The sequence below is a fragment of the Streptococcus anginosus genome (genome assembly GCF_900636475.1).
Taxonomy (GTDB): domain Bacteria; phylum Bacillota; class Bacilli; order Lactobacillales; family Streptococcaceae; genus Streptococcus; species Streptococcus anginosus.
The window spans coordinates 1,614,387-1,729,729 of the sequence record NZ_LR134283.1 but is presented as its reverse complement, the minus strand read 5'-3'; the positions used below and the strand labels follow the sequence as shown (position 1 = coordinate 1,729,729).

At 38.4% G+C, this 115,343-nt stretch carries 124 protein-coding genes, 2 tRNA genes, 1 other RNA gene and 2 pseudogenes (2 of these 129 cut by a window edge); 12 read left to right on the top strand and 117 right to left on the bottom strand.

Going from position 1 to position 115,343, the window contains the following annotated elements:
• The 10 genes from fusA to rsgA form a co-directional block, all read right to left on the bottom strand.
• A protein-coding gene (fusA, locus tag EL079_RS08640; protein WP_003026447.1) for an elongation factor G crosses the window boundary here: on the bottom strand, nt 1-581 show its 5' portion. It extends 1,501 nt beyond the left edge of the window; the window shows 581 of its 2,082 coding nt (coding positions 1-581); the start codon lies at nt 579-581; its stop codon lies beyond the left edge, outside the window.
• A gap of 400 nt (nt 582-981) precedes the next feature.
• Entirely contained in the window at nt 982-1,452 is a 471-nt protein-coding gene (rpsG, locus tag EL079_RS08635; protein ID WP_003026449.1) for a 30S ribosomal protein S7, read from the bottom strand.
• A 19-nt stretch (nt 1,453-1,471) separates the two neighbouring features.
• Nucleotides 1,472-1,885 (bottom strand): 30S ribosomal protein S12, encoded by a 414-nt coding sequence (gene rpsL, locus EL079_RS08630; protein WP_003026451.1) that lies wholly within the window; start codon nt 1,883-1,885, stop codon nt 1,472-1,474.
• A gap of 201 nt (nt 1,886-2,086) precedes the next feature.
• Nucleotides 2,087-2,641, bottom strand: a complete 555-nt coding sequence (locus EL079_RS08620; RefSeq protein ID WP_003032238.1) for a hypothetical protein — start codon at nt 2,639-2,641, stop codon at nt 2,087-2,089.
• A gap of 13 nt (nt 2,642-2,654) precedes the next feature.
• On the bottom strand, nt 2,655-3,473 hold the full coding sequence (gene purR, locus EL079_RS08615; RefSeq protein WP_003026455.1) for a pur operon repressor: 819 nt from the start codon (nt 3,471-3,473) through the stop codon (nt 2,655-2,657).
• 91 nt (nt 3,474-3,564) lie between these two features.
• Nucleotides 3,565-4,509: a 3'-5' exoribonuclease YhaM family protein gene (locus EL079_RS08610; protein ID WP_003032242.1), complete on the bottom strand. Its 945-nt coding sequence runs from the start codon at nt 4,507-4,509 to the stop codon at nt 3,565-3,567.
• A complete protein-coding gene (locus tag EL079_RS08605) occupies nt 4,499-5,755 on the bottom strand; it encodes a DNA recombination protein RmuC (protein ID WP_003032218.1) in 1,257 nt (418 codons plus the stop codon). Before EL079_RS08605 ends, EL079_RS08610 begins: the two co-directional genes overlap by 11 nt.
• 1 nt (nt 5,756) lies before the next feature.
• Entirely contained in the window at nt 5,757-6,389 is a 633-nt protein-coding gene (locus EL079_RS08600) for a thiamine diphosphokinase (RefSeq protein ID WP_003032213.1), read from the bottom strand.
• Nucleotides 6,382-7,041 (bottom strand): ribulose-phosphate 3-epimerase, encoded by a 660-nt coding sequence (rpe, locus tag EL079_RS08595; RefSeq protein ID WP_003026463.1) that lies wholly within the window; start codon nt 7,039-7,041, stop codon nt 6,382-6,384. The genes EL079_RS08600 and rpe overlap by 8 nt, the downstream gene beginning before the upstream one ends.
• Before the next feature lie 12 nt (nt 7,042-7,053).
• Nucleotides 7,054-7,932 carry a ribosome small subunit-dependent GTPase A gene (gene rsgA / locus EL079_RS08590; RefSeq protein ID WP_003032224.1) on the bottom strand — a complete coding sequence of 293 codons (879 nt, stop codon included), beginning with the start codon at nt 7,930-7,932 and terminating at the stop codon, nt 7,054-7,056.
• 112 nt (nt 7,933-8,044) lie between these two features.
• Between rsgA and EL079_RS08585 the strand changes: the two genes are divergently transcribed.
• A tRNA-Leu gene (locus EL079_RS08585) sits at nt 8,045-8,127 on the top strand.
• A 125-nt stretch (nt 8,128-8,252) separates the two neighbouring features.
• Nucleotides 8,253-8,341: transfer RNA gene (locus EL079_RS08580), tRNA-Ser, on the top strand.
• Between the two features lie 59 nt (nt 8,342-8,400).
• Here EL079_RS08580 and rsmA read toward each other — a convergent pair.
• The 9 genes from rsmA to EL079_RS08530 all read right to left on the bottom strand — a co-directional run bounded on the left by rsmA (nt 8,401) and on the right by EL079_RS08530 (nt 16,354).
• The gene (rsmA, locus tag EL079_RS08575; RefSeq protein WP_003032206.1) at nt 8,401-9,276 is read right to left on the bottom strand and encodes a 16S rRNA (adenine(1518)-N(6)/adenine(1519)-N(6))-dimethyltransferase RsmA; all 876 of its coding nucleotides are present in this window, start codon (nt 9,274-9,276) and stop codon (nt 8,401-8,403) included.
• 18 nt (nt 9,277-9,294) lie between these two features.
• Nucleotides 9,295-10,011, bottom strand: coding sequence for a hypothetical protein (locus EL079_RS08570; RefSeq protein WP_003026469.1), 717 nt, complete (start codon nt 10,009-10,011; stop codon nt 9,295-9,297).
• Nucleotides 10,001-10,582 carry a ribonuclease M5 gene (gene rnmV / locus EL079_RS08565; RefSeq protein WP_003032230.1) on the bottom strand — a complete coding sequence of 194 codons (582 nt, stop codon included), beginning with the start codon at nt 10,580-10,582 and terminating at the stop codon, nt 10,001-10,003. The genes EL079_RS08570 and rnmV overlap by 11 nt, the downstream gene beginning before the upstream one ends.
• 581 nt (nt 10,583-11,163) lie before the next feature.
• Nucleotides 11,164-11,940: a TatD family hydrolase gene (locus EL079_RS08555; protein WP_003032209.1), complete on the bottom strand. Its 777-nt coding sequence runs from the start codon at nt 11,938-11,940 to the stop codon at nt 11,164-11,166.
• A gap of 134 nt (nt 11,941-12,074) precedes the next feature.
• The gene (locus tag EL079_RS08550; RefSeq protein WP_003032241.1) at nt 12,075-13,214 is read right to left on the bottom strand and encodes a tyrosine-type recombinase/integrase; all 1,140 of its coding nucleotides are present in this window, start codon (nt 13,212-13,214) and stop codon (nt 12,075-12,077) included.
• 66 nt (nt 13,215-13,280) lie between these two features.
• A complete protein-coding gene (locus EL079_RS08545; RefSeq protein WP_003032236.1) occupies nt 13,281-13,490 on the bottom strand; it encodes a hypothetical protein in 210 nt (69 codons plus the stop codon).
• A gap of 50 nt (nt 13,491-13,540) precedes the next feature.
• A complete protein-coding gene (locus EL079_RS08540; RefSeq protein ID WP_003032217.1) occupies nt 13,541-14,914 on the bottom strand; it encodes a Rep family protein in 1,374 nt (457 codons plus the stop codon).
• Between the two features lie 562 nt (nt 14,915-15,476).
• The gene (locus EL079_RS08535; protein ID WP_018543599.1) at nt 15,477-16,019 is read right to left on the bottom strand and encodes a BAR domain-containing protein; all 543 of its coding nucleotides are present in this window, start codon (nt 16,017-16,019) and stop codon (nt 15,477-15,479) included.
• Entirely contained in the window at nt 16,019-16,354 is a 336-nt protein-coding gene (locus EL079_RS08530; protein ID WP_003031497.1) for a hypothetical protein, read from the bottom strand. The genes EL079_RS08535 and EL079_RS08530 overlap by 1 nt, the downstream gene beginning before the upstream one ends.
• A 149-nt stretch (nt 16,355-16,503) precedes the next feature.
• Here EL079_RS08530 and EL079_RS08525 point away from each other — a divergent pair, with 149 nt between their 5' ends.
• Complete coding sequence (locus EL079_RS08525) at nt 16,504-17,724, top strand: hypothetical protein (RefSeq protein WP_018543600.1); 1,221 nt, start codon at nt 16,504-16,506, stop codon at nt 17,722-17,724.
• Between the two features lie 139 nt (nt 17,725-17,863).
• Here the strand turns inward: EL079_RS08525 and EL079_RS08520 are convergent, their stop codons facing one another.
• Together EL079_RS08520 and EL079_RS08515 are read right to left on the bottom strand one after the other, a co-directional pair.
• Nucleotides 17,864-18,214, bottom strand: coding sequence for a hypothetical protein (locus EL079_RS08520; protein WP_018543601.1), 351 nt, complete (start codon nt 18,212-18,214; stop codon nt 17,864-17,866).
• Between the two features lie 20 nt (nt 18,215-18,234).
• Nucleotides 18,235-19,269, bottom strand: a complete 1,035-nt coding sequence (locus tag EL079_RS08515; protein WP_003033136.1) for a hypothetical protein — start codon at nt 19,267-19,269, stop codon at nt 18,235-18,237.
• Nucleotides 19,270-19,384: 115 nt separating this feature from the next.
• Here EL079_RS08515 and EL079_RS08510 point away from each other — a divergent pair, with 115 nt between their 5' ends.
• Complete coding sequence (locus tag EL079_RS08510; protein ID WP_018543602.1) at nt 19,385-19,594, top strand: helix-turn-helix domain-containing protein; 210 nt, start codon at nt 19,385-19,387, stop codon at nt 19,592-19,594.
• A 54-nt stretch (nt 19,595-19,648) separates the two neighbouring features.
• On the opposite strand, the gene EL079_RS08505 is transcribed toward EL079_RS08510, so the two are convergent.
• The 17 genes from EL079_RS08505 to EL079_RS08425 all read right to left on the bottom strand — a co-directional run bounded on the left by EL079_RS08505 (nt 19,649) and on the right by EL079_RS08425 (nt 34,874).
• On the bottom strand, nt 19,649-20,701 hold the full coding sequence (locus EL079_RS08505) for a hypothetical protein (RefSeq protein ID WP_018543603.1): 1,053 nt from the start codon (nt 20,699-20,701) through the stop codon (nt 19,649-19,651).
• Complete coding sequence (locus EL079_RS08500) at nt 20,695-22,161, bottom strand: DUF5677 domain-containing protein (RefSeq protein WP_018543604.1); 1,467 nt, start codon at nt 22,159-22,161, stop codon at nt 20,695-20,697. Before EL079_RS08500 ends, EL079_RS08505 begins: the two co-directional genes overlap by 7 nt.
• Nucleotides 22,162-22,510: 349 nt before the next feature.
• Nucleotides 22,511-22,645 (bottom strand): 50S ribosomal protein L34, encoded by a 135-nt coding sequence (gene rpmH / locus EL079_RS08495; protein WP_003026476.1) that lies wholly within the window; start codon nt 22,643-22,645, stop codon nt 22,511-22,513.
• 154 nt (nt 22,646-22,799) lie between these two features.
• Nucleotides 22,800-23,432 carry a hypothetical protein gene (locus tag EL079_RS08490; protein ID WP_003030612.1) on the bottom strand — a complete coding sequence of 211 codons (633 nt, stop codon included), beginning with the start codon at nt 23,430-23,432 and terminating at the stop codon, nt 22,800-22,802.
• 93 nt (nt 23,433-23,525) lie between these two features.
• Nucleotides 23,526-24,563 (bottom strand): RNA-binding cell elongation regulator Jag/EloR, encoded by a 1,038-nt coding sequence (jag, locus tag EL079_RS08485; RefSeq protein WP_003026480.1) that lies wholly within the window; start codon nt 24,561-24,563, stop codon nt 23,526-23,528.
• Between the two features lie 12 nt (nt 24,564-24,575).
• On the bottom strand, nt 24,576-25,391 hold the full coding sequence (locus EL079_RS08480; RefSeq protein ID WP_003030587.1) for a YidC/Oxa1 family membrane protein insertase: 816 nt from the start codon (nt 25,389-25,391) through the stop codon (nt 24,576-24,578).
• Nucleotides 25,375-25,734 (bottom strand): ribonuclease P protein component, encoded by a 360-nt coding sequence (gene rnpA / locus EL079_RS08475; protein WP_003030605.1) that lies wholly within the window; start codon nt 25,732-25,734, stop codon nt 25,375-25,377. The genes EL079_RS08480 and rnpA overlap by 17 nt, the downstream gene beginning before the upstream one ends.
• A gap of 253 nt (nt 25,735-25,987) precedes the next feature.
• Nucleotides 25,988-27,499: a glycerol kinase GlpK gene (gene glpK, locus EL079_RS08470; protein ID WP_003030589.1), complete on the bottom strand. Its 1,512-nt coding sequence runs from the start codon at nt 27,497-27,499 to the stop codon at nt 25,988-25,990.
• 154 nt (nt 27,500-27,653) lie between these two features.
• A complete protein-coding gene (locus tag EL079_RS08465; RefSeq protein ID WP_003030572.1) occupies nt 27,654-29,003 on the bottom strand; it encodes a glucose-6-phosphate isomerase in 1,350 nt (449 codons plus the stop codon).
• A 122-nt stretch (nt 29,004-29,125) separates the two neighbouring features.
• Nucleotides 29,126-29,854 (bottom strand): ferredoxin reductase domain-containing protein, encoded by a 729-nt coding sequence (locus tag EL079_RS08460; protein ID WP_018543605.1) that lies wholly within the window; start codon nt 29,852-29,854, stop codon nt 29,126-29,128.
• An 18-nt stretch (nt 29,855-29,872) separates the two neighbouring features.
• Nucleotides 29,873-30,220 carry a hypothetical protein gene (locus EL079_RS08455; protein WP_003030591.1) on the bottom strand — a complete coding sequence of 116 codons (348 nt, stop codon included), beginning with the start codon at nt 30,218-30,220 and terminating at the stop codon, nt 29,873-29,875.
• A gap of 123 nt (nt 30,221-30,343) precedes the next feature.
• The gene (locus EL079_RS08450; RefSeq protein ID WP_003030575.1) at nt 30,344-30,913 is read right to left on the bottom strand and encodes a TetR/AcrR family transcriptional regulator; all 570 of its coding nucleotides are present in this window, start codon (nt 30,911-30,913) and stop codon (nt 30,344-30,346) included.
• A gap of 362 nt (nt 30,914-31,275) precedes the next feature.
• Nucleotides 31,276-31,362: signal recognition particle sRNA small type (gene ffs, locus EL079_RS08445), an RNA gene on the bottom strand.
• Nucleotides 31,363-31,393: 31 nt separating this feature from the next.
• Entirely contained in the window at nt 31,394-31,936 is a 543-nt protein-coding gene (locus tag EL079_RS08440) for a hypothetical protein (RefSeq protein WP_003030614.1), read from the bottom strand.
• Nucleotides 31,933-32,400, bottom strand: a complete 468-nt coding sequence (tadA, locus tag EL079_RS08435; protein ID WP_003030599.1) for a tRNA adenosine(34) deaminase TadA — start codon at nt 32,398-32,400, stop codon at nt 31,933-31,935. Before tadA ends, EL079_RS08440 begins: the two co-directional genes overlap by 4 nt.
• Before the next feature lie 11 nt (nt 32,401-32,411).
• Complete coding sequence (locus tag EL079_RS08430; RefSeq protein WP_003030577.1) at nt 32,412-33,311, bottom strand: restriction endonuclease; 900 nt, start codon at nt 33,309-33,311, stop codon at nt 32,412-32,414.
• Between the two features lie 270 nt (nt 33,312-33,581).
• Nucleotides 33,582-34,874: an adenylosuccinate synthase gene (locus EL079_RS08425; protein ID WP_003030580.1), complete on the bottom strand. Its 1,293-nt coding sequence runs from the start codon at nt 34,872-34,874 to the stop codon at nt 33,582-33,584.
• 289 nt (nt 34,875-35,163) lie between these two features.
• Between EL079_RS08425 and gshAB the strand changes: the two genes are divergently transcribed.
• Nucleotides 35,164-37,416 carry a bifunctional glutamate--cysteine ligase GshA/glutathione synthetase GshB gene (gene gshAB, locus EL079_RS08420; RefSeq protein WP_018543606.1) on the top strand — a complete coding sequence of 751 codons (2,253 nt, stop codon included), beginning with the start codon at nt 35,164-35,166 and terminating at the stop codon, nt 37,414-37,416.
• 54 nt (nt 37,417-37,470) lie between these two features.
• Here gshAB and EL079_RS08415 read toward each other — a convergent pair whose 3' ends face one another.
• The 8 genes and pseudogenes from EL079_RS08415 to EL079_RS08380 all read right to left on the bottom strand — a co-directional run.
• Nucleotides 37,471-38,331, bottom strand: a complete 861-nt coding sequence (locus EL079_RS08415) for an arginase family protein (RefSeq protein WP_003030603.1) — start codon at nt 38,329-38,331, stop codon at nt 37,471-37,473.
• Nucleotides 38,332-38,349: 18 nt separating this feature from the next.
• Nucleotides 38,350-38,928: a YczE/YyaS/YitT family protein gene (locus EL079_RS08410; protein ID WP_003030585.1), complete on the bottom strand. Its 579-nt coding sequence runs from the start codon at nt 38,926-38,928 to the stop codon at nt 38,350-38,352.
• Between the two features lie 26 nt (nt 38,929-38,954).
• Nucleotides 38,955-40,436, bottom strand: coding sequence for a glycoside hydrolase family 1 protein (locus EL079_RS08405; protein WP_003030601.1), 1,482 nt, complete (start codon nt 40,434-40,436; stop codon nt 38,955-38,957).
• 12 nt (nt 40,437-40,448) lie between these two features.
• The gene (locus EL079_RS08400) at nt 40,449-41,780 is read right to left on the bottom strand and encodes a glucose PTS transporter subunit IIA (protein WP_003030593.1); all 1,332 of its coding nucleotides are present in this window, start codon (nt 41,778-41,780) and stop codon (nt 40,449-40,451) included.
• Nucleotides 41,759-42,301 (bottom strand): PTS transporter subunit EIIB, encoded by a 543-nt coding sequence (locus tag EL079_RS08395; protein WP_022524353.1) that lies wholly within the window; start codon nt 42,299-42,301, stop codon nt 41,759-41,761. Before EL079_RS08395 ends, EL079_RS08400 begins: the two co-directional genes overlap by 22 nt.
• Nucleotides 42,302-42,465: 164 nt before the next feature.
• A complete protein-coding gene (locus EL079_RS08390; RefSeq protein WP_003032648.1) occupies nt 42,466-43,302 on the bottom strand; it encodes a MurR/RpiR family transcriptional regulator in 837 nt (278 codons plus the stop codon).
• 55 nt (nt 43,303-43,357) lie between these two features.
• The gene (locus EL079_RS08385; protein WP_003032642.1) at nt 43,358-43,915 is read right to left on the bottom strand and encodes a GNAT family N-acetyltransferase; all 558 of its coding nucleotides are present in this window, start codon (nt 43,913-43,915) and stop codon (nt 43,358-43,360) included.
• 122 nt (nt 43,916-44,037) lie between these two features.
• Nucleotides 44,038-44,289: pseudogene (locus EL079_RS08380) on the bottom strand (alcohol dehydrogenase); the annotation flags it as partial.
• 287 nt (nt 44,290-44,576) lie between these two features.
• On the opposite strand from EL079_RS08380, the gene EL079_RS08375 reads away from it, so the two are divergent.
• The 4 genes from EL079_RS08375 to dusB all read left to right on the top strand — a co-directional run bounded on the left by EL079_RS08375 (nt 44,577) and on the right by dusB (nt 48,735).
• On the top strand, nt 44,577-45,395 hold the full coding sequence (locus EL079_RS08375; protein ID WP_026248193.1) for a membrane protein: 819 nt from the start codon (nt 44,577-44,579) through the stop codon (nt 45,393-45,395).
• A 17-nt stretch (nt 45,396-45,412) separates the two neighbouring features.
• Nucleotides 45,413-46,684: a toxic anion resistance protein gene (locus EL079_RS08370; protein ID WP_003032650.1), complete on the top strand. Its 1,272-nt coding sequence runs from the start codon at nt 45,413-45,415 to the stop codon at nt 46,682-46,684.
• A gap of 220 nt (nt 46,685-46,904) precedes the next feature.
• The gene (gene hslO / locus EL079_RS08365; protein ID WP_003032653.1) at nt 46,905-47,777 is read left to right on the top strand and encodes an Hsp33 family molecular chaperone HslO; all 873 of its coding nucleotides are present in this window, start codon (nt 46,905-46,907) and stop codon (nt 47,775-47,777) included.
• The gene (dusB, locus tag EL079_RS08360; RefSeq protein WP_003032637.1) at nt 47,764-48,735 is read left to right on the top strand and encodes a tRNA dihydrouridine synthase DusB; all 972 of its coding nucleotides are present in this window, start codon (nt 47,764-47,766) and stop codon (nt 48,733-48,735) included. The genes hslO and dusB overlap by 14 nt, the downstream gene beginning before the upstream one ends.
• A 72-nt stretch (nt 48,736-48,807) precedes the next feature.
• Here dusB and EL079_RS08355 read toward each other — a convergent pair whose 3' ends face one another.
• From EL079_RS08355 to EL079_RS08345, 3 genes are read right to left on the bottom strand one after another with little or no spacing between them, the layout of a single operon-like run.
• Nucleotides 48,808-49,251, bottom strand: a complete 444-nt coding sequence (locus tag EL079_RS08355; protein WP_003032630.1) for a GNAT family N-acetyltransferase — start codon at nt 49,249-49,251, stop codon at nt 48,808-48,810.
• A gap of 46 nt (nt 49,252-49,297) precedes the next feature.
• Nucleotides 49,298-51,727 (bottom strand): ATP-dependent Clp protease ATP-binding subunit, encoded by a 2,430-nt coding sequence (locus EL079_RS08350; RefSeq protein ID WP_003032647.1) that lies wholly within the window; start codon nt 51,725-51,727, stop codon nt 49,298-49,300.
• Between the two features lie 3 nt (nt 51,728-51,730).
• The gene (locus tag EL079_RS08345; protein ID WP_018543607.1) at nt 51,731-52,192 is read right to left on the bottom strand and encodes a CtsR family transcriptional regulator; all 462 of its coding nucleotides are present in this window, start codon (nt 52,190-52,192) and stop codon (nt 51,731-51,733) included.
• Between the two features lie 259 nt (nt 52,193-52,451).
• On the opposite strand from EL079_RS08345, the gene EL079_RS08340 reads away from it, so the two are divergent.
• Complete coding sequence (locus tag EL079_RS08340; RefSeq protein ID WP_003032639.1) at nt 52,452-52,802, top strand: hypothetical protein; 351 nt, start codon at nt 52,452-52,454, stop codon at nt 52,800-52,802.
• Nucleotides 52,803-53,182: 380 nt separating this feature from the next.
• Here EL079_RS08340 and EL079_RS10005 read toward each other — a convergent pair whose 3' ends face one another.
• The 38 genes and pseudogenes from EL079_RS10005 to tgt all read right to left on the bottom strand — a co-directional run bounded on the left by EL079_RS10005 (nt 53,183) and on the right by tgt (nt 80,976).
• A complete protein-coding gene (locus EL079_RS10005) occupies nt 53,183-53,839 on the bottom strand; it encodes a Cna B-type domain-containing protein (protein ID WP_003032651.1) in 657 nt (218 codons plus the stop codon).
• Between the two features lie 78 nt (nt 53,840-53,917).
• Nucleotides 53,918-58,528 carry a Cna B-type domain-containing protein gene (locus tag EL079_RS08330; protein WP_018543609.1) on the bottom strand — a complete coding sequence of 1,537 codons (4,611 nt, stop codon included), beginning with the start codon at nt 58,526-58,528 and terminating at the stop codon, nt 53,918-53,920.
• A gap of 377 nt (nt 58,529-58,905) precedes the next feature.
• Nucleotides 58,906-59,949: a translation elongation factor Ts gene (tsf, locus tag EL079_RS08325; protein WP_003031142.1), complete on the bottom strand. Its 1,044-nt coding sequence runs from the start codon at nt 59,947-59,949 to the stop codon at nt 58,906-58,908.
• 82 nt (nt 59,950-60,031) lie between these two features.
• Nucleotides 60,032-60,814 carry a 30S ribosomal protein S2 gene (gene rpsB / locus EL079_RS08320; RefSeq protein WP_003026510.1) on the bottom strand — a complete coding sequence of 261 codons (783 nt, stop codon included), beginning with the start codon at nt 60,812-60,814 and terminating at the stop codon, nt 60,032-60,034.
• Nucleotides 60,815-61,046: 232 nt separating this feature from the next.
• The gene (locus EL079_RS08315; protein WP_003031176.1) at nt 61,047-61,520 is read right to left on the bottom strand and encodes a sigma-70 RNA polymerase sigma factor region 4 domain-containing protein; all 474 of its coding nucleotides are present in this window, start codon (nt 61,518-61,520) and stop codon (nt 61,047-61,049) included.
• 426 nt (nt 61,521-61,946) lie between these two features.
• Nucleotides 61,947-62,333, bottom strand: coding sequence for a 50S ribosomal protein L17 (gene rplQ, locus EL079_RS08310; protein ID WP_003026513.1), 387 nt, complete (start codon nt 62,331-62,333; stop codon nt 61,947-61,949).
• An 11-nt stretch (nt 62,334-62,344) separates the two neighbouring features.
• The gene (locus tag EL079_RS08305) at nt 62,345-63,283 is read right to left on the bottom strand and encodes a DNA-directed RNA polymerase subunit alpha (protein ID WP_003029466.1); all 939 of its coding nucleotides are present in this window, start codon (nt 63,281-63,283) and stop codon (nt 62,345-62,347) included.
• A gap of 44 nt (nt 63,284-63,327) precedes the next feature.
• Nucleotides 63,328-63,711: a 30S ribosomal protein S11 gene (gene rpsK, locus EL079_RS08300; protein WP_001118385.1), complete on the bottom strand. Its 384-nt coding sequence runs from the start codon at nt 63,709-63,711 to the stop codon at nt 63,328-63,330.
• Nucleotides 63,712-63,730: 19 nt separating this feature from the next.
• Nucleotides 63,731-64,096, bottom strand: coding sequence for a 30S ribosomal protein S13 (gene rpsM, locus EL079_RS08295; protein WP_002262317.1), 366 nt, complete (start codon nt 64,094-64,096; stop codon nt 63,731-63,733).
• A 15-nt stretch (nt 64,097-64,111) separates the two neighbouring features.
• Entirely contained in the window at nt 64,112-64,228 is a 117-nt protein-coding gene (rpmJ, locus tag EL079_RS08290; RefSeq protein ID WP_001808836.1) for a 50S ribosomal protein L36, read from the bottom strand.
• Nucleotides 64,229-64,252: 24 nt separating this feature from the next.
• Complete coding sequence (infA, locus tag EL079_RS08285; protein WP_001029883.1) at nt 64,253-64,471, bottom strand: translation initiation factor IF-1; 219 nt, start codon at nt 64,469-64,471, stop codon at nt 64,253-64,255.
• Between the two features lie 115 nt (nt 64,472-64,586).
• A complete protein-coding gene (locus EL079_RS08280; RefSeq protein WP_003031144.1) occupies nt 64,587-65,225 on the bottom strand; it encodes an adenylate kinase in 639 nt (212 codons plus the stop codon).
• Nucleotides 65,226-65,467: 242 nt separating this feature from the next.
• Nucleotides 65,468-66,775, bottom strand: a complete 1,308-nt coding sequence (gene secY, locus EL079_RS08275; RefSeq protein WP_003031167.1) for a preprotein translocase subunit SecY — start codon at nt 66,773-66,775, stop codon at nt 65,468-65,470.
• A gap of 12 nt (nt 66,776-66,787) precedes the next feature.
• Complete coding sequence (gene rplO / locus EL079_RS08270; protein WP_003031172.1) at nt 66,788-67,228, bottom strand: 50S ribosomal protein L15; 441 nt, start codon at nt 67,226-67,228, stop codon at nt 66,788-66,790.
• 155 nt (nt 67,229-67,383) lie between these two features.
• Nucleotides 67,384-67,566, bottom strand: coding sequence for a 50S ribosomal protein L30 (gene rpmD / locus EL079_RS08265; RefSeq protein ID WP_002894509.1), 183 nt, complete (start codon nt 67,564-67,566; stop codon nt 67,384-67,386).
• Between the two features lie 13 nt (nt 67,567-67,579).
• Nucleotides 67,580-68,074, bottom strand: coding sequence for a 30S ribosomal protein S5 (gene rpsE, locus EL079_RS08260; protein ID WP_003029472.1), 495 nt, complete (start codon nt 68,072-68,074; stop codon nt 67,580-67,582).
• A gap of 18 nt (nt 68,075-68,092) precedes the next feature.
• Nucleotides 68,093-68,449, bottom strand: coding sequence for a 50S ribosomal protein L18 (gene rplR / locus EL079_RS08255; protein ID WP_003031156.1), 357 nt, complete (start codon nt 68,447-68,449; stop codon nt 68,093-68,095).
• Between the two features lie 81 nt (nt 68,450-68,530).
• On the bottom strand, nt 68,531-69,067 hold the full coding sequence (rplF, locus tag EL079_RS08250; protein ID WP_003029474.1) for a 50S ribosomal protein L6: 537 nt from the start codon (nt 69,065-69,067) through the stop codon (nt 68,531-68,533).
• A 95-nt stretch (nt 69,068-69,162) separates the two neighbouring features.
• Nucleotides 69,163-69,291, bottom strand: a complete 129-nt coding sequence (locus EL079_RS09950) for a hypothetical protein (RefSeq protein ID WP_265416450.1) — start codon at nt 69,289-69,291, stop codon at nt 69,163-69,165.
• Between the two features lie 18 nt (nt 69,292-69,309).
• Nucleotides 69,310-69,708, bottom strand: coding sequence for a 30S ribosomal protein S8 (gene rpsH / locus EL079_RS08245; protein WP_003026535.1), 399 nt, complete (start codon nt 69,706-69,708; stop codon nt 69,310-69,312).
• A 186-nt stretch (nt 69,709-69,894) separates the two neighbouring features.
• Entirely contained in the window at nt 69,895-70,080 is a 186-nt protein-coding gene (locus EL079_RS08240) for a type Z 30S ribosomal protein S14 (protein WP_001085699.1), read from the bottom strand.
• Between the two features lie 17 nt (nt 70,081-70,097).
• A complete protein-coding gene (gene rplE, locus EL079_RS08235) occupies nt 70,098-70,640 on the bottom strand; it encodes a 50S ribosomal protein L5 (protein WP_003026536.1) in 543 nt (180 codons plus the stop codon).
• A gap of 23 nt (nt 70,641-70,663) precedes the next feature.
• A complete protein-coding gene (rplX, locus tag EL079_RS08230) occupies nt 70,664-70,969 on the bottom strand; it encodes a 50S ribosomal protein L24 (RefSeq protein ID WP_003026539.1) in 306 nt (101 codons plus the stop codon).
• 75 nt (nt 70,970-71,044) lie between these two features.
• Entirely contained in the window at nt 71,045-71,413 is a 369-nt protein-coding gene (gene rplN / locus EL079_RS08225) for a 50S ribosomal protein L14 (RefSeq protein WP_003026541.1), read from the bottom strand.
• A gap of 25 nt (nt 71,414-71,438) precedes the next feature.
• Nucleotides 71,439-71,699: a 30S ribosomal protein S17 gene (gene rpsQ, locus EL079_RS08220; protein ID WP_003026542.1), complete on the bottom strand. Its 261-nt coding sequence runs from the start codon at nt 71,697-71,699 to the stop codon at nt 71,439-71,441.
• 27 nt (nt 71,700-71,726) lie between these two features.
• Entirely contained in the window at nt 71,727-71,933 is a 207-nt protein-coding gene (rpmC, locus tag EL079_RS08215) for a 50S ribosomal protein L29 (RefSeq protein ID WP_003029476.1), read from the bottom strand.
• A 9-nt stretch (nt 71,934-71,942) separates the two neighbouring features.
• A complete protein-coding gene (rplP, locus tag EL079_RS08210) occupies nt 71,943-72,356 on the bottom strand; it encodes a 50S ribosomal protein L16 (protein ID WP_003029477.1) in 414 nt (137 codons plus the stop codon).
• A gap of 3 nt (nt 72,357-72,359) precedes the next feature.
• Nucleotides 72,360-73,013 (bottom strand): 30S ribosomal protein S3, encoded by a 654-nt coding sequence (rpsC, locus tag EL079_RS08205; RefSeq protein ID WP_003029478.1) that lies wholly within the window; start codon nt 73,011-73,013, stop codon nt 72,360-72,362.
• 12 nt (nt 73,014-73,025) lie between these two features.
• Nucleotides 73,026-73,370, bottom strand: a complete 345-nt coding sequence (rplV, locus tag EL079_RS08200; RefSeq protein ID WP_003031154.1) for a 50S ribosomal protein L22 — start codon at nt 73,368-73,370, stop codon at nt 73,026-73,028.
• Nucleotides 73,371-73,384: 14 nt separating this feature from the next.
• Entirely contained in the window at nt 73,385-73,663 is a 279-nt protein-coding gene (gene rpsS / locus EL079_RS08195; RefSeq protein WP_000533765.1) for a 30S ribosomal protein S19, read from the bottom strand.
• 86 nt (nt 73,664-73,749) lie between these two features.
• Nucleotides 73,750-74,583 (bottom strand): 50S ribosomal protein L2, encoded by an 834-nt coding sequence (gene rplB, locus EL079_RS08190; protein ID WP_003031126.1) that lies wholly within the window; start codon nt 74,581-74,583, stop codon nt 73,750-73,752.
• Between the two features lie 17 nt (nt 74,584-74,600).
• Complete coding sequence (locus EL079_RS08185) at nt 74,601-74,897, bottom strand: 50S ribosomal protein L23 (RefSeq protein ID WP_003026555.1); 297 nt, start codon at nt 74,895-74,897, stop codon at nt 74,601-74,603.
• A complete protein-coding gene (gene rplD / locus EL079_RS08180; RefSeq protein ID WP_003031180.1) occupies nt 74,897-75,520 on the bottom strand; it encodes a 50S ribosomal protein L4 in 624 nt (207 codons plus the stop codon). Before rplD ends, EL079_RS08185 begins: the two co-directional genes overlap by 1 nt.
• 24 nt (nt 75,521-75,544) lie before the next feature.
• Nucleotides 75,545-76,171 carry a 50S ribosomal protein L3 gene (gene rplC / locus EL079_RS08175; protein ID WP_003026558.1) on the bottom strand — a complete coding sequence of 209 codons (627 nt, stop codon included), beginning with the start codon at nt 76,169-76,171 and terminating at the stop codon, nt 75,545-75,547.
• A 207-nt stretch (nt 76,172-76,378) separates the two neighbouring features.
• Nucleotides 76,379-76,687, bottom strand: coding sequence for a 30S ribosomal protein S10 (gene rpsJ, locus EL079_RS08170; RefSeq protein ID WP_002894478.1), 309 nt, complete (start codon nt 76,685-76,687; stop codon nt 76,379-76,381).
• Nucleotides 76,688-77,198: 511 nt separating this feature from the next.
• Nucleotides 77,199-79,016: an acyltransferase family protein gene (locus EL079_RS08165; protein ID WP_003031173.1), complete on the bottom strand. Its 1,818-nt coding sequence runs from the start codon at nt 79,014-79,016 to the stop codon at nt 77,199-77,201.
• A 169-nt stretch (nt 79,017-79,185) separates the two neighbouring features.
• Nucleotides 79,186-79,833 (bottom strand): annotated as a pseudogene (locus EL079_RS08160) (uridine kinase family protein).
• The gene (gene tgt, locus EL079_RS08155) at nt 79,834-80,976 is read right to left on the bottom strand and encodes a tRNA guanosine(34) transglycosylase Tgt (protein ID WP_003031163.1); all 1,143 of its coding nucleotides are present in this window, start codon (nt 80,974-80,976) and stop codon (nt 79,834-79,836) included.
• A 178-nt stretch (nt 80,977-81,154) separates the two neighbouring features.
• Here tgt and EL079_RS08150 point away from each other — a divergent pair, with 178 nt between their 5' ends.
• Nucleotides 81,155-82,000: a DUF975 family protein gene (locus EL079_RS08150; RefSeq protein WP_003031160.1), complete on the top strand. Its 846-nt coding sequence runs from the start codon at nt 81,155-81,157 to the stop codon at nt 81,998-82,000.
• Between the two features lie 257 nt (nt 82,001-82,257).
• On the opposite strand, the gene EL079_RS08145 is transcribed toward EL079_RS08150, so the two are convergent.
• The 6 genes from EL079_RS08145 to EL079_RS08115 form a co-directional block, all read right to left on the bottom strand.
• Nucleotides 82,258-82,752, bottom strand: coding sequence for a kinase (locus EL079_RS08145; protein WP_003031151.1), 495 nt, complete (start codon nt 82,750-82,752; stop codon nt 82,258-82,260).
• Nucleotides 82,753-83,190 (bottom strand): CoA-binding protein, encoded by a 438-nt coding sequence (locus EL079_RS08140; RefSeq protein ID WP_003031124.1) that lies wholly within the window; start codon nt 83,188-83,190, stop codon nt 82,753-82,755.
• 132 nt (nt 83,191-83,322) lie between these two features.
• Nucleotides 83,323-85,968: a DNA polymerase I gene (polA, locus tag EL079_RS08135; RefSeq protein WP_003031140.1), complete on the bottom strand. Its 2,646-nt coding sequence runs from the start codon at nt 85,966-85,968 to the stop codon at nt 83,323-83,325.
• A 298-nt stretch (nt 85,969-86,266) separates the two neighbouring features.
• The gene (locus tag EL079_RS08125) at nt 86,267-87,298 is read right to left on the bottom strand and encodes a sensor histidine kinase (protein WP_003026574.1); all 1,032 of its coding nucleotides are present in this window, start codon (nt 87,296-87,298) and stop codon (nt 86,267-86,269) included.
• A 1-nt stretch (nt 87,299) separates the two neighbouring features.
• Nucleotides 87,300-87,986, bottom strand: coding sequence for a response regulator transcription factor (locus EL079_RS08120; RefSeq protein ID WP_003031179.1), 687 nt, complete (start codon nt 87,984-87,986; stop codon nt 87,300-87,302).
• Between the two features lie 97 nt (nt 87,987-88,083).
• Nucleotides 88,084-90,633 (bottom strand): YSIRK signal domain/LPXTG anchor domain surface protein, encoded by a 2,550-nt coding sequence (locus EL079_RS08115; protein ID WP_003031130.1) that lies wholly within the window; start codon nt 90,631-90,633, stop codon nt 88,084-88,086.
• 151 nt (nt 90,634-90,784) lie between these two features.
• Here EL079_RS08115 and EL079_RS08110 point away from each other — a divergent pair, with 151 nt between their 5' ends.
• Entirely contained in the window at nt 90,785-91,321 is a 537-nt protein-coding gene (locus EL079_RS08110) for a histidine phosphatase family protein (protein ID WP_003031136.1), read from the top strand.
• 551 nt (nt 91,322-91,872) lie between these two features.
• Here EL079_RS08110 and glf read toward each other — a convergent pair.
• The 24 genes from glf to EL079_RS07995 form a co-directional block, all read right to left on the bottom strand.
• A complete protein-coding gene (gene glf, locus EL079_RS08105; protein ID WP_003031165.1) occupies nt 91,873-92,967 on the bottom strand; it encodes a UDP-galactopyranose mutase in 1,095 nt (364 codons plus the stop codon).
• Between the two features lie 8 nt (nt 92,968-92,975).
• Nucleotides 92,976-94,391, bottom strand: a complete 1,416-nt coding sequence (locus EL079_RS08100; RefSeq protein ID WP_003031174.1) for a flippase — start codon at nt 94,389-94,391, stop codon at nt 92,976-92,978.
• 3 nt (nt 94,392-94,394) lie between these two features.
• Entirely contained in the window at nt 94,395-95,540 is a 1,146-nt protein-coding gene (locus tag EL079_RS08095; RefSeq protein ID WP_003031177.1) for a polysaccharide polymerase, read from the bottom strand.
• A gap of 120 nt (nt 95,541-95,660) precedes the next feature.
• Nucleotides 95,661-96,716: a hypothetical protein gene (locus EL079_RS08090; RefSeq protein WP_003031170.1), complete on the bottom strand. Its 1,056-nt coding sequence runs from the start codon at nt 96,714-96,716 to the stop codon at nt 95,661-95,663.
• 89 nt (nt 96,717-96,805) lie between these two features.
• Entirely contained in the window at nt 96,806-97,003 is a 198-nt protein-coding gene (locus EL079_RS08085; protein ID WP_003031133.1) for a hypothetical protein, read from the bottom strand.
• A gap of 10 nt (nt 97,004-97,013) precedes the next feature.
• Nucleotides 97,014-97,982 (bottom strand): glycosyltransferase, encoded by a 969-nt coding sequence (locus EL079_RS08080; protein WP_018543612.1) that lies wholly within the window; start codon nt 97,980-97,982, stop codon nt 97,014-97,016.
• A 76-nt stretch (nt 97,983-98,058) separates the two neighbouring features.
• A complete protein-coding gene (locus tag EL079_RS08075; protein WP_018543613.1) occupies nt 98,059-98,604 on the bottom strand; it encodes a serine acetyltransferase in 546 nt (181 codons plus the stop codon).
• The gene (locus tag EL079_RS08070) at nt 98,601-99,767 is read right to left on the bottom strand and encodes a glycosyltransferase family 4 protein (RefSeq protein ID WP_003031259.1); all 1,167 of its coding nucleotides are present in this window, start codon (nt 99,765-99,767) and stop codon (nt 98,601-98,603) included. Before EL079_RS08070 ends, EL079_RS08075 begins: the two co-directional genes overlap by 4 nt.
• Nucleotides 99,768-99,770: 3 nt before the next feature.
• Nucleotides 99,771-100,943 carry a beta 1-4 rhamnosyltransferase Cps2T gene (cps2T, locus tag EL079_RS08065; protein WP_003031260.1) on the bottom strand — a complete coding sequence of 391 codons (1,173 nt, stop codon included), beginning with the start codon at nt 100,941-100,943 and terminating at the stop codon, nt 99,771-99,773.
• A gap of 37 nt (nt 100,944-100,980) precedes the next feature.
• Complete coding sequence (locus EL079_RS08060; RefSeq protein ID WP_003031264.1) at nt 100,981-102,354, bottom strand: sugar transferase; 1,374 nt, start codon at nt 102,352-102,354, stop codon at nt 100,981-100,983.
• Between the two features lie 22 nt (nt 102,355-102,376).
• Complete coding sequence (locus EL079_RS08055; protein WP_003026604.1) at nt 102,377-103,072, bottom strand: tyrosine-protein kinase; 696 nt, start codon at nt 103,070-103,072, stop codon at nt 102,377-102,379.
• Nucleotides 103,073-103,084: 12 nt separating this feature from the next.
• Nucleotides 103,085-103,780 (bottom strand): CspC family polysaccharide chain length determinant protein, encoded by a 696-nt coding sequence (locus EL079_RS08050; protein WP_003031251.1) that lies wholly within the window; start codon nt 103,778-103,780, stop codon nt 103,085-103,087.
• 8 nt (nt 103,781-103,788) lie between these two features.
• Nucleotides 103,789-104,520, bottom strand: a complete 732-nt coding sequence (gene cps4B, locus EL079_RS08045; RefSeq protein WP_003031248.1) for a capsular polysaccharide biosynthesis protein Cps4B — start codon at nt 104,518-104,520, stop codon at nt 103,789-103,791.
• A 2-nt stretch (nt 104,521-104,522) separates the two neighbouring features.
• Entirely contained in the window at nt 104,523-105,974 is a 1,452-nt protein-coding gene (cpsA, locus tag EL079_RS08040) for an LCP family glycopolymer transferase CpsA (protein ID WP_003031256.1), read from the bottom strand.
• Nucleotides 105,975-106,320: 346 nt separating this feature from the next.
• A complete protein-coding gene (gene nrdG / locus EL079_RS08035) occupies nt 106,321-106,926 on the bottom strand; it encodes an anaerobic ribonucleoside-triphosphate reductase activating protein (protein ID WP_003027750.1) in 606 nt (201 codons plus the stop codon).
• A 4-nt stretch (nt 106,927-106,930) separates the two neighbouring features.
• On the bottom strand, nt 106,931-107,434 hold the full coding sequence (locus tag EL079_RS08030) for a GNAT family N-acetyltransferase (protein ID WP_003031252.1): 504 nt from the start codon (nt 107,432-107,434) through the stop codon (nt 106,931-106,933).
• Nucleotides 107,435-107,443: 9 nt separating this feature from the next.
• Complete coding sequence (locus EL079_RS08025) at nt 107,444-107,941, bottom strand: GNAT family N-acetyltransferase (RefSeq protein ID WP_003031268.1); 498 nt, start codon at nt 107,939-107,941, stop codon at nt 107,444-107,446.
• A gap of 59 nt (nt 107,942-108,000) precedes the next feature.
• Nucleotides 108,001-108,141, bottom strand: a complete 141-nt coding sequence (locus EL079_RS08020) for a hypothetical protein (protein ID WP_003031250.1) — start codon at nt 108,139-108,141, stop codon at nt 108,001-108,003.
• Between the two features lie 8 nt (nt 108,142-108,149).
• A complete protein-coding gene (gene nrdD / locus EL079_RS08015) occupies nt 108,150-110,360 on the bottom strand; it encodes an anaerobic ribonucleoside-triphosphate reductase (RefSeq protein ID WP_003031258.1) in 2,211 nt (736 codons plus the stop codon).
• Nucleotides 110,361-110,466: 106 nt separating this feature from the next.
• The gene (locus EL079_RS08010; protein ID WP_003031254.1) at nt 110,467-112,008 is read right to left on the bottom strand and encodes a hypothetical protein; all 1,542 of its coding nucleotides are present in this window, start codon (nt 112,006-112,008) and stop codon (nt 110,467-110,469) included.
• 54 nt (nt 112,009-112,062) lie between these two features.
• Nucleotides 112,063-112,197, bottom strand: a complete 135-nt coding sequence (locus tag EL079_RS09945; RefSeq protein WP_003031261.1) for a hypothetical protein — start codon at nt 112,195-112,197, stop codon at nt 112,063-112,065.
• A 63-nt stretch (nt 112,198-112,260) separates the two neighbouring features.
• Nucleotides 112,261-113,793 carry a cardiolipin synthase gene (gene cls / locus EL079_RS08005; RefSeq protein WP_018543614.1) on the bottom strand — a complete coding sequence of 511 codons (1,533 nt, stop codon included), beginning with the start codon at nt 113,791-113,793 and terminating at the stop codon, nt 112,261-112,263.
• Nucleotides 113,794-114,052: 259 nt separating this feature from the next.
• Nucleotides 114,053-114,490: an SP_0198 family lipoprotein gene (locus EL079_RS08000; RefSeq protein WP_003031253.1), complete on the bottom strand. Its 438-nt coding sequence runs from the start codon at nt 114,488-114,490 to the stop codon at nt 114,053-114,055.
• Nucleotides 114,491-114,537: 47 nt separating this feature from the next.
• Nucleotides 114,538-115,343 carry the 3' portion of a bifunctional folylpolyglutamate synthase/dihydrofolate synthase gene (locus EL079_RS07995; RefSeq protein WP_003031267.1) on the bottom strand. Its footprint extends 427 nt past the window's final position, so only the last 806 of its 1,233 coding nucleotides appear in the window; its start codon lies off the right edge, out of view; the stop codon is at nt 114,538-114,540.

Here is a 115,343-nt window from a genome sequence, read left to right as displayed (position 1 = left end):
ATATCTGTTCCAAGGTCATTTGTATAGATTTCGGCTTTCATGCGAACCAAGTCAATGATACCACGGAAATCATCTTCTGCACCAATCGGCAATTGAATTGGGTGAGCATTTGCTTGAAGACGATCGTGAAGAGTGCTTACTGAGTAAAGGAAGTCTGCACCGATTTTATCCATTTTGTTAGCAAATACGATACGTGGAACACCATATTCAGTTGCTTGACGCCAAACTGTTTCCGTTTGAGGTTCAACACCTGATTGTGAGTCAAGGACAGTTACGGCACCATCCAATACACGAAGGGAACGTTGTACTTCAATTGTGAAGTCCACGTGTCCTGGTGTGTCGATAATGTTGACACGGTAATCTTTCCATTGTGCTGTTGTTGCAGCAGATGTAATAGTAATACCACGTTCTTGTTCTTGTTCCATCCAGTCCATTTGTGAAGCACCTTCGTGTGTTTCACCAATTTTATGGATTTTACCGGTATAGTAAAGAATACGTTCAGTCGTTGTTGTTTTACCAGCATCGACGTGAGCCATGATACCGATGTTACGAGTTTTTTCAAGTGAAAATTCGCGAGCCATTTGGTTATTTCTCCTATTATTTTATTTACAGTTTATTATAACATATTTTAAGAAAAGCGAGTAGGCAAATCCTACCCGCTCCTCCTGAAGTTTTTGTAATTGATTGGGTTAAGTGCAATGCCTAACGCTTTTACGATCCTAACAATTTTGATTAAGCTAAAAATCTAAAGAGAAAGATAGATCTCATTGGTTGCAATCGCAACCTGCTTCGATTTCCTATTTTCTCTTGGACTCTTTTAACGCTTTCGTATCTTAAACTTGAGTTCGGACTAAAATCTCAAAAACTCAATTGAACTCGGGCTAAAAGCTCGGAAAATAGATAAACTTTCCTAGAATCTCTGATTCTTCGTCAAGTTTCCTAATTTTCTGTTGCTTTTTTAACGCCCTTAGTATCTTAATCTTACCAACGGAAGTGAGCAAAAGCACGGTTAGCTTCAGCCATACGGTGAGTATCTTCACGTTTTTTAACAGCTGCACCAGTATTGTTAGCTGCATCCATGATTTCTTTTGCAAGGCGATCTTGCATAGTGTGTTCTCCACGTGAACGTGAAATAGTTACCAACCAACGAAGTCCAAGAGTTGTACGACGTTCTGGACGAACTTCAACTGGGACTTGGTAGTTAGAACCACCAACACGGCGAGCACGTACTTCAAGTACAGGCATGATATTTTCCATAGCTGTTTCAAATACTTCAAGTGCATCATTTCCAGTAGCTTCTTTGATTTGTTCAAAAGCACCATATACGATTGAAGCTGCTGTACCACGTTTCCCATCAAGCATAACGCGGTTGATAAGACGTGTCACTAATTTTGAATTGTAGAGCGGATCTGGCAATACTTCGCGCTTAGGCGCACGGTTTTTACGACTCATTGATCTTTATCCCCTTTCCTTATGCTTTTGGTTTTTTCGTACCGTATTTAGAACGGCCTTGTTTACGATCAGTTACACCTGCAGTATCAAGTGCACCACGAACGATATGGTAACGTACCCCTGGAAGGTCTTTTACACGTCCACCACGAAGAAGCACAACACTGTGTTCTTGCAAGTTATGTCCGATACCTGGGATATAAGCAGTCACTTCAATCAAGTTGCTCAAACGTACACGAGCAAATTTACGAAGAGCTGAGTTAGGTTTTTTAGGTGTCATAGTACCAACACGAGTTGCAACACCACGTTTTTGTGGTGAGTTTTCACGAGTAGGTACACGTTTAAGACTATTATAACCAACGTTTAAAGCTGGTGATTTAGATTTTTCTACTTTTGATTTACGCGGTTTGCGAACCAATTGGTTAATTGTAGGCATCTACATTTCTCCTGTATTTTTTTAATTTTGGTGATGATACACTTGGTGACAGCTATCATCTGTGTGTACTTTTGCAACATTTGTCAGCACGTCTCTGTACACTTTTGAGAGACCAAAAGTAAAAAGTACCGTCTATTAGTATAACACGACGACACTTTCTTTGTCAATATATTTTTTATAGTTTTCTTATTGAAATCCCAGTTACTGCCCCGTAGTATTTGCGGCTGGAGTTTGAACTGAATTGGTCTCAGCCTGTCCTGTAGTAGCTGAAGTTGCTGGCGCTTGATAGGTTTGAGGATAAGTTTGTTGATAAGTTTGCCCTGCATCTGTTTGAGGCGTCACAGCATTTTGACTTTCTGTAGCAGCTGCTTCGCTAGCTGCACGCGCCGCAATCGCATCACTGACTGCCTTAATCCGCTGTTGAAATTGAGTCTTTTGTGTTTCGTCTTTTACCTTATCCACTTTTTCCTGAGCAGCTGTTACATTAGCTGTTGTCTGCTCCGCTTCCAGTTTTTTAACAGCCTCTTCTGCTTCTTGCACAATTTTCGCTTGTTCTTTTTTGTCCTTTTCTGCTTTCGACTCTGAAGGTTTTGACGTTGAAACTGTTCGTCTTACAGTCGGAGCGGCTGCACGCGCCGCGTCATCTTGCTTTTTAACGAAAAATAATCCCGCAGCAAGAATGAGTGCCAAAACTGTAACAATCGAAACTCTCAGCCACAAGGAGCTTTGATCCAATTTATCCAATATATTTTTCAAATTTTCACCTCATCTATTTGTCAAAAATATTGCCAACTTCTACGCTGATTTTGTTGGACTTCACATCAATAGCTGTCACTTTCAACAATGATTTGTAATCCAAATGTTCGCGTTCTGTCTGTGCATTTTCTGCAAAGACTGCTACACCAGCCAATTCCGAATCAAATTCTCGTAAAAGACTAATCATGCCATTGACTGTTCCGCCACCTTTTAAGAAATCATCTACGATTAACACACGACTTCCAGCTTTCAGGCTGCGTTTCGACAAAAACATTTTTTCAATACGGTCACCACTTGAACCAGACACATAATTGACACTAACCGTTGAACCCTCTGTGATTTTCAAGTCGCGGCGCACAATGACAAATGGAACATTTAACACATTTGCCACTGCATTTGCCAACGGTACTCCTTTTGTGGCAACAGTCATTACGGCATCAATTTTTTGATTTCGAAACGTCTTGGCAATAATGCGTCCAATGTTGTTTAAAATAGAAGGCGTACTCAGCAAATCCGATAAGTAAATGTAGCCACCGGGTAAAATTCGATTGCTTTCAGACAATTTCGTGCGGAGGTCTTCCACCATTGCTCTAGCTTCTTTATCCGAGATAGAAGGAGTAAAAATAACGCCTCCTCCTGCTCCTGTAATGGTTTCGATATGCCCGATTTCCATTTCTTCAAAAGCACGTTTGATAATGACAATATCTTCGGAAATGGAAGATTTTGCGGACTCATACTTCTCAGCAAATGTATTGAGACTTGTTAATTCGTACGGATGATTGATTAGGTAGTTAGAAATGACTACCATGCGTTCACTTCTTCTTAATTTCATTTTTTCACCAATTTATTTTATTTTCTTCATTATATCATAATCAACCCAAAAAACGAACATTATTTTTGCAATAACATTCGTTTTTCGCTTTTTACTTATCAAAATTAGGCTTATAGAAAGAGCGGTTGTCCATAGCAAAGATTCGATTGGTCATCTCACCCTCGCCAACCAAGGCTAGAGCCGAAGTCATCATCATCATTTCCGCATCTAAATTATCAATCATGTGGATAATTTCAGCTTCCATGATTTTTGGACGCACTGGACTACCGTATTCCAACAAACCGTGATGACTTAGCAAAACATGTCGCAGAACAATGACATCTTCTTTTGTGTCGTCAATTTTTAATTCTGCCAACACCTTTGTTATTTCTTCATCAATCAAAGCGATGTGTCCGATGAGATTGCCTCGAACGGTGTATTCTGTCTGTTCAGGACCCGTCAATTCCAGCACTTTTGCCAGATCATGCAACATAATCCCTGCAAACAAAAGACTTTTATTTAACTGCGGATAAATATCTCCGATGCTATCTGCCAGCCGCACCATAGTCGCAGTATGAAAAGCAAGTCCTGCCTCAAAAGCGTGGTGATTGGTTTTCGCTGCTGGATAGGAGTAAAATTCTTTATCGTATTTAGCATACAAAGCCCGTACCACACGCTGCCAAACTGGGTTTTCAATTTTGAAGATCATTTGTGACAGATATTCACGTAGTTCTTGGACATCAACTGGTGGTTTTTCCTTAAAATCAGCTGGATTGTTTGGCTCGCCAACTTTAGGCAATCGCAAGGTAATTTGATTGACTTGAGGGGTGTTGTTATACACTTCTCTGCGCCCTTGCATGTGCACGACTTTTCCAGCAGTAAATTCTTCTACATTGTGCGGTTGGGCATCCCATAATTTTCCTTCAATCGTTCCCGTATCATCTTGAAAGGTGAATGCCAAATAATTTTTTCCAGCTCTTGTCTGACGTAGTTCAGCGGATTTGATGAGATAAAATCCCTCAAACAACTCGTCTTTCTTCATTTGGTTAATCTTCATATTCTTCCTCTTCATCTTGGAAATCTAGCAGACCATTTAAGTCCGATTTGTCCGAAATTTCAATATGGCGCAAAGTTCGCTCGATAGCATTGGTTCTGCGCGTCAGCAATTCATCAATATTGCCAGAAGCGTGTTGCAAATGTTTTTGCGCCTTGAGCAAAATGCCACCAAATTTATTAAATTCTGATTTGACATTGCCCAAAACCTTGCTGATGTCATCTGCACTTCTTTGAATGTTGAGCGTTTTAAAACCGACCGAAAGCGAATTGAGTAGGGCAGACAACGTAGATGGTCCTGCAACCACAATCTGCTCGTCTCGACGCAAACTGTCAAAGAATTCCGGATTGCGAACGACTTCTGAATAAAGCCCTTCCGTTGGTAAAAACATCACGCCAAAGTTTGTTGTTGCAGGAGGCGCTAAGTATTTCTTATTGATGTCCTTGGCAAAACGTTTGACACTAGCCAACAAAGACTTGCGGTACAAATCAATCTCTTCTTTGTTTCCTGACTCATAAGCATCCTCTAAGCGATAGTAGTCAGCAAGCGGAAACTTGGAATCAATTGGCAAATAAATGTATTCTTTTTCTACTTGCCCCGGTAATTTAATCGCATACTCTACGCGTTCACTAGAGCCTGCAACTGTTGCAAATTCGCGTTCGTACTGGCTCGGTGTCATAATATCTTCAATAATCTGACCGAGTTGCAATTCACCTAAAATTCCACGCGTTTTGGTATTGGAGAGCACTTTATTTAGAGTGCCCACATCACGCGCTACATGTTGCATCTCGCCTAGACCACGATTGACTGATTCTAATTGTTTTGAAACTGTTTCAAAGGAGGCTTGCAATCTTGTTTGCAGTGTTTTCTCTAATTTTTCTTCCACCGTTTGGCGCATTTGTTCTAAACGACGGTCATTTGACTCCTGAATCTGACGCATTCGTTCGTCTGTCTTATCACGATTTTTGGTTAGATTCTCGCTTATCTCTAACCGCATTTCTGTTAAATTTCGATGTAAATCCGTGCGCACTTCTCCCAAACGATCTCCCAGAGCCAATTCCAGCTGTTGCTGTGCTAAAAGGCTCTGCTGCCGCTCCTGTTCAAAACGATAATCCAACTGATCAGATAACTGATCGGCTTGATCTTCAAAAATCTTTTTCTGTTGGTCTGTCTGTTGCTGATTCTTTTGCCACAAAAGAAAGGTCACAATAAGATTTCCCAACAATAAGAGGATGATTACAAACTCCATACTAACTCCTGTCTTTGCTATAAATGACAATAACATAACCTGATTGGCACTCTAAAAAAACGGGCTCATCTATAAATTCGTTAGAAGCATACACTTTTTTGAAAAAATAATTGGATTCATTTAAAGGATATTTGGCGCCTTCAATGGTCAAACGACCGTCATCCGCAGGCATAAAAGCTAAATAGTTCATACCAGCTACTGGCTTTACCTCGTGACGCCCTTGAGGGCAATAGCGGAGCTCATTTTGTGCATTGCACAGTCGAATTTGCTGCATATAAGGGACAATTTCTGGATTACTTGGCAAGAAAATATTTGCCAAAGTATGATCCAAGCGCCCGCCAAAAGCACCAAAAATTGTCACTTGCGCCTGTGGATAACGTGCAAAAACAACTTTAACCGCCAACTCTAAATCCGTATCATCTTTTTCAGGTTGTGCTCGAAGTACCTCTTTCGATTGAGAACAAATCAAAGCCAACTCTTCCTCCGAAACAGAATCAAAATCACCGACCGCTAAATCTGGGCAAATGCCTTGTTCAATGAGAAACAGGCTTCCCCCATCTACTCCGATAAAGAGGTCAAAATCCATTTGAAAGCTATCTATCGTCCCACCAGCAAAGAGAGCAATTTTAGTCATGCAATGCTTCTTTCAAGGTTTGAACCTGATGAGCTACATCACCTTTGAAAACGTAACTACCTGCTACAAAGACATTAGCACCAGCTTCTTTAGCAATGCCAATGGTTTCATCATCAATACCACCATCTACTTCAATATCAAAGTCTAGTTGGTTCACTTCTCTCAAAACGACTAATTCGCGTACTTTATCCATTGTTTCTGGTAGAAAAGCTTGTCCACCGAAGCCCGGATTGACAGTCATTACTAAGACTTGGTCAACTAGATTAAGTACGTTTTTCACCGCTTCAACAGGCGTTCCCGGATTGATAACAACACTTGCCTTGACACCAGCTGCCCGAATCTTTTGCAAAGCTCCGTGAATATGTGGTGTTGCTTCAGCGTGGATGCTGATAATATCTGCACCCGCACGAGCAAAATCTTCAATATGGTGTTCTGGATTGGAGACCATGAGATGACAATCAAACACCAACTTACTATGTGGTCGCATGCTCGCTACCACACCCGCACCGAAGCTGATATTGGGAACAAAATGTCCGTCCATAATATCAATATGAGCGTAATCTGCCCCTGTGGCTTCTAATTTTTTCAATTCTGATTCAAAATTAGCATAGTCTGCACTTAAAATAGACGGTGCAATTTTATATGATTTCATTTGGCTTCCTCCTCATTTAGGCTGCTTTTTAACTACTTTTTTATAGGTTTCACGACGATGTTCAATTTCACTCAAAAATTGCAGGTAATCTTCAAATCGAAAGGCTGCAATTGTTCCATTTTCAACAGCAGGTTTCACCGCACAATTCGGTTCATGCGTATGGGTACACGTTCGGAATTTACAGCTGCGACTGACTTCAGCAATTTCAGGAAATGCTCGGTTTAAATCCTCCGCATTGTCTACTTCGTAATCCAAGGAAGAAAATCCCGGAGTATCCGCAATTTTTCCTCCATTAAGATTATAAAAACTGACAGCTCGTGTCGTATGACGACCGCGACCTAAACTCTCTGAAATCTCACCCGTCTCTAACTGTAAATCCGGTGCAATTTTATTGAGCAAAGTGGATTTGCCAACTCCCGTCTGCCCCATGAAAACCGTCTTTTTACTTGTCAAAAATGGCAACAGTTCTGCGACTGTTTTGGCAGTATCATAACCAATCGCTTGGTAAACCTCAAGAAAAACATCTAACTCCTTGTCATCCTCCAACAAATCCAATTTGCTGATATAAATAATCGGATGAATGGCTTTCTGCTCCAAAAGAACTAAGAACCGATCCAAAAGATTAGAATTAAAATCTGGCTCTTTGGCACTCATTATCACGACAGCCTGATCGATATTAACAATAGGTGGACGTACCAGACTGTTTTTTCGCTCTGCTATTTTTAAAATGTATCCTTCAGAATCTTTCTCAGCAGAAAATTCGACCTCATCTCCCACATAGGGAGTTTGTCCTTTCTTGCGGAAATTTCCTCTGGCTCTGGTCTGATAAACCTTGCCTTCTGACTCTACATAATAGAAGCCGGCTAAGGCTTTCACAATTGTTCCTTTCAAATGGACTCCTTTAACGCTTAATAAGTTCATTATAACAAAAAAAAGCAGTATTTTGCTTTTTAGTGCAAAAAAATGATGAAAAACGTCGCCAATGTGGTATAATAGATACCGAGCGGAAATGGCGGAACGGCAGACGCGCATGCTTCAGGCGCATGTGTCCATTCGGACGTGAGGGTTCAAATCCCTTTTTCCGCATTTTTATTTTGTTAGGTGTTTTGGTATTGCAGCTTATGCTGCGCTTTGCTTTCTCGCCTAAAACGAAATAGCCTATTTTGAATGCTTCTATCGAGCCCATTCAAAAATTGCTTATTCTAAATTTTGGAAAGGTGGCCCAGCTTGGTACGGCACCGGACTCGAAATCCGGCAAATGGATTTTATTCATGCGCGGGTTCAAATCCCGTCCTTTCCTTATGAAAAACCTCACTAAGATGAACTTAGTGAGGCTTTTTGTTTACAATATTATTCAACTCATCTGAATCCCTCGTCATATAAGCTATCTGCTAAACGTGCAAATTCTTGCAAATTAAGCGCTTCTCCTCGTACACTTGGAGATAACTCAGCATTGTCCAAAGCGGACTCTAGCTTTGTTTTGACTTCATTAGACTTCCCAAAATAACTGGTCAGATTATTCCAGAGGGTTTTCCGGCGGTGGGTAAAACTAGCTTTTGAGACTTTGAAGAAGAAAGCTTCATCCTTGACCCCAACTGCTGGCTGGTCTCTGCGGACCATCTTGAGGATAGCCGAATCCACATTTGGAGCAGGAACAAAGACTGTTCGTGGTACGATAAAAGCGACCTTGGCGGTCATATAATACTGCACCGCTATTGACAAACTGCCATAAGATTTACTATTGGGCTGCGCCGAGATGCGATCAGCTACTTCTCGCTGCATCATCACAACAAATTCACTAAAAGGAATGCCGCTCTCAATCAAGTGCATGAGGATAGGAGTGGTAATGTAGTAGGGTAGGTTGGCCACCACTTTGATAGGAAGACTTGGATTGGCAAATTCCTTGATTCGGACTTGCAAGTCTGACTTAAGAATATCTTCATTGACCACGCACACATTGTCAAAATCCCGCAGAGTATCTGCCAAAATCGGCACCAAGCGCTCATCAATTTCAAAAGTCATAACTTCGGCTGCATTTTCTGCCAAAAACTCAGTTAGAGCTCCGATGCCTGGTCCGATTTCGATAACATTAACATTCTCATCAATCTCAGCTGTGTCCACAATTTTTTGTAAAATATTGGTATCGGTCAAGAAATTCTGACCGAATGATTTTTTAAAAGTAAAACCATGACGCTCAAGCACAGCTCGCGTCACACTATAATCCGCAATTCTCATAAATCTCTTTTCTATCTATTAGCTGAATAAAATATATAAAATTCGCATAATTCCCAGCACAAGCAAAATCCAAAATGCCAGATGAATACGGCGTTTAGTTTCTGTTGAAGTAGATTCAGTCACATCAGTCATTTGCTTGTTTTTTTGATTTTTACGTTTCTTAAACTCATCTTGGTAAGCAACCGAATTTAGAATATTATCTACTGGCAGCATGTCTGAAGCATAATCATCTGGGAAACCCATAGCTATCCCAAGCAAATCCTCGTCCGCTAAAGAAAAATCTAAATCTTCTGGTCGATTTTGCTGAATAGCTCGGACATTTTTTAAAAGTTTGTCAGAAGCAATAGGCAACTCGTCCATAGAAATAATTTCTAAAACGTCAAATCCTAGCGTATCGCCCTCTTTGATATTTGCAGTAATGTAACACACAAAGTCATCGTACAGTTGCAAAGTCTGTGGAGCATGCTGCTCTAAAAAGGAGCGATTGTGACGAGCATTCTGATGAAAGTTTTCATCAGAAAGAGCAATCCCCGTATCCTGTGTCCGATAAAATTCTTCTGTCTTCTCTTTATCTTCTTTTTCAAGCTCTTCTGCTTTTTGCCACAAATCAATAGCCGCTTGCAGCTCTTCTTCACCCCAAAATAGTTGCCAGAAATAAGGAATCGTATAAATTCCCTCCGCTAAAACACGTGTCTCATCTCCGTTTTTTAAATAAATATAGCTTCTATTTGCCATGTCGATTCCTTTCGTACTCTTTCATCACATTTTCAATATCTGTCAATCCAATCCCAAACAATTCTAGTCGTTTAAGCAACTGTTTTCCATTTGAATAGCCAATGCGGAGTTCTTCTCCTAAAAATTCACGACGTTTGCGGCTGTCATTGCCTGCCAGAAATCCTAAGCGAATCAAATCTGAACGTGTGATATCAAAATCAGTCGTTTTTTCAAAATTCTTAGTCACCTGCGAAAGAGCTATCCTCAAATCTTCATAAGAAGCATGCTCAATACCTAATGATTTTCCTTTACTTTTAGACTTGGGAGCTGCCTCATTGCGCTTTAAAAAAGCATGCTGAACGCTAGGAATCTCTGTCATAATCATTCTACGAATCCGCTCACCATTGACATCTGGATCGGTAAAAACGATCACTCCGTGCAAGTTATGGAGATGTTTGATGCGTTGAATGTCTTTTTGACAAATCGCAGACCCTCTCGTTTCATAAGTTTCTACGTCAAAGTATCTTTTAAGGTTAGCTGTATCATCTCGACCTTCTACAACGATGACTTGAGAAATTTTTATTTTTTCCATATTACTAGTTATTATCCAGAAATTTAGACAGCTTGATTCGCAAACAAATAGTATATGTTACTATCCACAAAACAAGCAAATACACAATGTTTACAACGATTTGTGTTTCATCTTTATACGCCAACATATATGGAGCTAAATTGCTTGCTAAATATTTAATACAACTTTCAAAACAATTGAGAAAACCCAATATATCAAATAAGTTTAGTATTTCAATAATGTTTTTGATTGCATCCCAAAATTTTAGTAAGGCATTTAGAGGCAGATACCAAAGTAATATATATATCATAGTTATTGGGTAACTCTTCATAATTTTAAAAAATTCATTTGATAGTAATTTAAAGAAAAAAGCATCGCTCCCACATAAATCATTGCATTCTTTATAACCAAATAAAAATTTTCTTACAGTTAAGACATCACGGCATCGATATATATACCAATAAATACTAATCCATATTAGTGTAATAATAGTTAATATTGGTTTTATCAAATTTCCAATAAAAAACGACATAACATATAAAATAACATATATAAGACCAAAATATAGATTAACTTTAAAAGTTGTATTAGTTTTCATCCAATTAAATATATTCAATTCCAAATATCCTTTCCGCATTGGCAGTTGTTATCGCTGCTAGCTCTTCTGTTGTCATCCCACGCAAATCAGCGATAAAGTCCACCACATAGCGAGTATAAGCCGTCCGATTTTCACTACCACGCTTTGGAACAGGAGCTAAGTAAGGTGCATCCGTTTCAACTAGGATTTTGTCCAAAGGCAGTTTTTGCGCAGCTTCCTGCACATCTACAGCTTTCTTAAACGTGACCACACCCGAAAATGAAATCATCATACCAAGTTGGATAAAGCACTCTGCCATTTCCAAAGAACCTGAATAAGAATGCATAATGCCCCCACGAGGACCCACACCCTCGCTTTTAATAATCTCATATGTGTCGTCCAAAGCATCACGAGTGTGCACTACAAAAGGCAAGTCCAAATCTTTTGACAACTGAATCTGCCGCCGAAAAACACGCTCTTGCGCTTCTTTCGGTGCTGTCATCCAATGATAGTCCAGACCAATCTCACCGAGGGCAATAACTTTGGGATCGTGCAAATGACTGATAAGCATGTCCTCAACTTCCTGCGTATAAGAACCTGCCTCCGTCGGGTGCCAGCCAATCGTACTGTAAAGTTCGTCATATTGACGAGACAGCGCTAGCGACTTTTCAATGGTTTCTGCATCAAAACCCACAATATTCATCTTAGTGACACCTAACTCGCGAGCAAAAGCAATTTCTTCAGCTTCTTTTCCTGCAAAATTATCCACGTTGAGGTGTGTATGTGTGTCAAAAATTTTCAAACTATATTTCCTCCTCATTCCTAAAAGTTCCCTAAGCCTTGAAAATCAAGGATTTTATTTTTCTAAATTTCCTCATGCTTCCTTTATTTTCTAGTAACTTGGGTTAGTATTTGGTTAGTTTTATGGTTAGCATTTTACAGACGGATTTGATTAAGTTTTTCCTTCAACTCATCCTGTACATTTTCAGTTACGTGACTATAAATTCTCAAAGTAATAGACTCATCTCTATGGCCTACACGCTCCATAATCGCTTTGATAGGTACACCCAGTTCAGCCAATAAGCTGATGTGAGAATGCCTAAGCATGTGAATGTTATAAGCTCGTCCCTCACCTAAAACTGTATCGCAAATATCTTTGATAAATTTATACAATAAAGGTTGTCTCATAATATTCCCTTGACCAGTCACAAATATAAAATCTTTATCAAGGCAATTCTGTTGGAAGTAGTCAATAATTTCTAAACAACGTTCACTAAGAACTATCGTTCTAACAGAACCAACCGTCTTTGTTGTCTGTAAAACCCTATCGTCATACTTATGAGCAACATAGTCAATGGTATGGTCAATCTTCAGAAGATGATTTTCAAAGTCCACATCCTGATAACGAACCCCAATAAACTCAGCAAAACGAAGACCTGTTAGAAAAATAAACTCCATCGCCAAAGCATAGCGTCTATCTTTATTGTGGGTTTCACAGTAAGACAAGACCGAACTCAACTCTTCTTTACTGATGAAGTGTTCCTTAGCCTTCTTTAGCTTTTCATAATCAGCTTTTTGCTTTGGAATCACTACACTTTTCACAGGCGACTCTGAGATATATCCAACCTTTTCAGCATAACCGAAAATACCATTCAAATAAATCTTACGATTTTTCCGTGTTGAGTTTTGAATATCTAAACTCATGAGGTAGGCTTGGATTAATTGCGTAGTATAATCGGATAATCTCAAATCTCCAACTACTTCCATGAAAAATCTCAAGCATTTCATCTCACTTTTAAAGCTAGACGGTTTAATCTCACCACCTCGAATAGTCTCCCATTCTGTCAAAAGCTGACCAAAAGACATCTCCTCGATTTTTTGCCTTTTCAATTCCTCTTTTGTAGGAGCAGTGAGAACCTTATCAATTTTCCTTGCTAAACGGCGTTTAGCCTCTGCTTGTGAAACTCGAGATTTTGATTTCAGAGTCACAGTGACCTGTTTCCACTTCTGTTCTCGCTCATCATAAAACTTCTCATAATAGCGATATTTGCCATTATCTAGCTCTTTATAAAACATTTTTTCTCCTTTTACTTATCTTATAAGCAAAGGAAAGCTATGTAGCATAGCTTAATTATAACACAACTACATAGCTTCCTCATACTTCTTTTGTTTATATTGCAAAAACTGCTCGTATCCCTCAATACTTATATATACTCTCTTATGAGATGGTTTTAAAATATAGCATTGAAATTGTTCTATCCGTCTCATTTCGGTTAAATCATTATTCAATGTCTTTAAGGGAACATCAAACAGCTCTGAAATATTCTTTTTAGTTTTATATAAATTTTCCATAACACTCTCTTGTTTGATATAATGGAGATGATAAAAGACAATTTCTTTTATCACTTACTTGGCTTGTCAGCTGCTCCGCTAAAAGTGTCTGACAGGCTTTTTTCTTGCTCTAATTCCCACTTATTGTTTAGACTAACTTGGGCTAGCAAAAATTCTACTAATTCACCTTTATTCATGAAATTATTTTTTTCAAAATCGTGGTTTAGAGTAACTATAGTCTCACGATTAGGAATCTTTCTTTTAACATTGCTAGTCTTTCTAGGGCTCGCTTGGAAAAACTGAATATTATCTCCTTCCTGACAATTTTGTAGGGTAATAAGTGAATCAAATCGCCGTATAAACTGAGATAAATCTTCTCGCTCATTATCCTTACATTTATAGAAAAATTCTAATGGATGTTTGGTACTTGTAACAATGATAATCCTCGCCGAAGGTAAGATATTTTTATACCGAGCAGAGCTAAAACTGATGTTATAATTATCAAGCAACTTTAGCCAATCACTAGCTGTTAAACTTTCTCCTCTAACATCATCAAGTAAAAGGATTTCTTCACCGTTCAGGTCATCCATGATATTTGTTCCAGCAGTAGTAGCTAAATCCCATTTTTGACCATTTCTCAATGCCAAACCCTGAATTTTTGACGCCAACTCTTTAGCAAATCTGGTCTTACCTAACCCTGACCTTCCATGGATAAATAGAACTGTTTTTTTGAACTCACCATTCTCTATTGCTTTCTTCGTTCTATTCCCTTTTATCTCACCGAGCACAGCAAAGGCCTCGTTTATCCTGGTTTTAAATGTCGTGTAAATCATGTGATACTTTTCATCTAATAGGATTTCTGATTTCCCAATTTTTTCTTGAATAATATCTAAAATAAGGTTATCAATTTCATCTTCTGAAAGTTTAATATCTTTCTTTACTCTTCCTTTTTTCCAGCTACTGAACCTCTCCTTAAACACCTCCATATAGTTCTTCCCAGCAGCGCTAACGACCTCTTGAGGGGAATATTGATGTTTGTTACTTTCTTTACTGTGGATTAAATAAGAGAGTAAATTGTCATAACCATATCTCCCACGCTTAGCTTTCTCAATATATTGTGGTTCAATTCCAATTATATCAGACAACTTAATGATAGGCATTCCTTCTGAAAGTTTAAATAATAAGTGCCCGTGACTATCTATTGGTTTTGTATAAAATTGTTGTGTCTCAGCATCATACAGTTCCTCCTCATCTTTATCATGAACGATTCCATACGCTTCGGACACTGTAGTTATCTTACTAATACGTTTGACCATCTCATTAAGCAAGGGGGCAATATCTCCCTCTTGAGCTTCTGTAATAAAGCTAACATCCCAATCCTTCCAATATTTCTCAGAAAAATATTGAACAACCATAAAGCACTGGATTTTGGATTCTTTTGCCATTAATTTAACTCCTTTTCTAATTATTCCTTTAATTATTCAAGTTAGACTAGTTGACAAGCCCAGTCTAACCATGCGCGTTGAATAATTAAAATTAAAACTACAAGTATTGTTTTCGTTTTGAAAGATTAAAACTTCAAAAACTGAAAATCAATACAGTCTCTTACCAAAATATGTTTCAAATTATTACTGGCTCTATACAAAATTGGTCGTGCTCTAATCTCTATATAAAACTTCATCAGCTTACCTTTTCTCACTATCTTTTTGAACTATCATTACATATTTGATGATAGCTAATCTCATATCTGTATCTTATCATGGCAGACATAGATATTCTTACTCTGTCTGCATTGCCTCACTGCATTCTGACGCGACATCTGTTCGCTTGTCTTCTCCGACTACGCCTCACGAATGTCACTACTGTTCAAAGAACAGTTCATTTGTTCAACAATTTGACTTCGTAAAAATATCAGTTCTGCCGTAGAAAGATAAAATATATCAACATCAAATAGACATCATGCAAAATATGAATTATTGCTACGTCAAAATCTCTAGCTTCAAAACGTCAAATCTGATTATGTTTTTTATAAAAATGATAGAGCTTACTAACAAACCAATTTTGCTTAAGCCAGTTTTCAAATTTTTCAATCTGAGTTTTAGTATGCTCAAACTGTTCAAGTGTTTTTTCAGCTTCTCTTTGAAGTTCGTCATAAGCTCTTTCAAAATCAATAACAATATCTTGTACATCAAATAATTGATTATTTGAGCGCTCAAACTCTTTCTCTTTTTTATCAATCTCGCTTTTTAACTCTTCAATTTCATCTAAAAGTTGAGTTTTAGTTTCAGTTAAAGGTTTCAGTAGATTTGATAATTGTTTCTCTATTGGCGATACACGTACCGAACCTGTTTTCTCATCAGATTCAACCACTAATCCCAAATAGACCGGTGCTTTGTTAGCAGAGTAATCATATCCAACGATTGGATAGTCAACTCCTTTTGTCAGTTTTATTCCGAATTTAGCTTTCCTATGCTCATCAAACGTAAATCCGACAACCTTACCTTGAACCTCTTCTTCAAGAATATCATCAGCAAAAAATATTTGAGCCATTATTTACCTCCTTCTAAGATATTAAAATCAGTACATTTAAAATAAACATCGTCATTGATACGTACAGCAGTCAACTTATTAAACACAACTTCAGTAATACCTGTCGGTTCTTTTCTCTCTGCTGGACATTTTACCTCAAAAGGTGGCAATCCACTTTGTGGTTGATAAAACCAGTATTTGAATCCATCTGTTTCCCATTTACCCTTTTCTTTATTTTGTCTAAAACACTCCTGAGGAAGTGACGGAAGCCAGACTACTGACTCATCCTTTTTGATAAGCGTATTAGCAAGTTCCTCAGTATACTTATTTTGTTGCATTTTTTTAGGTAATTTCATGCGCTATCCTCTCTTTCTTTAGGCATGCTTTTTTTAAACTAGAAATCTCATATAATAGAACTATGTAGTATTCATTAACGTGTGCTCTCCTTTCCACGATATATATCAATGATAACCTACAAATAATTTTTCGCCCCAGGAGCAAAAACATGAATAATATCTTTGATTTCTACGATACAGTCCGTAAAAACAAGAATCATATGCTTGTTTATAATACTTATTTTGAAATTATTCTTCAAAAATTTAATTATTCTTCTCAAAATGAATTTGAAAAATCAGTAGTTACTTCTACTAAATATCAACAAATAATAGATGAGTTTGAAACATTTTTTCAAAAAACTTTTTCAGTTGAAGAGTTGTTACCCATAATTAACCAAAAAATCTATTACCCAATACAACAAAAAGATTTATATAAAAAAGTAAAAAACGCTAAAACATTCGAACCATTTATTAAAGAAGTCATATTCTTGCAACAAGAATATGGCATTACGGACAATAAAAAAGTACAATTAAAGAGGGTAGGCCGTCCCAAAGATTCTTATAACATTTGCTTTGTTGCTTGTCTAATTGATTTTATAAAACAAGAATATCAGGCGACTAAAAGAGTCAACAAACATATAAAAATTAATAACCTCGCACAGTTAAAAAAGGAACTTAATAGCATAGATGATTCTACAGAATATAAATTAACTATAAAAAAACTGCTCGACAATATTGAAGAGCGATACTTTCTAGACATGGAAGATAGTTATAAAATAGCTTACAAAAATATAGATAAGATAATTGATTTCAAGTTTTTGATTCTTGAAAATCAGAATTATCTCATCAAGCAGACAAACATTGATACTAATAAAATCAGCATTCTAATGCAAAACTATTTCGAATATTTTATAAAACACACCTTTCCATTTTATTTTTCTATAAATAAAAAAGATAACACTAGTATTTTTACTGAAAACAATTTTTTTCTAAAAAATATCGATAAATTTCGAATGAATTTTTCAATTAACGCAATGGCCGCTAATTTAGACTATTGTAGGTACGATTTAACCAACTACAAGTTCAAAACAAATAGTATATTTTATTTTATATCGGCTAGAGAACGGATTGAAAAACAAATCAATGAAGATATTAATAATGGATTTTATAACGTAGACAATCATATTCAATTATTAAAAGATTTTAGTAGAAGATACATTGAAAATACAATAGCGCAGGCTAAAAAAATTCAAATTGACGTCGAATGGCAATTTCACTTATCAGCCAAAAATCCTATTCGCCAATTACTGATAGAAGGAATGGAAGCTTCAAATAATACTATACAAACACAACAATTAAGAGAATTTCTTATTGATTACAAATGGCTATAAAATAGAGTAAAGATATATTAAAAGGACACATCGGTCGATGTGTCCTTTGGCTTCCCAATAATGTGAAAAACTAGCGTTTTTCACATTATTGGGAAAGAAACGATTATTCTATTTTCTTTTCTACTGGAGCAGTGGATAGCTATTCTTTCTGTAAGGTTACTGAACCAAATCCACCACCGCGAACTGTTAGTGAATTTCCCGAAACAGAGTAATATAATTGTGAATCTTCTCTACCGGCAAAATTAAATGTCTTACTTTCCCTATCAATGGTAAATTCTATATTATTTAAAGCAAGATTTAATGCAGCGTTATTATCACCAGCCTTAATTTTCACACGCCCTTTATTCCCATTAATTGTAATCATCATACTTGCTCCGTCTTCTTTGTAGGTATAAGTCCCATCTAAATCGCCTTTAGATGAGCAGGCAACTAAAAAAATCGCCATCAGCATTGTTACCACAAATACTACTATTTTCTTGAAATTATTCATTCTCTACAGCCACCTTTATTTTATTCTTTATTATCTGAATGTCCTACTTGATAAAAGCTAACATTTTTTGGTTTTTTAGCATACGTATCTACCGTTAATTCCATATTATTTTCTGGTTGCTTAGTCACAAAAGATAGAGAAGCACTACCTACAAATCCCATGAAATTAGTATTACCTACCTTTTTCGTAGCAAGCGGTATTTGATTTGTAGTTAACTTAAATCTGTCTTCCTTTATCATAAAGTCATCATAAACTTTATTTTCATAAATTAGATTATAAGTTTTAAACTGTAAAACTTCATACTCTGTCTTCTCAAAATCTTCATCAGTGTAAAATTCTAACAAATATTCGTCACCTTTTTTATTGACAAGTCTCTCCTCTAACTGACTTAATTTTTTTAATGCTTGAGTATTATTAGAACCATCTGTTAAAGTCTGCATCTCTAAGTTAATTTTGGCTTTTAAAATTGTATAATGTATCTTTGCACTCTCTATTTTTTTCGCTAGATTAATAATCTCTGAATCTGAGGATTTTATGACTTCAGCAAATGTCAAAGCATTCATTGATGGCGCTTGAATAACACCATCTTGATTTCCATCTTCTGTATCGTATTTCTTTATAACATCTGTTAGGTTTTTCGTCGTAATTTTAGTGATAGTATCAGTCTCATTGAAATCATCTAATAAACCTTGCGCGATATTCCCCGAAGAATAAAGATTCCTTCCTAAATAATCTTTTTCATAGTCCGTAGCAGATATTGATGAGAAATTAGTCTCTGTAGACGTATTGTAGTAAGTTGTTTTTCTATCTTGGACTAAAAACAATTCTTTAACTTTTCCGCCTTGTGAAACACTATCCACTGCATACCAGATTTGTGGATTTTTATCACTTTGGTTCAGATATTCTCCTAGACCTACTCCTTTCTTTTCTACCACCTTCTTTTCAGTTTTTGTAGCAGTTTTACTTTCTGACTTTTCTTTACTAATTGAACATGCTCCTAACAGTAGAGACACTGAGAGTAGAGCTAAACTTGCGGTTATTATTTTCTTTTCCATAAAAACTCCTTTTTCAAAATCTTTTTTATAATTATACTCAGTAAATTGAGTATAGTCAATAGATTGGTTGTGATATTGTCTTTATATAATAAAATTATTATATGCGAGAGCAACTATGGCAATTTCTTACAAACCTTTTTATCAAACATTACTACGAAAAGATGTGAGCGAGTATTATCTCATCAAAATAGAAAAAATATCTGCCAACACACTTTACAGAATGAAACAGGGTGAACCTATCACGACAAAAACCATTGATAGATTATGTGAAATATTGGAGTGCAATGTTGAAGATATCATTGAATACATTAATAGTGAAGAATAAAAAGAGGAAATCAATAAAACACTGATTTCCTCTTTTTGTGTGCTATAAACTAATTTATTCAACCAAAAAGTCTAGGCAAGCACTAATTTCTTTTGCAATGCTTTCCTGTGTTCCTAAAGCATCTATCTCTCTATATATCATTCCTATTTTACGATAAAAATCAATTAATAGTGCCTGTGACTTTATTGCTTCAATTGATAAACTGGCCTCTTTTTTCCTATATTCACACCATATAGTAAAGATAAATCTAGATTTTTTTAAAGCTTCCTTCATACTCTCATCTTGACTATTATACGCAATATACATTAAGAGAAAATTATAATTCAGAAAAGTTACCACACTAGAAAAGAATGGAAAAACATTAAAATAAGAAGATGTTTGAAAGATGTCTATTGCTTGACTAAAATATCCGAATAGAACAAATTGAAGTAATTGTATATCATTCATATTTGATGGGAGGATGTCTGAGAACTCCCTTCGATATTGTTTTATACGCTCCTTTATTGACAGCGCGGGATTATCATCTTCAAAAAACATTACCTGAGATATATGTTCAGTTATGACAATAGAACTCACATCATCATACTCATTTAATCGTGCAAAATCAATCTCTTCCACAAAAAAATTTTTTATAAATGGCATAACATCAATTTTATTTTCATTTATACAGGAATTAAGAAATCTTAATGGTACTATGTAAAAATTCGGTATTTCCTTTTCCAATAAAATTAGTAAATCATCAATTGATTCGATAACTTTATTTTTTAATTTTCTTAGATAGGTATCAAAGTGCAATACTGTATCTTTTCTTTCAATTACCTCTAAGTAAGATAAGAGTGGGTCATCATATATTTGATATTTCCCTATCACAAAGAAAATATTATTGTCCGTACTCTCAACGTTAAATCTAGATGTAGCAGTATAAAAGTAAGTATCAGATTTATTAAAAACGTATTGACTAGCTATTTCTATAAGTCTTCTTTTTTTAAACCAAAAATTTCTTATTTTATCTAAATGGTAGCCTATATCTTCAACATCCAAATCTGCTCTTATGCTCTTTAATAATTTAAAATATTCCGTTTGAGTTTTATTTAGTTTATCTAACATATGCCTCCCCCGTTAGTTTCCTCGTTAGGTATTGGGAATATTTCTTTAAGCACTGATAAATGTTTTTTAAAGACCATCTCTATATCACTACTAACATCTGGTAATTCTTGAACATCATCTATATCAGGAATTCCATGAAATTGATGACCTGGTGAATCACATTTCAAAATGGAGCTCTCTCTAATAGCTCCCCATAATCCATGCTCAAATTGAGAATCATAATCATATTGATAGCTATATAAATCTTTTTCTCCTACTTTTTCAAATTTCCTTTTTATATTACCAGCTCCAAAATATCTTGTATCCATATCAATAAATTCTTTATCTATAAACTCGGAAACTAATAAATTCAAATACTGAAAATTAACATGAGAAGGGGTTAATTCAGGTGAATTTTCTATATATCGTTCTGAAATTAGCTTATACCCACCAATTCCATAGTATTGGTACTCTTCCCAAATGTTTTCATGAGAATCTTCTTCAGCAATTAAATATTTTGTCATGACATAGTTTTCAATACACGATCTTACTATTGAACGTCCTGATATTGTATATTGCAATTCATGATTAATTAACTCTAGTAACCGTTTATAAGAATAAGTTAAAATACTAGTTAAAACGTACAGTTTGTCATTAAAGTGCTCTATATTTTGCAATAAGTCTCTATAATATTGTAATACTAAATATACCTCCCTTTTCATTTCTTGTAAATCCACATTATTTTCTTTGTTAATAGTCACTGAGAACACCTCACAATCTGTTAATTGACTTATATTATCCCAAAATAAACTACTAAAACTATAATCTATATCTTCGGTTAAAGATATAGCTATTTCCATAGCACGTATTTGTGAGCCTATCAAACCTATCTCAGGAGTTCCTTCTTCTAAATACGGATATGCTTTTAAAGCATCCATCATCTGAGACTCTGAATCAATAAAATGTAACTTACCTTGTAACATCTTATAGTACAATATAAAGTATCTTATATCTGTTGATAGTTGACTATACTGGTCTGTTATCTCATCTAATAATTTAGTTAGTTTATTTAATCGAGTTTCAAAAATATCGTTTCTACTATAAAAACTATTAGTCAATACCTTTTCATCATCTGGTAAGACTATAGTTAAGGGAGAAAATTCTGATAAATCAAAATACAACTTCATTATATCTATAATCTTTATTTTGTCCACATCATTCAAATTCAATAATGCGCTTATTGTAGGAAAAGACATGTTGTTTTCTGTATCAACTACTTCTGATAACTTAGTTAAAAACATCATGATTTTTTCCATATTATCTGTCCTACTTCCAGAATATAATACCAAACCAATCCACATATATTCTGGCCCTTTTGAATGCAGCCAATCAGACTGTTTATCCAAAGGAGTCATCATTTGACTAAACTTAGATTTAAAAACACCTCTTATTAAATCATGCTCACTTAATTTACTAAACATTTTACACCTCTTCGTTTCTCACCTAGGTATAGAATATCACGATATAAAATTTTTGCAAATAAAAAAGAGAAGAACAACAAAATTTTAGTTCCTTCTTTTTACATGCTACATCTGCTTTCCTTTGGTTAGTTTCTTGGTTAATTTATACTGGTGTGAATTTTATTAGTTCTTAAAATAGACATTTCTAAACCTTAGTATGTGTATCAAAAATTTTCATCATTCATTCCTCTTTATATCATTTTCTATTATATCAAAATCTCGTGGTAAATGCAGATTGTCTCTTTGTTATCCAACAAAAAAACCAGCGGTCTCGAGTTTCCGTTGGTTCTTCATTTTGTATTCGTTTGGATTATGCAGCCAAAACTTTGCGTCCTTTACGACGACGGCTTGCAAGTACGCGACGACCATTTTTAGTTGCCATACGATGACGGAAACCATGTTTGCGCGCACGACGGATTTTACTTGGTTGATAAGTACGTTTCACTTTGAATACCTCCTCTTAGATTCTTGTATTCGTTTAGCCGGCTATTGTGATCAGTTACTAAACATACTTTACTATTCTATATGATTCTACGCCTTTTGTCAATAGCAGTGCGGAATTGTTTTTGGTAAATCTAAAGAAAGGTTGCTTAAACCTCTTACAATTCTCTGGTTGCCTCATAAAAAGGAATGAGTGTTATCATAGCAGCCTGAAGTTCATCCAGAACTTGCCTTATTGATGTGGCTTGGGCTAAATCTACATCGTATTTCACTAATACTTTACGAACTTGCCCTGTTTTTACTTGTTGGCTCAAATACTGTCGATTTTCTTCTGTTCCAGTAAATCGTTGACTGACTCCATTTATTTGAGCCAAATAATAAACTGGAACTGCGATTGGCACCTGCAAGACCCGATTTTGCTTGGTCAGACTGGTCTCATCTTTCTTACGCTCAATAAAACTAACTTCTAGCGACACCCCAAAGTCTTTCGGATTCCCATATAAGCGAAGGGCAAACATTGGTTCTGTGACATCGCCACAACCGCGCAAGTAGTTCCAAAAATGGGGACGCAAAATTTGAGCTTGATTCATCCAGTTGCTGGTACGCTCCAGAGTTAATTTTGGATAAAATCTTTGAAATTGCTTAACCAAGTCCGAAAATTCCGCGCGTGCTGCCTGACCTTTCTGTTTGAAATCAAGCATCATTTCTCTCAATTCTCCCGCTTTATCAGGAGAAATATATTTATGTCCTTGTAATGCTAAGTAAGTTTCAATAGCTGAAAAAATAGACATGTAAGCTCCTTTCTTCTCAATCTCAAGCAACGTCAATTAGTGGACTAAACGGAAAGAAAGACTGAAAAGAAATTCTTCTCAGTCCTTAGTTTATTATTCACTGTCAATATCCACAACAACATAACGGTTTGGTTCGTCACCCTCTGAATAGCTGGTAAGCCCGTCCATTTTAGAAATAATTCGGTGAATAATTTTCCGCTCATTGTTAGACATAGGATCAGTCTTTTGACTATGTTGGTATTCCAACACACGATCAGCTAGCTTCTGAGCGTAGCTTTGTAGAACTTCTGCTCGATGTTCTACATAATCATTGACATTGATAGAAATGTAAAAGCTCTTAGAATAGCGATTATAAAGATAATTCTGTGCCAATAATTGAAGAGCTTTTAGCACTTTCCCGTGATAGCCAATAATGCGACCAGGCTCATTGGTATCAATCTGCATATTGATTGTCCGACGATTATGAGCACTTGCAATGCTAGCTTCAACATCCATTTCGTCCACGATGTTTTGCACATAGCCCGTCACACTCGCAACAACTTCTTCAACATCATAATTTTCTTCCACTTGAATGCCCAAATCTTCAAAATCAGCCGGCTCTTCAGCTATCGGTTGGACTTCCGAGCGCTTTTCTACAGCCTGGTCAAAAGAAATAATCTTGTCAGTTGTCTTTTCTTCTTGAGCGACCGATTTTTGAAAATTTACGATGTCACTATCTTTCAATAAGTCAATTGTGCCTGTTTCTTCAAGAATCGTGCTGGCTTCTTTTTCGTGCTTCAAAATTTCAGCTTTGACATCATCTGAGATTTCTTTGCCTTCTCCTTCGATTTTTTTAATGGCTGCAACAACATGTCCTAAATCAACAGTTGCTTCACTCACACTTTTAACGGGCTCATTTTGAGCATTGATTGCTTCCGGAACACCTTTGACAGCTTTTTGGTTAGCTTTTACTACAGTTGTTTCGTTAATAGGTTCCACATCAACTTGGGCTAATTTCTTGCCAAATAATCCTAAAAATCCTTTTTTCTCACGAGAAATCACCTTGATATGTGCTTTCATCCGTGGAATATCTAACTCGCGCAAGCCATTTTGAATGGCTTCTTCAACACTCGCTCCTGTAAATAATACCATACAAGTGCCTCCTTACTTTCTCTTTTTTTGTGCTTTACGATAAGCACGTTTTTTCTTTTCTTCACGTTCCCGCTCAGCAGTCGCTTTCGCTTCTCTTTCTGCAATGATTTTATACGGATTGCTTAGTAAAAGCGTTTGGAACACCTGATACGCATACGATGTGCTCCAATATAAAGCAACCCCACTTGCTACACTCATGGCAAAGAAGAAGACAAATAGCGGCATGATAAACATCATTCCTGTCATCAAACCATTGCGTTCCGCCATTCCTTTATTGCTCAACCAAGTACTCAAAAAGGTGAAAACAGCTGCTAAAACTGGCAAAATATAATAGGGATCTGTCGCGCCCAGATTCAGCCATAGAAAGTGCCCTACTTTAAGAAATTCAACACGCGTCAAAGCATGATACAAGGCAATCAACACAGGCATTTGAATAAGCAAGGGCCAAAATGATGCCGATGGCTTTACTCCTAATTCCTTATACAGCTTTTGTGTTTCTTCTGCCAAACGACTGCGACTTTCCATGTCGCGTCCTGGATACTTCGCCTGCAATTCTTTCACTAACGGCTGCGCTTCCTGCATTTTCCGAGAAGCATTGATCTGCAATTGGAAAACAGGCAAAAGAACTGTCCGAATAATCAATGTGAAAAGGATAATCCCAATTCCTGTACTTCCATTGAATGACAGGAAACGAATCGTTACGGCGAAGAAATAGACAAATCTCTCCCATAAATCCGGCGAACTCGCTGTGACCTCACTCGTCCCACACGCCGTTAAGATGAGCGAAGCTAAAACTAAAAGCCCCGCCAGTTTACTTTTCTTTTTCACTACTCAAACCTTCCTGATAAATTTTTGCTATTTTTAGTACATGAAGCAAATTTTGCTCTAATTCTTGATAAGTCAGAATTTCCACACCTTTGCGTGCAATAACGACAAAATCAAGCGCTGCTAACTCTGCTTGATGAGCTATCAAAACGTGTCGAATACGGCGTTTAATCTTATTGCGCATGACCGCATTTCCTAGTTTTTTACTGACAGATATTCCTACTCGAAAGTGTTTTTGTTTCTTTTCTAATTTATAAATGACGAATTTTCTATTGGCAAAACTTTGCCCACTTTTGAAAATCGCATTAAAATCTTTCTCGCTCTTGACGCGATAGCTTTTCTTCAAAACTCAACTCCATCTACCAAAATTATATCTATTATACCATAATTTTCAAAAAAACCAATAAGAGCAGGCATATTCACCATTTTACTCTATCCAACTGATACAAAACGCATGTAATTCACTCTTAGTCTGAAAATTTAATGCTAAAAGAGTTAGTAAAGTAAAGAAGAGCGACTAAGATTGGCTCCTAATCCCTCTTCTCGTATCTTATACTAAATGATTACCGACACTTGTAATTCATAGTTATATTTTTCAACTATTTGCTAGATTCTTTTGCAAAAAATTGCGTGGCTGCAACTGCTGCTTTCCAGCCTTGGTACAATTTTTGGCGCTCCGCCTCTAGCATCGCAGGTTGGAACGTTTCCCCAACCGCATTTAATGTTTTTAGCTCCTCCATGTCTTTCCAATAGCCGACCGCAAGACCGGCCAGAAAAGCTGCTCCAAGAGCCGTTGTTTCCAAATTTGCCGCACGCGCTAACTCAATTCCCAGAATATCTGCTTGAAACTGCATGAGGAAATCATTCATGGCAGCACCACCATCTACCTTCAGGACTTGGATAGCTGTACCTGTGTCCATTTGCATCGTATCAATGATATCGCGCACTTGATAAGCAATGGATTGCAGAGTTGCTTTGATAAAATCTTCTTTACTCGTTCCACGTGTCAAGCCAAAAATAGAACCTCTTGCTTCTGGATCCCAATAAGGAGCTCCAAGTCCCGTAAAAGCTGGAACAACATACACTTCATTTTCATTGGTGGAATTTTTTGCATATTGCTCAGATTCAGGTGAGCTAGCAATCATACGAAGGCCGTCACGAAGCCACTGAATGGCACTACCTGCAATAAAAATCGAACCTTCCAAAGCATAAGTCACTTTGCCATTTATCCCATAACCAATGGTTGTCAAAAGATTATTTTTTGATAAATTGCATTCCTGACCAGTATTCATAATGATGAAAGATCCAGTCCCATAAGTATTCTTCACCATTCCCGGTTCAAATGCTAATTGCCCAAAGAGAGCAGCTTGCTGATCGCCCGCCATTCCTGCAATTGGTACCTCTCCACCATAAAAATGATAAGGTGCTGTTTTACCGTAAATTTCTGAATTCGAGCGAACTTCTGGCAACATCGCTTTAGGAATGTTGAGTAAGGATAAAATCTCGTCGTCCCACTTCAAATCCTTGATGTTGTATAACATGGTCCGCGCTGCATTGGAATAATCAGTCACATGAGCTGCACCATCCGTTAATTTCCAGACCAACCATGTATCAATCGTTCCAAAGAGCAATTCTCCTCGCTCTGCACGTTCCTGTGCTCCTTCCACATGATCTAAAATCCAGCGCACCTTGGTCGCAGAGAAATAAGCATCTATAATCAAACCTGTTTTTCCATGAAAGAAGTCTACATATCCATCTTGTTTGAGCTTTTCTGCTAAAGAAGCTGTTTGCCGAGACTGCCAAACGATCGCATTGTAAATGGGTAATCCGCTTTTTTTATCCCACACAACCGTTGTCTCCCGTTGATTGGTAATCCCAATCGCTTCAATCTCTGTGGGCTTGATGCCACTTTCAATAAAAGCATTTGCAATGACCGACTGCACAGAATTCCAAATCTCATTTGCATTGTGCTCAACCCAGCCCGCCTGTGGAAAAATCTGAGTAAACTCTTTTTGACTCGTGGCAACCTTCTCACCCTGTTTATTGAAAATAATCGCCCGCGAGCTGGTTGTCCCTTGGTCAATCGCCATAATATAGGTTTCTTGTGACATAAAACGCCTCCATTGTATGTTCTGCTTTTATTATACACAATAAAGCGCTTTCTTTCTATTCTTTTCTCCTGTTTTTTGTGAAAATTTCACTTAAATTTTGTTTCAAGCATATAAAAAACGACTTCCTTTCAGAAGTCGTTCCGTTGTTTATACATTACAAACGAGCGTTCAATTCTTTGCTCAATTCTTCAAATCCTGGTTTTCCAAGAAGAGCAAACATATTTTTCTTGTAAGCTTCTACACCTGGTTGGTCAAATGGGTTAATAGCATTCAAGTAGCCAGAAATAGCAATAGCCAACTCAAAGAAGTAAATAGTATAGCCAAGAGTAAAGGCATCTTGCTCAGGAAGTGTTACATACATATTTGGCACGTCACCGTCAGTATGAGCCAGAAGTACACCGTCTGTCGCTTTCTTGTTAACAAAGTCAACATCTTTTCCTTGAAGATAGCCAAGTCCGTCCAAGTCTTCTGCCAATTCAGGAATCGTTACGTTTTTGCGTGGTTTGTCCACACGGACAACTGTTTCAAACATAATACGCGCACCTTCTTGGATAAATTGTCCAAGAGAGTGAAGGTCTGTTGAGAAGTTAGCAGATGTTGGATAAATACCTTTTTGGTCTTTTCCTTCTGACTCACCAGCTAATTGTTTCCACCATTCTGAGAAGTATTGCAGAGATGGTTCATAGTTAACCAAAATTTCAGTCGCATAGCCTTTGCGATAAAGGATGTTACGAAGAGCTGCGTATTGATAAGCTTCGTTTTCTGCAATCTTGTCTGAAGTGTAATCCTTACGAGCAGCATTGGCACCTTCCATAAGGGCTTTAATGTCAGCGCCTGATGCAGCGATTGGAAGCAATCCAACTGCTGTCAATACTGAGAAGCGTCCACCAATGTCATCTGGAACCACAAATGTTTCCCAACCGTTAGCATCTGCTTCAACCTTAACAGCACCTTTTTGACGGTCAGTTGTCGCATAGATACGTTTGTTTGCTTCTTCTTGACCGTATTTATTAATTAAGAGTTCTTTGAAGACACGAAAAGCAATGGCAGGTTCTGTCGTTGTCCCTGATTTAGAAATCACATTAACTGAGAAATCTTTATCTGAAACGTATTCCACCAAGTCTGCAAGATAAGTAGATGAGATAGAGTTTCCAGCATAAAGGATTTGTGGAGCTTTGCGTTCTTCCTTGGTTTGCAAGTTCGCAAAATGATTGTTCAGGAAATCAATCGCCGCTTTTGCTCCAAGGTATGACCCACCAATCCCAATCACGACCAAAACATCGCTGTCTGATTTGATTTGTTCTGCTGCTTTCAAAATGCGAGCAAATTCTTCTTTATCATAGTTTTCTGGAAGGTCAAGCCAACCACGGAAGTCACTTCCTGCACCAGTTCCTTTGCGCAACAATTCATCTGCTGCAGAAACTTGTGTTTGCATATAGTCCACTTCATGCGGTGCAACAAATTTTCCAAGAACGTTTGAGTAATTAAACTGAATATGTGTCATTATAGTCCTCCAATTTTTCTTCCCTACTATGATACCGCTTTACCACTTTTTTATCAAGCAATTTTCTTGACTAAAACGTTTCCAAATTATTATTTTAATCCCCTAAAAGAATCTAACTTAATCTATTTGCTATCAATCCCTTTGTCTTCAAGAAATTTTTTCATCGCTTCTGTATCACCAGGATGACCAGCCAAGAGATAAATTGCTTTGTTGCCATACTGTTCTGCTGCGTGCTTCAGTCTTTTTTTACTTTGAGAAAGGTTGGCACTTTTGCTATAATCCAAGTTACTATATTTTTGAGCTATTTGAGACAATTCTTTATCAAAAACCAAGACACCTTTGTCCAAGTGGCTGAGAACAATGGAACGTTTACCAGCCCACTTTTTGATAATTGGTCGTGTTGCAGCAATACCTACATCAGATGCAAAACAAACAAGCGGCTCTTCACCATCCTTAACAGATAAATTAGAGTAAAGCCAACTCATCTCGACCTTACTTCCTGCTGATAAACTGGTCAAAGTTTTCTTATATAAACTACCACTATTGTGTGTCAAAATGAGGATTTCATTCTCATCAGGATTGGAGGCAATAGTCAGCCAGCGATTCTTTTGTCCACTCTCTTTAACATTAGGTAAGGCAATCTTAGCATAAGAACCGGCCTTCCAAGTCATATTTTTAGGTTTTGTCAGATGAATGAGGTGAATATCGTCGCTAGGATTTTCAATACGTTTAACCGATAAAGATTGACTGCCTCCAAAATAGACAATCGTACCCCAAATAATGAGACATACAAAAAGGCCTACAGCAAGAATTGATACAATAATCGTTAACATTTTAGAACGTCCTTTCATGATTTCTCCTTAAAACTTTTATTTCCAAAATTTAAATGATATCCATAGTACTAGCGCAATAGTCACAATGAAGCTTATTGCCATCACAATAACATCCATATTAGGCAGACTGTAAATATAAACCATAATAGCTACTGCCGCCAGCCAAATCCCTACAATTTGATAGATAAATGATAATTGAGGCACTATACAGAGACCTATTGCAAGCAAAATCAGACCACCAGTCGCAAATGACATAAAATCAGGATTTGCTAGACTAACAGACACTTTGGTAGTTCCCCAAATAATCACTAAAATACCGATTAATGCTAGGCTAAGACCACTAATGGTTAATCCGTTCATTTGTTTTCCTCCATTCGTATTCATGCTTTTCCTCCTTTTATTTTAAAATTTGAGTGATTACGTAATAGCCAATTCAGAAAAAATCTTGAATGAACAAATAATTATATTCATTCATTTTTTGTTTAAAAAATAAAGAATCGCAATCCTTTATTTAAAAAGTCCTTTAACAAAGTAAGTCGCCAAGGTTTCAATGGTTTGACTGATATGAGGGAAAGCCTCTTCAGTGATATGGGTATCCATATAGTAGAAAAGCTGATAAACCTGCAGCACTTCTTGGATTTTTTCTTGAGAATAACCCTCCGCCAGCATACGATTGGTAAAGATTTCCACTAAAAACTGATGAAATGGATTCGCGTCCTTGCCTTTTTCCGAAGAATAATAGCTATGCAGCTCATCAGAAATAGCCGGGTTATACCATTCTGCCAGAATTTTACTGGATGAAACGAGATTTCGCGACTGACTAAAAATCTGCCCGACGAGCTCGACCGCATCTCCTTGCCAATCAATATCGTCTCTCATTGCTTGACGCACACGGTTATTTTCATCAATATAAACATCCAGAAAAATGGCTTCCTTGGAGTCATAATAGTTGTAAAAAGAACCAACTGCCATGCCAGCTTGCTTGGCAATCTCAGAAATTCCTGTTGCCTTATAACCTTTTCTTGAAAAAATGACATAGGCAGCAGATTTTAATCTTTGTTTTTTGTCTTGCGACATGATGAACTCCTTCCTAAGTAGTGTATACTGATATAATATGAATGAATGTAAAATATTATTCATTCATATTATAGAGCACTATCAGTTTTTTGTCAATAGTGTCCTTAAAAAGAAACTTTAGAAAGATTCTAATATTTGTTGGCTCCAATCCTCAGTAATCACAGCCACATACTTGACTTATAGGCAATGGGTTGTGTAAATAGCTAAAATATTAATAAGCCAGAAGCATTTAATATTGTTTTCCCATTAATTAGACACCATAAGCGATATTCTAGAACCACTACTTCAAAGCTTAGTTTTTGTTCCTGCTTAAAATACATTATTTGACTATACTAAACTTCGTTCTCTAATCCCATTCTTCAAAATAAAAAGAGCACACAATTCACACTCGCTTAGGGCTGCTGGATTCCTCCCCTGACCCGCTTCACGCAGAATTGTTGCTCCGATAAGTATTATACCATAAATTTGTTTCTATGCCAATTAAGATTTTCCCTTCATCCAAAAAGAAAGGAAAAATAAACAGATAAATAAACCTAGAATCGCTGGCACCACAATTGTTAAACCAGCTCTCCCACTATCTAGATAAGACCAGAGGATTTTCAAAAAAGCTGTAAGAATCAAAAGTATTGCCAACAATTTCCAACTATGGAGCCAAGTTGCTCTAATCAGGAGCAGAAAGAAACTAATCACCAAAAAGACAAATAAAATTTTTTTGAGATTCCAATCCGCTTGTAAAAAATCTTGCTCATAAGTTAGAAACTCTTTTACCAAAGGAGAAGTCGTCTTTGGTTCCCAAAACCAAATCATACTGGTAAAAAGAGCAAAGATGCTAGCAGAAATTCCAAGAAGGCTCTTTCGATAGGAAAAATAGATAATCGGTAAAATGAGAATCGGACGGATATACCAAGATAGCTGATTTTGATGACGTGTGAAAGCCCAAGCTTGAAATTCTACATTCCCTATCAGCAACCCAATAAACAACAATGTCAAAAGAAAGAATAAAATACTTAGCCAACGTTTCATCTCTGTCTCCTCTTTCTAAAAAAATCTTGCATCATCTGAGCACATTCTACCTCCAAAATCCCAGTTTCCAGTTCAACTCGGTGATTAAGACGTTCATCTGTTAGAATATCATAGAGGCTACCGGCAGCACCAAATTTTTGATTTTTTGCTCCGTAGATAACCTGCGGAATGCGAGCTAGACCAATGGCACCGCTACACATGACACAAGGCTCAATAGTGACAAATAGAGTCGTATCTAGCAAGCGCCAGCTTTTTTCATGAGCGTTTGCCTTTTCAATCGCCATCACCTCAGCATGCATGACAGCGCGCTGCAATTCCTCACGTGCATTGTGCCCACGACCGATAATTTCCCCGTTCTTGACAATGACACAGCCAATCGGAATTTCATCATTAACAAGCGCAATCTCTGCTTCTTTCAAAGCCTCCCGCATAAAAAATTCTTTTTCTTCAACTGTATAGTTCATCTTTTAACCGTCTAATCCTCTGTATGATAAAAATCTCCTAATTCATAAGTCGTGACTTCCCTAACATGAAGTTTATATTTGGCAACTAGATCCGCAATATCTTCTCCATTGATTAAAGTAATGACTCTAGTTCCTTGACGAGCTGCTTCAATGGCACTTCTTGAAAAATCAGAAGTTGTAATAAAAATACCATATTCTGCATTGTATTTATCCATTGCACCGCGGAATTTATCAATCTCCGGAGAAGGAACATTGTTTTCCCAACGCTTTGCTTGGATAGCTACACGATTGGTTCTGAAGTCATCTGTACTAGTAATATAGCCAAAGCCATCTAAACCACCATCATTAGTATAACTAACCCCAATTTTTTCATCTAGTTTGACACCCATCTCCTTGACTAGACCACGAGCAAAAGTTTCAAATTTTTGTGGTGACATAGATTTTAAAGCTCTTGTCAACTCAACTCTCCAATTTTCTTTTGAGTCATCTAGTGAATGTTTTAGTTCCTTTTCAAAGGATAACTTGAAGAATTGTTTTGACTTCTTCTCATTTTTCCAAAATTGAATGGCTTTCCGTTGAATATCGCTAGCAAAATGCTCATCCAGTTTCACTTTTCTACCTAATTCTGTCAATTCAAAAGTCGATTGCTTTGGTTTAGAAAGATAGCCCGTGATAAGCAAACTTTTGGCAGAAAAATTAAAAGTGTAATCACTAGGTTTATAAATTTTTCCACTTTTTTGAGACACTTTTTCTTCCTCAAAAAAATTCTCATCTATCGTATTTTCTCCCTTTTTAATGGCATCTAGCAACTCTCGTTTGGTTGCATAGCCACCTAGCTTTTTTAAATTCCTGATAATTTCACTTATCATTATTTTTTCCTGTTCTTTATTAGACAAATCTGCAAAGTTCATCATTTATCTCCTTTGTTCTCCATTTATTATATCATGTTATAAACCCGAAAATATAAAAAAAGCCACCTTTCGATGGCTTTCAGGAGATTATTATGAAAAAGTTTAGGATTTCTATCAAATAAAGTTAGGAGGTCTTCATCTGATGATGTTAGTATAAACCCGCTAGCTTAAAATTAACTTAAGAAGAGACGTATTATTTAAAAATTTTTAAATTCTTTGTTTTTTACGCATAAAAAGCGAGCTTGAACTCGCTTCCGACTATAATTTCTATTACAAACTTGACCAAACGCTTTCTAAAATATTAGTTTGTTCACGACCTGGTCCAACAGAGAAAGTGGAAATGCGGACACCGACCAATTCACTGACACGGCGGACGTAGTTGCGGGCATTTTCTGGCAACTCTTCTAAACTGCGAACACCTGTAATGTCTTCTGACCAACCTGGTAATTCTTCATAGATTGGTTTGCAGCGTTTGAGTTGCTCTAAACTAGCTGGGTAATGGTCAATACGTTCACCGTCTAGGTCGTAAGCTACACAGATTTTAACTATATCCAGTCCCGTCAAAACGTCAATTGAATTGAGAGAAAGGTTTGTAATCCCAGACACACGGCGACTGTGACGCATAACAACCGAATCAAACCAACCAACACGACGAGGACGCCCTGTGGTCGTTCCATATTCATGTCCAACTTCACGAATGCGGTTGCCTACTTCATCAAACAGTTCTGTAGGAAATGGTCCGTCACCAACACGACTGGTATAGGCTTTGCAAACCCCAACAACCTTGTCAATTTTGCTTGGACCCACACCGGAACCAATCGTCACACCACCTGCAACAGGATTGGAAGAGGTAACAAATGGATAAGTGCCCTGGTCAATATCTAGCATCACTCCCTGCGCCCCCTCAAAAAGGACACGTTTACCTTGATCAAGAGCGTCGTTCAAGATAACCGACGTATCTGTCACGTATTGTTTAATCTGTTGACCATAAGCGTAGTATTCTTCAAAAATATCGTCAAATTGGATAGCTGTGCTGTCGTAGAGTTTTTCAAAGAGACGATTTTTTTCAGCTAAGTTGCGCTCCAAACGTTCTCTGAAAATATCTTTATCCAACAAATCCGCAATGCGGATTCCCACGCGAGCTGCTTTGTCCATATAAGCTGGACCAATCCCCTTGATAGTCGTTCCGATTTTGTGATCACCTTTGGCTTCTTCTTGCAGACGGTCCAACTCGATATGATAAGGAAGAATCACATGTGCACGATCTGAAATGCGCAGATTATCTGTTGTGACATCTTCGCCATGCAAATAAGCTAATTCATTTACCAAAGATTTTGGATTGACTACCATTCCATTTCCGATAACAGAGATTTTCTCTGGGAAGAAAATACCTGACGGAATCAAGTGCAATTTATACTTTTTACCGTCAATTACAATGGTGTGACCGGCATTGTCTCCGCCTTGATAACGGGCAATAACTTCGGCATTAGCTGAAAGGAAATCTGTAATCTTTCCTTTTCCTTCATCTCCCCACTGGGTTCCTACAACTACAACTGATGTCATAATCTTGTCTGAGCTAAGCGCTCGTCCTTTCTTGTCTACATGGCAGGAGTTTCACCTGCAATTATGTCTTACACTCTATTATAAGAAAAATTCCTTCTTTTTTCAAGATAAGACTATCGCAGTTGTTTGCAAATGACGAAGTTTGAGGCCCCCTCTTTTGGAAAATTCTTATCCTATCTAAAATAGAATCGTTTTCTTTTAAAAAAGGTTCGGAAAACGTAGTAGAAATTTGTTTTCTGAGCATTTTTATAATAGACTAAAAGTATTAGAAAACAAACAGGTATTTCTCATGAACATCAATCACTTATTCGAAAAATTAGCAGCAGATGCACCTATTTTACAAGCTACTTTCGGGTTGGAAAGGGAGGGCTTGCGCGTCAATCAAGACGGGAAATTAGCGCAAACTTCTCACCCTCAAGCATTTGGCAGTCGCAATTTTCATCCGACAATTCAGACCGATTTTAGTGAGCAGCAATTAGAACTCATCACCCCGATTGCAACTTCTACAAAAGAAGCAAGGCGTTTTCTCGCTGCTATTACCGATGTAGCTGGACGCACCATTCCCAAAAACGAAGTGATTTGGCCACTCTCTATGCCCCCAAAATTATCGCCAGCAGAAATTCAAATCGCTCATTTAGAAAATGATTTTGAGCGCCATTATCGAGAGGGGTTGGCGAAAAAATATGGAAAAACACTACAAGCTATCTCAGGCATTCACTACAATGTGGAATTGGGATCCGACTTGATTCAAGCCCTTTTCAAGGTCAGTGATTACCAAAATATCCGTCTTTTTAAAAATGACCTCTATCTTAAATTGGCTCGAAACTTTTTACGGTTCCGCTGGTTTCTGACTTATTTATACGGGGCAGCACCAATTGCTGAAGAAGGGGGTTTGACGAGAAAGATTTCTCAGCCTATACGCTCTATCCGCAACAGTGATTTGGGATATGTAAATGATAAAAAGATTCACATTTCCTATGCTTCACTAGAGTCTTATGTGAGCGATATAGAGAAATACGTGGTACAAGGCGATTTAATTGCCGAGAAAGAATGCTACACACCCGTCCGCTTCCGTGGGCAAAAAGAAAATCGGCGTTACTTGGAAAAAGGCATTACCTATTTGGAATTCCGCTGCTTTGACCTCAATCCTTTTGAGGTGCTGGGAATCAGCCAAGAAACTATGGACACGGTTCATCTCTTTTTGCTTGCCTTGCTCTGGCTAGATGATATAGCAGACCCTGATGAAATCCTAGAGCAAGCTCATGATCTAAATGAAAAAATCGCTCTTAGCCACCCTCTGACTCCTTTGCCTGTTGAAGCTGATAGTGATCTGATCCTTAGAGCCATGCAAGCTGTCATCCACCAGTTCGGATTAAGCTCCTATTATCAAGACCTGCTTCATCATGTGAAAGATGCAGTTGCTAATCCCAGTCTGACCCTTTCTGCCCAGCTCTTGCCTTATGTTTATAACCAATCCTTAGAAGCCTTTGGTTTGGAAAAAGCTAAAGAATATCACCACTACGCCTGGACTGCTCCATACGCTCTGAAAGGCTACGAGGAAATGGAACTCTCTACCCAGATGCTGCTCTTTGATGCGATTCAAAAAGGGTTGCAGGTCGAAATATTGGACGAAAGTGACCAGTTTTTAAAACTTCAACATAAAGATCACATCGAGTATGTCAAAAATGGCAATATGACCTCAAAGGACAACTATATCGTGCCTCTTGCGATGGCAAATAAGACGGTGACTAAGAAAATTTTATCTGCTACTGGTTTTCCTGTTCCTGCTGGAGCTGAATTCTCCACTCTGGAAGAAGGGCTAGCTTACTATCCCCTTATCAAAAATATGCCGATTGTTGTCAAACCCAAATCCACCAACTTCGGGTTAGGAATTTCTATTTTTCAGGAACCAGCCAGCAGAAACAGTTACCAAAAAGCATTGGAAATTGCCTTTTCAGAGGACAGCTCTGTCCTTGTCGAAGAATTTATCGCAGGAACCGAGTACCGTTTCTTTGTCCTAGACGGCAAATGTGAGGCGGTGCTTCTGCGCTTAGCAGCCAATGTTGTAGGAGACGGTCAGCACACCATTCGAGAACTGGTAGCTTTTAAAAATACCAATCCCCTACGAGGGCGCGACCATCGCTCTCCACTGGAAATGATTGAGCTTGGTGAGATTGAGCTACTCATGCTAGCCCAGCAAGGTTATAAAGCAGATGATGTCCTACCGCAAGGAATTCAAGTTTTTCTTCGCCGTAATTCTAATATTTCTACTGGTGGAGACTCAGTAGATGTGACTGAAACCATGCACACCTCCTATAAGGAACTAGCAGCAGAAATGGCAGCTGCTATGGGAGCTTGGGTCTGTGGCGTGGATTTAATTATCCCAGATAGCACACTTCCAGCCAGCAAAAATGAGCCCCACTGCACCTGCATTGAGCTGAATTTCAATCCATCCATGTATATGCACACTTATTGCGCAGAAGGTCCCGGTCAAAGCATTACACCTAAAATTTTGGCCAAACTTTTCCCAGAAATCCATTAAATACTAAATACACTGTAAAACGAGCTGAAAACAACAGCTCGTTTTTTAGGTAAATCAACGAAAAATAGAAATATTCGATAGTGCTTTTCTAAGATTAATAGCATCCCACGGTAAATGCTCTGCAATGGTCAATCCAACAAGATTTGTCTGTTGTTCCAAATCTTGAAAAACACGAACAACCTGATCCAGATATAATTCACCAACTGCCGCTGGAAAATCCTCCACCCGAGTCCCTGGTTCAGCGGGATAGATTGAGCGAAAATCCTTTGGAGTTAGGACATCTAAATCAAAGTGGACAGCAAGAAATTCAATATTTTCTTGTTCAATCCAATCTAATAACGGCTGGCTATTGATCTGCAAATCTTCCGGTGTTGCATAGCGAATCTGGTGTCGATAAACTCCGTCATCTAAAGGACGCAACTCTTTTTCAATCAGACCTGCATACATAATCTTAGATGATGAGAGAGGATATGGTATCTGATTAGCAAAAGAAGGAGCCCCTTCTCCTATGAGATTTCCCAAAACCATTTCATGCAAGTGGCTCGTCTGTCCTACCTTTGCAATATCAGGATGAGCATCCAGCCAGAGAATTCCTAGATTTTCCCTATACTTATTAGCTAGATAAGCAAACGGAGCGAGTGAAACAGCACAATCTCCACCATAGGTGATTACTTTATCTGGATTCTTATCCTTCAAGAAATGACTAGCCGCCTGAGTTTGTTGCATCAAAGCGGCAAAATAATCAACCCCTTGCTCTGTTTGAAGTGGAGCATCAAAATCTTTAGAAACAGCAACTGTAACCATTTCATCTACTTCTGAAGGGGGTGCAATCACCGCTAGCAATTCAGCTCCCAACACATAATTAGGATTAACCCCACCTTGCCATTGGGGAAATAACATGCGTAAAGTTGCCATAAAAGTCTCCTTTCTGTTTTATCTTAACGAAATATGATGACGACAATAATCAATAATAGGACCAAGGGCAAAAGCCATTATAGCGGTTCCAATATGAATAGGACCACCCAGAACATAAGCCAGCAAAGCCACCGTAGTATCCAGAAAAACCCTAAAATAGAATGGTTTCTTCTTCCATTTCTTGCTTAAAATATAAGCAAAACAATCATAAGGGACAAGACCGTTCCCAGATTCCATATAAATAGCCATTCCAAAAGCAAGTATTACTAATCCAAATCCAAAAACTAAAAGAGTTAGTACAAAACCTACAAAAAAGAAATATTGGAGAAAACTATTGAAGAACTGAAGAAGAAAACCAAATGATAGAATTGCTAACAAACTTCCCCAACCAAGAAGCTTCTTGTCAAGCAAAACAACCAATATTCCAAAGGAAGCCTGAAGAAGTAGACTTGTTATGCCGATTGAAAGATTAAAAAGGTGAGATAAGGCATGGATTATTGCATTGACAGGATCAATTCCTAAACCCGTTTTTCGGCAAAGTGCTGTTCCAAACGCCATTAAACTTAATCCTAAAAATAGATAGAGAAATCGTTTCATTTTTTCCTTTCTGTTGACAATTCAGGCTATTTCAAGTCATCCATCACCGACTGTCCATTACTAGAGATTACCTGTTGATACCAATTAAATGAAGCTTTTTTCATCCGTGTGAAATCCCCACTGCCATTATCGTGACGGTTGACATAGATGAACCCATATCGCTTATACAACTCCCCAGTCCCAACACTAACCAGATCAATTGGTCCCCAAGTAGTGTAACCAATCAAAGGAACCCCATCAGAAATTGCCTTACCCATCTCTTTTATATGGCTTTCTAAATAAGCAATTCTATCAGAATCCTTGATGCTACCATCTTTCTCTACATGATCAATTGCACCAAAGCCATTTTCAACTACCATTATAGGGAGATTGGGATAGCGCTCTGCAATGAGATTTAGCGTATATCGAAGACCTTGCGGGTCAATATGCCATCCCCATTCACTTAAAGAAAGATAGGGATTGCGAACGCCACCTGTCACATTTCCCCCTACACGTTCTGCATGAGGGTCCGTACTGACACAATTAGTCAAATAGTATGAAAAAGTGTAAAGATCTACTTTCCCTTCTTGAAGAAGTTTTTTATCTTCAGAAAGGATATATGAGGTGTCAACACCTAACTTCTCCAACTCCTTCAAAGCATAGTTTGGGTATTCTCCTCTGACCATGACATCTCCACAAAAATCATTAAACATACGACTTTGAAGCTGGCAAGCCAATACATCACTAGGATTACATGTCAAAGGATACCATGTAATACGGTTAATCATACATCCGATAACAAAGTTAGGATTTATTTGATGCCCAATCATCACAGCATGTGCAGATGCCAAAAATTGATGATGAAGAGCTTCGAAGCGTTCTTGAGGAACATCTTTCAAGTTAGAAATAGGGATTGGTTCCTTGCTTTGTAAATCCTGTTCTTGAACAAGACCCAATCCATTTAAAGCACCTTCTGCAAGCGTTGCTACATTGATTTCGTTGAAAGTGAGCCAATATTTAACTTTATCCTTATATCTCTTAAAACAAGTCTCTGCATAACGGACATAGAAATCAATAACCTGACGAGAAGCAAAGCCCTTATATTTTACGACCAAATTCCAAGGAATTTCATAGTGACTCAAAGTCACCAGTGGCTGAATTCCATATTTGAGGCATTCATCAAATAGATCATCGTAGAATTGTAATCCCTTTTCGTTTGGTTCCGAATCATCTCCATTAGGGAAAATACGAGCCCAACTAATTGATGTTCGAAACACCTTAAATCCCATTTCTCCCATCAACTGAATATCCTCTTTATAACGATGATAGAAATCAATTGCATTATGACTTGGGTAGTAAGTATTTTCCATAATTACTGGTGAGAATTTTCTTGGCTTATCCTTAGTTCCCCCAGTAATCATATCTGCTGTCGAAAGTCCTTTTCCATCTTCTAGATAAGCTCCCTCTACTTGATTGGCAGCCACAGCTCCCCCCCATAAAAATTCTTTTGGAAACGTTATTTTTTGCATGTTATCATACTCCTATACACTTAACTCAATGATATCTTGACCAATAGAAATTTGTCCACTAGCTAACGACTTTATGTCAGAAAAATCATGACTATTCGTAATAATAATCGGTGTAATAATTTCTTTCCCTGCACTCTGAATGGCATCTAAGTCTGCTTCCATTAGCAAATCCCCTTTCTTGATGCTTTGCCCTGCTTGAACATGAACAATAAAAGGTGCACCTTTCAGTTCTACAGTATCCAATCCCAGATGAATCATAACTTCTGCTCCATCTAAACTTCTCAAACCAAGAGCATGTTTCGTCTCAAATACTAGCTCAACCGAACCATCAAATGGTGAAACTACCTTTCCCTGACTTGGACGAATAGCAATTCCCTCTCCCATCACTTTGGAAGAGAAAACAGGATCCGGTACATCACTTAGAGGAATAATTTCTCCTGTCAAAGGGCTAGAAATTACTTGATTTGCTAAAATCTGAGTAACTAATTTTTCATTTTCTTCCAGATTATTAGTCTCTGAAATACTTTCTGACGGAATATCATCAAAACCAAGCAAATAAGTCAAGACAAAGCCAACAACGCTGGCTACCAAACTACTGATAATGAAGTACAGAAAAGTTTTTCCTAAAAAGAGAGGTATACCAGCAATCGGTCCAGTTCCCATTCCCAAAGCTTGTACTTTAAAGAATCCAGCAATTCCGCCTCCAATTGCTCCCCCAATAGACACAGCAATCAATGGTTTTTTCAGACGAGACGTAACACCATATAGAGCAGGCTCTGTAATTCCAATAAAAGCGTTTAAGGCAGCAGTCCCCGCGAGAGCTTTAAACTCTTTATTTTTAGTTTTCGTGTAAACTGCAAGAGTTGCACCTGCCTGTGCAGAATTGGAAGCAACTGTCAGCCCCATAAGATAATCTACACCAAATTTAGACAGAGATTGAATCATAACAGGTGAGAACCCAACATGCATGCCTGTAATAACCAAAAACGGATAGAGGGCACCAAATACAACACCAGCTAACCAGCCATAAGACAGATAAAAATTGATAAAAACAGACCCAATCCCATTACCGATAATCGTTCCAAGCGGTCCAAGTATTGCAAGAATAATTGGAGACACTAATAAAATCGTTAGTAAAGGAACTAGAATAGTCTGAAGAATCTTAGGAATGATTCTTTTTAACAGTTTCTCAACGTAGATTTGAATCCAAACTCCGAGGATAATTGGCAATACACTAGAAGCATAACTGGCAGCTGTAAACGGAATTCCAAAGAAATGAAGAGTATTTTCCCCCGAAAAAAGAGCGATAAGATTAGGGTGAACTAAGATACCCGCAATGGACATCGCAATGTAAGGATTAACCTTAAAACGATTAGCGGTCGAATTGCCAATAATATAGGAATGAAATAAAAGGCAGCATCTGAAAAAATATTCAAAAGCTGATAAGTATCCGATTTCGTAGATGCCCAGCCATAGAACATGAGAAATATTAGAATCCCCTTAAGCAAACCAGCACCAATAATTGCTGGAATTATAGGAACAAATATCCCTGAGAGAGTATCTAGGAAGCGATCAACAAGACTTCCTTTAACCTCTTCTTCCTGTGTTCCTTGTGATGAGAGGGAAAACAAATCATTAAAATTTGAATAAACCGCTGTTACTTTTCCTCCGAGAATTACCTGAAATTGATTTCCAACTGTATTAACACCCAAAACCCCCGAGAGAGCGGCGATATTGTTTTTTTGAATCTTCTCTTCGTCTTTAAAAGATAGACGAAGACGAGTGACACAGTGAGTAACTGAGAGAAGGTTGTCCTCTCCCCCCACCAAGTCAAGAATTTTTTGAGCAAGTTCTTTATCAGTCATGTAGCGATACTCCTTTTTTTATTAAAGCGCTTTTATACGTATATATTATAAAAATAGTTTCTCTGCTACAAGGTCTTTTGCCCATTTTGAACTTAGCATACCAATATTCTTCATTTATGTGTCTGAATTTGAAACACTTGGTTCAAATTAAAAAGAACAAGAAATCAAGTTCTCATTCTTTTATTTGCCACTTTCAAAGCATTGCTAACATGCGTATCAAAATCAACCACCATTAAAGAGGTAAAAATTATATCAATAATAACACTCATGGATAAAACCGGATAAATTACTTCTAAACTTAAAATAGCATCTTTCTGAAAAATAGGAATGTATTCTTGACAATACGAAGACAAACCATTTTCAATTATTCCGCCTATTCCAAAGATATCCTGATTAAACTTTTTTAGATAATCAGCTATTTCAATCATCAGTGGATTCTCGCCAGTTAAGGATAGAATAATTGCTACTGTAGACTTGGTATCAATTGAGTGAATATAGTGTTCATTGATTGTCGTATGAACTGAACAACTGATTCCTAGATATTGAAGTTTAAAAGCTAGATTTCGCGCACAAACCTCTGTCACACCTACTCCATAAATATCCACATGAGAAGTCCGTTTCAGCTTTTGCACAATTCTAGTTAGCACTTGAGGTTTTAGTAAAAGCTTTGTTTGACTGATAACATTATCATATAAACCAGGAACGATGGCAATGACATCTTTAACAGTCGTATTCTGATGAATGTAATTTTTTTCCAGAATTAGCTGAATCCTCTTTTTTTCATTATATTCATTCGTTAAACTACGTTTGAATGCTTCATAGCCAGAAAAACCCAGTTTCTTACAGAAACGAAAAACACTCCCCTTACTAGTGAAAGAAGCCCGACCTAGTTCACTTGCTGTCATTTCCTGTACTTGAAATAGATTAGCTAATATGAAATTGGCTATTTCTTTCTCTGCCTGTGTAAAGGTCGCCTGATCTTCAAGTTGATCTAATAACATTTAATTACCTTCTTATTCTCTAAAATCATCCATTTCCTCTATGCACTATGATAATCTACTCCCAGTCTCTTCCATGACCGTGTTTGATTTCAAATTCAAAATAACCATCTTCTTGAATCTTTTTGAAAATGTCCCGATAGGCTTCTTCATCAAAAAACGGTCCTTTATAAAGAATTTCAAAACTTAAACCGTCGTATTCTAAGTAGGCATGTGAAGAGCGAAAGCCGTTTCGCTGGTAGAAATCCATACGAGCTTTTCGCTGTTCCAGATTATCACAAGGCTCGTCAAGGCGTTCCACCTCTAAAACCATGGTTCTTTGATAAAAATCCACCAACTTATCAATAATTTTGCCACCATAACCGTGGCTGCGCAAATGAGGCATAATCGCAAAAAAGCTGATATAAAAGGCTTTGTCATTGTAGACTGAAAAGGCAAAACCGACAAATTCATTCTCATCATAAAAGGCAAAGAAATGAGAAAATTCTCCATCTCCATATCGCAGCAGCTCTGATAGCGGTGCACGCTCCTCCTCAGGAAAGGCTTCTATATTCAATTGCTCTACTTTTTCTAAATCCGGAAATTCAGCTGTAATAATCTGACTGGTTAAAGACATGATTTTCTCCCTTTTTAACTGCTTTTCTTTTATTTTATCAAAAATGAAGGTATTTGAGAACTATTGAACTAACATTCACCATCATAAAAGAGGCCGGATTATACCAACCTCTTTCAGAACTCTTAATTCATCACAATCATCGCTTTAATTGTTTTTCTGTCAGCCATATCTTTGTAAGCTTGGTCAATGTTTTCCAATTTGTAAGATTGAGTGAAAACTTTACCAGGATTGATTCGACCGTCTAGAACTGCTTTTAGCAAGATTTCTTTGTCATAAGTGGTACAAGAAGCCGGTCCGCCAGCCATTGCCAAGTTGACCATCCAGTAGTCACCGATATTGATGTCTCCTGTATGAGGCACACCGACGCGTCCGACAAATAGCATCTAGACGCGCAACTTCCTATACTTCCATTCTCCCCAGCTTCACAAATACTGCTGCTTTCATCTTATTGCTCCTTTCTCTATTAAAAAGATAAAACATTTACATTTTTATTATATACCTTGGAGTGCACTCTAAGCCAAGAAATTTTTAAAAAATCTTAGCAGTCCATGATTATTTTCAGCCAAACTTTTTATTAAAAATATCGTTCAGTTCCGTCTTTGATGCTTTTTTATGCTAAAATAGACTTAGAAATTTCAGAAGAAACGGGATTATAGAATTTATGTCCAGAAGAGATTATAGAAATGTACGTTCTAGAAGATGGATTGGTATATTGCTTATTTTTATCGCAGTTGGTATTATTATGCAGTACCTCATCCCGATCCTCTTTGCTGTCGGTATAGGCTGCGGAATTTACTACTATGCAACCCATCAGCCGAAAAAAATCACAGGACCTAGCGCCAGTCAGCAAGTTGAAGATTTGAAAGAGGAAATCGGTGCCGCAGATAGTCGAATCAAACAATTAGATGCTTATCTAGAAGAAAAGGCTTATGAAAAATACCAACAGTTAGCTGAACAGCTCTTACCTCAATTAAGCTATATCCAAAGTCGGACTGATACCTTGAAAAAACATATCTCACCTGAGATTTACCAGCGGATTCAACGGAAAGTGCAAGACGTAACAGCAGATATTCATGCTCAACTTTACAACCTCCGCACGCAAGATGCTGAGAGTACAAAGACAAGTCTTGAAGAATTAGCACCAGAATTGCTCGAAACCATTCACAATATCCAAACCGACCATGAAGCTATTCTCAAGAAAATTTCTCAGTCAGAAAGCAACAACAAGGAAGAATTAACTGCGATCCATCAATCTCAAATGGAGCATTATGAGGATATTTTGGAGGGCTACCTAAAAATCAAGGCTTCCCCGAAAGATTTTTACAATGCTGAGGAACGGCTCTCTAGTGCCAAAGCGACTATTGAGCAGTTTGATTTAGACTTGGATGAAACACTCCGTCAGCTCAACGAAGCTGACCTACGAGACTTTGATATCAGCTTGCGGATTTTAACTAAAAAAGAAACGAACACAGAACTATAACATCAAAAGGAGACCTTATGAGCCAAGAATTTAACTTCGACATTGACAAAATCGCTAACAATGCCATTACGAAAACGGATAAAACCACCGAGATTATTGAATCAACCAAAACTCAAGCAAACGGACAGATGAACTTTTTGGAGAAATTAACTCCTGAACAACAAAATGCTATCATAGCAAAAGCCCCTCAGTTGGTAGATAACTTTATTTCCGACCAAAATGCTCTTTTAGATTTTGGACAAGCCGCGGTCGAAGATGTTAATAACACTGTCAACCGTATTTTAGCCGAGCAAAAGAAACTTCAAATCCCACAAGTCGATGAATTGCTAAAAAACACTAATAAAGAGTTAAATGGTTTTGTTGCTAAGTACAAGGATGCTCAAATTGCAGAACTAGATAAAAAGCCAAATTTCTTAGAAAAACTCTTTAAACAAAGTAAGAATACCTTGCAAGAGTTCTATTTTGATTCACAAAATATCGAGCAAAAAATGGACGGAATGGCTGCTACTGTCGTCAAGCAAGAAGATGTACTCGCACGCAATATCGTTTCTGCTGAGATGTTGATTGAAGACAATACCAAATCCATTGAAAATCTAGTCGGTGTCATTTCCTTTATCGAAGCCAGTCAAAGAGAAGCTGGTGCGCGTGCCTTGACTCTTCAAAATGAAGTGGCACAATTAGATACCGCCACTCTAGATTACCAAACCAAATCACAAGAATTGGCCCGCTTGACTGAAGTTGTCAATACATTGGAACAGCAACACACTGAATACATCAGCCGTCTGTATGTTGCTTGGGCCACTACCCCGCAAATGCGTAATCTCGTGAAGGTGTCTTCTGATATGCGCCAAAAACTCGGCATGCTCCGTCGCAACACCATTCCGACCATGAAGCTCTCTATTGCTCAACTAGGTATTTTGCAACAATCAATGAAATCTGGTCAGGTAGCGGACGCCATTTCTAATGCCAACAATGCAGCGCTTCAAATGCTGGCTGAAACCAGCAAAGAAGTCATTCCACAAATGGAGAAAATCTCGCAGAATCCAACAATTGCAGTCGAATCTGTTACTAAGTTGGCTGAAAGCTTAGTTGCTCAAAACCAAGGTATTATCGAAGCCATTGACAAAGGACGGGAAAAACGCGCTCTCCTTGAAGCGACTGTTATCCAATCCGCTGAAACCATTAACGACTCTGTTAAACTACGCGACCAAAAGATTATCCAGGCTCTGCTAGATCAGGGAAAAGAAACTCAAAAAGAAGTGGATGAACGGACTACAAACGAAAGCTAATGGACTGGAAATAGAGTCTGAGACAAAAGTTTCCTAAATTCTTACGATATACTATTTTTTCATCGAAACGAAATAGGTGCTTGGTGGTTGTCACTCCTTGCTACGCAAAGAATGACAACAGCCTCGTCAACTATGCGGGGTGGGACAACAAAATCAATTTCTTACGAAATACCGATTTTTGTCCCGCTCCCTTTTCTTTTTTTATGTTACAATAAAGGGTATGGACAAGATTATTAAAACAATTTCAGAAAACGGAGCTTTCCGAGCTTATGTACTGGACAGTACTGAAACCGTTCGGACAGCTCAAGAAAAACATCACACTCAGGCCAGCTCAACTGTAGCACTAGGTCGCACGCTCATTGCCAGTCAAATCCTTGCCGCAAACGAAAAAGGAGATACAAAAATCACCGTCAAAGTGCTAGGGACAAGCTCTCTCGGTGCTATTATCACCGTTGCAGATACAAAAGGTACTGTCAAAGGTTATGTGCAAAATCCCGGCGTAGACATTAAAAAAACCGCGACTGGCGAAGTGCTGGTCGGACCATTCGTTGGAAATGGCGAATTCCTCGTCATTACAGACTATGGAACTGGAAATCCTTATCATTCTATGACTCCGCTTGTGTCCGGTGAGATTGGCGAAGATTTGGCATTCTATCTAACAGAAAGTCAACAGACTCCTTCAGCTGTTGGCTTGAACGTTCTACTAGATACCAACGACAAGGTCAAGGTTGCTGGCGGATTTCTCTTGCAAGTTCTCCCTGGTGCCAAAGAAGAAGAAATCACCCGCTTTGAAAAACGAATCCAAGAAATGCCTGCTATTTCAACACTTTTGGAATCTGAAAACCATATTGAAGCCTTGCTTTCAGCTATCTATGGCAACGATCCCTACAAACGCTTGTCAGAAGAAGAGCTCCGCTTCCAATGTGATTGCAGCAAAGAACGGTTTTTAAATGCCCTCTCAAGCCTACCTAAGTCAGATCTTGAAGAAATGCGAGATGAAGACCATGGCGCTGAAATCACTTGCCAATTCTGCCAAAGCACATATCATTTTGACGAAAACGACTTGGAGGAACTCATTCGTGACAAATCTTAATACCGCTTTTTTGATTGGTGATGTAAAAATTCCCAACCGGACTGTTCTTGCTCCCATGGCAGGCGTCACCAATTCAGCTTTTCGGACGATTGCAAAAGAGCTGGGTGCAGGTCTTGTCGTCATGGAAATGGTCTCAGACAAGGGCATTCAGTACAACAACGAAAAGACACTTCACATGCTGCATATTGATGAAGGAGAACATCCCGTTTCCATTCAGTTGTTTGGGAGTGACGAAGATAGTTTGGCGCGCGCTGCCGAATTTATCCAAGAAAATACCCAAACAGATATTGTGGATATCAATATGGGCTGTCCTGTCAATAAAATTGTCAAAAACGAAGCTGGAGCAAAATGGCTTAAAGATCCAGAAAAAATCTATTCTATTATCAATAAAGTTCGTTCTGTTCTAGATATTCCGTTGACCGTGAAAATGCGTACTGGTTGGGCAGATGCCTCACTAGCTGTGGAAAATGCTCTTGCAGCTGAAGCTGCTGGTGTGGCGGCTCTTGCTATGCACGGTCGTACACGCGAGCAGATGTATACTGGGCATGCTGATCTTGAAACCCTCCACAATGTTGCGCAAGCCTTAACCAAGATCCCTTTTATTGCCAATGGTGACATTCGTACCGTGCAAGATGCTCAACAGCGTATAGAAGAAGTGGGGGCAGATGCAGTCATGATCGGGCGTGCTGCTATGGGCAATCCGTATCTCTTTCATCAAATTAACCACTATTTTGAAACAGGAGAAATCCTGCCTGATCTCAGCTTTGAGGATAAAATGCAAGTCGCTTACGATCACTTGAAACGTCTAATTGACCTCAAGGGCGAGCATATCGCTGTTCGAGAATTTCGGGGGTTGGCACCTCATTACCTTCGTGGAACAGCAGGAGCTGCCAAGCTTCGTGGCGCTATCGCACAAGCTAATAGCCTCGCAGAAATTGAAGCATTGCTCCAAGTCTAAATATCAGAAAAACACCAATCATCTGGGAAATTATTCCTAAATGGTTGGTGCTTTTTATTTAAAGAGTAATTTCTACCAGGTATCTATCTGAGTCATTTCAGTCCTTGCTTGATTGCGGTAAATGAGATCTTCTCGAACAGAGAAACCTAATTTTTCCCAAAAACGATTTCCTTCTGTATTCCTTTTGAATACGACCAAAGCGACCTTGTGAATTTTTAACTCATCTAAGACAGTTAAAACTGTCTCAACCAACTGCCGAGCAATCCCTCTCCTACGGTAATTCGGATGAACAGCTGTATGGTAGATATAGGCTCTTCGTCCGTCCGAACCAACTAAAATCGCTCCGATAATCGTTTGATTTTCTACTGCCACCAGACAAGTTTGAGGATTTCTCTGCAAAAACTGAGCAATTCCCTCTTTTGAATCATCTAAATCATTCAATCCCATGCCTGCACATGATAACCACAATTGATAAACCTGATCATAATCCGTTTCTGTCATTTCACGAATGTTCATATTAAAATACCTTATCTATTCCCAGATGAATGCTTCGTATAAAAACTCAGAGCACTTCAAACTTCAGCTTTCCAGCTTTGACACCGACTTTCAAACTTTGTCCCGTCTGTAACTCACCAGCTAAAAGTAATTCGGATAAATGATCTTCTACCTGAGTTTGTAGAGTTCTGCGAAGTGGTCTTGCTCCCATTTCAGGGTCATAACCTTCTTTAGCCAGAAGTTTCAAAGCACTAGGTTGGAATTTCAGCTCAATTCCTTTTTCAGCGAGACTGACAATGAGTGGTTGCACCATAATTTTCACCACTTCTTGCATGTCTTCGCTAGTCAGGCTATGGAAAACAACCTTTTCATCAATCCGGTTGATAAATTCCGGACGATAACTTTTCTTGAGCTCTTCCATCATCCGTTTTTCCATGCTTTCATGATCAAAGCGGGCATCACGCGCTCCAAAACCGACCGTCTTATCATCCCGCAAACTTGTCGCACCAAGATTGCTGGTCATAATGATAATGGTATTGGAAAAATCCACCTTGCGTCCCTTACTGTCGGTCAGCACCCCGTCATCTAAGACTTGTAGAAGCACATTGAAAATATCAGGATGTGCTTTTTCTACCTCATCAAAGAGGAGTACAGAGTACGGACGATTGCGAACTTTTTCAGTTAATTCGCCCCCTTCTTCATAACCGACATAACCTGGAGGCGCTCCATTAAGGCGACTGGCAGCAAATTTCTCCATATATTCACTCATATCAAAACGAATGAGTGCTGTTTCATCATCAAAGAGAACTTCTGCCAAAGCCTTAGCTAGCTCAGTTTTTCCGACCCCGGTTGGCCCTAAGAACATAAAGGAGCCGATGGGACGTTTGCTGGTGCGGATGCCGGATTGATTGCGCCGAATCGCTCGACTGATAGCAGAAATTGCTTCATTTTGCCCAATGACCCGTTTGTGCAACTCCTTTTCTAAATGGAGGTATTTCTTCGCATCTGTTTGCGTCAACTTTTGCACAGGAATGCCCGATAAACCGCTGAGTGTTGCCAAAATATCCTCGTCTTTAACCTTTAGTTTGTAGACAATTGGCTGACTTTCTTTCTCCAACAAAGCGCCAACCTTTTTCCAATCGCCTGCCATTAAAGCCTCGTCTGCTGCACTCAATTCTGCTTTTACATGATTTTGCGGACCTTTATTTTGTACCGTTGCGGCAGCTTCATCTAGCAAATCAATCGCCGAGTCAGGAAGATGTTTGCTTGTTAGATAACGATGAGCATACTTAACAGCCGTCTCAATCGCTGAATCTGTAATTACCACCTTGTGGTGTTCTTCATAGCTTTTCTTGAGCCCCTGTAAAATCGCAATACTATCAGCTACCGTAGGCTCTTCAATAGTAACCTTGGCAAATCGCCGTGAAAGAGCCGCATCTTTTTCAATATATTTCTGGTACTCTTCTTGTGTCGTTGCGCCGACCGTTCTGAGCGTCCCTCTAGCCAAAGCTGGCTTGAGAATGTTCGCTGCATCTAATGTCGAATCAATCCCACTGCCAGAACCCATAATAGTATGAAGCTCATCAATAAAGAGAATCACATGCCCGTCTGCTTCAATATCATTGATAATATTGTTCATCCGCTCTTCAAAATCACCGCGAAAACGAGTCCCAGCTACCACATTCATCAAATCCAGCTCCAGAACTCTCATCTTTGCAAGCTCATTTGGAACCTGACCAGCAGCCACACGCTGCGCCAAACCAAGGGCCAGTGCTGTTTTCCCAACTCCTGCATCTCCAACCAACACTGGATTATTTTTCGTCTTGCGACTTAAAATCTGAAGCATACGAGAAATCTCTTTATCACGTCCGACAACCGGTTCTAAAAGACCAGCACGAGCCATTTCGGTTAAATCACGGGTATAATCTTCTAGTCCGCCACTGGTAGAAGGAGGCATCCCCATCATATTGGCCATCGTTTGTTTCGCTGCAGCAGTATTTTTATTTAAGTGGCGAATGGCCTTTATATCTTCTTTACCCCAGCTAGCCTTATGCTCTAAGTTTTTCCGAAGATCGGTCATACGTAAAACGCCTTCTTTATCCTCATAGCTAAAGCCTGTAAATTCAAGGAGACGTGCCGCCAAACTTCCTCGGTCAAACAGCATAGCTAACAACACATGCTCTGTCCCAAGATTCTTAGCATGCACAGCCTCTGCAATTCGCTCAGCTGTTAAAAACAACACTTTCACACGATGAGAAAATGGCCAAATGGTAAAGCTTCCCTCTTGTTGATAAATCTTTCCTGTGATATGAAAGGCTGCTTTCTCAAAATCATCAATTTCAAGCGGATAATCATTTAAAACAGAACCCGCAACACTATAAGGATTATTCGCCATGGCAATCAACAAATGCCAAGACTCCAAATAATCCGTTTCAAAATGACTCGCTAACAGTTGTGCCGACTCAATACTTTCTGTCAAAGCTTTTGAATATTTCATATATTAGTTTTTCCCTTTTCTATCAACTTGTTGTAAAATTTTCTTTAACATCCGCGCACGAATCTGTGCAGCATTTACTCCCAATACCCTGTCTGTTGTCGTCGCTAAAAGAAGGTTACCTTCTCTTTCCGTCATGATTTTTTCATCAAATAGTAGCTGAATAATATCTGTAAAAACCTGCTGACTGATCTGTTCACCAACTCTATGCAGCAAATCACAAAGCAGCTCATGATGATTAGAGAATTCAATCCGACCAATCCGAATGTAGCCGCCTCCACCACGCTTGCTTTCAACAACATAGCCACGACTTTCCGTAAAACGTGTCTTGATGACATAATTTATCTGACTTGGAACAACCTGAAAAACATCCGCAATTTCACTGCGCTTCAACTCTGCAATCCCAGCTTGAGCTAAAAGCGCTTTGATATATTCCTCAATACTGTCTGACGTATTCTTATGGCTCATGACAACCCTTTCTTCCAGTTCTTTCTTTTGCTCCATAAATGAGCAACTGACATTGACTATCTTTGACTAATATTATACCGAAAATCTCTTATTTTTGAAAGAAAAAGACCTAAATGAAAAACTGAAAAGTCTGATTATTCAAGCAAGTGAAAAAGCTTATAGAATAGGAATAATTCGAGTGTAAACGCTTGCCTTTTAATTTTAAAGCGTTATAATATAGATGAAAATTTGACGATAATAATAAAAGGAGGCCAAATGAATGAAAATGGATTGGTTCAAATATACACGTCATGTACTGGTTTGGTTGGTTTCAACTTTATTCTTTTTTACAGTTATTTCCGCTGATTATGTGGATGTCCAAGTCGTCCCGTTAGTCATCTGCTTATTTGCTCCATTTTTATTTGAACCGTCTTCAATAAACCCTAAAACAAAATGGACAATTGATTTAGCCATCATTACTGTAAGTGTCTGTGCTATTCTCTTTACACAAACATATCGAATCGCTTTTACCTACTCCGAAATTACCTATCTACTAATTTCTTTAATCGTTTTAATCTTTGTAGACTTAGTCATTTCACACAAAGGATTCACGAAAAAAATTGTAAAATAATCGCAGACACTATTAGAAAAGGCTAGAGAGTTATATCAGCTCTCTAACCTTTTTATTTATGATTTAAACGCTAACTATTGATTGCCTTAGTTTTGACCAAGAGCAGCAGCCATAGTTGCAGCTACTTCTGATTCAAAATCGTTGGCAGCTTTTTCAATACCGTCACCCACTTCAATTGACAAAGAACCCTTAAAAGAGTTTGGGACAAAAAGATTTCAATTTTTAAAAATCTTAATTATTAAGCCCTTCAAATCTATAATTAAATGCGAAAAGCGAACAAAGCAGAATTCTGATTACCAGAAAACTAGTTTTGTTCGCTTTTTATATTTGAGGTCGGACTTTTGTCCCAGCCTCTTTACTCGATCTATCTGATGATAGAATTACGCCTTCTTCTTTAACAAGTAAGCAGCTCCACTTAAGGTGAACAGACCTGCAAGTAATGCAAAGAATGAATTTTGACTACCTGTTGAAGGGAGAATTTTCTTCTTCGACTTCTCTGGTGTATGACGATTCGTGATATTCATACCATCTACCTTTGGTGTGTAACCTTCTGGTACCGAAACTTCTTCCACCGTATAAGTGATTTCCTTACCTGCTTCATATTTGGCAAGTTTTTCAAAGCTATATTTCCATCCAGTTGCTTCGCCTGCTGTCACTACTTTGCCCGTATCTTTGCCATTTGCTAGCAATCTTACTTGAATCTCTTTTGGACGAAGACCGTCTTTGTCATTATCATCGTCCCAAGTCTTTTGACCGCTGACTGAAGTCACCTCTGGAGTGTGGTTGTTAGTCAGATTTATGCCATTTGGTTCAGATGTATAGCCTTCTGGCACTTTTACTTCCTTAACAGAGTAAACAATTTCTTTGCCATCCTTGTAACGATCCAAACCTTCAAAGCTGTATTTCCATCCAGTTGCTGCACTCGCTGTCGCCATTTTGCCAGTATCTTTGCCATCTGCCAATAAACGTACTTTGATTTCAGTAGGACGAATATTATCTTGGTTATTGGCGTCATTCCAAGTCTTTTGACCAGTCACTTTGATTGTTTTTGGTGTGTACTTGTTGGTAATAGTGTACTTACCATCTGCAGAAGGTTCTTTTGGATTGATAGTGGTCTAACCCTCAATCTTAGTGATTTCTTTCACTTCATATTTGATTTCTTGACCATTCTCATACTTCGGTAATGGTTTTGACTCAAAGGCCCAACCTTTTTCTTCTGAAGTTTCAATTTCATCAACGATTTCTTTGCCTTTCAGAATTTGGACCTTCACTGTAGCTGTTCGTTTGCCATCTTGGTTGTTGTTATCTTCCCAAACTTTCTTACCAGAAATGACAATCGTTTCTGGTGTGTGCGTATTGGTGATTTCTTGACCCTTGATAGAGGTTTCATATCCTGCTACAGCATCTTCCTTGACAGAATAGACAATTTCTTGACCTGCTTCGTATTTTGGAAGATTACTAAAGGTATGTTTCCAAACATTGCCATTCGCTGGATCTGCTTCAGCGACTTTAATATCATATTTCTCAACTTCAGTGGTCACACCGCCAACTGTCTTCATCAAATGAACCGTGATATGATCTGGACGTTTGCCGTCTTGGTTGTTGTTATCATTCCAAGTTTTCGTCACTTGATAATCAATCAATTTTGGTGTGTATTTGTTGGTAATATTGAAATCATTGATTTCGCTAGTATATTCAGAAACTACTTCTTCGGTCAGGCTATATTTAATAACCTTGCCTGCTTTGAATTTAGGAAGTTTAGTAAATACTGTAGACCACGTTCCGTCAGCTGCCGCTTTCACTTCTTTGGAAGCTACTTTTTCACCATCTGCCAAGAGATTAACCGTAATATATTTCGGACGTTTACCATCTTGGTTATTAGCGTCATCCCAGTTCTTCGTTGCTTTAATATCAATTGTTTCTGGTGTGTATTTATTGGTAATAGTAAAGCCTGTTTTAGCATCTCCGCTGATTTCAGTTGTATAACCAGCTACTGAACTCACTTCAACTACTTTGTAATCAATCGGAGCTCCGCCTTTATCTGCATCTAAATCCGTGAAGTTACCTGCCCAGCCATTGGCTTCTGATAGTTCAAGAGTTTTATCTGTATCTTGACCGTCTGCCAAGAGTTTAACAGTAATCTTAGTTGGACGTTTGCCATCTTGGTTATCGACATCATCCCAGATTTTTTTCACTGGAATTTGCATTTTAGCTGGTGTATATTTGTTAGTGAAGACAAGATCTTTCGCTTCTTTCGAAACCGTTGCTTTTAATTCAGTAGCACTAATTTTTTCAACCTTGACTTCTACTTCTCGAACAGTCTTATCATAAGTTACCCCAGTCTCTGTTCCTTCAACTTCTGAGATAGTATACTTATGCGTTCCTACTTGGTTTTCATCATAAGTCAATTCGTCAAAAGCAAAGTTTCCGTCCACATCATTAGTAACAGTTTGAACGACGCTGCCATCTGTCTTTTTCAGGGCAAAGTTATATTTACCTGCTTCCAGTGTTTTACCTTCTAGCACTTTCTTACCAGCAATTTTTACTTTGGTTGCTGGTGCTGGTGTGTATTTGTTAGTGAAGACAAGATCTTTCGCTTCTTTCGAAACCGTTGCTTTTAATTCAGTAGCACTGATTTTTTCAACCTTGACTTCTACTTCTCGAACAGTCTTATCATAAGTTACCCCAGTTTCTGTTCCTTCAACTTCTGAGATAGTATACTTATGCGTTCCTACTTGGTTTTCATCGTAAGTCAATTCGTCAAAAGCAAAGTTTCCGTCCACATCATTAGTAACAGTTTGAACGACGCTGCCATCTGTCTTTTTCAGGGCAAAGTTATATTTGCCTGCTTCCAGTGTTTTACCTTCTAGCACTTTCTTACCAGCAATTTTTACTTTGGTTGCTGGTGCTGGTGTGTATTTGTTGGTAAACGGCTTTTCATCGTCATAGACAACAGTTGATTCAAGGGTGCCTTTACCGTTATCAGTCACTGTAATCGTAGCAGTGATAGTCTTGGTATCATAAGTTACCCCAGGAATATTTCCTACTTTTTCAGCAATCTTATAAGTATAGATTCCAGCAGTAGCAAATGTTAATTCTGAGAACTTAACATTTCCTTCTTTGTCATTCTTAACAGTTTCTTTAACATTGCCATCTTTATCGGTCAAAGTGAACTCGAACTCATCAGCTTTCAACTCACGACCTGTAAGTGTTTTCTTCACTCCAAGACGCATCTTTGCTTTTTCAGCTTTATAAGTATTTACGAATTTCTGAATTCCACCATTATCAATGACAGAGATGGCTCCAGGAGGAAGTGATGAGTCCGAAGTTGCGAAATTCGCAAAAGGAACTGTTAAAGTAGAAATCTGGTCATAAAGAGGGGTTGCAACAAGTTTACCCTGCCCAGGATCATACACAGAAACTGTGACGCCGACACTTCTTGAATCGTGAGTCACACCGTTAATCGTTTGACCAGCATGAGCTTCAACAATAGTGAATTTGTACTGCCCTTCCTTGTCGAAAGGAATATCCTTGAAGACAACATGACCATTGGCATCATTTTTAGCGCGTTGAACTTCGGTTCCTTTCTCATCTTTCAAGATGAATTCAAATTCATCTGCTTGAAGAGGAGTCGGACGATTACCAGTCAATTCTTTATCAACGAAGATATCAGTTTTAGTTGGTAATAATTTATATGTATTTGTGACAGTCGTAGCATCTGTTTGATTGGCTGTGTAGCCGCCTACGGTAGTGACTGGTTTTTCCTGAGCATCTACTTCTTTAACACTATAAGTGTACTTCTTAGCATTTGCATCTGTCGCAGGAAGATTGGTCCATTCAACAGTTCCATCTGTCTTTGGAACTTCTTTCTTCTCAGCATTAGCTACAGCTTCCTCAGTTCCACCTTCCAATGTACGATACAGTTTGAAATAGAATTTTGGACGGGCATCAGCCTTACCACCAGACCATACTTTCTTAGCCGTTACTTTTGTTTTTGGAACCTCATAAGTGTTGGTTACTTGTGTCTTGTCCGCATTGTAAGATACGACATAGTCACTTGTTCCTCCTACAACCGTTTCTGTATCAGCTAAAGGGAGATTGGTCTGGTCTTGAAGTTCGCGAACAGAGTAGACTAACTCTGTGGTTCCATCGACATCGTACTTAGGTAGTTGATTTTTCCACTTGTAAGTGTAGACACCGTTAGACTCTGTCACTTCAGGAGTATAGTTCCCTGAGACAGGTTTTGAATCTGCAACAGTTTGTCCTTTCTTATGGACATACAAGCCAAGTTTGACTTCTTTGTAGTCAGTTTTCTTTCCGCCTACCCAAGTCTTAGTGGCTTCAAAGTCAACTGTCACACGTTTATTAGAGATGTTGAGGGGAACACCTTTTCCACCTTTCATCTCTACTTCAAATTCTTGACTATTTACCTGATAGCCTGATTTCGGAGTCTTTTCTTTAACAATATACTTCCCATCATTGAGAGCCTTTGAAAGAGCAATTCCGTCTTTATCCGTTGTCACTGTGTCGACTAATTTGTTAGTGCCTTTCTCAAAGATCTCAAAGACAACGCCTGCCAACTTAACATCTGCATCAGCTTCGTCGAATTTTGTGATTTTGATCTTTCCAGCAATATCAGCTGTGACTGATGCACCTGCAGCCTTAACCGTTTTCAGCGTTACAACACTCTCTTTACTTGTATTAATCTTATCACCCCATTTTTTCCACGTTAACTGGGGCTCATTATCAATCAAAAATTGTGCTGAATTCTTAATCTCAGAGGTATCAGCTGGTGAAGTTGTCGCATATTCAAGAAAGAAACTCTTCTTTCCCATATTAGTTGGCATCAGCAATTTAAAACTACGCTTACCATTTGTCAGTGTAAGCAAAGCCGTATTATCAGAGTCCTTTTTATATTCTTCAGGATCAGTCGTTACTTTATAGGGTTTAATTTTCCGTTTAAGATTAGCAAAATTCGTATTTGTTGTATCAAACTCCGCTTCATTTAGTGCAAAACTACCATCTATATAAGAAGCAAATGCCCCTAAACTAATATCATCGGTTATTTCAATGGTTTTATTCTTTAAATCCTGTTGAGATCGGTTAATCCTTACATAATAACCTGCTTTTGCAAGACTTCCGTGATTCCAGCCACCTTTGTAAATGACCTCTCCTTCAACAGGAGCCTGTTGCGTTTTCAAAGTCTTGAATGTAATTATTTGCGTTTTACCTCCCGGCAAAACGTAGGTAACTATCTTATCTTCTTTTGTGACTGTCTCTTTTGCACTAGCAAAGAAATCCCCACGAATATTCTGTTTATCCTCTACTTCGCTATTAAAAGTGAATACCAATCGGTGTTTGGCACTCTCTACCCTCACATTCCCTATAGTCTTTCCTGATATTTTATCTTCCAACTTGAGGGTTCTATCCTCTAAACTCAGATTAGAAGGGGCTTCTACTATAAAAAAATCTCCCTCCTTAATCTCATTTGCTGTTACATTTGGAAATGAAAATTCTCCCGAATACTTTAATGCAACTGTAGTATCATTTTCACCATGATAACCCGTTGACTCATCTCCAGTAGAGGCAATGGTGATTTTCAAATTCTCGAATTTAGCCTTATCGGTAACATCAGCAGCAGAAACCCGCTGGACATTCCAAAATCCTAAAACAGTAAAAATCGTTAGTAAAGATAAAAAGAAGCTCATCCACTCTTTTAGCCTCATAATCAATCTCTCCTTCTTTCATAAACAAAACTAAAAGAACACCTATCCTTTTAGTCTACATTATAGCTAATACTATTATAGCTCAAATAAATAGAAAATCCATATATTCGTAAGTGTTTTTTTTTGACACAATGTAAACTTCAGTTTTCTAAAATAGGTTCCCTAATCCCAGAACTCTTAGTATTTTATTAAAACGAAAGGCTCTGGACAATGAGGAATCTATCACATATTCCAAATTTAGAAAAAGCCTCATACGAATCACCATTAAAAGCAACAAAGCTTTGGAAAGATTCATATGAGACTTCTTATAAATACCACAAAACAGGGAAAAGCAGGAATCCTATCTCATGTTATTTTATATGTTTGTTTTTTTATTCTTAGTTTTGACCAAGAGCAGCAGCCATAGTTGCAGCTACTTCTGATTCAAAATCATTGGCAGCTTTTTCAATACCGTCACCTACTTCAAAACGAGTGAAGCTTGTAATTGTCACACCTTGACTTTCAAGGAATGCTTCAACAGTCTTGCTGTCATCCATGATATAGACTTGCGCAAGTAATGTGTAAGCTTGGTCAACTTTTGTATTGTCCAGCATGAAGCGATCCATTTTACCAGGAATAATTTTGTCCCAGATTTTTTCTGGTTTACCTTCAGCTGCAAGACCAGCTTTGATGTCTTCTTCAGCTTGTGCAATCACTTCATCCGTCAATTGAAGTTTAGAACCAAATTTGTAGTGTGGAAGCGCTGGTTTACCAACCATTGCACGACTTTCGTTGTCTTGATCAATTTTGTGGTTCATTTGAGCCAATTCATCATGGATAAATTCTTCACTCAATTCTTTGTATGAAAGAACAGAAGGTTTCATAGCGGCAACGTGCATTGCCACGTGTTTTGCAAGATCTTCGTCACTGCCTGAAAGAACTGTGATAACACCGATACGTCCACCATTGTGTTGGTAAGCTCCAAATACTTGATCATCTGCTTTTTCAACAACTGCAAAACGACGGAATGAGATTTTTTCTCCGATGGTAGCAGTTGCACTAACATAAGCAGCTTCAAGTGTTTCACCTGAAGGCATTGTCAAAGCAAGTGCTTCTTCATTGTTTGCTGGTTTGCCTTCTGCGATTACTTTAGCTGTTTCGTTTACCAATTCAACGAATTGAGCATTTTTTGCTACAAAGTCTGTTTCTGAGTTCACTTCAACGATAGCGGCAACATTGCCGTTTACATAGACACCAGTCAATCCTTCAGCAGCAACACGGTCTGCTTTTTTAGCAGCTTTTGCCATACCTTTTTCACGAAGCAATTCAATTGCTTTTTCGATATCGCCATCTACTTCTACAAGTGCTTTTTTAGCGTCCATGACACCAGCACCAGATTTTTCACGCAATTCTTTTACAAGCTTAGCTGTAATTTCTGCCATTTTGATCCTCCAATTAAGATATTACGGTTTTATTTAATAAAAAGGGGAGGGCTAGGCCCCGCCCCATAAGTTCGTTACTTGATTATTCGTTTGAGCCTTCGACAACTTCAACGATTTCTTCGATAGAATCTGCTTGTGAATCAGTTGCAGCTAATTCTGCTTCTACTGATTCAACGTTATCTTCACCTTGACGGCCTTCGATAATTGCATCAGCCATTTTCGCAGTGATTAACTTAACAGCACGAATAGCATCGTCGTTAGCTGGAATGATGACATCAATGTCATCTGGATCTGTATTTGTATCCACCATCGCTACAACTGGAATACCTAATTTCTTAGCTTCTTTCACAGCGATTTGTTCTTTATGTGGATCCACAACATACATCACATCTGGAATACGTGGCATTTCTTCGATACCACCCAAGAATTTTTCAAGACGAGCGCGTTGTTTGTTAAGAAGAGCGACTTCTTTTTTAGGAAGAACATCAAAAATTCCGTCTTCTTCCATACGTTTGATTTCTTTCAAACGAGCAACACGTTTTTGAATCGTTTCCCAGTTTGTAAGCGTTCCACCCAACCAACGGTGGTTGATGTAGTATTGACCAGCACGTTCTGCTTCTTCTTTTACAGCATCAGCAGCTTGTTTTTTCGTACCAACAAACAAGATAACTGCATCGTTAGCAGCCGCATCACGCATAAAGTCGTATGCTTGATCTGCAAATTTTACAGTTTGTTGCAAGTCGATAACGTGGATACCGTTACGTTCTGTGAAGATATACTTCGCCATCTTAGGGTTCCAGCGACGAGTTTGGTGACCAAAGTGTACACCAGCCTCAAGAAGTTGTTTCATTGAAATTACTGCCATGAGTAATGTCTCCTTTTTTGTTTTTTCCTCTCCCAGATTTCAACTCGCAAAACCACCCGTAGGCAACGGCTTCACAATTCATCTGAAATGAGTATTTGCCGATTACACGACATCTACTATCATATCAAAATTTCTTCCATTTTACAAGAGGGTTTCTGCTTTTTCATGCCAAATGCACGAAGAAAATCATTCGAAATTTATAACCTTTTAAAAGGGAAAGTCCTGACTTATCTTAATCACTATAATCTTTTAAGTAGGCTCTTAATTCTCGAATCATGGCTTGGCGGCCTTTGAACCGTTCATCGGCTAGTAAGCGCTCGTACTGCTCCTGTTTCTCTGGGCTCAGTTGAGCTTGATAGCTCTTTAGCTGGTCTCGGAGAATCACCAATTCATCCAGATATAGTTCTTTTAGGCTGAGCTTGTGACCAATCTCGCTCACTTCTTCATAAGCTTGACGATCGAGTTTGCGTTTTTGACTTTCCTGTTTACGGAGGATGTCCAGAATATGATTGCGGAACTTGGTCTTATAGTAAACATAGAGCTGACTTTCTTCTTCTACCAGCTGCGGATACTGGCTTACCAACTGATAGAGCACCAACATCCCCTCTTGTTCCCAATCGCTTAATTCCCACAGGTGGACATAATATTCCCTCCGACACTTCAGCACAATTCCTCTTACCTTGCCATATAACTCCTTGAACTCCATCTTCTTCTCCTTCCTTTTTCTTACCTTTTAAGGATAGCAAACTTGAAGCTTTTAGGAGGGCTGGGTAGCTGTTCTACTCTTTTCGGTTTCTATTTCGCGCTTCTTAATACACCTATCTATCTCTTCAGGTACTTTTACATTCTTTTCAGCGGATAAAGTTAAAATTAACAGATGTCTGTTTGGGAGTTTTCATGATAAATTCAGTATTATAATTCTATAAATTCTGTAGTGAAGCACCGATTATGAAATTCTAAAAAACGCCTGCTTACGAAATTGTTTTTTTGTAAAAGCAATTTCGTAAACAAGCGTCTACGTTTCTTATCATAAGATGAGTGTTCCCGCTAGGAAAAATCCTAGCGGTAGACCAGAGCTAGACTAAGAGTAACATTACTCCATCATCATAACACTCAACAAAATTGATAAAAATTATACTAATTCAATGATTGCCATTGGGGCAGCATCACCACGACGTGGTTCAGTTTTGAGGATACGAGTATATCCACCGTTACGTTCTGCATAACGAGGAGCTAAATCAGAGAATAATTTTTGAAGAGCAGTAGTTGAAGTATACTTTTCTGTTTCTTCATCATAGTTTTCTGATGCAATTTCGTTACGAACAAAAGCTGCTGCTTGACGACGAGCATGCAAATCACCACGTTTACCCAAAGTAATCATTTTTTCAACTGTTTTACGGATTTCTTTAGCACGAGCTTCTGTTGTCACGATTGATTCGTTGATAATCAAGTCAGTAGTCAAGTCGCGAAGCATTGCTTTACGTTGTGAGCTAGTGCGTCCTAGTTTACGGTAAGCCATGTTTTCCTCCTTTATTTATCATTTTTTAATCCAAGACCGAGATCAGCAAGTTTTACTTTCACTTCTTCAAGACTCTTACGTCCTAGATTTCTTACTTTCATCATTTCAGGTTCGGTTTTTTCTGTCAAATCAAATACAGTATTGATACCAGCACGTTTCAAACAGTTGTACGAACGAACTGACAAATCTAATTCTTCAATTGTACGATCCAACACACGATCATCTGAAACCTTTTCTGTTTCTTTCATCACATCGGTAGATTTTGCTACTTCAGTTAAGTTAGTAAACAGGTCTAAATGTTCCGTTAAAATGCGCGCAGAAAGCCCTAGAGCATCTTCTGGAATAATCGTCCCGTCTGTCATGATTTCAAGAGTTAATTTATCAAAACCATCGTTGCTACCAACGCGAGCTGGTTCAACTTGATAATTAACTTTTTTCACCGGCGTATAGATTGAATCTACCGCAAGCGTCCCTACTGGTGCATCATCTTTTTTATTTTCATCAGCCGGTACATAACCACGACCTGTATTTACGGTCATAATAGCTTTTAAGCTAGCGCCTTCACCGATTGTAAAAAGATAATGATCAGGGTTTACAATTTCAATATCACTATCTGTCAAAATATCACCAGCAGTGATTTCTGCAGGACCTTCAACATCAAGCTCAATTGTCTTTTCGTCTTCGACGTAAGATTTTACAGCAATCCCTTTGACGTTCAAAATAATCTGCATCACGTCTTCACGGACACCTGGAACTGTATCAAATTCGTGTAATACACCTTCAATATTGATAGATGTTACAGCAGCACCTGGTAGAGATGCAAGAAGTACACGACGAAGTGAGTTCCCAAGCGTTGTACCATAACCACGTTCTAGTGGTTCTACTACAAATATGCCGTAGTTTTTATTTTCATCAATTTTTGTTATATTTGGTTTTTCAAACTCAATCATTTAGTTACTCCCTCTTAAACGAAAAGCAGTGTAATGGTTTATGATTATACACGGCGACGTTTTGGAGGACGAGCACCATTGTGTGGCACAGGAGTCACATCACGAATAGCTGTTACTTCAAGACCAGCGGCAGCAAGCGCACGAATAGCTGACTCACGACCAGAACCTGGACCTTTAACAGTAACTTCAACTGATTTAAGACCGTGTTCTTGTGCAGACTTTGCAGCAGCTTCAGATGCCATTTGGGCAGCAAATGGTGTAGATTTACGAGAACCTTTAAATCCAAGAGCTCCAGCAGATGACCAAGCAATTGCGTTACCATGCACATCAGTAATCATAACAATAGTGTTGTTAAATGTAGCGTGAATATGAGCAATACCAGATTCGATATTTTTCTTCACACGACGTTTACGTGTTGGTTTAGCCAAGACTTTTTACCTCCTTATATTATTTTTTCTTACCAGCAATCGCAACAGCTTTACCTTTACGAGTGCGAGCGTTGTTCTTAGTGTTTTGTCCACGTACAGGAAGTCCACGACGATGACGGATTCCACGATATGAACCAATTTCCATCAAACGTTTGATGTTTAAGTTTACTTCACGACGAAGGTCACCTTCAACTTTGATAGCATCCACTTCACGACGGATAGCGTCTTCTTGATCAGATGTTAAATCTTTCACACGAATATCCTCTGAAACTCCAGCAGCTGCTAAAATTTTCTTAGATGTTGGAAGACCAATACCGTATACATAAGTCAGTGAAACAACTACACGTTTGTCATTTGGAATATCAACTCCAGCAATACGAGCCATTTTTTCTCCTTTCTATTATCCTTGACGTTGTTTGTGTTTTGGATTTGCTGGGCAAATCACCATAACACGACCATTACGACGAATAACTTTGCAGTATTCGCAAATTGGTTTGACCGATGGTCTTACTTTCATTTCTTATCCCTCCAAGTATTTCGATTATTTAAAGCGGTAGGTGATCCGTCCACGTGTCAAATCATAAGGACTCATCTCGACAGTAACACGGTCTCCCGCTAAAATACGAATATAGTTTTTACGAATTTTACCAGAAACTGTTGCTAAAATCTGATGTCCATTTTCAAGTTCAACCGTAAACATTGCATTCGGCATTGTATCAACTACTTTGCCTTCAACTTCAATCACATCGTCTTTTGCCACGCAAAAGCACCCCCTAAATTTCGATTCATTCCTCTGAACACAGAGGTAACAATTATAAGTCAGACTAATTCATTGTATCACTACTTGTCAAATATTGCAAGTGTAAAAAACGCTTTTATTTTAACTTTAACAAGACTTTTTCAATATCTTTAAATACATCATCAATCTCTTGATTTCCTTGAATATCATAAACCAAATTTTGAGAACGATAATGCTCAATAATTGGTGCTCCTTGAGCGATATTGACATCTAAACGGCGTTTCACGGTTTCTGGCTTGTCATCCTCACGTTGATAATAATCCTCTTCATTATAATCTGCTGGTGGATTGAAGACTTTATGGAAGGTTTCTCCCGTTTTTTTGTGAATAATCCGTCCGCTCAAGCGCTCTAGCAAGCTGTTAGGATCCACTTCGATATTAACAACCCCGTCTAAAGTAAGCCCAAGTTCAGCAAGTATCTGATCCAGTGCATGAGCTTGATCAATGGTGCGTGGGTAGCCATCTAATAAAAAACCTTTTTCTTTAATATCATCTTGTGCTAAACGTTCTTTGACAATTCCATTAGTCACTTCATCTGGCACTAATTCACCTTTGTCAATATATGATTTCGCAAGTACCCCCATTTCAGTTTGGTTTGCCATAGCTGCACGGAACATATCCCCTGTTGAGATATGCGCAACACCAAATTCCTCAACGATTTTGGCTGCTTGAGTCCCCTTGCCTGCACCTGGCAAGCCCATAATCAAAAGATTCATGATCCTTCTCCTTTTTTGTTTTTAAATAAATCTATTATAAATTCTTAATAAACTTGTTTAAAAACAAAATAGAAAGAGTGGGACAGACTTCAGAAAATCTATGATTTTCGATTTGCTCTCCCACCCCGCAACATAGTTGATTCAGGATGAAAACAAAAACTCATTTTCATCATCAACCACTGCGTTCGTACTTTAACGCAAATTGCTTTTGAAAGTATAGAATATCTTTCTTTACTCTGTTTCTATTCTGTTGTATTCATAAAGCCAGTATATTTTCTCTTTAGAAGATAACCTTCAAGTTGTTTCATCCCTTCAATACCAGTTGCAATAATAATCAACAAACTAGTACCACCCAAAGCAACAGCATCTGTCAATCCAAATAAATCTTTTGCTAAAATCGGTAAAATCGAAATAAAGCCTAAGAAAAGTGAACCAACTGTTGCCAAGCGACGAAGCAGCTTGGACATGTATTCTTCTGTACCTTTGCCCGGACGGACACCATGAATATAGGCACCGCTCTTTTGCAAATTCTCTGCAGTTTTCTCTGGATTGATTTGTACAAATGTATAGAAAAATGTAAACAAAATAATCAAGAGTGCGTACATCACAATTCCGCTTGCGGTTGTTGTTGCAAACAAGGACTGAGCCACTCGAACCCACTGTGTATTGTGACCTGTAGCTGTCAAAAATTGGAAAATAGCTGCAGGTGCGGCAGTAATCGAACTTGCAAAGATAACCGGAATAACACCTGCCGGATTGACCTTCAAAGGAAGGTATGAGCTAGAAGGCGCACCTTGCGCAATCTTTGTATACTGGATTGGAATTTTGTATTCTGCTTGTTGAACGAAGGTTGTAAAGTAAACAATGAGCAAAACAGCTATAATTAGAATAGTCACAAAAATGATAGATGAAGTAATACGGCTGCTTGGTACATTGACAAAGTAGTCTACATATATACTCTTAATCATTCCTGGAATTGCTGCTACGATACCTGCAAAGATAATCATAGAAACACCATTACCATAGCCTTTATCTGTGATTTGTTCCCCTAACCAAGTCACAATCATAGAACCTGTTGTCAAAAGGAAACCAATCAGCAAATAAGTTTGCCAGTTAGGCGTTGCCACCAACTTAGCACTAGACAAGGTATGGAAACCTGCTGTAATACCGATAGATTGAACAAACGCCAAGACTAAGGCAATATAGCGCGTTGCTTGATTTAACTTTCTTCGTCCAACTTCACCTTGCTTGCCCCATTCTACAAACTTAGGTAAAATATCCATTTGTAGCAATTGAACAACAATAGAGGCGGTAATATACGGACTAACTCCCAATGCAAATACTGAGAAATTTCGCAAAGCATTACCTGACACAAGGCTGAGCATGTTTAGAAATGAAAGCCCGTTAAGAGCTTCCAAGCTTTTTGCATTAACACCTGGAACCGTAATCGTCGTACCAATTCGAAATACTAATACAATAAAAATTGTAAAGAGAATTTTTGAACGAACCTGTTTGATTTTTAATGCATCTTTTAATAGTTTAAAAAACATAGGTCACCTCGCTTAGATGACTTCCACTGAACCACCTTTAGCAGTGATAGCTTCTTCGGCTGATTTAGAGAATTTAGCTGCTTTCACAGTCAATTTCTTTGTCAATTCGCCGTTACCAAGAATCTTAACACCAGATTTTTCAGCTTTTACAATCCCTGCTTCGATAAGGACAACTGGAGTTACTTCTGCCCCGTCTTCAAAAACATTCAATTGATCAAGATTTACAATTGCATATTCTTTACAATTGATGTTCAAGAAACCACGTTTTGGCATGCGACGGAACAATGGTGTTTGTCCACCTTCAAAACCAAGACGAACTTTACCACCACTACGAGCTTTTTGACCTTTTTGACCACGTCCAGCTGTTTTACCATTACCAGATGAAGTACCACGACCAACACGGTTACGGACTTTACGAGAACCTGTAGCAGGTTGTAATTCATGAAGTTTCATTATATTTTTTCTCCTCTTTTGTAAAATGCTAGCGCTTATACTGAGAAAAAGGTGTCCTCAGTATAAACTCGCCTATACATATATTCAGTTTTAGGGGCTGAGAAACTCCCATCCCCTAATGTATGTTAAATTTAAAGTTGTTAAATCCGCAATGCTTATTTAACTTCTTCAACAGTAACCAAATGTGATACTGCAGTAATCATACCACGTACTGCTGGATTATCTTCTTTGATAACTGAGCTGTTTAATTTGCCAAGTCCAAGTGCTACAACAGTTTTACGTTGTGACGGGATGCGTCCGATTGGAGACTTAGTCAAAGTAATTTTAATTTGAGCCATGTGATCCCCTTTCTTATGCCAAGTCAGAAACTGAAATACCACGAAGGGCAGCAACTTCTTCAGCGCGTTTTAATTGTTTCAAACCTTCAACAGTTGCACGAACGATGTTGATTGGAGTGTTAGAACCAAGTGATTTAGATGTTACATCTGCTACACCTGCCAATTCAATGACGGCACGAACAGCGCCGCCAGCAGCTACTCCAGCACCTTCTACAGCTGGTTTCAACAAGACACGAGCTCCACCAAATTCAGATGTTACTTCGTGAGGAATTGTTGTGCCAACCATTGGTACTTCAATCAAGTTTTTCTTCGCATCTTCAACTGCCTTGCGAATTGCTTCTGGTACTTCTTGAGCTTTACCAGTACCGAAGCCTACACGACCATTGCGGTCACCGACAACTACAAGAGCTGCAAAACGAAGACGACGTCCACCTTTAACAACTTTAGTAACACGGTTAATCGCAACTACGCGTTCTTCAAGTTCAACTGCATTGTCTTTAAATGCCATTTTTTAGTGTCCTCCCTATTAGAATTTCAATCCGTTTTCACGAGCTGCATCAGCCAAAGCTTTTACACGTCCGTGATATAGATATCCACCGCGGTCAAACACCACTTCAGTAATACCTTTAGCAACTGCACGTTCAGCAACAAGTTTGCCGACAACAACGGCTTGTTCAGTTTTAGTTCCTTTTGAAACTTCTTTGTCAAGAGTTGAAGCGCTTGCGAGCGTTACACCCGCTACGTCATCAATTACTTGAGCGTAGATGCCTGTATTAGAACGGAATACGTTCAAACGTGGGCGATCAGCAGTTCCAGAGAGTTTTCCGCGAACGCGACGGTGGCGTTTTTGGCGGATTTTATTTTTATCTGGTTTCGAAATCACAATTTTCACCTCTTAATTTTATTGCGTGCCTAAGCACAAAGTTGGAAATAAATATTTTGGTTAAAAAACAACCTTATAATATTATTTACCAGTTTTACCTTCTTTACGGCGGACGAATTCACCAACGTAGCGGATACCTTTCCCTTTATATGGTTCAGGAGCACGCAAACTACGGATATAAGCAGCAGTTTGTCCAACTACTTCTTTTGAGATTCCGTTCACAACAATAGTCGTTGGATTTGGAAGTTCAAAAGTAATACCTTCAGGAGCTTCCACTTCATCTGGATGAGATTTACCAACTGAAAGTACCAATTTTTTACCTTGAAGTTGAGCACGATATCCAACCCCACGCATTTCAAGTTCTTTCTTGAATCCTTCTGATACACCATGAACCATGTTGTTCAAAAGAGCACGAGTTGTTCCGTGGATTGTTTTCATTTCTTTTGTATCGTTTGGACGGTGAAGAGTTACTTCAGTTCCTTCCACACGAATATCAATATCTTTAGAGAACGTACGAGTGAGTTCTCCTTTAGGTCCTTTTACAGTTACGACATTGTCTTTGTTTGTCAATTCGACACCAGCAGGCAATACGATAACTTTATTACCAATACGTGACATGTTATTTTTTCTCCTGTTAAATTGTCAGGTCGTCCGAGGACGGCCAGTTTTCACGGGGGAACTATCATAGCAGTTTGTACGATAGTTCTAACGTTTTATTCAAATACATCATTCAAATCAGTTTTGCTAATCTGAACACGAGCTACGGCCTGTGTGAAAAAGATAAATCTATCTTGAATGCGGGCATTCATCGCTAGATTTTCTATTTTCACTTTGTCCGTCACGCTCTTTGTATCATGCAATTACCAAACGTAGGCGATTACTTCCCCACCAACATTCTTTTGGCGTGCTTCTTTGTCAGTCAACAAGCCTTCAGATGTTGAGATAATCGCAATTCCAAGTCCATTCAAGACTTTTGGAAGATCTTCACATTTTTTGTAAACACGAAGTCCTGGTGTTGAAACACGTTTCAAACCCGTGATAACTTTTTCACCATTTTGACCGTATTTAAGGAATACACGAATAACACCTTGTTTATCATCTTCAATGTACTCAACGTTCTTCACAAAACCTTCGCGTTTAAGGATTTCAGCAATCCCTTTTTTGATATTTGATGCAGGTACTTCTAGCACTTCATGTTTTGCTTGATTCGCATTACGAATACGTGTCAAAAAGTCTGCAATTGGGTCAGTCATAACCATTTTGTTTTTTCTCCTCTTACTAGTAGTTTGATAATTCACTTGCTAGTTAATGATTGAGCTAGGCTCAGAATATTATTTTATTTATAGGTTTCATTTTCTAAGTGAGTCTAGGCATTCGCTCGCAAGCATAACTTGGGTTAGGCAAGAGCGAATAACGACGACTCACGGCGAAAATGGAAGCTATAATTACCAAGAAGCTTTGGTAACGCCTGGAATTTGTCCTTTGTATGCTAACTCGCGGAAGCAAACACGGCAAAGTTTAAACTTGCGGTAAACTGAATGTGGACGACCACAACGTTCGCAACGAGTGTAAGCTTGCGTAGAGAACTTCGCAGGGCGTTTGTTCTTAGCAATCATTGATTTTTTAGCCAATTTATTTACCTCCTAGATTATTTTGCAAAAGGCATTCCAAGGCCTGTAAGCAATTCACGTGATTCTTCATCCGTGTTAGCAGTTGTCACAATAACAATGTCAAGACCACGAGTCTTGTCAACATCATCAAAGTTGATTTCTGGGAAAATCAATTGTTCTTTCACACCAAGTGTGTAGTTTCCGCGTCCATCAAATGATTTTGTTGGAACACCGTGGAAGTCACGAACACGTGGAAGTGATACAGTAACCAATTTATCCAAGAATTCATACATGCGTTCGCCGCGAAGAGTTACCTTAGCACCAATCGCTACACCTTCACGAAGACGGAAGCCGGCGATAGATTTTTTAGCTTTAGTGATAAGTGGTTTTTGACCTGAGATAAGAGCAAGCTCTTCAGCAGCTTTTTCAAGATTTTTAGCATTTGATACAGCATCTCCAACACCCATGTTCAAAACGATTTTATCCACTTTTGGCACAGCCATAACAGATGAGTAGTTAAACTTTTCAGTCAAAGCAGGAACTACTTCATTAAGATATTTTTCTTTTAAACGATTAGCCATTATACTTCTCCTTTCCTTCGTGATTAGTCAAGCACTTCGCCTGATTTTTTATTGTAACGAACTTTTTTGCCGTCTACAAACTTGTAGCCAACACGTCCTGCAACACCATTTTTGTCCAACACTTGAACATTAGACACATGGATTGGTGCTTCTTTTTCCACGATAGCACCTTGAGGATTTTCGTTATTCGGTTTTTGGTGTTTCTTGATGATGTTCACACCTTCAACAACAACTTTATTTACTTTTGGAAGTGCGGCAACGACTTTGGCTTCAACACCTTTGTCTTTACCAGCAATCACGCGAACTTTGTCGCCAGTTTTTACAAACATTGGTTTCTCCTTTGATTTCTTACGCCCTGACGGGCACCCTATCTATCAAAGATAGGGGACTTAGTTTGTTTTTGATTAAAGTACTTCTGGAGCAAGTGAGACGATCTTCATGAATCCACCTTCACGCAATTCGCGTGCAACTGGACCAAAGATACGTGTCCCGCGAGGTGTTTTATCATCACGGATAATCACTGCAGCATTTTCGTCAAATTTGATGTATGAACCATCTTTGCGACGAGCACCTGATTTAGTACGAACGATAACCGCTTTTACAACGTCACCTTTTTTAACCGCACCACCAGGAGTAGCTTGTTTTACAGATGCAACGATGACATCGCCAATGCTAGCGAATTTACGCTTTGAACCACCAAGAACTTTGATTGTCAAGATTTCGCGGGCACCGCTGTTGTCAGCAACTTTCAAACGAGTTTCTGTTTGAATCATTTAAGTTTTCTCCTTTCTGGTTTGATTAGATGATAACTGCTTCTTCTACAACTTCTACAAGACGGAAGCGTTTTGTAGCTGAAAGCGGACGAGTTTCCATGATACGAACAATATCGCCTTCCTTAGCGATGTTATTTTCATCATGCGCTTTGTATTTTTTAGAGTAGTTAATACGCTTACCATAGACTGGGTGGTTACGTTTTGTTTCAACTACAACTGTGATTGTTTTATCCATCTTGTCAGAAACAACGCGTCCAACAAGCGTTTTACGTTGATTACGTTCCATTTTAGAATTTCTCCTTTCCCAAGTCTATTATTTCATTTCTGATTGAACTGTTTTGATACGAGCGATTTGCTTTTTCACTTCTTTCAAGCGTGCAGTTTGTTCTAATTGACCTGTTGCTGCTTGGAAACGAAGATCAAACAATTCTTTCTTCAATTCTCTTTCACGCTTCGCGAGTTCTTCTTGAGAAAGACCACGAAGTTCTTTAACAAATTCTTTTACTTCATTAAGTTTCATGCCTTCTCCTTATTCAGCTTCACGTTTCACGAATTTTGTTTTAACTGGTAATTTGTGGCTTGCAAGACGAAGCGCTTCACGAGCAACTTCCTCAGGCACACCAGCGATTTCAAACATCACTTTACCACGTTTAACTGGCGCAACCCAACCTTCTGGAGCACCTTTCCCAGATCCCATACGAACCCCGATAGCTTTGGCAGTATATGATTTGTGTGGGAAAATTTTAATCCAAACTTTACCACCACGTTTCATGTAACGTGTCATAGCGATACGAGCAGCTTCGATTTGGCGGTTTGTGATCCAATGGCTAGTAGTCGCTTGAAGACCATATTCTCCAAATGCTACTTCTTTACCACCTTTAGCTTCACCGCGCATTTTACCACGAAATTCGCGACGGTGTTTAACACGTTTAGGTACTAACATTGGTTATTTACCTCCTTTAGTGTTTTTACGAGCTGGAAGAACTTCTCCGCGGTAAATCCATACTTTAACACCAAGTTTACCGTAAGTAGTATCTGCTTCTTCCCAAGCGTAATCAATATCTGCGCGAAGCGTATGAAGCGGAACAGTTCCTTCAGAATACCCTTCACTACGAGCGATATCAGCACCGTTCAAGCGACCAGATACCTGAGTTTTAATTCCTTTAGCTCCTGCACGCATTGTACGTTGGATTGCTTGCTTTTGAGCACGACGGAAAGCAACACGTTGTTCTAATTGGCGAGCAATTCCTTCACCAACAAGATGAGCATCCAAATCTGGTGATTTGATTTCAATGATGTTGATGTGGACTTGTTTACTAGTCAATTTGTTAAGCTTTGCACGAAGTGCATCAACGTTTGCTCCACCTTTACCGATAACCATACCTGGTTTAGCAGTGTGAAGAGAAACGTTTACTTTATTTACTGCGCGTTCGATTTCAATAGTTGAAACAGCTGCATCAGCTAATTCTTTTTGAACGAATTTACGGATTGCAAGATCTTCATGAAGGTAATCCGCGTATTCTTTTTCAGCATACCATTTGGCATCCCAGTCACGGATGATACCGACACGCATACCTATTGGATGTACTTTTTGACCCACGATTTTACCTCCTTATTTTTCTGCAACGACCACTGTGATGTGGCTAGTGCGTTTGTTGATTGGTGAAGCTGAACCTTTTGCACGTGGACGGAAACGTTTCATTGTTGGTCCTTCGTTTGCGTAAGCTTCAGATACTACCAAGTTTGCTTTTTCCAAACCAAAGTTGTTTTCTGCATTAGCGATTGCTGATTTCAACACTTTTTCGATAATGCCAGCAGCTTTGTTTGGTGTGAATTTCAAGATTGCGATTGCGTCAGCGACGTCTTTCCCGCGGATATTGTCAAGAACTAGACGAGATTTACGAGGTGAAACGCGCACTGTACGAGCCATTGCTTTAGCTGAAGTAATTTCTGCCATGTTTTTCTCCTCTCTTATCTACGTGTTTTCTTGTCGTCAGCAGCGTGACCTTTGTAAGTACGAGTTGGTGCAAATTCACCAAGCTTGTGCCCTACCATGTCTTCTTGGATGTAAACAGGAACATGTTTACGCCCATCATAAACTGCAATTGTATATCCGATGAAACTTGGGAAAATCGTTGAACGACGTGACCAAGTTTTGATGACTTTTTTCTTTTCGTCGTTGGCTTGAGCTTCAACTTTTTTCATCAAATGCTCATCGACGAAAGGTCCTTTTTTAAGACTGCGTCCCATTTTTATGTTTTCTCCTTTAAAATATGTACCACAACGGCTTGCACTGACAATCAGCGCTACCGAGCTGGCGGATAGATTGTTTTAGATTATTTCTCGTTGCGACGACGAACGATAAGTTTGTCGGATTTCGCTTTCTTGTTACGAGTTTTAAGTCCAAGAGCAGGTTTGCCCCATGGAGTAGATGGTGCTTTACGACCAACTGGTGCTTTACCTTCACCACCACCGTGTGGGTGATCGTTCGGGTTCATTACAGAACCGCGGACTGTTGGGCGGATGCCTTTCCAACGGCTACGTCCAGCCTTACCAAGGTTAACCAATCCATGTTGTTCATTTCCAACAACACCGACAGTTGCACGGCAAGTTCCAAGAATCATGCGAACTTCGCCTGATTGCAAACGAACAAGAACATATTTGCCTTCTTGACCGAGCACTTGAGCAGAAGCTCCAGCAGCACGTACTAATTCACCACCATGTCCTGGTTTCAATTCAATATTATGAATCAATGTACCAACCGGGATATTAGCAAGTGGAAGAGCATTTCCGACTTTAATATCCGCTTCTGGTCCAGAAACGAGGCGTTGACCGACTTCAAGACCTTTAGGAGCGATGATATAAGCTTTCACACCGTCAGTGTAATGTACAAGAGCGATGTTTGCTGAACGATTTGGATCGTATTCAATTGTTTTAACAACTGCTTCAACACCGTCTTTGTTACGTTTGAAGTCAATCAAACGGTAATGGCGTTTGTGTCCACCACCTTGGTGACGAACAGTGATACGACCGTTGTTGTTACGACCAGCTTTGTTGTTCAAAGAAACAAGCAAAGTTTTTTCTGGAGTGCTCGTTGTGATTTCAGCGAAATCCAAAGAAGTCATATTACGGCGACCATTTGTAGTTGGTTTATAAACTCTGATTCCCACGATATTTCCTCCTTAGATTATTCTGCTTCAGCACCGAACAACTCGATTGCTTTAGAATCAGCTGTAAGAGTGATGATAGCTTTTTTAGTTTTGTTTGTAAAACCAGTATAACGCCCTACACGTTTTGCTTTTGGTTTTACATTGATTGTGTTCACATTTGCAACCTTCACTCCGTCAAAAGCAGCTTCAACCGCTTGTTTGATCAAAAGTTTATGAGCGCGAGTGTCCACTTCAAATACGTATTTGCCTTCTTCAAGAAGAGCCATTGTGCTTTCTGTGATGATAGGCTTTTTGATTACGTCATACAAATTCATTATGCAAGAACCTCCTCGATTGTAGAGATAGCTTCTTTAGTAACAAGAAGTTTGTCGCTATTTACGATATCAAGAACACTTGCAGTTGTTGCTGTTGCAACTTTCACATTTGGAAGGTTACGTGCTGAAAGTGCAGCAAATTCGTTTCCTTCTTCAAGAATTACAAGTACTTTTGAATCAATGCTAAGTGCAGCAAGTACTTTCGCAAACTCAGCAGTCTTTGGAGCTGTAAATGAAAGGCTGTCTACAGCTACGAATTTGTCCTCAGCAACTTTTTCAGAATAAACTGATTTAAGTGCCAATCTACGAACTTTTTGTGGAAGTTTGTAGGCGTATGAACGAGGAGTTGGACCAAATACGGTACCACCACCACGCCATTGTGGAGAGCGGATAGAACCTTGACGCGCACGTCCAGTTCCTTTTTGACGCCATGGTTTGCGTCCGCCACCTGATACTGCAGAGCGATTTTTAACAGCGTGAGTTCCTTGACGAAGGCTTGCACGTTGACTGATAACAACGTCAAAGACAACTGATTCATTTGGCTCAATACCAAATACTGCATCGTTAAGAACTACTTCACCAGCTTCTTTACCAGTTTGGTCAAATAATTTTATGTTTGCCATTGTGACTGATTTCCCCTTTCTTTATTATTTACCAGCTTTAACTGCTGACTTGATAGTGATAAGAGATTTCTTAGCACCAGGCACGTTACCTTTGATGAGGATAACGTTTTTCTCTGGAACAACTTGTGCGATTTCAAGGTTTTGAATTGTTACACGGTTGCCACCCATGCGTCCTGCCAAGTGTTTGTTTTTGAAAACACGGTTAGGCGCAACTGGTCCCATAGAACCAGGACGACGGTGATAACGAGAACCGTGAGCCATTGGACCACGTGATTGACCGTGGCGTTTGATAACACCTTGGAAACCTTTACCTTTTGAAGTTCCTGTTACATCAACAACATCGCCAGCTTCGAATGTATCCACTGTGATTTCTGCACCGACCTCTAAGCCTTCAATGTTTTTGAATTCACGAATGAAGCGCTTAGGAGCCGTGTTAGCTTTCGCTACATGTCCTTTAGCAGGTTTGTTACTCAATACATCACGAAGGTCGTCAAAACCAACTTGAACAGCGTTGTAACCATCTGTTTCAACTGTTTTTACTTGAAGAACCACGTTTGGTGTTGCTTCAACAACAGTTACAGGGATCAATTCGCCAGCTTCAGTGAAGATTTGAGTCATTCCCACTTTTTTCCCTAAGATTCCTTTTGTCATGAGAAAATGTTTCCTTTTCTATAAATTATTCAAAAAGTTTTTAACGAGCGTTTTTTATGCTCAAGATTAAGATATTAAGGGCGTTAAGAGAGCCTGGCAAAAATAGGAAACTGACGCAGTGTTCGACGAACACTAGGAAGTTCATCTTTTTTGCAGAGCTCTTAGCCCGTATCCAGTTAAGCCCGAATACTTTTACCTTGCATCTGATTATAGTTTGATTTCTACGTTCACACCACTTGGAAGATCCAACTTCATCAAAGCATCAACTGTTTTTTGAGTTGGGTTGATGATATCAATCAAACGTTTGTGTGTACGCATTTCAAATTGTTCGCGAGAATCTTTGTATTTGTGAGTCGCACGAATGATTGTGTAGAGGCTACGCTCAGTTGGAAGTGGGATTGGTCCTGCAACTTCTGCACCTGTACGAGTAGCAGTTTCTACGATTTTTGCAGCCGCTGTATCAAGTGTACGGTGTTCGTACGCTTTCAAACGGATACGGATTTTTTTGTTTGCCATCTTTTTCTCCTTTTCGTCTATTTAAGATAATAGGCTAGCTCCACAAGAAAACCGAGACGCCATTGCGTGGCAATGCAACCGAGCGTGTCGCAACCTCTTGCATCAAAGCTACAGACTGTTTTTTCACAGCACCATAATAGAATAACACAAAGATTCACTGATTGCAAGGGATTTGAGCAAGTTTTTTAGTTTTTTATTTGAAAGCGTTCCCCTTTCTTATTGAGCTTTTACTATCTTCTGAAAAAGCAAGAGATTAAATATAGAAATCTTTATTAGTCGTGAGTACCAACACAAAAAAATCAAGTCTCATTTAAAATGAGGCTTGACATTTACAAATCATTTTTTTTAATATGAATAAGTAGAATTGCCTGGTAAGAAGACAAACTACCCCTTCCACGCTTAAAGTCAGTTTGTTTCCTACATGCTTAGTTGAAGGGCTTGCACAGATTTTTAACTACTAGGATAAATCGAATGATCAATACAAACTTGCACTTCCCCATGCACTAAGAATTTACTTGTGCTTTACAGGCCCATCTGCTGCTTTTGTGACAGCCTTTTGAATTTCCTGCGCATAGAGTCGACCACCTGCAGCAATTGTGTCGGCATCTTCTCCAAAGTGGATATGATCACTACCTACCCAGATTTCTGGGTGCTGCTTGGCAGCAGCGTTCCAGTCGGCAATGGTGACATAGGCATATTTCTTGGCCAACTCTCTGGCATATTGCGCATGCTTTTCGGCGACAGGATTGTCATATTTGTCTGAGTTACCATCGTAAGGAGTTACCAGAATAAGCCGGTGTCCCTTCGGTAGGGCCTTGACCAACTCATTCAGTTCTTCTTCGTAGTTAAAGACAATATTAACACCGGTTGCTACCACGACGGTCTTGAGCAAGCCGCCAGCTGCGGCATTATTGCTCATAATTTCGCGAACCTGAGCTGTATTGCGACTGCCTTGAGCATCGACTTGTGCATCCGGCAGGACTTCCTTCAGCGGAGTACTAGCCCGTAAGGTAACGGAGTCACCAATAATCGTCACACCATCTGCAATATTGTAACTACTAGCTTCTCCTTTTTCTGCAAGACTTTTAGTCCGATTTAGCTTGGTGTCAGCCTGATGAAGACCATTGACTAGCATATCTGTCTCAAACGCCCCAATCTTCGGAGCAAGTCCGATAGCCAGCAGGCTGATAAGAAGCAAACCTACGAAACTCATTGCCAAGACCTTTTTCAACTGCGTAAAATGCAAGTCCCAACCGAGAAAAGCAGGAGATTTCCCAGCAATGATTGGCTCAATAACATAAAAGGACAGTCCAGCAAAAGCAAGAGAAAGAAGACTTGTTAAAATCACCGCAGGCAGATTGCCCATCAGCTGTGAAAAAATCGTGTAGAAAGGCCAATGGAAAAGATAGACTCCATAACTCGTATCAGCAATCACTGTCAAAACTAGCGGTTCTTTTAGGTCGAGAGTCTTCTCATGCAAGACCCGTGTAGCCAATATCATAGCCGCCGCTGACAAACTAGCCAAAAGAAAACCAAGCAAATAGGTAAAAAGCGAATCAAACTTGATCCAAAGCATCATCACGCCTAAGAGACCCGCTCCCGCCGCAAAGACCAGACAAGCCTCTCGCAAAGACCATGAGCGAATTATTTTCTTTAACAGGCCTGTCATCTGTTTGATACCGGTCAAGGTCGCTAGGATACTGCCGACAAAGAAAGGATAAATGTGAGTCCAGGTCGAGAAATAAAGCCCCGAAAAACTGAGTCCTAAAAGGCTGCCAATAAACATACTGAGAAAGCTGATAAGCAAACCAAACGAAGACAGCAAAAAGATACTGCCCCTCAGCTGACCGGCTGTTTTGCAATATTTGGCTAGGAACCAGACAGCCAGTCCCCAAAGTAGATAATAATGAACCTCTACAGCCAGACTCCAGTTATGGACAAATAAATGTGGAATAAACTGAGCCTCGTAGCTTCCACCCGTCATCATTTCGTAAAAGTTAGTCACAAAGCCCATGACTGCTGCAATCTGCGTTCCAATACCGGCTACAAAATCCCGCCGAATCAAAAAGGTAAAGGGCATGACCACCAATACCATGACGATGACAGGGGGAACAATCCGATAAAAACGCCGTCGAAAGAAGGCTAGAAGCTCTATTTTTTTACTCTGAGAAAACTCATCAATCAAGAGCGCTGTAATCAGAAAACCTGAAAAGGTGAAAAAGACATCAACACCGAGAAATCCCCCAGGAAATAATTTTTGAAAAAAGTGATACAAGAGAACCAGCAATAAGCCTGTCACTCGAACCATTGAAAACCATTTGATACGCATAGTTCTCCTAAATCCTTTTCACTACTGATACAGACCGACCAACTCCCGCAAGCCTACATCACTGCTGAGTCAAGCAAGCCAAAAATTCTGTTAATTGCTGCATTTAGCAACGTTGCTATAAAATCTATTTTACCAAAAAATAAGCCAAAAAAACAAAAGACTTGGAATTTTATTTTCCAAGTCCATTGCTTATTTTATCTATTCCAAAGCCCTCTTCAGTCTGGCTGATGAGAAAATCAGCCTCTTCCTGATACATTTTATAGTAGTGTTCATATTGCTGGCGGCGGCTGGTGTGCGCTTGCCGAATCCAGTGCACATCGCGACCTCGAACGGCTGTATCTCGAGCCAAGCGGCGCTCTAATTCCGTCGCTGTATCGGTGTAAAAACAAATGGACAAATCAAACAATTCTTTCGGCAGAAAAGCAACTGACATGCCTTCCACAATTAGAATTGGTTTTTCCGCTGAAAGTCGCTGACTTGGTGCCCAAGGCTAGTCAATCGTCACTATATCGCAGCCAGATTGCAAAGCTCTTATATCACGTTCCAAGCTCTTCAATTCATGAGCCACTGGAAGACAGGCTGTCACTTTTTGCTCAGGAAATTCTTTAACCGCCAGCAAGTCACGATATTCCCCGTCTATTATATAAGGATCAGCCACAAGCAGATTAACTCGCTCTCGCCCCAGACTTTCTACTAAACGTTTGGCAAAAGTAGATTTTCCAGAAGCACCGTGTCCGTAAATCGCAAGCGTATGTTTTTTCCCATCCAGCAAATAATTCTTGACTACTTCTACTAACGACTTCTCACCGTGATTCATCTAGAAATTCCTCTTTGAATGATTGTAGCCATAGCGCTCGATGAAATCTTCACGAAATTCAAGCAAATTGTCATCTAGAATGGCTTGGCGGACATTTTTCATCAGATTGATGAGGAAATAGAGATTATGATAGCTGGTTAGACGGAGTCCAAAGGTTTCATCGGCCTTAAGTAAATGACGAAGATAAGCACGCGTATAGTTTTTGCAGGTGTAGCAATCACAGTTATGATCCAGCGGTGTGAAATCCTCTGCAAATTGAGCATTTTTTACGACCAAACGCCCCTCACTGGTCATGCAGGTACCATTTCTGGCAATCCGAGTTGGCAGGACGCAATCAAACATATCAACGCCCCGAATCACACCGTCTATCAAGCTGTCTGGCGCTCCCACTCCCATGAGGTAGCGGGGCTTGTTTTCAGGTAACATCTGTGTTGTAAAGTCCAATACTGCATTCATCTCTTCATGAGATTCACCCACAGCTAGTCCACCAATGGAATATCCTGGAAAATCCATACTAACCAAATCATGGGCTGACTGGCGGCGCAAATCTTCAAAACCAGCACCCTGCACAATCCCAAAGAGACCCTGGTCATGCGGACGGCGATGCGCTTTGAGTCCACGCTCTGCCCAGCGGCTGGTCCGCTCAATGGATTTCTTGACATAATCGTACGGTTGATAGAACTGCGGGCATTCATCAAAGGACATCATGATGTCACTGCCTAGATTGTTTTGAATAGAAATGGCCTTTTCTGGGGAGAGAAACATTTTTGCGCCGTTCAGGTGATTCTTGAAGGTCACCCCTTCTTCGGTGATGTTACGGCTGTCTGCCAAGGAATAAACTTGAAAACCACCGCTGTCTGTCAGAATAGCCTGATCCCAGTTCATAAATTTATGAAGTCCACCAGCACGCGCAATCAGCTCATCACCCGGCCGCAACCAGAGATGGTAGGTATTGGATAAAATAATCCCTGAACCCATTTCTTTGAGTTCTTCTGGCGACTGGGTCTTGACGGTCGCCTGGGTTCCAACCGGCATAAACATGGGAGTTGGAAAAGTGCCATGCGGCGTGATAATTTTTCCCAAACGAGCACCTGTATGCTTCTCTTTTTTAATCAAACGATATTGAATCGGTGAATCTGACATTTTTACCTCCGATACTGGGAAAAACAGTCCCAGACCTTCATTTTACAGTGTGTGAATTCATTTGACTCACAACATCCTGTATGATTTTATCAAAAAAAGGAAGAAAGATAAAGTAGATAAAAACTTTTCTTTCTCTTAGAAGAATATGGTATAATATTTTTCAATATAGGAGGCAAATATGAACTTAAGTGAATTGCGAGCAGAAGCTCGTCGTATCCAACGCCAAACCAAGGGAATCTACGCACTCTTTTTAGTGCCAATTGTGACTGCGATTGTTTCCGCTGTTTACAATTATTCTTCAGACACCTTGTCCAATAATATCTTACAATATGGCATCCAAAATACGGTTGTCCACGGGATCAATCGCTCATTGTTCCCAGTAGCGATTAGTTTTATCGTATCTTTCTTTTTAACTGCTGCCTTTTGGACCTTACTGGAAGTCATTCGTGGAAAACGACAAGAGGTGCATTTTTCAGATTCCATTCGGACTTTTGACAGTAAAATAATCGGTCCTGTTTTCATGACGCTTTTGCTCAAACGCGTATTGCTATTTCTGTGGAATATTTTCGTCTGGATTGGGAGCGGCATGATGATTCTTGCTAGTTTTAGTATCATTAAACTCCTCCCCAATTCTCAAGATATCTCACAAAATACTGCACTTCAAACAACTGTTGGGACATTGTTACTTTATATTCTCATCGGTTTTATTTTGATGGTAATCGGTATTATTATTGCACTTCCTCAATATTACGCTTATTCGCAAGTAGAATTTATTCTTTGTGACACATTAGAAAACCAGAGCTATGAGAGCGCCTTTAAAATTATTCGTACAAGCCGCCAGATGATGAAAGGATATAAAGGCAAGCGATTTGTACTTGATTTAAGTTTTATTGGCTGGTACTTGCTAACTGCTATTACTTTGGGGATCGCATCTATTTATGTCTATCCCTACGTTTATACAGCTCAAACTCTTTTCTATGAAGCTGTGCTAAAGGAACAAGATCAGACTCCAATTTTTTATTAATTTCTTGCATGAAACAATTGGCAATCCAACAAAAGACTTGAACGAACTGTTCAGGTCTTTTGAGTTGTATCCATTTTTCGTAAAGTGATTCAGCTAAAGTGTCATATTGCAAACTTTATATGAAAAAAGCCACCAATGGGTGACTTTTATTAGGGAGATTATTATGAAAAAGTTTAGGATTTCTATCAAATAAAGTTAGGAGGTCTTCATTTGATAAACATAGTATAACCAAGTTAGCTTAAATCAACCTTAATTTTTTATAACAAATTGATATTTTTTGAAATTTTTTGAAAAGCATCTTCCAGCGAAACCTGATCTGTAAATATCGCTTCCTCCCAACCCAAAAAATCACATTCTTTCCACCAACGTTTCATATCAGCTGGACTAAAGTCTGCTTTCTTGTTCCTCGTTTGGTGACGGCGAACTGTCTCTTCAAACGTTAAATCATAATAGTAAGACAGAACTTTTGGATAAAAGAGAGTATGCAATTTTTCTAGCATTTGCCCATAAATATCTGTTTCATAAAAACCTTCAACGATAACCAACAAATCTCGCTCATAGCCATAGCGGGCGATCGTTTCTGTCAAAGAGATTGATAGATTGCTCGGCTTGACCTTTTCTTTCAGCATATCACGACGCACGATATCTTGTGAGATGAGCAGCGTCTTTCGACCATAGTATTCTTGCAATTTCTTTGCCAGACTCGTTTTTCCTGAACCAGAATTACCTCTGATAATCACCAATGTTGCCATTTATTCTCCAAAAATTAGACGGGTGTGCTCCTGCTTGATACAGCGGTTCATGACAATATCATCGTGCCCAGCTGCACGAAGGATTTGCTCGGCTTCTTCATTTTCCAAGCCTAATTGTGCCCAGAAAATCTTAGCATTCACTTGCAGAAAATCACGCGCCACATCTGGCAAAAACTCACTGCGACGGTAGACATCAACAATATCCACCGAAAAAGGAATGCCCTTGAGACTGGCATAGACGGTTTCTCCTAAAATCTGACCGCCGGCTGCTCGCGGATTGACCGGAATAATCCGATAGCCCCGTTCTTGCATCTCCTTGGATACACGGTGGCTGGTTGCCTCTTCGCGATCTGACAAACCAACAACTGCAATCGTCTTACTATTTTCTAAATAATGCTTGACAATCCCGTCGCTGGGATTTTTGAAATGATAGGTCATAAAATTTTCTCCGTAATTTTTATGTATTGTGAGTCATGCTGATCCTTTTGAATCCGAAAAACAGCTATAAACACTAAGAAGCTAAACGACGCAAGAACTTCTCGCTGTCCTTATGAACTTAGCACCTTGCTTTTATTTGGCTTCATACCAGGTCTTGCCTGCGCTTTCGTCCGCTTTCAAGGGAACAGAAAGTTCAATGGCAGATTCCATGATGTCTTTGACCAACGTTTTGATAGCGGTCAGTTCGTTTTCGGGTACTTCCAACACAATTTCGTCATGAACTTGCAATAGCATTCTGGTTTTAAAATTCCCATCTGTCAGAGCTTGATCCAGTCGAATCATAGCAATTTTGAGAATATCAGCTGCACTGCCCTGAATAGGCGAATTGATTGCTGTTCGTTCTGCAAATCCTCGGACATTGAAGTTACGAGAATTGATATCTGGGATCTCCCGACGACGGTGAAAGAGAGTTTCTACATAGCCCTTGTCTCGTGCCTCTCGCACCACATTTTCCATATAGGCCTTGATACCCGGATAGCGCTCAAAATAAGTATCAATATAGGACTTCGCTTCCTTACGACTAATGCCCAGATTGTTGGCAAGTCCAAAGTCAGAAATTCCGTAAACAACACCAAAGTTAACAGCTTTGGCATTGCGGCGGTCATTTGGTGTCACATCTTCTGGCTTTTCAATACCAAAAACCCGCATAGCTGTCGAAGTGTGAATATCAGCTCCATGTCTGAATGCTTCAATTAAATGTTCATCACCCGAAATATGCGCCAAAACCCGCAGCTCAATTTGTGAGTAGTCGGAACTGAGCAAGACACTATCCTTCCACTCCGGCACAAAAGCTTTCCGAATTAAGCGTCCTTGCTCCAAACGAATTGGAATATTTTGCAGATTGGGATCCACACTAGATAGTCTTCCTGTCTGGGTCAAATCTTGAAGATAGCGAGTATGAATCTTTCCGTCTGCTAAAATCCAATCCTGTAGCCCCATAACATAGGTTGATTGAATTTTAGCAATTTGCCGATAGTCCAAAATCTTCTCCACAATCGGTGCAATCGGTGCCAAACGTTCCAATACATCTACTGCCGTAGAGTAGCCCGTTTTGGTTTTCTTAGTAAAAGACGTTGGCAAACCTAGTTTTTCAAAGAGAATGCCCCCCAACTGTTTAGGAGAATTAATGTTAAACTCCTCACCAGCAAGCTCATAGATTTCCTGAGTTAGCCGAGTCAGAATTCTCTCATTTTCAGCCTGCATGGTTTGCAATGTTTCGCGCTCTACTTTGATACCAGCAATCTCCATTTTAGCCAGCACAAAGGCTAAAGGTTGCTCCATTTCGTACAGCAGGTTAAGTTGGTCATGCTGGCGCAGCAAGTCTGTCATAGGCTTTTCCGTTTCAATGAGAACTGTGACTTTTCTGGCTAAATGGCTCAATAAAATAGCTTTTTCAGGCAGTGCCCGCTTAGCGCCTTTCCCATAAACCGCCTTATCTTCGGCGAGTTTGGTCTTGCCATAAAGACCAGCAATTGTTGCGATTTCATTGTTGTCAACAGTTGAAAGAAGATACTTAGCTAAACGACTGTCAAACGCTGGTTGCGAAAGCTCAATGCCTAAGCGACTGAGCAAGACTTTAGAGCGTTTAAAGTCATAAACCTTCAAGGCTGTATTTTCCAGAAATTCTTTGAAAACCGGCTGCTGCAAAAGACTGATGTCCTGACTGGCATAAATCTGCTGTGAATTTCCCCAAGCAAAGCCAACCATCTCGTCTATGTGGTAATTGTCCCCCAACATTTCAAAGTAGAAAAAATCATCTTTACTGAGCATTTCTGGACGGACTTTCGTCACTTCCTCAAAAGCAATGTCGGCCGCCTCTTCTGGCTCTACTTCCGCTTCCAGCGCTTGCTTAAATTGTTTAAAGCCCATTTCATCATAGAATCTGCTTAATTGTTTGATATTCGGACCTTGATAGAGGATATCTTCCAAACCGATTTCGATGGGAGCTTGGGTATCAATGGTAACAAGTGTTCTAGACAAGAAAGCAATGTCCTTGTCATTGATGAGATTTTCCTTCATCTTAGACTGCTTCATTTGGTCAATGTTGTCATAAATGCCTTCCAGAGAGCCGTATTCCAAGAGAAGCTTGAGTCCCGTTTTCTCACCGATTTTCGTCACACCAGGGATATTGTCCGAAGAATCACCCATAAGAGCTTTGAGATCAATGAACTGGGCTGGTGTAATTCCCATTTTTTCCATTAGATAGGCTGGTGTAAATTCCTCAAATTCTGCCACACCTTTTTTAGAAATTTCCACAATAGTATTATCATCGGTCAGCTGGATTAGATCCTTATCTCCGCTCACGATCGTCACATCGTAGGGTACAGGCGTGTTTTCAGCCATTTTATCCAGAGTTCCAATAATATCATCAGCTTCATACTGATCCAAGTCGTAATAGCGAATACCTAACTTATCCAGCATTTCTCGGATAAAAGGAAGCTGCTCACGAAATTCCTCCGGCGTTTTAGCCCGACCACCTTTGTAATCAGCATACATCTCTGTCCGAAAGGTGGTCTTCCCCGCATCAAATGCCACCAAGATATGAGTCGGCTGCACCCGCTCCATTAAATGATTGAGCATAAGGTGAAAGCCATAAATAGCATTGGTATGAAGTCCGGACGGACTCTTGAATCGATCAATTTGATTGTAAAGTGCGAAAAAAGCACGATAAGCTACAGAAGATCCATCAATTAACAGTAATTTATTCTTATTTTCCATATTATTTATTATACCATGAAACCAAAGAAATTTTCTGATTAAGAATAATAGCAATATCTAAAAAGCCTAAGAGAATTTTCTTAAGCCTTTATACTATTTTGATACAATAACTTCTCCAAATGCTTGATAGCATCTGCAAAGTGATCCACTACATACGTCGCCGCTTTTTGGATATTCTTCGGAGCATATGCCATGCAGTAGGAAATATCGGATTTTTCAAAGACTGCAAACTAACTAATAAAAATAAAGAATGAGATAACCCGAAATGTTCATTTTTCTAGTCTATCTCACTTTCATTTTATAAATCTAATACAAGCGAAAAACTGCTACCTTGTCCATACTCACTTTGCACGAAAATATCACCACCCAATTGGCGTGCCAATTCACGTGCAATATAGAGCCCTAGACCGTGCCCGCCAGTTTTCATATTGCGAGAAGATTCTACCCGATAAAGTCGTTTAAATATTTTCTCCAAATCCTCTGACTTAATGCCCTGACCTTCATCTGCCACCGTTAAAGTCAAGCGCTTATTGTCAACCGCCGCATCAATAGTAAGCTTAGTGCCTGCTTCTGAATACTTAAAAGCATTGCTGACAAGATTGAGAATAATCCGTGAGAGTTTATCATAGTTGCTGATAATTTTTGCTGATTCTGGCTGCACTGAAATCTGAATATCTCGGTCTTCTTTATCAATCACCAATTGGAACTCCGACATAATATCAATCAAGAGCTTATCAAGGAAAATCTCTTCTTTTTCAAGCGGTACATCTGGCTGATTCATCGTATTCAGAGTGATAAAACTTAGCTCCTCGACCAGCTTATTCAACCGATCGGTCTGCCGACTGATGGTTTTGAGATAATACTGCTGCTCATCTGCCGCAATCACACCGTCTAGCATTCCTTCAACAGTTGCTTGAATAGATGTCAAAGGCGTTTTAATATCATGTGAAAGCTGAGCAATCATCAAGCCTTTTTCTTTTTCACTTTCTTCTAAAGAGGCAAATGTGTTTTGCAAATCAGTAGACATTTCATTAAAAGCATCTGCTAATTCTTTAAATTCTGTTGGATTTTTAATTGTATTGACCGTTTCAAACTTCTTGTCAGAGATTCCTTTTATGAGTTGTTTTAATTTATCCAAAGAGAGAAAGACACGACTCAACAGCAAAAGGCTAACCAATGCCCCTGTAATACTAGCCAGAATGCTAATACCAATAATAAAATAAATATCACTTTTTGAAATCAGCATGGTGTTGACAGACCAGATGATTGCAACAACCGTGATAGTTGTGGAAATGAGGTATCCCACAATAATAAAGTGCTTTAATTTCATCTTACACCTCTATCTTATAGCCCAGTCCCCAAACAGTCTTAATCGTGGGTGTTTTTTCTGTACTGTATTTTGCTAAATCTTGCCGCAAGGCATGAATGTGAACATTCAACGTATTTGTATCATCTACAAAATCTTCTTGCCAGACTTTCTCATACAATTCTGTCTTAGAAAAGACCCGCTGAGGATTGCTGGCCAAAATCCATAGCAACTCAAAAGATTTAATGGTCATCATCAACGATTGTCCGTGCACTGTCACTTCGCGCGTTGCATGATTTATCTCTAAATCCCCTAGTTGGAGTTTTTCATCTGCTCCCACACTGCGGTGAATGCGCCGCAAGATATTATGCACCCGCAACACCAACTCCCGCGGACTGAAAGGTTTGGTAATAAAATCATCCGCTCCCATACTGAGGGAATAAATTTTATCCGGTTCAGATGTTTTAGCAGTAATAAAAAGGAAAGGTTGCTCCGGAGCAAGATACTGCACTTCGCCAATCAAATCATACCCGTCCATGTTGGGCATCATAATGTCGGTGATAATCAAATCAATCGGATATTTCTTAAAAAGCTCCAAAGCTTCCTGCCCATCATGCGCCACATTGACTTCATAACCTGCCTGTGTTAAATAACGCTTGTTAATCTCGGTAATCTCTACTTCATCATCTACTAACAAAATTCTCTTCGTCATTTTCTTACCTCTATTGTGAAAAATAGTGTTATACCACGAAAAAGTATAACACTATTTCTATACTTGATTCAAGCGTTATTGCTCACAAATGTGAGAATTACTTCTTTTCTCTGCGTTTCATGCCAACAAGTGCTAAAATAGCTGCTGCACTTAATCCAAGAAGTCCTAGGACTGTCAAGCCAAGAGAGGATTTTTGACCTGTATTAGGAAGCGATTTTTTGCTTGCTGTAGCTTGTCCACCTTTTGAAGTTGTTGCAGAAGGCGTGCCACCTTTATTTGAATGCTTGCTTCCGTCATGATCTGCTTTTTTACCTTGGTTTTGTACCTGATCATTTTGACCTTGTTGAGATTGTCCTTTAGAGTCCGCTTTCTTTTCACCTTTTAGGTTAATCGTCACAGATTTCGTCGCAATGACATTCTTCAAGTCCGCTTGGCCATCTTTGGTTGCTCCATACACTGTAACAGTCGCTTTATAAGAATGCGTACCATTAGCTTTTAGTTGGTCTAATAAAGCTTTATCCTGTTTACCTGCTGCATTACCATCTAGTGAGACTTGATAGAAATATTGCCCCTTTCCTAAACCTGCAAGTGGTAGGAGACCTGCATGGTTTGCTTTACCATTATCTGACCATGAGGCGCCGTCTGAGGATTTCAACAAGAGACGTGTTAACATACCGTCACCACCAAAGAGTTCATACGGAATCACTTGATTAACACCAGCCGTAAATGGTCCTGGATAAACTGCATTTGTTAAATAACTTGCAGGGACATCAATTTTATCTTTGATGTTGTCTACTACGGATTTTTTCACTTGGTCAACGGTCGTAGTGCCATTCAAATTCAGATTTACTTGACGTGTTGCGATAACATTGTTCAAGTCTGCCTTACCATCCTTAGTTGCACCGTAAACCTTAACAGTTGCAGTGTAAGTATGAGTACCGTTCGCTTTCAATTGATCCAAGAGGGCCTTGCCTTGTTTGCCGGCCGCATTACCATTGAGTGATACTTGGTAGAAATATTGACCTTTGCCTAAGCCCGCTAGTGGCAATAGACCTGGATGCTTAGCTGAGCCATTATCTGACCAGGGTGCTCCGTTTGATGATTTGAGCAGAAGACGAGTCAACATGCCATCACCACCAAAGAGTTCATACGGAATCACTTGATTGACACCGGCTGTAAATGGTCCAGGAAAGACTGCATTTTTCAAGTAGCTTGCTGGAACATCAATCTTATCTTTGATATTTTCGGAAACAGATTTCTTGATTTGTTCTGCTGTTGTTGTGCCATTTAAGTTCAATTTTACTTGACGAGTCGCAATCACATTGTTCAAGTCTGCCTTACCATCTTTTGTTGCACCGTAAACTGTGACTGTTGCAGTATAGCTGTGCGTACCGTTGGCTTTCAATTGATCCAAGAGCGCTTTACCTTGTTTGCCGGCCGCATTACCATTGAGTGATACTTGGTAGAAATATTTGCCTTTTGGAATGTTGGCAAAGGGTAGTAAGCCAGCGTGTTTTGCCGTGCCGTTATCTGACCATGGAGCGCCATCTGAGGATTTCAACAAGAGACGTGTCAGCATACCATCTCCACCGAAGAGTTCATACGGAATGACTTCATTCACCCCTGCTGTAAAAGGACCAGGGTGGTTCGCGTTTTGTAAGAAGGAAGCAGGAACATCTGTACTGCCCTTGATATTATCCGCTACAGATTGCTTAGCTTGAGCGAGAGATGGATCTTCTTGCGCTTTTTGACCATTCAAATTCAGATTTACTTGACGTGTTGCGATAACATTGTTCAAGTCTGCCTTACCATCTTTTGTTGCACCGTAAACTGTGACGGTTGCGGTATAGCTGTGTGTGCCATTCGCTTTCAATTGATCCAAGAGCGCTTTACCTTGTTTGCCGGCCGCATTACCATTGAGTGACACTTGATAGAAATATTTACCTTTTGGAATGTTGGCAAAGGGTAGTAAGCCAGCGTGTTTTGCCGTGCCGTTATCTGACCATGGGGCGCCATTTGAAGATTTCAACAAGAGACGTGTCAGCATACCATCTCCACCGAAGAGTTCATACGGAATGACTTCATTCACCCCTGCTGTAAAAGGACCGGGGTGGTTCGCGTTTTGTAAGAAGGAAGCAGGAACATCTGTACTGCCCTTGATATTGTCCGTTACAGATTGCTTAGCTTGAGCGAGAGATGGATCTTCTTGCGCTTTTGGAGTTGCTTCTTTTACAACTGTTTCTGACGCCTTTTGGATTTTTTTCGCAGCTTCTGCAATGGATTTTCCTGCTTTGTTTTCTTTTGTAACTTCTTGTTTTTCTTGCACCTTTTTATCTGGTGTTTGAGTTGTTCTGCCAGACAAATCTTGTGAGGGCTTAGTTGCATCTGGCATTTCTTTCTTGTCAGCTGTTGTTTTTTCAGATTGTCCTACTTTCGAATCAAGTATGGATTTCCCAGATTCTGTTGGACTATTTGACGGGGCTGTCGTGACCACCTTGTTTTGCGTACCAACTTGGGCATTTACCGGATTGCTAATAAGAATAAAGAATCCACTTGCCACAACTACGGACGCAACACCTACACTTAACCGACGGATTGACCATCTTGTATATCTTTGATTGTCTGGACGATGATTTTTGTCAACCATATTATTTACTCCTTTGATTATTTTTAATGGTTGATTAAAGTTTACCAAGCTCTTATTAACTATCCGTAAGACAAAGTTAAAGTTTTTCTTAAATAAGCATTATTTCTTGCTTATTTATAGAATTTTCACATGTTGTGATATACTAGATTACATGAACAACATTTATTATTTTGTCCGTCACGCGCACTCAACTTACACACCTGACGAATGGACACGCCCTTTGTCACAAAAGGGACTCACTTCCCTCTCACAATTAAAAATACTAGAGAATAAGCCAATCTCTGCTATTTATTCTAGTCCTTACCAACGAGCAATTGAAACGATTGAGCCTTTGGCACTAACCTTTGGGCTTCCGATTCAACTTGATAAGCGATTGATTGAACGAAAACTAAGCAGTCAGCAGGTTTCCGACCAAACATTTGAAACTACACTCAAGCAACTTTGGCAAAATCCTGACAGTTCTCTACCGGGTGGCGAATCGAACCTCATGGCTCAAAAACTAGCTCTAGCATTTCTGCAAAAATTAGAAGAAAATCACCAAGATGAACACATCATCATCAGTTCTCACGGCAATCTGATTTGTATCCTGCTCAGCTATTTTGATGGACAAATCCATTATGATTTTTGGAAACAACTGCCCATGCCCGCTATTTTAATATTAAAAGATGAAAAAGTATACTTGCAGTAAGATCCGAATCAACTTTATCTATCAGTCACAAATTATTTTTTCACTAGTGAAACTCCTAAACCATTCCTATTTAGTTTAGGAATTTTTATTTGACAAATGATTTTCCAATCACCTCAAACTCTTATACAGTTTCTTTCGCGTTCGTTTCTTCCATGAAAATGCATTACTCCCCGTCCAAAAGTGTTTGTTTCTGACATCGAAACATGCTCATCAATCGGTCGAAAATTTGTCTCTCGAATCTCACGAAACAATCTCTTGTCTACGACCAGACAATAAACTAAATAGAAATAATAATATGAACTAATCGTTATCCACAAAAGATGTTCTTAGTCCATACAATCCCTCCCACATACTCTCATTTTAAGATAAAGATAGTTATACCTGTTTTCAAACCATTTGTCTATATATTTTTGTCTCTTTTTGAGCATCAAAAAAAGCACGCAAATGAGACACTTTCCTAAAATGCGAAAGCTTCATTCGTGTGCTAGGGTTAGGTGGAAAAATAGAATAAAGTTAAACCAAGAAAATAATGAAAATTAGTTGACTCTATCTTAGAATTCTTTCTCCACTACTTCCAAAGCTCGTTCAATAACCACATGCATATCATAATATTTGTAATCGGCTAAACGCCCACAAAAGATAACATTATCGTTCTTTTTTGCTTCTTCTAAATACTTATTATAGATAGCATTGTTTTTCTCATCATTGATTGGGTAATATGGCTCATCTCCACGCTTCCAATTAGCTGGATATTCTCGCGTGATAACTGTTTTTTCTTGTGTTCCATATTCAAAATGTTTGTGTTCAATGATACGAGTATAAGGAATTTCACGCTCTGTATAATTGATGACTGCATTCCCTTGATGATTTTCTTCATCTAAAACTTCATGCTCAAAACGAAGACTACGATATTCCAATTCACCATGCTTATAATCAAAATATTGGTCGATCATACCTGTAAAGACAATCTTATCAGCAGATGCTTCCAACTCTTTGCGATTGACAAAAAAATCTACTCCAAGCTCAACTTCAACACCTTCAAGCATATTTTCAATGATAACATTATAACCACCGATTGGAATTCCTTGATAACGGTCGTTGAAGTAATTATTATCAAAAGTTAAACGTACTGGTAAACGTTTAATGATAAATGGTGGTAATTCTGTCGCAGAACGTCCCCATTGCTTTTCAGTATAGCCTTTAATCAACTTTTCGTAAATATCAGGACCAATCAATTTAATCGCTTGCTCTTCCAAATTTTGCGGTTCAACATTTTGTAAATCTTTAGTCTGATCTGCAATTTTATCTTTAACTTCTTGAGGTGTCTTCGTTCCCCAAAGAGCATAAAAGGTATTCATATTGAAAGGTAAATTGTACAATTTACCTTTATAGTTAGCAACAGGAGAATTAATATAATTATTAAATTCTGCAAATTGATTTATATAATCCCAAACTCGTTTATTTGAAGTATGAAAAATATGCGCACCATACTTATGAACATTGATGCCTTCGATATTTTCACAATAGATATTCCCACCGATGTGATCTCGCTTATCAATCACCTTTACTTTTTTACCACGCTTGGCTGCCTCATAAGCAAAAATTGCTCCAGATAAACCAGCGCCAACAATTAGATAATCGTACATAATAACTCCTATTTTTTCAAAAATTGTTCTTTTAATTCTTTTACATTAACAACTCGGAACACTAATATAAAACTTATATAAAAGACAGCCCCTAATATACCATAAATTCCAACATTCACAACAGACGAAAATTTTAGTAATGGTTGCAATAATAATAAAATTATATACATCAAGCTTGAGGACAAAATGATTTTTAGCATTGATGATAAAATCGGTACTTCTTTGAGGTATGAACGAGTATAGTAATATTGAATAACCCAAACGAGTGCCTCTGTCAGAACCGATGTAATTGACGCTCCAATAAATCCCAAAGAAGGAATTAAAAGTAAGTTTAATCCAACGCTTACAAAAGCAGGAATTGTAGTTGACAACATAAACTCTCGATTTTTATTATGAGGTATTAAAATCTGAATTCCCATAATATTTGTCCAACCAATAAAGAACATCCGTGCAATCATAATATCAATAGCCACTCGTGCTTCTTGAAAGTCCTTCCCTAAAAAGAAATTGACAAAATCTTTATTTACAATTAACATCCCTGCAATAATTGGGAAAATAATCAAATTATAAATCAAGAAAGACATTTCATGCATTTTATTAACTGCTTTATAATCACCTGAAGACAGCAAACTTGAAACACGAGGAAGCATCACACTGCCAAGAGAAGTTACAATTGTTAGTAATATATTTATGATTTTTAAGGCTTGATCATAAATTCCCACATCCTTAGTTGAAGATAAAGCGCCTAGCATAGTTCGATCTAGCGTCACATATAGCGAGATGGCAATTTGAGGTAAAAACAACAGAATAACTGGTTTTAAATGTTCTTTTGCATGTACAACATCGAAATGTGGTTTCCCAATAAATTCCTTCGCTGGCAACCACATACTGAGCTGACCAAGTAGTTCAAATCCTGTCAAAAGAAAAACATATAAATATAAATCATTTGGTGTTTTCACAAATAAAAAGATTGATAGGATCCCTAAAAGTTTAACTGTAATATTCCGAATGGTAATCTTACGAAAATCTTCCAAACCTTGAAAAAGCCAAGAAATATCAAGGCCTTTTGACAACAAGCTCAATCCTAAAATGTAAGCAACAGGATTCTGCATACTTGGAACACTCCAACAAAGAAGAAGATAAAGAACTATAGAAATAAATGCTGCAACTACTTGCAAACTATATATTCCCCAGAAAGTCGGCTGAATATTCTTTCGATTTGCAGAAACCTCTTTCGTACCATAATTCGCTACTCCTAAAGTTGCTAGTAAGATGAAGTAGGTCACAATTGAATTAAAATAACCATAAGTTCCTAAATCCTCAGACGAGAAAATCCGTGTTACATATGGAGTAGTCAGTATCGGAAGGATGATGACCAGTAACTGATAGGAGAAGTTATAAGCGTAATTTTTTAATATTTTCATGTATTAATCCTCAAGTTCACTTTCCTTTTTTGGAAAAGTAATTGAAGCAAACATTATATACATAAATATATCATAGGATGGTCGAATCCAAAATGCTTCAATCATACAGTTTACGGATACCAAAGATAAAATTGCTAACAACAAATAATTCCCTTGTTTATATGACTTCCAAGACTGTAGAACATATAAAATAATAAGTATAATTAATGGAAATATGCCATAGGTAAATAGCATTTGTATATAAGAAGAGTCCACATAATTATAACTGTAAACCGATTCTGTCGAACCTCCATATCCAATAAATTGAATCCCTTTTGTTCCAAATAAATGTAAATCATATTTTGATAGAGCTTCTTTACCTAAATGCAGTCTCATACTCATTAAATTATTCACCAATACATAAAATGGACTTGCCCAAGTAAACCGCGAACTTAAATAATACATTAATGAAGATAAAATTGGAACAGAAAAGGGTAAAATAGCATAAACTTTCAGCTTCGTATTCTTCATATAATAAAAAAATAAAAAGATTAATGTAGCAATAAAAATAGAGAGAGCATTTAAACGAGCATCACAATATTTAAGAACAAAATAAGAAAGAAGAAGACCTATAATACTACGTATCCATATTATTTTATCTTTTAACAAATAAGAAATAGCTAGAAAAAGATAAAAACAATGAGAAGCAAAGTCTGTTGGATAAATAAAACCAAATGAATTTCGTACAACAGTTCCTGATAAGCGCTCTTGGACAAATTGTAAATTGGGAATTATACCAAGAAAAGATAAAAATACAACCAGTAAAACAACACTTCCTACAAAAATAACATATATTTTTAAAATACTCTCAATCTTTGCATTCAAAAGTAAGACAATTAATAGCGAGTAAAGTAAAAAATCAGCTTTTCCTGTGGAACAATAGACCTCTATTCCAGAAAATAATAAAATCGGCGCAATAATGATATAATACAAAGGTATGTTCTTTATAAATCTAAAACGAATACATAAAATCAGAACAACAAGAAATAGTAGTCCAATTGGCAATTGTGGTAAAGTTCTATTTAATACTGTTGTATTGAGTGTGTCCCATACTATAACAATAGCTAATACAATCCCTATTAGTAAATTATCAAATTTCACTTTTAACATTTGACCTTTTCCGTCCTCTTAAAAAACTTAATTATTTTAAAAATCTATGTTTGTCATTCTGTTATAAAATCAATCTTATCTAAAGAATATTTTGAAAATTTTAAATAACATCATATCTAATTATTTAATCAAACATTTTAATGCTGTTTTTAAAAAATAACCATCTCTAATTTTTCTCCCAACCTCACTCACATTTTTTATCATAGTCTCGTATTCAGCTTCGGTTAATTCTGCAAGTACCTTATTTAGTTCTTGAAGTGACTCAACTGCAATCCCACAGTTGTTTTTTAGAATAAATTGAGATAAAGCAGATCTGTTCCAAACAATTACTGGAAAACCTGCTGCAAGGTATAGAGATGCCTTATGAGAATTGTTGTACTTTAAATAATTACCAAATACTCCACTACATGTTTCTGCGCTATCCCCATCCCATACGAGACCAAAACTTCCTCTGAGAACTGACGGAAGATCATCTGGTAAAAATGAGCCAAAATAAGTTTCATTTGGTAATTTCTGTGTTTCATCAAATCCAACACCATACAAATGATAAGCTGGGGAAGTGGGCAAGTTATAAATATATCCCGCTTTTTTGAAGGATAAATTACCTGCAATAATAATTGGGGAATCTTTTTTCAGACATTCCGGCTTTTTAAAATTTGGAATAAGATAGTCAAAAATTCTTAGACTAACGATTTTATTAGAAGAGATACCTTTATTTACAAGAACAGATTTCATCATATCATTATGAGCAATGATACCATCTACTAAATCTAAAGGTTTACTTTCCAATACCTTAATTCTTATTTTATGTCGAAGTGCTGTATTTCTATCTCTGAAAGTTCTTAATTGTTCCAAATCATGAATTAATAAAAATACTCTACCTCCTTTTTTCTGAACAAACTTTATTAATGAAGCAAAAAGAAGACTATGATGAATCATAGGAAATTGAATGACTAGACAGTCGCCTTCTGTTATCTGAGAAAAGGTTTGCTTAAGAAGCTTGTACTTATAAACCTGTGCTTGTAATAGACTCATTTGATGCCAGTTTTCAGATTGTAAATAAAGTGGTTGGTAGCCTTCTAATTGTAAAATCTTATTAACATCATTTCTTGCTTTATTACCTGCATTTTTTATATCGGCGTTCTGTATAAAATTTTCTTGTAAATAGTACTTCATTTTCTCTCCTTTATATCTCAAAATTAGACTCATCTGGAAACGAATTTCAAAATAGTTCACCAACAATTTTGAAATTTCTAACTTTTCGATCAATCTTCTAACCAATATTTATAAAAAAAGTAACCAGGAATTCTTTTTAATATGGCTCTTATGTTATGCATACAAGAATTCCCCACTTGCTTATATGGAGTAGATACTTCCACACTATCTATAGTGATATTACTTGCAACAAATTGCTCAAATGTATCAATTTGTTCAAACAATAATAAAAATTTTTTTCTAATCATATTATTATCTCTATCTATTCTTTATCAAAATTTTTATCTTAGCTGATAATTTCAAAATATGTAATCTATAAAATAAATATTTAATATAATTAGGATACTCTTTTAATTGAAACGGAGAAATCCTATACAATTTCAGCTCTCTTAAGATAGTTTTACAAACTTTACTATCTTCCTTGTTTTCTTCATATAGTTTCATAAGTAAATAGACAAGCCCATTATTATAATATGCTTTAGAGATACGATTGTCATCATCTAATACCTTTGTTGATACATGATAAATGTCCTGAAAAAATCGGAACATATCTTTAAACTTTTTATCTGACCAAGTTTTAGTAATTGCATTCTCATTTTTCATAAAATAACAATAATAAATTTGATTAGTATAATACACTTTTTGAGAAACTAAAAGCAACTTATAAATCGTACCTAAGTCTTCATAATATGCATTTTTAGGGAATTCAATATCATTAACCACAAATAATTCTTTCCGATACAATTTATCCGTAGAAAAACTAGTAATTTCTTGAGACCTTAACATACTTTCTAAAGATTCGTGTCCTATAAATAGATGTTCCTTGAATAAATATTCTCTTCTAATATCCGCTTCTGTATAAACTTTTTGAACTCCAAACTGAATAATATCATAGTTAGAAGATAAAATAATATCTTTCATATCATTAAACATGGTCTTAATAATCCAATCATCTGAATCTAAGAAAAAAATATATTTGCCTTTTGCATGTTGAATACCAACATTACGTGCATCAGAAAGTCCACCATTTTCTTTATGTATAACTGATATATGTTCAAATTGTTGAGCATAATCATCACAAATTATCGGTGAAGAATCAGTGCTGCCATCATCAACCAAAATAATCTCATAAGAATCATAATCTTGGACTAATACACTCTCAATACAACGACTTAAATAATTTTCAACTTGATATACTGGTATAATTACACTAAGCTGGATGTCCATATATTTTTTAACCTATAATTATTCCTAATTTAAAACATTCACATTAACAAAAGTAATTTTTTAGAATACAATCTATCTATTCATTTTCATATATTGAATTTATTATATATCCTTTTGTAGCATCAGATTTTGGTATTATCTTTCCAGGATTACCTAATACTATGGTATTATCTGGTACATCAAAATTAACAAATGCCCCGGGTGCTATTAATACATTATTTCCAATATTAATTTTACCAACAACAACAGCATTTGTCCCAATCCATACAGAATTTCCAATAGTTGGAGTCCCTTCCCTAGCTCCTCTACTTTGAGAGCCAATTAAAACACCATTTAACAGAGTTACATTTTCTCCAATAATTACATTAGGATTTATAACGATATTACCAATATGTTCAATTCTTAGGCCTTTCCCAATTCTTACTCTTGCTGGAATATCCATCATATATTTGATTTTATATCTTTCATATAGAAAGCGAAAAATATAAAATAAAAATCGGAAATTTAATCTATATGCCTCACATTTTCTTTTTAAAAACAGGAATCTGTACTGTGGTAAGTACCATAAAAATTTTCGGTTTCCCCATCTATATTTATCAGCCTTTAGTTTTTCATCTCTCATACAGTTTTCCCTTTCAATAACTCAATATATATATAAGAAAAATTTTTTACATAGCTCTCCAGAGAAAACATCTCTTTCTGACGTTTCATCGAAGCTTGTCCAAATTCGCTGATTTTTTCTGGATTATCTATTAAATTCTGAATAAGTCGAGATAAAGCTTCAGAATCATTTGGTTTCGCTAACAAACCATTGATATCTTCTTCTACCATTTCACAAACACCACCATGTCGATAGCCTACAATCGGCTTTCCACATGCCATTGCTTCTAGCACTACTGTTGGTAGCGGATCTGGATTGGTACTTGGAAGCACAAAAATGTCAAACATATTATATAGCTCATTCGTATTAGCGTAATAATCAATACGCTTAATCTGTTCAGCTACTGGTAAGGAAGCAATTCTTGCATCCAACTCTTGCACGCGCCATTCTTCACCCTCAAACGCACTCCCTGCTAGGAAAGCTACTATGTTAGAGTTACCTTTCAAAATCGGAATTACTGCATCTAAAAAATCATTCTGACCTTTCCATGCATTCACGCGTCCTATCATTCCAATAACCATGAAAGTCTGATCAATCTCAAATTGTTCCCGAATAGACTGATTATCTTTTGGATAATAAGTAGCATTATCCACTCCATTGTAAATGACAGAAATTTGCTCTTTATTCACAAAACGAGATGCCAATACATGATTTGCAACTGCTTCTGAAACTGTGATAATTCTATCAGCATATCGTCCCATTAGCATATTAATGAAATCAGAAACAAATTTAGGTCTAACAATGATTTCATGAACATGCCATAAAAGAGGCAACTTCAACTTCCGTTTGAGGTAAATTCCTTCCAAAACAGCCGTTGTATTATTATGAACAAGGTCAATCCGATGTTGTTTCGCATAAGTGGCAATCTTTTTAGCATAGCGATGATAGGAGCGGATATAGTCAATCATGCCTTTGGGATTAAAATATTTCCGGCGAAGAATAGGATATTCTATAACTTCAACTTTAGCACCTACTTGACGCAAAGCTTCAACTAAAACACCTTTGTTTGGTAAAATCACATGTGCTTCAAATTCTTGCTTATTCAGTCCTTTAATTAACTCTAATAAGACCTTATCTGCTCCATACATTTCTGCACCTGCATGTAAGTATAAAATCCTCTTCATTACCTATCCCTTAAACACCTTTTCATACTCACTAACAATCTTCTCCCAAGTAAAAGATTGATTGATTCCTTGGCTTGATTGGTGATCTAATTTTTCAATTGCTGTTTTATCCAACTGCTCTGCTTTATCAATAATCTGAGCTAGTTCATCCTTCTTCCAATACATTGCCCCATCTTCTCCGACCTCACGGTTAAATCCGACATCAAGTAGGAGGTTTAATTTTGTAGAAGCTAGTGCCTCTAAAAGAGACGGATTAGTTCCACCAACTTCATGACCATGGAGGTAAGCAAAAGCATGCTCACGGATATACTTGAGCAACTCTTGGTCATAAACCGTCCCAACAAACTTGACACGTGGATCTTTGTCAAAACCAGTCTCTTGACGCAGTTTCTCATAAAACTTATTTTGCTCAACATTGGTAATCAAGACAAAATCTTTCTTAGAGTTAGACTTCATAAAGCCACGAATCATGGATTCATAATTATTTTCTGGGACGAAACGTCCAACTACAAGATAATATTCATTCTCACGAACACCTTTTTCATCATACCAAGAACGCACTTTTTCATCTGAGGATGTCAGTTGTGATCTAGTTATGTCAGTCCCATAAGCAATATAAGTTGTATTTGGTTGATAATGAGTATAATCCGTTTGGATATACTTTTCGATATTCTTACTATCACAAATCAAAAGGTCTGCGTGCTTCACCATAAGTCGCTCAGAATATTTCCAATATTTACGAACAGGTAAACTCCATTTAGCTCGCAGCCACTCATGTCCATCTGGATTAACCATCAAAGTGCCCCCAAGAGCTTTGATTTTTCTTTTTATAGTTGAAATAAATGGACCAATTCGGCAAGCTAGAATATAAAATATAGGTGCTTCGTCCTTGTTTTTCTTTGCTATTTCAATTGCCTTGTTGAGAGCAGCAATATCATAAGCGATTGCACGAGCCGGTCCAATATTCGGAACATCAATGTTAAAGCATGTGGCACCATTATGTTCAAAAACATCCTCTGTGATTCCAGACTTAGCTGAGTTTTCACGCATACAAGCGACATAATATTGAATGTCTTTATCCTTTTGAAACTCTGTTAATTTCTCTACAAAAGTTTCAAATCCGCCATATTTAGCTGGTATTCCTTTAGAACCGATAATATAAACTGTTTTTCCCATTCTCTCTTCCATCATAAATAGAGAGGAGGAAGTAGAACTACTTCGCTCCGTCTTTCATTAGTACAACTTTAATTGTTTTGAGTAAGATTTTAATATCTGACCAAATGGTCCAACCGTCAATATAAGCGACATCCAGTTTGACGACTTCGTTAAAATCTGTAATGCTACTACGACCGCTGATTTGCCATAAGCCAGTGATTCCTGGTTTAAAGCTCAATCGCCGCTTTTGCTCTGGTGTGTATTGCTCATATTCGTCTTTGGTAGGTGGTCGTGTTCCGACAAGGCTCATATCGCCTTTGAGGACATTATAAAACTGCGGTAGTTCATCTAGACTGGTTTTCCGAATGAATTTTCCAATAGGCGTAATCCGTGGGTCATCATCCATTTTGAACATCCCACCACTCATAGTATTATGTGCCATCAGCTCTTTTTTGCGCTCCTCGGCATCTACGTACATAGAGCGAAATTTGTAAAATTTAAAAATCCGACCGTTTTTTCCAACACGTTCTTGAACAAAAATTGCTGGTCCGCCATCTTTACGAATCATTGGAACTAGGAAAAGCGCTGCAATTCCACATATAAGAAGTCCAAAGAGAGAACCAATGATATCCAAAACTCTTTTAGCAATGATGTGACTATAATTGTAGAAATTTGTTGAAAAAGTGACCACGCTAAAACCAGCAATTTCTTGAAGCTTCTTCTCACCAATTTGAAAATCCAAGGCGTTAATATTCACATTAACGGTGATTCCCATATTCTCAAACTGAACAACCAAATCTTCAATGGAATAGTAATCGCTCGGCAAGCTAATAAAAACTTCATCTACAACAGAGCGAGTTGCAAATTCGATGAGACGTTCTTTTGGTATTGTTTGAATTGTCGGATGTTGGTAACGCGAGTTATCAAATACTGAGATAGCTACTATACATTCATTAAATGTGCGTGTTTCGGTTAATTGCTTTAAAATTCTGTCTAGACGATTAGAAACCGTAATGATGAGTACTTTTTTACTGCTTTTTAATCTTGGATGTACTCGTGCATAATATTGCTTGATTAATAGATTAATGCAATAAACACCCAAAGCATTCAACAAGATAAAAAAGATGAGATTGCTACGGGATAATGAAAAGTTGCCTCCCAACATAAAAGAAGAAAATGTGATAATGACTGCATAAAAAGCACTGTATTTCAGTGTCTCGGTAAATTCAATTAAATAGCCACGTTGAAAAAAATGATAGTTATAATTGCTAATATAAAAAGCAACAATATGTAGCAACATTAACATCACAATATCTTTATTAGTTAGACTAAAGTTTGAAATTAAATTTATGATCATAATCACAACAAAAACTGTAATTAGTTGAATAAAAGCAATTCCTGTTTTTTGCAACTCATTTCTATTTTCAAACATCCCTACTCCTAAATGCTAATCTCTACTTTTTCTTTCCGTAATTTCCGTAATTGCCATAATTTCCATAGGAGCCATATTTTTCTAACTGTGTATCATATTTATTTAGAATAACTCCCAAAAATGGCGTCCCGGTTTGTTCTAATTGTTCTTTTGCCTTTTGCAATGTTTTCCGTTTTACATTTCCTGACTCGACGACTAAAACGCTAGCATCACATTTTTGAGCAATGATAGCCGCATCAATGACCAGTCCAATCGGTGGTGTATCAACAACGATATAATCATAATGGTTTCTGAGAATATCAATCATGATACCAAAGTTTTTACTTTGCAATAAAGCTGTTGGATTGGGTGAGACTTGTCCAGCTTCAATCACAAATAGATTGTCAATATTTGTTTCGCATAAACCGTTTGACAAATCTGTCGCACCAGCTAGATAATCTGTCAGACCTGTGATTTTATCACGCGTTTTAAAAATCCCTGACATGACAGAGTTACGAATATCTGCGTCAATTAGTAAAGTATTATATCCTGAACGTGCAAAAGCAATGGCTAGATTTGTAGAAGTCGTTGACTTCCCTTCTCCGGACTGCACAGAAGTGACAGCAATGACCTTAATATTATCCCCACTAAGCTGAATATTAGTTCTTAAGGCATTGTAGTATTCTTCTGTTTTCTTTATCGTTTTTTCTTTATTTTTAGCTAATTCTAAACTCGGCATTATTTTCCCCTCTTATAGTTTATTCATATTTGGCACAACTCCAAGAAGAGTAATTCCCAGCGCTTCTTCCACATCTTCTGGCTTTTTCACTCGGTCATCTAACACTTCAACGACAAGAATCACAACTGAGATTAAAACCCCGCCTGCAAGAAAACCAATCAAGGTATTGCGTCTAATATTTGGTGAAGAAGGGGAATTTGGTACTTCTGCCTCTTCTAACGTTGTTACATCAGATACTTTGGTAACAGCAATAATTTTTTCAGCTGCAATTTGACGCAAACTATTAGCAATACGCGCAGCTTCTTTGGCATCCCCATCTGAAACAGCGATAGACACAATACGCGTATCCGTTGGGACAGTGACATTGATTTTTTTAGCTAATGCGCTTGGTTGTACATTTAACTTCAAGTCATCAATCACTTTTGCTAACACATCTTGAGATAAAATAATTTCTTTGTAGTCTTTTACCAAGTATGTCCCAGCTTGAAGGTCTTGATTGGTAAGAGTAGAATTTTCATTGGCTTGTCGATTTACAACGTAAATACGAGTTGTACTAGTATAATTCGGCTTTATAATAAAGGTACTATAGCCTAAAGCAACAATAGCCATTGCAAAAGCGGTCACAACGATGAGAAATTTTCGTCTCCACATGGTCTTAACTAATGATAGAACATCAATTTCCACCGTCTGATTATCTTGATTTTTCATTTCTTCTCCTAAATTAATTCGTCTTTTAATAATATTTCTTGATTTTCGCGAAATAGTGCATCAGCATATGCTTTGCCATACTTTTTAGAGATGATTTGGTACGCTTCTTGCATATAAGGAGGTCGTGGACCTAAATTGTGCATATCACTCGCCACAAAGTGCACTAAATCCTGCTCCATAAAGAATTGTGCCCGCTTCTTCATGAATTTATACTTTTCACCAAATAACTTCGGTTTGAGGACGCTAGAGCTGTTGATTTGCATATAACAACCCATGTTAATCAAATCCTGCACTTTTTTCGTTTCATTCTCTAAGCAATGATAACGCTCAATATGAGCTACAACTGGTGTAATTCCTAAACGAAGCACATTGTTTAAAGCGCTGTGGATTTCCCTATATGGTGTCGTCATACTAAATTCAATTAAAGCATAACTCGTTCCGCCTAAAGTTGGGATGATTTTCTTATCGAGTTTTTCTAAAATATCGCTAGTATAATAAATTTCAGCCCCATACAAAATAGTGAGATCATCTGCTACTTCTTTAGCGATTTGCTGAACCTCATGAAAATTTGCCGCGATTTTTTCTTCAGGAGTTTCAAACATTCCCTTTCTACGATGAGAAGTTGAAATAATCGTTCGAACTCCTTGGCGATAACTTTCCGTCAAAAGCTCTCGCGTATCCTGACGTGTCTTGGGACCGTCATCTACATCAAACACAATATGCGAATGAATATCAATCAATCTTATTTCCCTTCCATCACTTTCTGAATTGCCGCTTTGGCTGCATTCAAGCTATCTTGATTTAACTCCATCATGTAAAGATTGGCATCCGGCATGGCATAAGACGGAAGGCCCGTCCGACCTTCTCCTGTAACTGCCTGAGAAGTCACGGTATAACTACCACCAGATTCCAGTTGCGTATTGATTAGGCTCATCATGGTTTCAAGACTCATATTGGTTTGAACTGAATCTTGTAGTCCTGAAATAATAGCATTGTAATTCTTCAAAGCGCTTGTTGAAGTCAATTTTTTAATAATAGCCGCAATGACCTTTTCTTGGTTTTTACCACGGTCATTATCACCACCACTCAATGAATACCGTTCTCGCACAAAGCCTAGAGCTTGCTCAGAATTTAGATGAACATCTCCTACACCAAAATGATAATTGCCGTGTAAGCTTGTGAATTCTTGATCATTATACACATCAATACCACCTAGCAAATCCACGAGTTTAAGGAAAGAAGTGAAATTGAGACGAACATAATAATTTGTTTTGATGCCGTAGAGATTTTCCAATGTGTGAATGGACGCTTCCACGCCATAAATACCAGCATGTGTTAATTTATCATTTTGATTATTGCCACCATCAGCAATCGGCACATAGGCGTCACGCGGTGTTGTTGTCAACAACACTTTCTTCGTTTTGCGATTCACCGTCATGATAATATTCACATCAGATCGAGAAACAGATGAAACGGGACCATAAGTATCAATGCCACTAACATAGATGTTAAAGACATCGTTATTAGTAGCTGGTGACTGAGCATTTTCAATCTTTTTACTAATCTTGTAAGTATAGATTTTCTTAATTTTTGAAGCGTAGTCTGGATATTCGTTTTCGATGACACTTTCAAAGACACTGTTTAGCACCATAGCCTTCGCTTCACCGTTCATCAAAGACTTATAGGCTGCCAGATAAGAAGATGACTGGTCAACCGTCAGGTTCACTTTTTTAGTTTGCGCTAGGTTATCTGTCAATGCCTTGATATTATTTGCATCATTTGCCGTTGGTGCTAGAACATTTTTGACTTGGCTAATATCCTTGATATCGCTATTTTTTGGTACCACCACACTCATTTCATATTCAGAATAGTTGGATGTTGCATTTAGCCCGTTAGACAAATCCAGTACTTCTTTAATGGCATACATCGCACCTGAACTAACTAAAATAGCCAAAATGAGAATAATGGTCGTTGTGACACGCGCTTTATTTTTAAAAATTAAAAAGCCAGTCCCTAGTGCTACAACTGCTAGCAAGATTGATACCAAAACATTCATGTACCGAAAGGCTAAAATGTTATATCGGAACATTGAAAAAATCAACAATGCTGCTAACAATGCAAAGATGACTAGTAAAGCAATATTTAAGATCCGATTGCTTTTCTTCTTAGAAGAGCGCGATCTTTTTTTGGCCATTTAAAACTCCTATGCAAAAATATCCATTTTATTATCCCTATTATAGCATAAAATAACTGAAAGTTAAACATTCTTTAAGAATTACAAAAACCTTAAATGATAAATGCGTTTTCTCTAAGCGTTTTAGTTATTATGCAAGCAAAAGAAAGTGAGAGAGAACTCAAAAACATTAAAAGAAGCGTTTCTCACTTTCTTATTTCTGGTCAAACCATCGTCAATCGTACTCTCACACAATTGCCTAGATGTCTATGAAGTATAAAATACGAGCAAAGATACCAAGCAACCATTGATATTTTTTACTAACTCAAAAAGAGGCTGGAATCAAGTCCAACCTCTCACTTGTTCATTATTCTGTTTTATCTCGATTAACTTGTTCAAAACTTTCTGTGCCATCATTCAGTCTATCCCAAATGATCACTTTCCCAGCTTTGAGAGACTTTTGCACATCAATGATTCGTTGATTAGAAGAACCGCGAAATTGCAGCATGAGATTTTTCTTGGCTTTGTCAAACCGTCCATCAACAAGGATATCAATAAGACTCAGCAGTTCCAGCTTATCGGGTGTTTCCAACATCATTTCTTCCCATGTGTAGCCCGTCCAAGACCAAATATCTTTATTTGGCAATTCCTTACGAATCCGCTTAACCAAGGGAATGAGAATACCTGTATTGAGAAAAGGCTCTCCGCCAAGCAAGGTCAAACCTTGAACATAGGGCTCTGCCAAATCTTTCATGATTTGCTCTTCAAGCTCCTGCGTATAAGGAATCCCTGCATTAAAAGACCAAGTTGCTACATTGTAGCAGCCCTCGCAATGGAACATGCAGCCGCTAACATAGAGGGAATTACGCACCCCTTCGCCATCTACAAAATTAAAGGCTTTGTAGTCAATAATGCGACCCTTGCTTAACTCTTCGCTTTTCCACTCACCTGGCTTCGGTGTATTCCATGTCATTTTTCTACCCCAAATCTATCCAATAGCGCTCTTTCCCAGCTCGTACATCTTCCAACACTCCACCATTGGCCAAAATCACTGCTCGACTAGCAGCATTATCCATATCGCAAGTAATCAGAACGGGAGAGAGCGCTAATTTTTTGGCTTCAAGTAAAGCCAAGGCTAATTGTTGTTTACCATACCCTTTCCCCCGCTCACTAGGCCGAATGCCATAGCCAATATGCCCGCCCAACTCTAAGTAAAAATCATTTAGTGTCATACGAAGCCCTAAAAAACCTAATGCACGATCATCTGCAAAGGAAGCAAACAAAATAGCTGGAACACGCCCTTCTTTCAAATTCAGTCCTGCCTCTTGATCACGATTGATTTGCAACCAATCTTCGTAATTTTCTGCACATGCCCAAGTGCTTTCTACACCGCCATTCATGAGAAGCCCCTGCTCTTTGTATTCTGCAATCATTTCAAGTATCACTTCTTTATCTGCCAATTCTGGTCTTCGTAATTCCATAAATTACTCCTAATTCAAATCTATCCAATAGCGTTCGGTGCCCTGTCGGATGTCTTCTAATATGCCCCCGTTTTTTAAAATAACTGCCCTACTAGCAGAATTATCCTCCGCACAAGTAACTAGCACTCGGTGGATATTCTTTGAAGCAGCGACAAGAAGCCCTTCTTTCAACATAGCGGTCGCATAGCCTTTCCCCTGCATAGTTGGACGAATGCTATAACCAATATGACCGCCATGTCCGCGTAAATGTTCATTCAGACGCAAGCGTAAATTTAGAAAGCCAACAGCCTGTCCTTTATCAAAGGCAACAAACTGTATAGCCGGCACCCATGTATTAGGAATATTGAGACCCATTTCCGCATCTTGGTTTCCAGCAATCCAATCTTCATAAACGAAATTTTCCTTGTCCCAAAAACCGCCATCGTGTGCAGCATTCGACCTTTCAAATTCTAGTATGAGGTCTATCACCGCCTCTTTATCTTCTAATCCTGGTCGTCTTAATTCCATTTTTCTCACCTTGATAGAAAGAGAGTGAGACTAGCTTCATGCAAACCTCACTCTTTCTCCTATTTTTTCTTTGTTTTTTGTAAGAATTGTTCTCGCAAATTTGCAACACGATCTTTTTTGTTGACTCCGCCTTTAGAATGCTTTTCATGATAGCGTGTCACTTGTGCCTTGCCCTTATCGTCTAATTGATATTTTCCCATTAGAATTCCTACTTTTCTACATGATGTCCTTCGAACTTGATTGTTGAACCATTCATGTGTTTAACACGAGCTGAAATTTCCTTGTGGCGCCCATTCACCATTGGACGAGCTTGAGGGTTACCAAGATAACCACAAGTCCGCTTGACAACATCAACTGTCTTTGGATCGCTATTGCCACAGTTTGGACAAGTAAATCCACGTTCTGTTGGCGTGAAATCCCCTTCAAAATCGCACTTATAACAATGGTCAATCGGAGTATTGGTTCCCAGATAGCCCACACGATCGTAAGCATAGTCCCAGACTGATTCGAGTGCTTTCGGATTTTGTTGTAGAACAGGATATTCACAGTAGTGAATAAAGCCTCCTGAAGCCCCGGCCGCTGGATAATCTTTTTCAAAATCTAATTTTTCAAACGGTGTTGGATTCTTCCGAACATCATAGTGGAAGCTATTAGTATAGTATTCCTTATCTGTAATATCTTTCACAAGACCAAATTTTTCTGTATCCAGACGACAGAAGCGATCTGTCAGACTTTCAGACGGTGTAGAGTAAACTGAGAAGTGATAATCATATTGGTCAGACCACTCTTCGACACGGCGTTTCATTTCACGAACAATATCTACTGTAAATTTCTTAGCTTCTGGGTTATGTTCCCATTCACCACCATAAAAGACAGTCGCTACTTCATACAGACCGATATAGCCGAGAGAAACCGTAGCTCTACGATGTTTAAAGAGTTGATCTACCTTGTCATATTTACCAAGACGTTGCCCAAAAGCACCATATTGATAAAGGATAGGAGCATTAGCTGGCGTTGCTTCTTTTGTACGTTCCACACGATAGACAAGGGCATCTTCAGCGATGTTCATCCGTTCATTGAAGATTTCCCAGAATTTATCCATATTACCTTCAGATTCGAGGGCAATTCTTGGAAGGTTGACAGTTACAACCCCAAGATTCATCCGACCAGAATTGACTTCTTGACCATTTTCATCTTTCCAACCTTGTAAGAAAGAACGGCAACCCATTGGAACTTTGAAAGAACCCGTTAATTCCACAATCTTGTCGTAAGACAAGACATCCGGATACATCCGCTTCGTAGCGCATTCCAAGGCCAACTGCTTAATGTCGTAGTTTGGACTACCGGGTTCTAAATTCAATCCACGCTTCAACGTGAAAATCAATTTAGGGAAGATGGCTGTACGGTGCTCAGAGCCAAGACCTTTGATGCGGATTTGAAGAATAGCTTTTTGAATTTCACGCTCAAAACGATTGGTTCCAAGCCCAAAGCCAAGTGAGGTAAATGGCGTTTGTCCATTTGATGTAAACAAGGTATTGATTTCATACTCCAAAGATTGCATGGCATCATAAATGTCTTTTTTAGTCTTTGTCCAGGCAAACTCTTCTTGCTTTTCAGGAAGCACCCATTCACGCGCATCCTTCAAATGTTTTTCATAATTTTTTTCAGCATAAGGCGCTAAAACTTCATCAATTCGGTCAGCAGAGCAACCACCATATTGACTAGAAGCTACGTTTGCAATAATTTGAGAGATTTGCGCAGTCGCTGTTTGAATGGATTTTGGACTTTCGACTTCAGCATTTCCAATCTTAAAGCCATTTGCCAACATGCCCTTAAAATCAATCAAACAGCAATTCGTCATCGGTGTATAAGGACTGTAATCCAAATCGTGATAGTGGATGTCTCCTTTTTGGTGTGCATTTGCCACATGTGGTGGCAGCATTTGCAAACCAATCGATTTCCCAACAATTCCCGCCGTCAAATCACGCTGGGTGTTGAAAACATCGCTATCTTTATTGGCATTTTCATTGACAACTGCTTGGTCTTTGTTAAGCAATTTTCCGATTGTAAAGTTAATATCTGTTGCTTTTGAGCGCGCAAAATCACGTTGTGTGCGGTAAGTAATATAACTTTCTGCAATGGCGTATTCATTGGCATTTAGTAATTCGTGTTCCACGATATTTTGAATTTCATAGATTTTAACGCCCGCAGGAAAACGTGAAATCACTTCTGCTACGATTTTATTGGTAATACCTTCAAGTTTTGCTTCTAACAACGGAGTCATCGTCGTTACTTCTTGGCTAGCTTTGACAAGAGCTTTGTAGATCTTGTCTGCGTCAAATGCCATACGACGACCGTCACGCTTTTCTACATAAATATCAGCAAATCCTTGTACTGTTTCTTCTTTTAATGCAATCATGAGCTCCTCCATTCGTATAAAACATATTATATCACTCTAATAAAAAAAATCAATATCTTGTGGTGAAAAACTTTAAATTTTATTTTAAACACAAGATATTGATTTGTTATTTCAACTTATAGAGCTTGAAATGATTGAGTTTTAGGTCTGTCTGCTGATAATTTTCTTTTAATTGTTTTTTGATATCTTGCAGAAGAGGTACTTGATTGTTGACCAAAATATAAGTTGGTATCGTTTCTTTCAAGCTATTCACTAGGGACATTTGATTTTCATCTGTTCCTTGGTACAAGCTAGGGGTTAAAATCGGTACCGCAGATAGACGCCCACTCGCTTGGTAAAGAGCTGCTGTTGTGTCCCAAGCATAGATTTTATCAGTATTCTTTGATTTACTCTTGATATAATTTGCCGCAGAAATACGCTCACTTGTTTCGCCTGAAGATAAAATATAGTGATTAACAAGCGGAAAACCAATTAAGTAAGCAACTGCTAAAAGCGGCAAGAAAGCATTTTTTGCAACATACGTTCCTAAAATAGATGTAGATTTTTGTACACGGCTATGACGTCCACCTCTTTTAAGTTTACTTTTTCCTAACCATATACTGAGCAGAATCAGGAAGAATGGTAAAACAGGCAACAGCTGATAAGCTCCCCGATCTGGCAAAAAGAAAACAAACATAACAAGAAAGAGTGAGGCTAAAAAGCTAAAGAGTTGTAGAAATCGTTCTAAAGAATTTGCTGGCAATGAAAAACTTCTCACCCAAGTCACAACTACACCAAGTCCAATAATGAGTCCTCCATAAAGCAAACCATTGTACAATAAATGCTGTCCTGAAAAATGCAAGCTATCCCAAGGATAAAGAATCTGGCTTATGGCAAGCCCAAAACTGCCATTCAAAACCGTATAATAACCTAGCGGATAAAATACAAGCGAGAATCCTACCAAAATGGCAAATAATTGATACAGGCCGCGCGCTTTTTTCTTTGCCCAAATATTATAAACTAGCAGAGCAAGGAAAGTCACCAAATAAAATACAAGGCTCGTCACCGGATCAATCATAAACATCAGCGCACCAAGTGCTCCAAAGCCAATAAAACCTCTGTCGCTTGCTTCTCCTGTCACATAACGCATCAGAAAGTACAGCGACCCAAAGACAAATGGGAAAGCAAAAATACTAGAGTATAAGCCACCCCAGCCTAAAGCGAGCGTCAAACAATAGAATAAAGAAAGGATTTTGATAGAAGTGTTTTTTACAGCCGTTAATTGATATACAATTTTAAACAGATAAATTCCTGCAACAAACAAAGCCAAGCATTGCATTGCCGCAAAGAAAATATTGCCCATGAAGAGACTACCCGCCCAATTAGCTAGATAATAAAGCAGACCACTCGTTCCATAAATATTTCCATAAATAACCTGACCTTGCGCCATTGCCCAACCTGCATATAAATTTTGAGATTGCAGATTAGTAGCAAGGTTGGTCAAAAATGGATTGGCAACACTTAAAACACTCAATAATAAGCTCCACAAAAATAAAACGACAAAAGGAGTCGACGTTAGCTCTATAAAAACCGATTTTTTCTCGTTCTCTTCGTGAAGCGTCTCTGCTACTGTCTCTTTCATCTCTTGTTTAGGCGTTGTATCATACATAAAGATTCTCCTTGATATCAGTCTTATCTAGTATATCAAAATCTTCCCTATCTGTCAGCTTGATTCTGACAAGTTCTGCATCTTTTGCAAAAGTAAAGCATAGTATTCCAATTCTCGAAAACGATGATAACTTACAGCCACATACTCTTTCAAAAATTCCTTTTCTTCACGTGATAAACCTATGACCATTCTGCCTCCTTTTACTAGATTATTCGTAAAAAAGAAAAAATTCCTCTCATTGCAAGAAGAATTTTATAGCATCGGTGCAAATAATTCGACAATTTCTTTAATCAAGCGTTGATACCAGGTATTTTTAATGGTATCTTCATGTATTTCTTGTGAGGTTTCAAACAACTCCTCAAAATCTCGCTTCAAGTCAAACATAGAAGGCGTTTTATACATCAAAACAGCATTTTCATAGTGATGAACTAAGCTGCGGTAATCAAAATTGATTGTTCCGACAACACCAAAGTCATCATCAGCCACTACATGCTTACTGTGAATAAAGCCCGGTGTATATTCGTAAATCCGAACCCCAGCCGCCATTAAATCTGGATAAGCTCCTCGCGTAATGAGCTGAATGATTTTTTTATCTGGAATATAAGGTGTCACAATTCGGACATCTACCCCCCGCATAGCAGCATTTTTGATGTCTTCCGTCAAATCATAATCAATGATTAAATACGGCGTGGCAATATACACATAATCTGTCGCCTGGCTGATTATATTTTGATAGACATTTTTACCCACTTGAGCTTTGTACATGGGCTTCGGTCCACTCCCGTACGGAATATAGAGCCCTGGCGCATCTACAGCTTTGTTATCCAAATGATAGCGATCGAAATCACTGATTTTCCCACGGTTGATATACCAGTTCATCAGAAACAGCCGTGTCAAGGCTTTCACAGCGCGCCCATTCAGACGAATCCCGCCGTCTTTCCAGTGACCAAATCGCTCGATGTGATTGATGTATTCATCTGCCAGATTGATGCCACCAGTATAGCCAATCTGCCCGTCAACGACGAGGATTTTCCGATGATCTCGATTATTATAAGCCACCGTCATCCGCGGAATCACTTTGTTAAACTTATGAGCGTCAATCCCCATAGCCTGCAATCGGCTAGTATAATCTCCCGGAAGAGTTGCCATACAGCCAATGTCATCATAGAGCATTTTCACTTCCACACCTTGGGCTGCCTTTTCACGCAGAATATCCAAAATACTATTCCACATGAGACCTTCTTCTACAATGTAATATTCCAAAAAAATAAATTTTTCTGCATTGCGTAAATCTTCCAGCATTTTCTGGAACATCGCTTCTCCCAAAGGGAAAAATTGCGATTCCGTGCCGTCGTAAATATCCGCATTATGATCCATGCTGAGAAGCGACTTGATAATCCCGTAAGCTGATTTATCTGTCTTTTTCAAGTCTAACCGCAACTCATAACTATTGTCCTCACGAAATTTCATCTGATCCATATTTTTCAACTGTTTCAGCTCACTTCTGGACAATCGGCGCTCACCAAACATCAAATAAAGCAAGGGACCAATGACTGGAACAAACGCTACCAAGAGCCAAGTTACTTTGCTTTCTGGTGTCATTGAGCGATTGACAATCGCTAAAATCGTTGCCAAGCTGAATAAAATCACAAAGACAATCCATAAAGTAGGTGTCCAGCGACCAAGCCAAAAGAAAAACCAAAAAATGAGTGCAAGTTCTAGTACCATGATAATAATACTAAAACCATATTTTGACATCAATAGCTGAAATTTCCTAAGATTCATTTTCTCCCCCTGCTTTTACTTAGTACTAGTATAACGGGGATTTCCTAATAAATCAAGCCAGAATCACTCATTCTTCTATATTCAAAGTATTTTTTCATTAGAGCAAAAAAGAGTAAAAGAAAAGTTGTGGTTCGTAACCATCAACTTTTCCTCACTCCCTTATTCTAAGTGCTAACTGACATATTGCCTGTTCCCTTTTCACTCCCGCATGCTTCAACAATCTGGAGAGTGGCTAAAATTTGCTCCAGTCCCAGACAGGCTATTGCTTCGTTAAAACGACCGTATCATTTTCTCCATTTTCTTGCTCAATATCCTCAATCGTTAACTGTTTGCTATCAATCATATAACGCTCAATGTCATCACCAATCGTCATTCGCTGATTTGTCGGATCAATGCTCACCTGTTTTACTTTCTCTTTACCGTTTGGCTCTTTTTCTGTCCACGTACCACTATTTCCTTTGATAACCAAAGTAATCTCATCTTCTTCGTCCATACCTTTATAAGTACCGTCTAATTTTTCTGACGAATTTTCCGCAATAGTTGGCGAATCACTACTCTCACCTGAGACTGTAGTTGATTGGCTGCTTGAGACAGATTGAGAGGACGGTGAAGTTTGGTTAGACTTGGCACACGATGTCAAAATGATAAGTCCTATCAGAAAAAATGTGACGTAGCTGAATTTCTTTAAATGTGCCATTTCCCCCTCCTTTATCTACATTTCTATTATACCATTCACCATTCTAATCAGTCAATTTCTTTCTCCAAAAGAAAAGCACGAACTTCCGCAATAAAATAAAGAGAACCTGTTACAAAAAGGAGCTGATTGTCATTAGCGCTTTTAATGAATTGTTCGATAAAGTCCTGATAAAAGGCAATGTAGAGACCATTTGTAAAGTCCTGTTCATTTGCTGCACCGTCATCCTCAAAAGTCGTTACGAACAACTGCACATGAGGCAATTCCTGCTGAAGATAAGACAGCATCCCCTGATAATTTTTGCGTTTCAAAGCACCGAATAAGAGAAAGATTTCTTTCCGTTCTTGCTGGAGAATAAACTCCACCAAACGGGACAAAGCTGGTAAATTGTGCGCCCCGTCCAGATAAATTCCTCGCTCAAAATATTCCAGCCGTCCCGCCCAATGGGTCTGCTGCAGAGCTTTTCGTACTAGCTCTATTTTCACTTGCCAGCTGTGTTGCCCCATAAACAAAAGAAAACTTTGCAAAGCAACAGCGGCATTTTCTTCCTGATAAGTACCTACTAGGCTCAACTTTAGATGAGGAATATTCACATCTGAGCTGAAAAATTGTCCTTTTGAAAACGAAAAATCTCTGCCATATTCGTACAAAACAACATCTAGCTTTTTCGCGCGCAGTTCACAGACTCTTCTCGCTTCTTCAGCCAGTGGTCCGATGACAGCTATTTTTTTCTCCTTGAAAATCCCTGCTTTCTGCTCCGCAATTGCTACTATGGAGTCTCCTAATGTTTCTTGATGATCCAAACCCACAGACGTCACAACTGCAATATCTCCTGTCAACACATTTGTCGTGTCTA

What these genes read in the sequence shown, in the direction of transcription:
- rplV (WP_003031154.1), bottom strand. Translation starts at nt 73,370, where the DNA reads ATGGCAGAAATTACTTCAGCTAAAGCAATGGCTCGTACAGTGCGCGTT.
- EL079_RS08025 (WP_003031268.1), bottom strand. Translation starts at nt 107,941, where the DNA reads ATGGAATTAAGACGACCAGGATTAGAAGATAAAGAGGCGGTGATAGAC.
- EL079_RS08305 (WP_003029466.1), bottom strand. Translation starts at nt 63,283, where the DNA reads ATGATTGAGTTTGAAAAACCAAATATAACAAAAATTGATGAAAATAAA.
- rpsG (WP_003026449.1), bottom strand. Translation starts at nt 1,452, where the DNA reads ATGAGTCGTAAAAACCGTGCGCCTAAGCGCGAAGTATTGCCAGATCCG.
- EL079_RS08060 (WP_003031264.1), bottom strand. Translation starts at nt 102,354, where the DNA reads ATGTTTGAAAATAGAAATGAGTTGCAAAAAACAGGAATTGCTTTTATT.
- EL079_RS08500 (WP_018543604.1), bottom strand. Translation starts at nt 22,161, where the DNA reads ATGTTTAGTAAATTAAGTGAGCATGATTTAATAAGAGGTGTTTTTAAA.
- EL079_RS08460 (WP_018543605.1), bottom strand. Translation starts at nt 29,854, where the DNA reads ATGAAAGGACGTTCTAAAATGTTAACGATTATTGTATCAATTCTTGCT.
- EL079_RS08070 (WP_003031259.1), bottom strand. Translation starts at nt 99,767, where the DNA reads ATGAAGAGGATTTTATACTTACATGCAGGTGCAGAAATGTATGGAGCA.
- EL079_RS08000 (WP_003031253.1), bottom strand. Translation starts at nt 114,490, where the DNA reads ATGGCACATTTAAAGAAATTCAGCTACGTCACATTTTTTCTGATAGGA.
- rpsJ (WP_002894478.1), bottom strand. Translation starts at nt 76,687, where the DNA reads ATGGCAAACAAAAAAATCCGTATCCGTTTGAAAGCGTACGAACACCGT.
- EL079_RS08375 (WP_026248193.1), top strand. Translation starts at nt 44,577, where the DNA reads ATGTCCAGAAGAGATTATAGAAATGTACGTTCTAGAAGATGGATTGGT.
- EL079_RS08610 (WP_003032242.1), bottom strand. Translation starts at nt 4,509, where the DNA reads ATGAAGATTAACCAAATGAAGAAAGACGAGTTGTTTGAGGGATTTTAT.
- EL079_RS08090 (WP_003031170.1), bottom strand. Translation starts at nt 96,716, where the DNA reads ATGAAGTACTATTTACAAGAAAATTTTATACAGAACGCCGATATAAAA.
- EL079_RS08110 (WP_003031136.1), top strand. Translation starts at nt 90,785, where the DNA reads ATGAACAACATTTATTATTTTGTCCGTCACGCGCACTCAACTTACACA.
- EL079_RS08410 (WP_003030585.1), bottom strand. Translation starts at nt 38,928, where the DNA reads ATGAAACGATTTCTCTATCTATTTTTAGGATTAAGTTTAATGGCGTTT.
- EL079_RS08150 (WP_003031160.1), top strand. Translation starts at nt 81,155, where the DNA reads ATGAACTTAAGTGAATTGCGAGCAGAAGCTCGTCGTATCCAACGCCAA.
- rplC (WP_003026558.1), bottom strand. Translation starts at nt 76,171, where the DNA reads ATGACAAAAGGAATCTTAGGGAAAAAAGTGGGAATGACTCAAATCTTC.
- glpK (WP_003030589.1), bottom strand. Translation starts at nt 27,499, where the DNA reads ATGTCACAAGAAACCTATATTATGGCGATTGACCAAGGGACAACCAGC.
- EL079_RS08100 (WP_003031174.1), bottom strand. Translation starts at nt 94,391, where the DNA reads ATGAAAATATTAAAAAATTACGCTTATAACTTCTCCTATCAGTTACTG.
- EL079_RS08400 (WP_003030593.1), bottom strand. Translation starts at nt 41,780, where the DNA reads ATGTCCATTGCGGGTATCTTAGTTCACCCTAATCTTATCGCTCTTTTT.
- cpsA (WP_003031256.1), bottom strand. Translation starts at nt 105,974, where the DNA reads ATGGCCAAAAAAAGATCGCGCTCTTCTAAGAAGAAAAGCAATCGGATC.
- rpmC (WP_003029476.1), bottom strand. Translation starts at nt 71,933, where the DNA reads ATGAAACTTAATGAAGTAAAAGAATTTGTTAAAGAACTTCGTGGTCTT.
- EL079_RS08515 (WP_003033136.1), bottom strand. Translation starts at nt 19,269, where the DNA reads ATGGAAAAGAAAATAATAACCGCAAGTTTAGCTCTACTCTCAGTGTCT.
- EL079_RS08080 (WP_018543612.1), bottom strand. Translation starts at nt 97,982, where the DNA reads ATGGACATCCAGCTTAGTGTAATTATACCAGTATATCAAGTTGAAAAT.
- EL079_RS08120 (WP_003031179.1), bottom strand. Translation starts at nt 87,986, where the DNA reads ATGACGAAGAGAATTTTGTTAGTAGATGATGAAGTAGAGATTACCGAG.
- EL079_RS09945 (WP_003031261.1), bottom strand. Translation starts at nt 112,197, where the DNA reads ATGGTCATAGGTTTATCACGTGAAGAAAAGGAATTTTTGAAAGAGTAT.
- rpmJ (WP_001808836.1), bottom strand. Translation starts at nt 64,228, where the DNA reads ATGAAAGTAAGACCATCGGTCAAACCAATTTGCGAATACTGCAAAGTT.
- rpsB (WP_003026510.1), bottom strand. Translation starts at nt 60,814, where the DNA reads ATGGCAGTAATTTCAATGAAACAACTTCTTGAGGCTGGTGTACACTTT.
- EL079_RS08185 (WP_003026555.1), bottom strand. Translation starts at nt 74,897, where the DNA reads ATGAATTTGTATGACGTAATCAAAAAGCCTATCATCACAGAAAGCACA.
- EL079_RS08075 (WP_018543613.1), bottom strand. Translation starts at nt 98,604, where the DNA reads ATGAGAGATGAAAAACTAAAGGCTGATAAATATAGATGGGGAAACCGA.
- EL079_RS08330 (WP_018543609.1), bottom strand. Translation starts at nt 58,528, where the DNA reads ATGAGGCTAAAAGAGTGGATGAGCTTCTTTTTATCTTTACTAACGATT.
- EL079_RS08165 (WP_003031173.1), bottom strand. Translation starts at nt 79,016, where the DNA reads ATGCGTATCAAATGGTTTTCAATGGTTCGAGTGACAGGCTTATTGCTG.
- rpsL (WP_003026451.1), bottom strand. Translation starts at nt 1,885, where the DNA reads ATGCCTACAATTAACCAATTGGTTCGCAAACCGCGTAAATCAAAAGTA.
- EL079_RS08505 (WP_018543603.1), bottom strand. Translation starts at nt 20,701, where the DNA reads ATGTTAGATAAACTAAATAAAACTCAAACGGAATATTTTAAATTATTA.
- EL079_RS08395 (WP_022524353.1), bottom strand. Translation starts at nt 42,301, where the DNA reads ATGACTGATAAAGAACTTGCTCAAAAAATTCTTGACTTGGTGGGGGGA.
- cls (WP_018543614.1), bottom strand. Translation starts at nt 113,793, where the DNA reads ATGAATCTTAGGAAATTTCAGCTATTGATGTCAAAATATGGTTTTAGT.
- nrdG (WP_003027750.1), bottom strand. Translation starts at nt 106,926, where the DNA reads ATGACATGGAATACACCGAAGCCAGGTGAGTGGAAAAGCGAAGAGTTA.
- rsmA (WP_003032206.1), bottom strand. Translation starts at nt 9,276, where the DNA reads ATGAGAATTGCGGATTATAGTGTGACGCGAGCTGTGCTTGAGCGTCAT.
- EL079_RS08520 (WP_018543601.1), bottom strand. Translation starts at nt 18,214, where the DNA reads ATGAATAATTTCAAGAAAATAGTAGTATTTGTGGTAACAATGCTGATG.
- gshAB (WP_018543606.1), top strand. Translation starts at nt 35,164, where the DNA reads ATGAACATCAATCACTTATTCGAAAAATTAGCAGCAGATGCACCTATT.
- rplX (WP_003026539.1), bottom strand. Translation starts at nt 70,969, where the DNA reads ATGTTTGTAAAAACTGGCGACAAAGTTCGCGTGATTGCTGGTAAAGAC.
- EL079_RS08355 (WP_003032630.1), bottom strand. Translation starts at nt 49,251, where the DNA reads ATGAACATTCGTGAAATGACAGAAACGGATTATGATCAGGTTTATCAA.
- rpe (WP_003026463.1), bottom strand. Translation starts at nt 7,041, where the DNA reads ATGAAATCATATAAAATTGCACCGTCTATTTTAAGTGCAGACTATGCT.
- EL079_RS08020 (WP_003031250.1), bottom strand. Translation starts at nt 108,141, where the DNA reads ATGGGAAAATATCAATTAGACGATAAGGGCAAGGCACAAGTGACACGC.
- EL079_RS08530 (WP_003031497.1), bottom strand. Translation starts at nt 16,354, where the DNA reads ATGAAATTACCTAAAAAAATGCAACAAAATAAGTATACTGAGGAACTT.
- hslO (WP_003032653.1), top strand. Translation starts at nt 46,905, where the DNA reads ATGGACAAGATTATTAAAACAATTTCAGAAAACGGAGCTTTCCGAGCT.
- rpsS (WP_000533765.1), bottom strand. Translation starts at nt 73,663, where the DNA reads ATGGGACGCAGTCTTAAAAAAGGACCTTTCGTCGATGAGCATTTGATG.
- EL079_RS08525 (WP_018543600.1), top strand. Translation starts at nt 16,504, where the DNA reads ATGAATAATATCTTTGATTTCTACGATACAGTCCGTAAAAACAAGAAT.
- rnmV (WP_003032230.1), bottom strand. Translation starts at nt 10,582, where the DNA reads ATGGAAAAAATAAAAATTTCTCAAGTCATCGTTGTAGAAGGTCGAGAT.
- EL079_RS08535 (WP_018543599.1), bottom strand. Translation starts at nt 16,019, where the DNA reads ATGGCTCAAATATTTTTTGCTGATGATATTCTTGAAGAAGAGGTTCAA.
- purR (WP_003026455.1), bottom strand. Translation starts at nt 3,473, where the DNA reads ATGAAATTAAGAAGAAGTGAACGCATGGTAGTCATTTCTAACTACCTA.
- tsf (WP_003031142.1), bottom strand. Translation starts at nt 59,949, where the DNA reads ATGGCAGAAATTACAGCTAAGCTTGTAAAAGAATTGCGTGAAAAATCT.
- EL079_RS08490 (WP_003030612.1), bottom strand. Translation starts at nt 23,432, where the DNA reads ATGTCTATTTTTTCAGCTATTGAAACTTACTTAGCATTACAAGGACAT.
- secY (WP_003031167.1), bottom strand. Translation starts at nt 66,775, where the DNA reads ATGTTTTTTAAACTATTAAAAGATGCATTAAAAATCAAACAGGTTCGT.
- EL079_RS08140 (WP_003031124.1), bottom strand. Translation starts at nt 83,190, where the DNA reads ATGACCTATCATTTCAAAAATCCCAGCGACGGGATTGTCAAGCATTAT.
- glf (WP_003031165.1), bottom strand. Translation starts at nt 92,967, where the DNA reads ATGTACGATTATCTAATTGTTGGCGCTGGTTTATCTGGAGCAATTTTT.
- EL079_RS08605 (WP_003032218.1), bottom strand. Translation starts at nt 5,755, where the DNA reads ATGGAGTTTGTAATCATCCTCTTATTGTTGGGAAATCTTATTGTGACC.
- EL079_RS08545 (WP_003032236.1), bottom strand. Translation starts at nt 13,490, where the DNA reads ATGGAAAATTTATATAAAACTAAAAAGAATATTTCAGAGCTGTTTGAT.
- rpsM (WP_002262317.1), bottom strand. Translation starts at nt 64,096, where the DNA reads ATGGCTCGTATTGCTGGAGTTGATATTCCAAATGACAAACGTGTAGTT.
- EL079_RS08415 (WP_003030603.1), bottom strand. Translation starts at nt 38,331, where the DNA reads ATGGCAACTTTACGCATGTTATTTCCCCAATGGCAAGGTGGGGTTAAT.
- rpsE (WP_003029472.1), bottom strand. Translation starts at nt 68,074, where the DNA reads ATGGCATTTAAAGACAATGCAGTTGAACTTGAAGAACGCGTAGTTGCG.
- EL079_RS08450 (WP_003030575.1), bottom strand. Translation starts at nt 30,913, where the DNA reads ATGTCGCAAGACAAAAAACAAAGATTAAAATCTGCTGCCTATGTCATT.
- EL079_RS08405 (WP_003030601.1), bottom strand. Translation starts at nt 40,436, where the DNA reads ATGCAAAAAATAACGTTTCCAAAAGAATTTTTATGGGGGGGAGCTGTG.
- EL079_RS08370 (WP_003032650.1), top strand. Translation starts at nt 45,413, where the DNA reads ATGAGCCAAGAATTTAACTTCGACATTGACAAAATCGCTAACAATGCC.
- EL079_RS08430 (WP_003030577.1), bottom strand. Translation starts at nt 33,311, where the DNA reads ATGAACTTTGCAGATTTGTCTAATAAAGAACAGGAAAAAATAATGATA.
- EL079_RS08350 (WP_003032647.1), bottom strand. Translation starts at nt 51,727, where the DNA reads ATGAAATATTCAAAAGCTTTGACAGAAAGTATTGAGTCGGCACAACTG.
- rplD (WP_003031180.1), bottom strand. Translation starts at nt 75,520, where the DNA reads ATGGCAAACATAAAATTATTTGACCAAACTGGTAAAGAAGCTGGTGAA.
- rpsH (WP_003026535.1), bottom strand. Translation starts at nt 69,708, where the DNA reads ATGGTTATGACTGACCCAATTGCAGACTTTTTGACACGTATTCGTAAT.
- EL079_RS08465 (WP_003030572.1), bottom strand. Translation starts at nt 29,003, where the DNA reads ATGACACATATTCAGTTTAATTACTCAAACGTTCTTGGAAAATTTGTT.
- rpsQ (WP_003026542.1), bottom strand. Translation starts at nt 71,699, where the DNA reads ATGGAACGTAATCAACGTAAAACGCTTGTTGGACGCGTTGTTTCTGAC.
- EL079_RS08115 (WP_003031130.1), bottom strand. Translation starts at nt 90,633, where the DNA reads ATGGTTGACAAAAATCATCGTCCAGACAATCAAAGATATACAAGATGG.
- EL079_RS08010 (WP_003031254.1), bottom strand. Translation starts at nt 112,008, where the DNA reads ATGTATGATACAACGCCTAAACAAGAGATGAAAGAGACAGTAGCAGAG.
- EL079_RS08540 (WP_003032217.1), bottom strand. Translation starts at nt 14,914, where the DNA reads ATGGCAAAAGAATCCAAAATCCAGTGCTTTATGGTTGTTCAATATTTT.
- EL079_RS08440 (WP_003030614.1), bottom strand. Translation starts at nt 31,936, where the DNA reads ATGAAACGTTGGCTAAGTATTTTATTCTTTCTTTTGACATTGTTGTTT.
- cps2T (WP_003031260.1), bottom strand. Translation starts at nt 100,943, where the DNA reads ATGGGAAAAACAGTTTATATTATCGGTTCTAAAGGAATACCAGCTAAA.
- EL079_RS08550 (WP_003032241.1), bottom strand. Translation starts at nt 13,214, where the DNA reads ATGTTTTATAAAGAGCTAGATAATGGCAAATATCGCTATTATGAGAAG.
- tgt (WP_003031163.1), bottom strand. Translation starts at nt 80,976, where the DNA reads ATGTCAGATTCACCGATTCAATATCGTTTGATTAAAAAAGAGAAGCAT.
- EL079_RS08570 (WP_003026469.1), bottom strand. Translation starts at nt 10,011, where the DNA reads ATGGCAAATAGAAGCTATATTTATTTAAAAAACGGAGATGAGACACGT.
- rpmD (WP_002894509.1), bottom strand. Translation starts at nt 67,566, where the DNA reads ATGGCTCAAATTAAAATTACTTTGACTAAGTCTCCAATCGGACGCATC.
- jag (WP_003026480.1), bottom strand. Translation starts at nt 24,563, where the DNA reads ATGGTATTATTTACAGGAGCGAGTGTTGAAGAAGCCATTCAAAATGGC.
- EL079_RS08390 (WP_003032648.1), bottom strand. Translation starts at nt 43,302, where the DNA reads ATGTTATTAGATCAACTTGAAGATCAGGCGACCTTTACACAGGCAGAG.
- EL079_RS08340 (WP_003032639.1), top strand. Translation starts at nt 52,452, where the DNA reads ATGAAAATGGATTGGTTCAAATATACACGTCATGTACTGGTTTGGTTG.
- EL079_RS08425 (WP_003030580.1), bottom strand. Translation starts at nt 34,874, where the DNA reads ATGACATCAGTTGTAGTTGTAGGAACCCAGTGGGGAGATGAAGGAAAA.
- EL079_RS08145 (WP_003031151.1), bottom strand. Translation starts at nt 82,752, where the DNA reads ATGGCAACATTGGTGATTATCAGAGGTAATTCTGGTTCAGGAAAAACG.
- EL079_RS08455 (WP_003030591.1), bottom strand. Translation starts at nt 30,220, where the DNA reads ATGAATACGAATGGAGGAAAACAAATGAACGGATTAACCATTAGTGGT.
- EL079_RS08510 (WP_018543602.1), top strand. Translation starts at nt 19,385, where the DNA reads ATGGCAATTTCTTACAAACCTTTTTATCAAACATTACTACGAAAAGAT.
- EL079_RS08600 (WP_003032213.1), bottom strand. Translation starts at nt 6,389, where the DNA reads ATGACTAAAATTGCTCTCTTTGCTGGTGGGACGATAGATAGCTTTCAA.
- EL079_RS08280 (WP_003031144.1), bottom strand. Translation starts at nt 65,225, where the DNA reads ATGAATCTTTTGATTATGGGCTTGCCAGGTGCAGGCAAGGGGACTCAA.
- rplO (WP_003031172.1), bottom strand. Translation starts at nt 67,228, where the DNA reads ATGAAACTTCATGAATTACAACCTGCTACAGGTTCTCGTAAAGTCCGT.
- rplN (WP_003026541.1), bottom strand. Translation starts at nt 71,413, where the DNA reads ATGATTCAAACAGAAACTCGTTTGAAAGTTGCTGACAACAGCGGTGCC.
- rplF (WP_003029474.1), bottom strand. Translation starts at nt 69,067, where the DNA reads ATGTCACGTATTGGTAATAAAGTTATCGTATTGCCTGCTGGTGTCGAA.
- nrdD (WP_003031258.1), bottom strand. Translation starts at nt 110,360, where the DNA reads ATGATTGCATTAAAAGAAGAAACAGTACAAGGATTTGCTGATATTTAT.
- EL079_RS08050 (WP_003031251.1), bottom strand. Translation starts at nt 103,780, where the DNA reads ATGAAAAATCAAGATAATCAGACGGTGGAAATTGATGTTCTATCATTA.
- EL079_RS08345 (WP_018543607.1), bottom strand. Translation starts at nt 52,192, where the DNA reads ATGAGCCATAAGAATACGTCAGACAGTATTGAGGAATATATCAAAGCG.
- polA (WP_003031140.1), bottom strand. Translation starts at nt 85,968, where the DNA reads ATGGAAAATAAGAATAAATTACTGTTAATTGATGGATCTTCTGTAGCT.
- EL079_RS08085 (WP_003031133.1), bottom strand. Translation starts at nt 97,003, where the DNA reads ATGATTAGAAAAAAATTTTTATTATTGTTTGAACAAATTGATACATTT.
- EL079_RS08030 (WP_003031252.1), bottom strand. Translation starts at nt 107,434, where the DNA reads ATGGAATTACGAAGACCAGAATTGGCAGATAAAGAAGTGATACTTGAA.
- EL079_RS08125 (WP_003026574.1), bottom strand. Translation starts at nt 87,298, where the DNA reads ATGAAATTAAAGCACTTTATTATTGTGGGATACCTCATTTCCACAACT.
- EL079_RS08385 (WP_003032642.1), bottom strand. Translation starts at nt 43,915, where the DNA reads ATGTCTTTAACCAGTCAGATTATTACAGCTGAATTTCCGGATTTAGAA.
- rplP (WP_003029477.1), bottom strand. Translation starts at nt 72,356, where the DNA reads ATGTTAGTACCTAAACGTGTTAAACACCGTCGCGAATTTCGTGGTAAA.
- EL079_RS08055 (WP_003026604.1), bottom strand. Translation starts at nt 103,072, where the DNA reads ATGCCGAGTTTAGAATTAGCTAAAAATAAAGAAAAAACGATAAAGAAA.
- EL079_RS08315 (WP_003031176.1), bottom strand. Translation starts at nt 61,520, where the DNA reads ATGGAGTTCAAGGAGTTATATGGCAAGGTAAGAGGAATTGTGCTGAAG.
- tadA (WP_003030599.1), bottom strand. Translation starts at nt 32,400, where the DNA reads ATGAACTATACAGTTGAAGAAAAAGAATTTTTTATGCGGGAGGCTTTG.
- rplE (WP_003026536.1), bottom strand. Translation starts at nt 70,640, where the DNA reads ATGGCTAATCGTTTAAAAGAAAAATATCTTAATGAAGTAGTTCCTGCT.
- rplQ (WP_003026513.1), bottom strand. Translation starts at nt 62,333, where the DNA reads ATGGCTTACCGTAAACTAGGACGCACTAGCTCACAACGTAAAGCAATG.
- EL079_RS08095 (WP_003031177.1), bottom strand. Translation starts at nt 95,540, where the DNA reads ATGTTAAAAGTGAAATTTGATAATTTACTAATAGGGATTGTATTAGCT.